The following is a 115,343-nucleotide window of genomic DNA, read 5'->3' as shown; positions in this document are numbered from 1 at the left end:
AGCAGCGGGAGTGGACGTGACACAAGCGACCGTTTCACGTGATATAAAAGAAATGCATCTTATTAAGGTCCCTTTGTCTGATGGTAGCTATAAATACAGTTTGCCACCCGTACATAAGTACAATACAGAACAAAAACTTCACCGAATGCTAACTGATGCATTTGTCAGTATTGATGCAGCAGGTCATTTTATTGTTTTGAAAACGCTTCCTGGCAATGCACAAGCTGTCGGTTCTTTAATGGATCATCTCGGATGGGATGAAATTCTTGGAACGATTTGTGGCGATGATACGAGTTTGATTATTTGTCGTGATGAATCACTGACAGGAGTAGTGAAAGAAAAACTGTTGGCGATGCTCTGAAAGAGGTGAAAGCAATTGTTACGTGAAATCTCCATAAAAAACTTTGCAATCATTGAAAACCTTGAAATAACATTTGATGAAGGCCTAACCGTATTAACTGGAGAAACAGGCGCGGGAAAATCTATTATTATCGATGCTGTCCAACTACTTGCGGGTGGAAGAGGATCACAGGAATTTATCCGTCATGGAGCAACAAAAGCCGAACTGGAAGGGCTTTTCACTATTGAAGAAGAATCGCATCCTATTATTGCACAATTAGCTGAATTTGGTATTGATGCACAGGATGGCGTCGTTATATTGCGGCGCGATTTGAATTCAAATGGGAAAACGGTTTGCCGTGTCAATGGAAAGCTTGTGACGATCGCAATTTTGAGAGAAATTGGTTCACAGTTGATTGACATACATGGTCAACACGAAAATCAGGAATTAATGCATGAAAGAAGTCATATTCATTTACTCGATCATTTTGCGGGTGAAAAACTAGAGCATGCCTATGAAAACTATTTCGAGCTGTATGAAAGCTATCGAAAACTGAAACGGAAGCTTGAGAAGGCAGACGATAATGAGCAACAAGTTGCACAACGTATCGATTTGTATTCATTCCAGCTAAAAGAGATTAATGCAGCTGGACTCGTTATTGGTGAAGAGGACCAACTCGAAGCAGAAAAACAAAAGCTTCAAAACTTCAATCGCTTATTTGAGCGATTGAATACCGCATATGTGTCAATCAGTGGAGATACACATGCGCTTGACTGGGTCGGTTCTGCGATGAGTGATATGGAGGATGCAGCGTCGGTCGATAAAAGCTTGAAACTGCATGCTGAAACGATTGCAACAAGTTTCTATGCCTTACAAGATACTGCACACGAGCTCAAAAGTATACTTGATGATATGGAATTTGATCCTGCAAGACTCGAAGTAGTTGAAGAGCGCCTAGCACTCCACATCTCCTTGAAAAGGAAGTATGGCAAAACGATTGAAGACATTCTTTTGTATCGTGATAAAATCACAGAGGAACTTGAAAACTTAGTAAGTAGGGATGAACGTCTTTTTGCCGAGCAGGAAAAACTTGCGCAACTTCTCCAAGATCTTGAAATCGAAGCAGAAGAGTTATCAATTATCCGCCAAAATTCGTCTATCCAATTAGAAAATGCAATTATGGAACAACTGGAGCAACTTCATATGGGAAAAGCTTCTTTTAAAGTGGAAATTACTCGAAAAGCAGCAGGTACTTTCGATTCAAATGGATATGACGATGTGAACTTCTTGATCTCGACAAACGTTGGGGAACCGTTGAAACCACTTGTAAAAGTAGCGTCGGGCGGTGAAATTTCCCGTATAATGTTAGCGATAAAGACAATATTCTCTAAACATCAAGGAGTTACTTCACTTATTTTTGACGAAGTGGATACGGGTGTAAGCGGAAGAGTTGCACAAGCAATTGCGGAAAAAATAGCAATAATTGCAACAGATTCTCAGGTGCTTTGTATTTCTCATTTACCGCAAGTCGCCGCAATGGCGGATCACCATTACCTCATTAAAAAAAATGTAATAAGTGATAGGACGATGACGGAAATTCATGATGTCATCGAATCAGACAGGACAGAAGAATTGTCCAGGATGTTGTCTGGAGCTGAAACTACGCCATTAACATTAAAGCATGCGGAAGAGTTGTTGAAATTGGCCACGGAACGTAAGAAATCGTTTAGATAATCACTTAACGTGCATACTACATTATGCACGTTTTTTTATTTTTTTACTCATCGGTTACAAAATGCAATGAAATTAATGTACGTTCCACTTTTGCTTTATTTACCCTTTCATAACATTCCCCTGAACGGACATACCAACAGTATCTTATTAAGGGAGGTGAAATATGGGATGGAGTAGACAGTTTAAGTTGGCCGTTTCGTTTTCTGTGCTTTTACTTGTCATGCCATTCACTACAAATGCAGCATTTGCTAAAGATGGAACGCTGATACCGATGGGACAATCGATTGGTATTAAAATGGATTTGTCGGGAGTCTACATCACAAATGATGTCATGATCAGTAAAGATAACTGGTTGAAGGCAGGTGATCTAATCGGACAATTAGACGATGTAGCAGTCAGTACCCTTCATGAGTACGAAAAAGTATCATCCTCAATGCGAGACAAAAAAGAAATCGTATTGCACGTCATCAGAAACGAGGAAAGCAGTCAAATCCTAGCAGATGGCGAAGCGATGAAACGTCTCCTTCCATTCCTGAAAGATCGAACAGAAGGGACAGGTACCTTGACGTATGTCGATCCGGACAAAGGGACATACGGAGCGCTCGGTCATCAGATCATCGACAGTGCACTGAAATCACCACCTTCGTTTAAAACAGGAGCGATTTATCTTTCAGAAATCGATCAAATTAAAAAAAGCGTGCCCGGAATTCCAGGTTATAAAATTTCAACGATTGTCGATGATGATGATTTTTTAGGGACGATTCGAATAAACGGTCTTTATGGCATCTTCGGGTCGTGGAACAGCGACTATAAGGAAGTGTTAACCGAACCTTTAACGATTATGCAGCCAGCAGAAGTAAAAGAAGGCGCTGCTGAAATTTACACAACGATTAAAGGGACAAAAGTTGAATCCTTTTCAATTCGAATTATAGAAGTAGAACAAGACCAGTTCCATTTCGTTTTAACAGATCCCGAATTGCTCAAAGCAACCGGAGGAATTTTACAAGGGATGAGTGGAAGTCCCGTTATCCAAAACGGGCAATTTGCAGGCGCGGTAACGCATATGTTTGTCGATGATCCTAAAAAAGGTGCAGCCCTATTTTTGGAGAAAATGCGTAGTGGGGAAAATTAATAAAAGGGCCAACTCGTATAATGAGTTGGCCCTTTTGTCCTGTCGTGTTAAGCTTAGCGAGAACGATTCGACAAATGTTGAGAAAAGAATAGAATTAGTCGAAGTTTAGGGAAACCATATGTCAGAAGTTTCATTTTTGCTAAATAAAAGAGGGTTACTCCACTATTCGTCGAAATTTCCCTTGTGTAGTTAAGAGAATGTTGCTAATGTTTAGGGAAAGAAGTCGTCATAAACGTACAAGGGGGAAATGGGAATGGATAAACTGAAAGTCGCGATTGCTGACGATAACAAGGAATTAGTGAGGACTATGATGACATATTTTGAAAGACATCCTGAAATCGAAGTCATTTGGACGGCGCATAACGGAAAAGTATGTCTGTCGATGTTGGAAGAAAAAAAGCCAGATGTCTTATTACTTGATATCATCATGCCACATCTTGATGGAATTGCGGTTTTGGAAACGTTGAGTGGAAATGCACAAACTGCCGATGTGCATATAATTATGTTGACGGCATTTGGGCAGGAAGATGTAATGACACAAGCGGCGAGTCTAGGGGCTTCCTATTTCATGCTTAAACCGTTTGAATTCGACCGACTTGCAAACCAGATATTCCAAGTAGCAGGAACAAGAAAACCGATAGTTCCCATAGCTCAAGCTAGCGGAGAGTATGCGCCAGGAACAGTAAGCCAAAAAGTGCTAGATACTACAATTACAGCAATTATTAAAGAGATTGGTGTACCCGCTCATATTAAAGGCTATGCGTTCATTCGTGAAGCGATTCAAATGGTTTATACGGACGTCGATTTGCTTGGTTCAGTGACGAAAGTACTTTATCCGGAGATCGCAAAAAAATACAATACGACAGCATCCCGTGTAGAGCGTGCAATTCGCCACGCAATCGAAGTCGCATGGAACCGTGGAAATTACGATGTCATTTCCAAAATGTTTGGCTACACTGTGCACCATTTGAAAAGCAAGCCCACGAATTCTGAATTCATCGCGATGATCGCAGATAAAATTCGTCTTGAGCATATGGCGAGCTAATCGTTGCTATGAAAGCGTTTTATGTTATTTGAAACAGTGAATTGGCACTTTTATTATTATTAAACCGGTCATCATTCCTATGAAATTTACGTAATCTTTGCAACAAATTACCGAACCGTACGTGCCCGTAGTGTAGCACATATTTCTGCGGAATCGAAAATTGACCTATCGGCGTAAATGCGGACAGGTCGATTTTTATGTTTACAGGCATTACGACGCTGTTCTGACGACTCTAATCGATTTTAGATACTTGTGGTTGATAGGTATCCTGAACTGCCATGACATCGAGTCACCTGGCTCCAGGATTCTTAAAAGGAGGAAAAGGTAAACGATCCAGTAAAAGGCGAAAACTTCGTAACCGAGATGATATTTCGCGAATTAGTGGAAGCAGTCGCAAAGAGGTTTGTGTTCCAAGTGTAAGAGATTGGCAAAAAACAACGTATTCTGACGTACTGGAACTTGGACAAAGTAACAGGTCCTTTGTATAGGGACATATAAATATTGAGGATATAACAGTTCAATTATAAGGCAGCTTAATAGAATAATCGGATATAGTGATGTCGTAGATTACAAAAATGTTATATAAAGATATATTAAGAAGTAATCACCAAGGCTTGCTAGTTATTTGTGACAAAGACCCTCATTATAACTTAGAGCAAGTTGAATAAATAAAAATAACTTAGAGCAAGTTGAACAAATAAAAAAAGAAAACTACTTTTTACATTGAGCTAATTCTAGGGGCAAACCATTCCTTAGAAAAAGTAGAAATTGACACATTGACCTCAATTTCTACTTTAACGAAAGTGATAGAAAAAATGAAACTCATAATATAAGTACATTTGGGCTAACTAAATGTTTAAAAATAAGAATTGAATCACTGTTTTTATATGGACTGAAAAAATAGTGAAAAAACAACCTATTTACTTTGGTACTAAATTATAAACAGAGAAGAGCCATAAGAGAAGATACAACAACTCATGAGAAATTATCCCATAGGTAGGTTCCTATTTGCTTAATCGAGTGATAAACTAAGGTTGAAAATGACGATGCACCTGCATTCATAAATTAATATATCGTTGTCAGTGAGAGCATGAAAAGCCTATCAATTCCAACTTGAGCATATGGCTAGCTGATTGAAAAACACCTAGTTATGGTAATAGCTACGCCTACTCTCCGAATCTATTTTCGTGTGGTAGGCTTTTTTAAACTAGAGATTAATTAATCTGACAAATAGGTTGAGGATGTTATATAATCGATAAGAGGGAAAGGATGAAGCGGCAGTGTTAGTTCAAAATGAGTTTTTCGATCTTTTAGTACAAGAGGAAAAAGTGATCTTGCGCACTAAGAAGAATGGTTTTCCACTTAAATCATTCGATTCAATTACGCGTGAACATCCACGATTAAAAATCAGTTCATTCCCGATATTAAGGAAAGCGCTTACTGAACTAGAGGCAGAACATATAATAGGCAATTGGATTCCAACTATAGAAATAGCTATTGCTGCTGATAAAATGATTGCTCAACTTTACATAAACGTGTCAACCAAGGAATTTGAAGAAAATAGACAATCAATCCTAAATCAGGCTGATAAAGTGCTTGATGATGCCGGAGTGATTTACGGCAGAACAACTTTGCAAGATGAGCCGTTTAAACCGGGTGAATCGATTATCGCAGCTGTAGGGAGAAAGCCACAAAAAGGTAAAGATGCAGTCGTATCATATATAGAAATACCTGAAAGAAGGCCGATGATCCGTGAAGACGGTTCTGCTGATTATTTTGAAATGAATTTCGTTACGCCTATCAAGCAAGGTGATTGGCTTGGCGAGAAAACATCGGCACAAGAGGGCATTGATGGTAAGGATGTTTTAGGTAACGATCTTCCTGCACGGCGAGGGGATGATGTGAAACTTTACTTTGACAGGAAATCAGTGACTGATGAACAAGAAGCGGACAAAGTAGTTCTGAGGGCGTCACACGGTGGGGCTTTGGAAAGCATTGACGGTATCATTAGTGTAGGGAAGCAGTTAATTGTCAGCGGTGATGTAGGACCTGAAACTGGCTCGATTAAATTTGACGGATCAGTTGTTGTATTAGGAACAGTCATTGCAGGATTTTCAGTAAATGCGACTGGAGATATTTCTGTAGAAGGTAATGAAGGTATCATAAATGCGAAGGAGATACAGTCATCTGAGGGAGACATCTACATAAAAGGTGGGATTTTCGGCGGTGGATTGACGATTGTCGAAGCGCGAGGTAATATTTTTGTTAAACACGCGAACAATTGTAAACTGTATGGAAAAGAAGTACATGTCGGTTTATATTTACTCGGCGCAGAAGTTATCGCAGAATCTGTATTTATTGATAAAAACAAAGGTAAAATTATTGGTGGGAAAATTGAGGCACTTTATAAAATTGAATGTGCATTTGCGGGTAACAGTCATGAACGGAAGACAATCCTTAGTGCAAAAGGGATTGACAAGGAAGTAATGTATATGGAAATTCAAGAAATGGCTAAAAGTTTGAAAGAACGCCAAGGAATCATCGAAAAGCTTGAGCAACACGCTCTCCCATTTAGGAATAGTGGAAGTCTTCTGAAGGGGCCACAGGCAGAAGCCTTTGAAAAAATGTTGGAAACGATTGAATCGAATAGAGATGCCATAGTTGAACTAGATAAAGAAATTCAACTTGGGTTGCGTAAAATTAAGCAAGCAGTTCCCGCTCAAATTGAAGTGACAAGAGAAGCTTATCCAGGTACAATCATTCAAATTGGATTGAAATCGTCTACGCTTCATGTAGGTGCAAAAGGCATTTTTGAAATCGTAGATGGCGTCCTAAATGTCTAATCCTACAGTTTTTGCACATCGAGGCGCTTCTGGCATCTGCTTTGAAAATACAATGAAAGCATTTGAGAAGGCTGTCGATCAAGGTGCTGGCGGCATCGAGCTAGATGTCCAATTGACAGAAGATGGAGTGCCGTTTGTCATCCACGATCCAGGATTATCTAGGCTTGCTGGCATTCGGAAAATGATTTCATCCATGACAAGTACAGAGCTCATGAGAATTCGAGTGGGAAGAAGATATAGACGTTTATTCTGTGGTCATAGCATTCCGACATTGATAGAAGCGGTGTCATTTTGCGAAATGCATGATTTAGCACTTAATGTTGAATTGAAAGAAACGGTTTCGGATCGCCCTGAATTGATCAAAATGATTGTTGATATTGTTTCTGTTATGGGCAATGTTCATATTTCCTCATTTGATTATCGCTTACTTGAAGTGGTCAAAGAGGAAAGCGAACGAATGGAAACAGCCTTTCTTATTGGAAAGAAAAGCGTAGATTGGACTAATCTTAAACAGTATTCATGTGCAGATGGATTCCATTTTCACAAACGGTTGTTGAAAGAGCCCTTTTTGACCAATCTCCTTCAAACCGGGAAAAAGATTCGGGTTTATGGAATGACTGGAACAGAACCAATCACTCTTAATCCGCCTCCTTATATAGATGGCTGGATAACGGATTATCCAAATCGATTCAATAAATAAGCAAAAGGACCAAGACTGTTCAGTCTTGGTCCTTTTGCAATTCGCTCAAATAGATTGTAGACGATTGCTCTCAGTTACGATATACACTGTTACTTTTGTTTAAACCGTTCTTGCACGCGTCCTTTTCGTCGATCGCGACGTAATAAAAAGCCCGCAAAAAACCATAGACCTCCCGCGAACAATAATAAGCCTACAACGAATTGAAGCCAAATGAACGGAAATGGGTTAAATAATACGCCAAATATCGAATCTCGCATTAATTTTATACCGCCGGCCGCAAAAAGTCCGGGGATTAGCAAGACCATAAATGCTGCTAGACGTGCCATATACGACAACTCCTTACCGAATCTAATTTTACCTACTCTAATTTGATTGTCAAGAACAGCGCTTTCATGTATGATGAAATTGTAATTGCAAAAGATTGCATGGTTCAAAAAAGGAGAATGAACATCCTTGCAAAACGTTCTCATTGTCGGGGCGGGGACAGGCGGATCGATAATACTGGACCTTCTCCAAAATTTAGAATTCATGAATGTAAACGCAATCATTGATACTGATGAACATGCACCGGGAATAATACGTGCAAAAAAACAGGGCATCGCATATGGGATGGATTGGACAAGTTACCTGACCGACGATTTGCATATTATTTTCGATGTGACCGGTGACAAGTCTGTATTCGCTGAGCTATTAAAAGCGAGGCCTGCCCATACCGTACTTATACCTGGTTCCGTCGCAAATCTCCTTGTAAGGCTGCTTGAGGAGAACGATACATACATTAAGCGCATTCATATAGAAATGCATAAGCAGCGAATGATCTTTGATTCAATTGAAGAGGGCATGGTTGGAATCGACGAAGAAGGAACTGTTGATTTCTTCAATAAAAGTGCCTCTAAGATGATTGGTTTCCCAATTGAAGAGGCTTTTGGTCGGATGATTACGGATGTAATTCCGACGACAGAGCTTCCAAGGGTATTCGATTCAGGCGTGGCGGAATTGAATGAGGAACAGATTCTTGGAAATGGCTTGAAAATAGTTACTTCTCGTTATCCACTCTTTGATTCTGCCGGGAAAAAAGTCGGTGCATTCGCGGTGTTTAAAGATATTACGGAAGTAGTTGCGCTAGCGGAGGAAATCACAGATTTGAAAAAAGTGAAGACAATGCTGGAAGCAATCATACATTCGAGTGACGATGCCATCTCAGTCGTTGATGATAAGGGGAATGGTATCCTTGTCAATCCAGCCTATACACGGATTACGGGCCTTACTGAAGATGAAATAATAGGTAAGCCCGCGAATGCGGACATCAACGAAGGTGAAAGTATTCATATGAGAGTACTTAAGTCGAGAAAGCCGGTTCGTGGCGTCAATATGCGTATAGGTGAAAATAACAGGGAAGTAATTGTCAATGTTGCACCAATCATTGTCGATCACCAAGTGAAGGGTAGTGTTGGTGTCATTCATGACATCACTGAAATGCGCAACTTGATGAAAGAACTTGACCAGGCACGGACAATTATTAGGAAACTTGAATCAACCTATACATTCGATGATATCTTCGGCGGTTCGTCTGATATTGAAATTTCAATCGAGCAGGCCAAGTTAGCTGCCAAATCTGAGATTCCAGTCCTTCTTCGAGGAGAAGCGGGAACTGGGAAAGAATTGTTTGCGCATGCCATTCACAGTGGCTCCGAACGACGGTTTAATAAGTTTATCCGTGTGAATTGTTCGGCAATGCATTCATCTAAATTGGAAGCGGAGCTATTTGGACAAGAATCTGAGGTTTCTCAAAGTGGGAATGGTAGCACTCAAGGCCTTTTTCAAGAGTCTGCACAGGGAACGTTATTCCTTGACGAAGTGGCTGACTTGCCGCTTGTGGTTCAGGCGAGGCTGCTTAACTATTTAAAAAGCGGAACAATCTTCAAAAATGGGGGGACCTATCCCGTTCATTTGTCCGTTCGTGTCATTGCAGCGTCTACGAAAAACTTAGAAAAGGCAATGCACGAAGGAGCGTTTATTGAAGAACTTTATTATGTGTTAAACCGACTCTCAATCCAAATTGCGCCGCTACGATCTCGGAAAAAAGATATTCCATCCATTATTGGGCACCTACTAGTAAGGTTAAATCAGGAATTCGGGATGAATATTGAGAAAATTACCGATGAAGCGCAAGAGCGTCTTAAGCAATATGACTGGCCAGGAAATGTACGTGAACTTGAAAATGTACTTAGCCGCGCCATGATTTACATGGAGTCGGGAGATGCCGTTATCGAATTGATAGATGTGGTTAAATCCCTATCATCTAGGGAAAACAAGGAAGAGGAACAGATTCTTCCTGAAAAAAGCACACTTACTTCGATTATGGATGAATACGAAAAAACCATACTTGAAACGGCTCTCCGTGAAAATACTGGTAACAAATCATTAACTGCCAATAGGCTTGGTATTTCACTGCGCTCACTTTATTATAAACTTGAGAAATTCAGCCTCATTTAATCGTCATGTAGTCAAAGGAGGAGAGACAATGGTTACACTTGACTCACTCATCAGTCTGGCCGCATCGAAGAACGGTCCGGTTGTTGCTGTCGCATCTGCAGCAGATCGAGAAGTGCTTGAAGCGGTTAGTATTGCTAGTGAAAAAGGCATTGCTTCATTCATGCTTTTCGCTGATGAAAGTCGTATCAGCGAGATGATTCAAACAAATTTCCCTTGGTTACTAGATAATGAAAAAATTAGTATCCATCATGCTGAAGACGATAGCTACGCAGCTGCACTCTCAGTGAAAGCGGTTTCAAGTGGACAAGCACATGTCCTGATGAAAGGGAACTTAGCAACATCTACCATCCTTAAGGCGGTGTTGAATGGCGACTATGGTTTACGAACAGGGAAAATACTGTCGCATGTCGCAGCGTTCGAAGTTGCCGGTTATGACCGTTTACTTTTCGTGACGGACGCGGCAATGAACATCGCACCTGACCTAGAAGCAAAAGCACAAATCATTCGTAATGCAGTTGCTACTGCGCATGCGTGTGGTGTGCTTGAACCAATCGTCGCTCCCTTGGCTGCTGTCGAAACGGTGAATCCGGCAATGACACCAACGACAGATGCCGCGTCGCTAGTAGTAATGAATCGACGTGGTCAAATCACTGGTTGCATTGTTGACGGTCCACTTGCCCTTGATAATGCAGTATCAGAGAAGGCTGCTGCGCAAAAAGGAATTACAGGGGAAACAGCTGGTAAAGCCGATATTCTTGTCGTTCCGAATATCGAAGCAGGCAATATTCTCTACAAATCACTTATGTACTTCGCCAACGCGAAAGTCGGTGCGATTATCCAAGGCGCCAAAGCACCAATCGTCCTTACATCAAGGGCGGACAGTGCCGAAAGTAAACTTTACTCACTAGCACTAGCAATTCTTTCGATAAAGTAAAAAACAAAAGCGTAAGCGCCTGTTCAGAGGCGACAGGCATAAGACGGGCTGGCGAAGCGGCGTTCTTTGCCGCACAGCTTGACCAACTTATGACCCGAGTCTCTAGGCGCTGGAGTCTAGACGTGAACACTCTATTGAATAAATTATCCACAGTACGAGATTTTTAGTTTCTTAAAAATAAAAATGAACGATACCCTTAGGAGGAATTTACAATGGAAATTTTCAAATATATGGAACATCAGGATTATGAACAACTTGTTATTTGTCAGGATAAAGCTTCAGGACTAAAAGCGATCATCGCTATTCATGATACGACACTCGGCCCGGCGCTTGGTGGAACACGTATGTGGACGTATGCAAGTGAAGAAGAAGCAATTGAAGACGCACTTCGCCTTGCGCGCGGTATGACTTACAAAAACGCGGCTGCTGGATTGAATCTTGGTGGCGGAAAAACAGTTATTATAGGGAATCCAAAAACAGACAAAAACGATGAAATGTTCCGTGCTTTCGGTCGTTATATTGAAGGATTGAACGGTCGTTATATCACTGCAGAAGATGTAGGAACAACTGAAGCGGATATGGACTTAATTAATCTTGAAACAGATTATGTTACAGGTACTTCTGCTGGAGCGGGTTCATCTGGTAATCCTTCGCCTGTTACTGCTTATGGTATTTATTACGGTATGAAGGCAGCAGCAAAAGAAGCATTTGGAGACGACTCGCTAGCGGGCAAAACAGTAGCGGTACAAGGTGTCGGAAACGTTGCTTATGCACTTTGTGAGTATTTGCACGAAGAAGGTGCAAAACTAATCATCACGGATATCAACGAAGAAGCAGTTCAGCGTGCAGTTGATGCATTCGGTGCAACAGCAGTCGGCATCAATGAAATTTACTCTCAAGAAGCAGATATCTTCGCACCATGTGCACTAGGTGCAATCATAAACGATGAGACGATTCCACAATTGAAAGCAAAAGTTATTGCAGGATCTGCTAACAATCAATTGAAAGAAACGCGTCACGGCGATTTAATCCATGAAATGGGTATTGTTTACGCACCTGACTACGTTATCAACTCGGGCGGCGTTATCAACGTTGCAGATGAGCTTGATGGTTATAACCGTGAACGTGCACTTAAACGCGTAGAAGGAATCTATGACGTAATCGGGAAAATTTTCGCAATCTCAAAACGTGATAATATCCCAACGTATGTTGCAGCTGACCGCATGGCGGAAGAGCGTATTGCGCGTGTTGCTAATACAAGAAGCACTTTCCTACAAAACGAAAAAAGCGTACTTTCAAGACGCTAATAAAGAAAAGTGAAAGCGACCTGTTTAGACGCGACAGGCATAAGATAGACCGGCGAAACGACGTTCTTTGTCGTGCACAGGAGGGATGCAATTCAATCCCTCCCAGATAGCTTATGACCCGAGCGTCTGGTCGCAGTAGCTAGACATAAAGAAAAGAAAAGGCTGCATTGATATGGAAGGAGGACCTATTGTGCATGAGAATCACCATAGGATCCTAGTTATTAACCCAGGATCTACATCAACAAAAATAGGTGTCTTTGAAGGCGAAAGTCAACTGATGGAAAGTACGTTGAGGCATAGTTCAGAAGAAATTGCACAGTACCCTTCCATCATCGATCAATACAGTTTTCGTAAAGAGGCAATCCTTGAGTCACTTGAAAAAGAAGGCATTAACATCACTACACTAGCTGCCATTTGCGGTCGGGGCGGGCTTCTCCGTCCGATCGAAGGTGGTACTTACCCTGTTAACGAAGCGATGATACAAGACTTGAAAACAGGTTATTCAGGTCAACATGCATCGAACCTCGGGGGCATAATTGCGCATGAAATCGCAACCAGCCTAAACCTTCCCGCTTTCATCGTCGACCCCGTCGTCGTCGATGAACTTGCACCAATCGCGCGAATTTCTGGATTTTCGGCCATTAATCGAAAATCCATATTCCATGCGCTGAACCAAAAAGCGGTTGCAAGACGCTACGCAAAACAAGTCGGTAAAAAATACGACACACTCCGGTTGATTATCACCCATATGGGCGGGGGTATAACTGTCGGTGTACATGAATTCGGCAAAGTAATTGATGTAAACAATGGACTTCACGGAGATGGACCATTCAGCCCTGAACGTGCGGGAACCGTACCTGCGGGGGATCTCATCGAACTATGTTTTTCTGGAGAGTACTTCCGTCACGAAGTAATGAAAAAACTTGTTGGTCAAGGTGGTCTCGTTGGCTATCTCGGAACGAACGATGCTGTTCGCGTTGAACAACGAATTGAAGATGGTGATGAAAAAGCAAAACTAGTTTACGAGGCAATGGCCTACCAAGTTGCTAAGGAAATTGGTAGTGCGGCTGCTGTCCTTCACGGCCAAGTGGATGCGATTATCCTTACGGGTGGCCTTGCTTACGGCAAAGGATTTGTGAAGGATATTACATCCAGAATCGACTGGATAGCGGATATAGTTGTGTATGCTGGAGAAGATGAACTACAAGCACTTGCAGAAGGCGCACTCCGCGTTCTAACTGGTGAAGAAATAGCTAAAATCTACCCGTCTTGACGGGTCGTTGTGAGGGAGGCCATCTATAATGGCGAGGGAATATGATGTAGTTATTTTAGGAGGCGGAACGGGTGGCTATGTCGCTGCGATTCGCGCCGCTCAATTGGGACTGAAAACAGCACTTGTTGAAAAAGGGAAACTAGGCGGCACATGCTTGCACAAAGGGTGTATCCCGAGTAAAGCATTGTTAAAAAGTGCTGAAGTATTCGATACGGCAAAAAATCAGGCTGCAGAGTTTGGGGTAAATACAAAAGACGTATCACTGGATTTCAGTCGTGTACAAGCACGAAAAGACGGTATCGTTAAACAGCTACATGCTGGCGTGACTGCCCTAATGAAAAAAGGGAAAATCGACGTATTTGATGGACTTGGCAGAATGCTTGGACCATCAATCTTTTCGCCAATGCCGGGTACTATTTCGGTTGAAATGAACAATGGTGACGAAAACGAAATGCTCATCTTGAAAAACCTGATTATCGCAACAGGATCTAGACCACGTACATTACCCGGTTTGGAAATTGATGAAAATCAAGTCATGTCTTCTGATGGGGCGCTTTCTATGGAAGCACTTCCTAAGTCGATTATCATCGTTGGTGGTGGAGTCATCGGTATAGAATGGGCTTCTATGCTCAATGATTTCGGTGTCGAAGTCACTGTTCTCGAATATGCAGATCGAATTATTCCGACTGAAGACGATGACATCTCGAAAGAAATGAAAAAGCTATTGACGAAAAAAGGAATCACTTTTGTGACAAGTGCGAAAGTTCTCCCAGAAACCCTCGTTAAAAAAGAAGGAACTGTCACAATTTCTGCGGAAATGAATGGCGAAACGACGGCGTTCACAGCTGAAAAAATGCTTGTTTCTGTCGGTCGTCAAGCAAATGTCGAAGGAATTGGTCTGGACAATACGGAAATTGAAATCATCAATGGTTATATTAAAACAAGACCAACATTTCAAACAAAAGAACATCATATTTATGCAATTGGTGATGTTATTGGCGGGCTGCAACTAGCGCATGTTGCTTCTCACGAAGGAATTGCGGCTGTTGAACATATTGCAGGTCTAAAAAATGAAGCGATTGATTATACAAAAATATCGCGTTGCATTTATTCTAGTCCCGAAGCGTCAAGCGTCGGCATAACAGAGAAGCAAGCGAAAGAACAGGGCTTTGATGTCAAAGTCGGGAAATTCCCGTTTATGGCCATCGGAAAAGCACTTGTCAATGGAAATTCGGATGGTTTTGTAAAAATCATTGCCGATAAAAAGACAGACGATATTCTAGGTGTTCATATGATAGGTGCACACGTGACTGATTTGATATCCGAAGCAGGACTCGCGATGGTGCTCGATGCGACGCCGTGGGAAGTGGCAAGCACGATTCATCCACATCCATCGCTTTCTGAAGTAATGGGCGAAGCCGCTTTAGCCGTAGATGGCAAAGCAATTCATATGTAAAAAAGAGTCTCAATTAGTCTAAGACACAAGACTGCGAACCATAGAAGGGGGATTTTAGAAATGGCAAAAACGCGTCATGAAGAACTAGGTTTAACAAATGAAGATGCACTGCAAATTTTTGAAACGATGTTAATGGCTCGTCGTATTGATGAACGTATGTGGCTCCTTAACCGTGCAGGAAAGATTCCATTCGTTATTTCATGTCAGGGGCAGGAAGCAGCACAAGTTGGAGCAGCTTTCGCTCTTGATAAAGATAAAGACTGGATTGCACCATACTATCGGGATATGGGCGTTGTTCTACATTTTGGAATGACTCCGCAAGATTTGATGCTGTCCGCATTCGCAAAAGCAGAAGATCCGAACTCAGGTGGTCGTCAAATGCCTGGTCACTTCGGTCAGCGCAAAAATCGTATTTTGACAGGATCATCTCCTGTTACGACGCAACTACCGCACGCAGTTGGGGTAGCTCTTGCGGCGAAGATGAAGAAGGAAGATTTCATTACTTTCGTTACACTTGGGGAAGGTTCATCTAACCAAGGAGATTTCCACGAAGGCATGAACTTTGCAGGTGTCCATAAATTACCGACTGTTATCATGGTTGAAAATAATAAATATGCAATTTCAGTTCCTGTTGAAAAACAACTTGGCTGTGTTAATGTTTCCGACCGTGCAATCGGTTACGGAATGCCGGGTGTTACAGTTGATGGAACAGACCCACTTGAAGTATACAAAGTGGTCAAAGAAGCAGCAGATCGTGCACGACGTGGAGAAGGTCCAAGTCTTGTAGAGACAATCTGTTACCGATTGACGGCTCACTCATCAGACGATGATCAACGTCAATACCGTGATGCAGAAGAGCTTGAAAATGAAAAGAAACTTGACCCGATTCCAATGTTCGCAGCTTATTTGAAAGAAGTAGGCGCACTAACTGATGAACTTGAAAAAGAAATGGAAGAACGCATCATGAAAGAAGTGAACGAAGCGACCGATTATGCGGAAAGCGCTGCGTACGCTGAACCTGAATCTGCGATGCTCCATGTGTATGCTGAAGATGGGGGGAACGAATAATGGCTGTTATGTCTTATATCGATGCAATCACACTTGCAATGAAAGAAGAAATGGAACGAGACGACCGCGTTTTCGTTCTCGGAGAAGACGTTGGACGTAAAGGTGGAGTCTTTAAGGCTACGGCAGGTCTTTACGATCAATTCGGAGAATACCGCGCACTTGATACACCGCTTGCGGAATCTGCAATTGCAGGTGTCGGAATTGGTGCAGCAATGTACGGGTTACGTCCAATTGCTGAAATGCAGTTTGCTGATTTCATCATGCCGGCTGTGAACCAAATTGTTTCGGAAGCAGCAAAAATACGTTACCGTTCGAATAACGACTGGTCTTGTCCAATTGTTATTCGTGCACCATTCGGAGGCGGTATCCACGGGGCGCTGTATCACTCGCAGTCTGTCGAATCGATGTTCGCAAGCACACCGGGATTAAAAATCGTTATACCGTCAACGCCATATGATGCAAAAGGGCTTCTTAAAGCGGCAATCCGCGATGAAGATCCAGTATTATTCTTTGAACATAAACGCGCTTATCGTTTAATTAAAGGCGAAGTGCCTTTAGATGACTACGTATTGCCAATTGGCAAAGCAGATGTTAAACGTGAGGGCGATGATATTACAATCATCACTTACGGACTATGTGTCCATTTTGCATTGCAAGCCGCTGAACGTCTTGCAGAAGATGGAATTTCTACTCATATCCTTGACCTTCGGACTGTCTATCCACTTGACCAAGAAGCAATCATTGAAGCAGCTTCGAAAACAGGGAAAGTCCTCTTAGTTACTGAAGATAATAAAGAAGGAAGCATTATGGGAGAAGTTGCAGCAATAATTGCTGAAAACTGCCTGTTTGAACTTGATGCGCCAATTAAACGTCTTGCTGGACCAGATATTCCAGCGATGCCATATGCACCGACAATGGAGAAATTCTTCATGGTCAATCCAGACAAAGTAGAGAAGGCAGCGCGTGAACTCGCAGAATTTTAATCGGGAAGGAGGTCAATCAATTGGCTATTGAAAATATTTTAATGCCCCAACTCGGTGAAAGTGTGACAGAAGGCACAATCGAGAAATGGCTTGTCAAACCGGGGGATACAGTTAACAAATATGATTCACTTGCAGAAGTTAATACAGACAAAGTAACAGCAGAAGTACCTTCTTCATTTACAGGTGTCATCAAGGAATTGATCGCACAGGAGGGAGAGACGCTTGCAGTTGGAGCGCTTGTTTGTACGATTGAAACTGAAGGTGGAGGAGCTGCGGAAGTCGCAGTAGAAGCGGTACCAGCTAAGGCAGAACCTGCAAACGAAATGCCTGCTGCAGGTTCTCAAAAACCGGCTTCATCTTTGAATCGTGAAAAAGGAACGGCAGCAGGACGCTATTCTCCTGCAGTACTTCGTCTATCACAGGATAACGGCATTGATTTGTCACTTGTGGAAGGTTCAGGGAAAGAAGGACGCATCACGCGTAAAGATTTGCTTGCTATAATCGAGAGTGGCAACATTCCTACAGCAGCAGTAACTACTGAAGCGCCTGTTGTAGAAACGGCAGCTCCAACGTCGGTTACACAGGCGGCACCTGCACCGAAAGCAGCGGAGCCAGCCAATGTACCTGTTGCAGTAGGCGATATCGAAATCCCTGTTACAGGCGTGCGTCGTGCCATTGCTAGCAATATGCTGCGCTCAAAACACGAAGCTCCACACGCATGGATGATGATTGAAGTCGATGTTACGAGTCTTGTTCAATACCGCGATTCCTTGAAAAATGATTTCAAAAAGAAGGAAGGCTTCAACCTGACATACTTCGCATTCTTCGTGAAAGCAGTATCTCAAGCATTGAAAGAATTCCCTATGATGAACTCAATGTGGGCCGGCGACAAAATCATTCAGAAAAAAGATATCAATATTTCCATCGCAGTGGCGACGGAAGATTCCCTTTACGTTCCAGTCATCAATAATGCTGATGAAAAAACAATCAAAGGCATTGGACGTGATATTCAGGAGCTTGCAGGTAAAGTGCGTTCAGGTAAACTGAAATCATCCGAAATGCAAGGTGGTACATTCACAGTGAATAATACCGGCTCATTCGGTTCTGTTCAGTCAATGGGTATCATCAACCACCCGCAAGCAGCAATACTACAAGTCGAATCAATCGTTAAACGTCCTGTTGTGATGGACGGCGGCATGATCGGTGTGCGTGATATGGTGAACTTATGTCTATCACTCGATCACCGCGTTCTTGACGGTCTTGTTTGCGGACAATTCCTCGCACGAGTGAAAGCGATACTCGAAAACGTAACTGCAGAAAATACATCCATTTACTGATCAAAATTGTAAACCCCAGTGCCGTAAAATATAGCGCTGGGGTTTATTTTATCTTTCAACAAAAGCGTTACTCGGGTAAACTAGTAATAGATTGATTATTTTGAGGAGGGAAGCGCAAAATATGACCATACATAACATGCAAACAACAACATTCGATAAAGCGGGATTTGAACAATGGAAAGAAGTCGCTGTCCAGTCATTGAAAGGAAAGCCTTTCGATTCGCTTATCACGAAAACGATTGAAGGGATTGACCTTCAGCCATTATATACGCAGGAAAGTCTTGCGAAACGTGCACAGCTAATTCGTGCGGCAAAAAAAGAGACAGGCTGGATTGTTGCACAGCAACCATATGCTACGGATGGACAAAAGTTCGTCGCTGACCTGAAAAGTTCGATTGAACGTGGCAATGAAGCGATTGTTTACGATGGGGCAAAAACACTTCACTGGGAAGAGTCTTCTCTCGCTGAAATCGCCCAACTTATGAAGCAATATCCGATTTTCATTACAAATATGAAGCATGATAACTCATTTCTGAAAGCGTTTTCCCTTGTCCCAGAAATGGATCGTTCCTCCGTTAACGGGGCAATTTCGGTCTCTGGTTGGACTCTTCCAGCAGGATACACAAACGTCCGGACAGCTAGCGCGGATATGTGGGTTGCACATCACAAAGGCGCGGATGCAGTGAATGAACTTGCATTAGTCCTCGCATATGCAGCGGATCAAGCTTCAAAAGTGGACAATTTTAGTGATTTTGCCGATGACTTTTTTGTTCGATTTGCAGTTGATACGCATTTCTTTATGGAAATTTCAAAGTTCCGTGCGTTTCGTGTTCTTTGGCAAGCATTCAGTTCTGCGTATGGGGTAGCTGAAGCTCCATATGTACCAATCATTGCAATAACATCGTTGCGTTCTTACTCAAAACTAGATCCGTATGTCAACGTCTTGCGTGCAGGCAATGAAACATTCGCCGCAGTTCTTGGCGGCGCTGACGTTATTACAGTTCACCCACACAATATTATTACTGGACCGACAAGCAGTTCTGTACGTATGGCACGAAATATCCAACTTGTTATTAAAGAAGAAACTCATTCCGATAAAGTAATTGATCCTGCAGGCGGTTCTTATTTCATGGAAACCTTGACGTCTGAACTTGTTGATAAATCATGGACACTCTTTTTGGAAATACAGTCTACAGGCGGCTATGATGCATTCATTGCCAGTGACAAGTTCGGGAAATTACTTGAGCAACGTAGGGGCGATGTTTCGAAAGGGAAACAGTCGTTGATTGGTACAAATGTTTACGCTGAATTGACGGATACGAACTTTACTGATTGGGATGGCATTCAATTTGAAGGACGTCTTGCAGAACCTTTCGAAAAACTAGCTGCACTGCAAAAAGATAGTGCGACGCGAATTGCATTGCTGACGTTCGGCGAGTTAAAAGATTTCAAACCACGTGCAGATTTTGTCGGCGGCTTTTTAGCGACAGGTGGTATGCGCGCTGAATGGGGTCCAACATTCGATAATGCACAACAAGCTGTTACATGGCTTGCGGATGACAAGCCGGATTATGCAATTGTTTGTGCAACATCTAGCCTAACTGAAACGATAATGGAACAATTGCTGGCAGGACGCCCAGAAGGACTTGTCTTGGATGTGGCAGGAAAGTACGATTCTGCACTGTCAGAAACATGGCTTAATGCCGGTCTAAATGGCTTCATCTATGCGGGTCAAGATAAAGTAGGAAAACTAATAGCTATCAACGACAAATTGGAAGGGGCTGCGTCTGATGAACAAGCCTGATTTCAACAAAGTAGACTTGCGGCAGATTGCTAGCAGTTCGGCAAAAACAGTAACCCAGTCAGGGCAACTTTTTAGAACAAATGAAGGTATCGATGTTAAAACGCTCTATACCGGTAAAGACACGGAGAACCTATCCCATTTGACTGATTTACCTGGCATCGCACCAAATACTAGGGGTCCCTATCCGACAATGTTCGTTTCTAGACCGTGGACAGTCCGTCAATACGCCGGATTCTCAACTGCTGAGGAAAGCAATGCCTTTTACCGCCGAAATTTGGCAATGGGGCAAAAAGGATTATCTGTCGCATTCGACCTTGCGACTCACCGCGGCTATGACTCTGATCATCCACGTGTGACTGGGGATGTCGGAAAAGCAGGTGTTGCTATTGATTCGGTAGAGGATATGAAAATCCTATTTGATGGTATTCCGCTCGATCAGATGTCAGTATCTATGACAATGAACGGCGCGGTATTGCCAATTATGGCGTTTTATATCGTTGCGGCTGAAGAACAGGGAGTGTCACCTGAAAAACTTGCTGGTACCATCCAAAATGATATATTGAAGGAGTATATGGTGAGAAATACGTATATTTTCCCGCCAGAAATGTCGATGAAAATCATTGCGGATATTTTTGATTACACATCCACTAAAATGCCGAAATTTAACTCGATTTCAATTTCTGGCTATCATATGCAAGAAGCGGGCGCAACGGCGGATATCGAGCTTGCCTATACACTTGCGGATGGTCTTGAATATGTCAGGACAGGTTTGAAAGCAGGCATTGATATCGATTCATTCGCACCTAGACTATCGTTTTTCTGGGCGGTAGGCATGAATTACTTCATGGAAGTTGCCAAAATGCGCGCAGCACGGAAAATGTGGGCGCAAATGATGCAGACGTTTGAACCGAAAAATCCAAAGTCACTTGCGCTACGTACACATTCACAAACGTCAGGCTGGAGTTTGACGGAACAAGATCCGTTCAACAATATAACGCGAACATTAATAGAAGCAAATGCTGCAGCGATGGGGCATACACAGTCACTCCATACCAATGCGCTTGACGAAGCAATTGCATTGCCGACAGATTTCTCAGCACGGATTGCTCGGAATACGCAATTGTTCCTGCAAGAAGAGACGATGATGACCAAAGTGATTGATCCATGGGGCGGCTCATACTATGTTGAAAAATTGACAGATGAGTTGATGGATAAAGCTTGGGAATTAATCACAGAAATCGAGGAACTCGGCGGAATGGCGAAAGCGATTGAAACCGGCCTTCCCAAAATGAAAATCGAAGAAGCGGCCGCAAAACGTCAGGCTCAAATCGACTCCCGTGCAGAATCAATTATCGGTGTAAATAAATACCGTTTAGATACTGAAGATCCAATCGATATTTTGGACATTGACAATACGCTAGTACGCCAGAAACAAATCGATCGTATCAATCAGATGAAAGCAGACAGAGACGAAGCGAAAGTAACGACTATCCTAGCCGAGTTGACTGAAATTGCACGTAGTGGCGACGGTAATCTTTTAGCGTGTGCCGTTAATGCAGCACGTGCACGCGCAACCATCGGTGAAATATCAGATGCGATTGAAAGTGTATCAGGTAGACATAAGGCGGTGATTCGTTCGGTGAGTGGCGTTTACAGTTCGAATTTCTCGAACACAGAAGAAATTGACGAAGTAAAAATGATGGCAAAAGATTTCCTTGGAAATGAAGGGCGTCGTCCACGTATCCTTATCGCAAAAATGGGACAAGACGGTCATGACCGCGGTGCAAAAGTAATCGCTTCCTCATTTGCAGATCTTGGTTTTGATGTAGACATCGGGCCATTATTCCAAACGCCCGAAGAAACGGCACTACAAGCCGCTGAAAATGATGTCCACGTCATCGGTGTAAGTTCACTTGCTGCGGGTCATAAAACGCTTGTTCCGACACTACGTGAAGAGCTTGCCAAAATTGGTCGAGAAGATATTCTTATTGTCGTCGGTGGGGTTATACCTGCGCAAGATTATGCATTCCTACGTGAAAATGGTGCTGCGGCAATTTTCGGTCCAGGAACCGTCATTCCGGTTGCTGCGCAAAAGGTCATTGAAGAAATCTATCGTAGGCTTGGCTATGAGGAAGTGGCGGATTGAAAGACAACAACCGTTTAACTGATGACAGTGCGTTGAATGTGATGGGTGGGATTACTTCCTCACATGATGGTATGGCAGCAACGGCGCGGAAACGTTTTGTGAAAAAGGGCCGCGAAATCCCGGTTGAAGAGTTGTCGGAAAAGATATCAAATGGCTCCCGGCTTCATCTTGCAAAAGGGATTACGCTTCTCGAAAGTATTATTCTAGATGATAAAGTTGCCGGGCAGCAGCTGTTGCTCAATTTGCTTCCTAAAACGGGCAATAGCATCCGGATTGGCATCACCGGAGTTCCAGGTGCAGGGAAAAGCACGTTTATTGAAGCATTCGGCTTAATGCTAGCTAATGCAGGCCACAAAGTTGCCGTGCTCGCTATAGATCCAAGCTCAACTGTAACAGGCGGTAGTATCCTTGGTGATAAAACGCGGATGGAAGAACTTGCAAGGCATCCGAACGCGTTCATTCGCCCCTCCCCGTCGGCAGGTACACTTGGTGGTGTTCACAAAAAATCGCGCGAGACAATGTTACTTTGTGAAGCGGCTGGTTATGACGTTATTTTAATTGAAACGGTCGGAGTCGGGCAAAGTGAAACGGTTGTCCGTGGAATGGTCGATTATTTCATGCTGCTGGTACTAACTGGTGCCGGAGATGAACTGCAAGGGATGAAAAAAGGGATTATGGAACTGGCAGACGGGGTTGTTGTTCACAAAGCTGACGGTGATAATTTAAGGTTGGCGAAGAAGACAGTACGGGAATACCGTCAGCTTCTTCACTTCCTCCAACCTGCATCACCCGGTTGGACTTCGACTGCACTTCCTGTTTCATCAATTAAAAATACAGGTCTTGAAGAGGTTTGGGAAATGATAGTATCATTTAAAGAGACAATGGATGATAGCGGATTCTGGGAAGGGCGCAGGCAATCACAGACGAAAGATTGGTTCCGTTCCATGATTAATGATCGACTTATCGATAGTTTTTTTGCACAACCTGGTAAGAAAGAGGAAGTCGTAAAACTCGAGAAGGGGCTACTTGAGGGAAATCTTACTGTGACGGGCGCAGTCGATCGTTTGTTTGGATAAAGCTACAAGATATAAGAAGGCCGTTTAATGGCATGAGATATTTTCGCTGTTCAAGTGGATGCCAAATAAAACGAATAAACGAACACGATACTATCCTATAAATAAACTACAATTGTATAATAATAAAATAAAGATCAGACATTTACACAAATGTCTGATCTTTTTTGTATATAAATGAATGGTTTGCGTTTATTCTTGCACTTCATACTAAAGTTTCGCTTCACGGTGAAAGTAGAACAATGTATTATCACATAAATCCCTCAACTATTTCATGAATTTTTTCGGGTTTTAAAAGTGTAGAGACAGATTCCTCAGTTTGCTGGGTAAGTGCAGAACCTGCAAGCCCCAATTGACAAGCCCGCAATAGTGATTCTTCGTTCATAAGCCCATATATTGCGCATGAAGAAAATGCATCACTAGCCCCTGTGACATCTACAACTTCAGTTTTGAAAGGGGATAAATGCCCAGATTCTTGTGGTGAAGAATAATAAACTCCATGATCATTAAGCGTGATAATAACTTTTTGTACGCCGCGTAGTCTAATCTTTTCACAGACAGTTTGGCAATCCTCAAACGAAGTGATTTTCAACTCAGCAAGTATTTCTGCTTCTTCCTGATTGAGGAGCAATAGTTCTACTCCTTCAAGTTGAAAAGGAAGTTTTTGCGCCTTGGCTGAAGATATAGGATCAATGTACAAGGGAATATTTTCATCCCTGCAACGTTTAATTAAATAACTTATGCAATCCTTAGAAATATTAGTATCCAAAAAAACGGCTTGTGAGGCCACTATATAGGACCATTTCTCTTCGATCATAGAAATCGTTATTTTTTCGTAGATGTTCATATCGGCCATAGAGACAATCATTTCACCATTAACATCCAATAAAGTGGTATAAGTACCTGTTCGTTCTGTCTGCAATACCCATACTTGACTGACATCTACTCCTTGGCTTTTCGTTTCCCTCAGTATCCAGTTACCTTCCTTGTCGTCTCCCACAGAAGTCATAAGAGAAGTGTTATACCCAAGCCGACTTAAATTTTCGGCAAAGTTTCGTGCCACACCACCACAAACTTCAGTTGTTTCAACAGGATTGGATGAATACAAATGCACTTTTTGATTCGATCGCGCTTTCCGGTCTGTGTTTGCTCCACCGATACACACGATGGAAGATTCCTCTTGGAGAATATAAGCACGCCCTTTGATTTCACCGCGTTTTGTCAGTGTAGCAATATAGTTAGCAACCGCTGAACGTGATAAACCGACTTTATTTGATAGTTCTTGCTGTGAAATAAAAGGGTTTATTCTAATATGATGTAATATTTGATGTTCTTTAGACATTAAAATAACCTCGCTTTTAGTTAGACAATAGTTTACAATGTAAACTATTGTCTGTAATGCTGATTTGAAATAAGGGAAAGTAATTCATGGGTGTTGAGAATCTCGTTCATAACCTGAAAATTACGCATTAAGTATAAAAAGATCCTTTATTTAGGAATTGGTACGCTTGTCCAAATCCATTATAAAGGAAACCTGATACGACAATCATACATCAATCTTATCGTTTGGTAAATGCACTACATCCATATATATACAAAACAATTGGAGGAAATAATACAATGAAAATGTGGTTATACCCTTTGTTAGTAGTTTTAGCAGCTAGTAGTTATGGTTTAGTGTCAACTATCATTAAACTTGCAATACAAGGTGGTTTTTCGGTCTCAGAAGCAATTACAAGCCAATTTTTTATAGGGTTTTGTATAGCGGTATGTATTTTTCTTCTAACAAATAGAGAAAAAATAAGCTTTAAAGGGATTAAAATTCTTATTTTAGCAGGAGTATTAACAGGATTGACGAATATTTTTTATGGTCGCTCTTTAATCTATTTACCTGCTTCTTTAGCGGTGGTACTTCTGTTTCAATTTACGTGGATAGGTATGTTGATTTCTTGTATAGCAAAACGGCAACTCCCAAGTCGAATCGAGTTTATTTCGTTAATCGTTTTGTTTGCAGGAACTATACCAGCTGCAGGTTTGATTGATGTAGATTTATCTCAAATACCTATTCAAGGTTGGTTATGGGGTTTAACTGCAGCTCTTTGTTTTTCTTTATTTTTATTTGTTAATAGCAAGCCAATTAAGAGTATGAATACATCTAACCGATTACTATTGGTTTCCTTTTTTGCTTTTATGACAACAGCTACTTTTCAGTCTCCAGAAATCATTTGGAATGGAACACTGTTTGGTGAGGGACTCTGGGTATATGGTTTGGCATTAGGATTGTTCGGTATGATCATACCGGTTTATTTATTTACCATCGCAGTTCCTAAAGTAGGATTGGGTATGTCGTCAATATTGAGTGCTTTTGAATTGCCGATTGCGGTGTTGGTTTCAGTTATATTATTAAGTGAAATCGTTACTCCACTACAAATAGTAGGTATAGTAATCATTATTATGGGTATCATTTTACCAACAGTCTTAAAAAAGGATAAATTGTAGATTGAAAAAAATTTAAAGCATTTTAAACATAATCGTAAATAGACAAGTCCTCATCCAATTTGATAAAAAGGGTGGGGTATTTTTTTTTAGAGTAGATTTTCAGATGGGTTATTTTAGTTATATATATTCGATTACTGGTTCTGAATCAGGAATAATTACAAGTTCTATTGTTGGTATAATCGTTTAAAAGAGATGATGTATTGAAATGAGTCCTTTTTATTTTAAAAGATAAGTATAAGTTTTTCTAATTGGATAGGTGATAGTTATGTGGCAAAGAGAGTTATGTTGCTGGATCGGCTTCTGTCTGTAACGTCTAGCGGGAGCATTACTCTTTTCTCATCTTGTTGAGACAATAGTGGAAATTAAGCAATTTATTATTGACAATTTATAAAAAAGTCGTATACTAAACATATGTTTACAATATAAACTTTTGTTTCAAGGATGAGGGGGTGTGAAAAAATCGCTAATGAAAATGAGGATTTAATTTTAGGTATGATTAAAGAAAGACCACTTATTTCTCAACACGAATTGTCGGAACTAACAGGTTTACCAAATTCTTCAATTGCTGAAATTATTTCCGGGCTAATCAAGAATGAGCATATTTCCGGGAATGCTTATGTTTTAAATGAGAACTCACCTATTATTTGTATAGGTGGAGCTAATGTAGATAGAAAACTCTATGCAAAGTTTGAGATATCTAATGGAACGTCTAATCCAGTAAAATCTTCTCGAACGATTGGAGGAGTAGCAAGGAATATTGCTGAAAATCTAGGTAGACTGGGTGAGCAAGTTGTATTAATCTCAGCAAGTGGTAACGATTTAGAATGGAAAGAGATTTATGATATGTCTTCTCCATTTATGAATTTAGAGCATGTTACTCAATTTGAAAATGCATCAACAGGTTCCTATACCGCGGTATTGGATAAGAACGGTGATTTATCAATTGCATTAGCAGATATGGATATTTTCGAAGAAATTACTCCTGAATTATTGGAAAAAGACAGCAATATTCTTAAATGCGCTAAATGTATTGTAGTTGATTTGAATTGTCCGGTTGAAACGGTTGAATTTCTTTGTTCTTTCGCGACTGAGCATACTATTCCACTAATTATCATTCCTGTTTCGTCTCCAAAAATGAATCGACTTCCCAAAACACTGGATGCGGTTAGTTGGCTCATCGTAAATAAAGATGAAACAGAAACTTTTATGAATATAAAAATTAATGATGATAAAGATTGGGAAAAATCAGTTGAAAGATGGTTAGAATTAGGAGTTAAAAATGTTATTGTAACTAACGGATCAAAAGGTGTGCTTACAGGTAGTGAAAATGGCGAGATTCGTTATTTCCCAGCTATCGAAGAACCAGTGGTTGTGGATGTTACAGGTGCGGGGGATTCATTTTGTTCGGGAGTTATTTATTCCTGGTTACAAAAGAAAGACTTTGATTACATTATTAAGTCCGGTTTGGTCAATGCCCAAAAAACAATTTTGTCAAAGCATACAGTTAGACAAGAATTATCCCAAAAACAATTTAAACTAGATATGGAGGAAATTTAAAATGAAAAAGTATATTGAATTATCAAAAGAGGTACAACAGGCAAAAGAGGATGGGAAAGCAATTGTGGCATTAGAGTCTACAATTATTTCTCACGGGATGCCTTATCCCCAAAACGTAAAAATGGCTCGAGAGGTTGAACAAATTGTTCGCGATAACGGGGCTGTTCCAGCAACAATTGCTATTATTAATGGGAAAATCAAAATCGGTTTAACAGATGAAGAGTTGGAGTTATTCGGTAAAAGTTCAGATGTTGCTAAAGTGTCAAGACGCGACTTACCACAAATTATTGCTACAAAAAAACTAGGTGCAACAACTGTGGCAACTACAATGATTTGTGCTGAATTAGTGGACATCAAAATCTTTGTAACAGGCGGTATTGGTGGCGTTCATAAAGGTGCAGAAACTACAATGGATGTTTCAGCTGACCTTGAAGAATTAGCTCAGACGGACGTAGCGGTAATTTGTGCAGGAGCTAAATCAATCCTAGATCTAGCGCTTACAATGGAATACCTTGAAACAAAAGGGGTTCCTGTGCTTGGCTATGAAACGGAGTGTCTACCAGCATTCTATACAAGAAATAGTGAATTTAAATTAAACTTCTCTACGGATTCAATTGATGTAATTGCTGATGTATTGAAAACTAAATGGGAATTAAATCTTAAAGGTGGGGTAGTAATTGCTAACCCAATCCCTGAAGAATTTGCTATGGATGAAGACTATATCAATGGAATTATTGACCAAGCAATCAAAGAAGCAGAAGAAAATAATATTATTGGTAAAGATACTACACCGTTCTTACTTGGTAAAATTAAAGAATTAACAGATGGTAAAAGCCTTGATGTAAATATTGAATTAGTAAAACACAATGCTAAAGTAGGAGCTCAAATTGCAGTTAATTTAAACAGCAAAACAAACGAACAATAAAACTATTACTTAAGATAAGCTGATCTTTACTACTATAAATTCACTCATCTAGTTCCTTTTCGTATTTTTACAAAAATATGAAAAGGAACTAGTATTATCAATTAATTGAAAGCGCTAACATAAAAGGGGATGATTTACATGAAATTTCTATTCTTAATAACAGGGATATTACTTGTTTTTTTTATTGCGTTTATATTTAGTAATGATAGAAAAAAGATAAAATATAAACGTATTCTGATTATGTTAGCTGTACAAATCGTTGTAGTTTATTTCATGATGAATACTAGTATTGGTCTTATTGCTATTACCAGTGTTGGTAAGTTTTTTGAGAAACTGTTAGCTATTGCTGATACAGGAATTCAATTTGTATTTGGTGGTATCGTGAATGAAGGTGAAATATCTTTTATATTTGTAGCGTTATTACCTCTAGTATTCTTATCGGTCCTAATAGGTATACTAAACTATATCAAATTATTACCTTACATTATCAAATATCTAGGTTTATTTTTAAGTAAAATAACTGGAATGGGTAAACTTGAAAGCTATTTTGCAGTATCTACTGCAATACTTGGACAACCAGAAGTATTTTTGACAATTATTAGACAAATACCTCATTTATCTTCAAAAAGACTTTATACAATTTGTACATCCGCTATGAGTGCAGTAAGTATGGCAATGGTTGGAGCTTATATGACGATGTTAGAGCCGAAATATGTTGTAACTGCTGTTGTTTTAAATATTTTTAGTGCACTCATAATTGCAAATATTATTAATCCCTATGATTTAGAAAGTGATGATGAATTAATTCAAGTGGATGAAGATGAGAGAGTTCCTTTCTTCCAAATGGTTGGAGATAGCGTAATGGATGGTTTTAAACTCGTAGTTACCGTTGCTGCTATGCTATTAGGGTTTATTGCTTTGATGGAATTAATTAATGTGATTTTTCTCGGCGTATTTCAAGTCTCATTCCAAACAGTTATTGGTTATATCTTTGCACCAATCGCTTTCTTGATGGGTGTGCCATGGGTAGAAGCTGTACAAGCGGGTGGAATTATGGCTACAAAACTTGTTACTAATGAATTTGTTGCAATGTTGAGTTTTGGTGAAATTTCTTCAAATCTTTCTGATAAAACAGTGGCAATTGTATCGGTTTATTTGGTTAGTTTTGCAAACTTTGGAACTGTTGGTATTGTTGCTGGCTCAATCAAATCAATTAGTGAAAAACAAGGTCATTATGTTTCGAAATTTGCTTTAAAACTGTTATTAGGTGCAACACTAGCCTCCGTAATTTCGGCTACTATCATTGGTATTGTTATGTGAGTGTATAAAAGGGAATGCGTTTACAATGATGGCTCCCTATGGTTTTAAAATCCGTGACCTATTGTCATTTCCAAATAGATAGAAGAATGGAAGGAAGAACTCAGCTGTATAATATGGTTGATTTCTTTTTTTTGTATATTATGCTCTTTGCTTTTAAAAGAGGGGATTTAGTATTTAGATTAATGCTTACTCAAAAAGCATAAGTGTCCTAATGAAGGCATTGAAAAAGTACGATATCCTTCAATCCCGTTGATTTCCGTTCCGAGCGGACGCTTTCCGCGGGCTCGGCTTCAGCCTCCTCGTCACTACGTTCCTAGCGGGGTCTTCAGCTCGCGCTGTTCCCGCTGGAGTCGCCGCTCTTCACTACAATCAACTAGTTCCTACTATAAAAAAAGAACTTTTTCATTGGCTTCGGCCTAATAGCTAATCAAAAAGACGACTGCGCATTCAAAATTCGAATGTACAGTCGTCTTTTTTCGAAAGTCATTAAAAACACTGCAACAATCTAACCGTGTTTTTGATCATTAATAATCTCGTCCACAGTGGATTCTACTTCTGTACGTGACATTTTTTCTTTACCATTTTTTAATGTTTTTAAAGTGCTTTTTGCTAAGGCAAGCGGAATTTTACAGAACAACAAAATATTTTTTGTGTCAATCGATTCTATATATTCATCTGCTTTATTCAAATTCGCTGTTGCATAGGCAAACATATCGTTTCTATCCCAACCATCGGGTATAAAACGGACGCCGCGATCAGCATCTTCATCTTGATTGCGTAGCATATTGACAGCTTGCAAGCCTCGGCCATAGCCAATCGCTAAGTCTCGATCCGTTTTCGTGCCGTCATACAACTCCCATATATCAGATAACATAATGCCAACTAAGCCAGCTACATAATATGTATACTCATCTAAATCTTCTTTCGTTTTTACAACCCAGTCTTTTTCTACCCAACGGGCCATACCATCGGCCATAATACTTGTCGACTCTTTAACCTTGTCAATAATACTTTCCGGGCATACGGAAAGCCAATCACCCAGTCTTAACGTAACCTCTGGTAAAAGACTCTCATAGGGCTTTAAAAGTTGTTGATAGGCTACGTCATCAAAATCTGTCTGTAAAAGTTTACTAGTAGAACGCAACAAGTGCTGCTTAGTTTCAGCTTCTAAGTCCTCGTGATCTTCAATTTCATCAATCGCACGCATACATAAATAGGCAGAGCCGACCGTCTTTCTTAATGTCGGATTGAGCAGCTTAATTGGAATATAAAAGGTTCTACTTGTTAGCTTTAGTACATGCATAGCTTCTTTTTGTAATTTAGCTTCATTACTCATTGAGATTATCCCCCTTCAACCTATGGCAGTGTTAGTAGATTAATTAGCATGTTTACGCTTTTTGTTGACTTGTCATTATAACTTTGAACGCAGGCTCAATAACTGAAACTCAAGGTACCTACAGTGTTAACTAGTTAGATGTAAAAATCTGATTTTCAAGGGAACGTTAAATAACAATCCTAGAACTTCCCAAATATACCCCTATTTCTAGGAGCAGCTGAAAATAATAGTTATACTTTCATTTAATCATAATTAGGTGAAAAACGGAAGTCACTAAAGTCACTAAAGCCACTTAATATGAGATAATGGGTGAAAAAGTATTGTGTTGTAGTGATTAATTTAATAACGCGCCAAGCTGTTGCGAGAATATAATATTTGAAAAAGAGGAGTCATCGTTAATAACAGGATTATATGAATTACATTAACCAGTAAGTGACCTGAAAAATCCAATTTTATTTTATCGGAAATTAGGGTTAGAGATAGCATATAAACAAGGGGAATTAGCGCATTTCTGGATTGACACTGGAGAAAGCTGGCTTGGTTAATGGGAAAGTGACAAAGTTGAGGTATCTTATCACCGTTCTATACGACATATCGCATTTCGCGTAGACAAAGAGGATACTATACAAGAACTGGTTGAATGAAAAAGGAATAGCTATTCGTAATGCATTTGGATTTAATGAACAACGTCAACCACTAGTATCCTTATGCACATGCTGCAATCTATTTTGATGATCCAGATGTTAATTCTTTCGAGTTAATCTCTTCAAAGTAAATGCAATTAATAGAGGGGAATACTGTTTTTTGTTGAAGTTTAGGTATGATTAGCTTGGGAGTGCAACCTATGCAAGAATTTATATAACCTATGGTTTGTTGAGGGGGAGAAAAGTAATGATAATTAGAGAAATAAAAACTTCAGATGCAGAAAAGTTTGTCTATCTTACTCAGCAAGTCGAGGGAAGTTCTGAATATATGCTCTGGGAAGCAGGAGAAAGAAATATTCAACCCGAACAACAAGAAAAAATCATTGAGAGTATCGAGGAAAACGAGACTTCTACTATATTTGTTGCTGAAACTGACAATGTGTTAGTGGGGTACTTGATGGCTATTGGCAGTAATGCAAGAAGAAGAAAACACTCTGCCTATATTGTTATTGGAATAGTTGAGAATTATAGAGGACAAGGAGTGGGAAGAAAGTTATTTAAAGAGTTGGAACAATGGGCATCTAACCATAATATACATCGTTTAGAACTGACAGTAGTGGCTAGGAATGAAGCAGGTTTAGCATTATATAAAAAAATAGGATTTGAAATAGAGGGAACAAAAAAACATTCTTTATTTATTGAAGATGAATTTGTTGATGAATTCTATATGGCAAAACTATTATAATGCTCTCCCTTGTGCGGCCAGGCCTAGGTCGTATCATATAGCGGGTGGGATTCCCATCGAGAAAGAACTAGCCATTCACTCGTAGCGAGTCTTGGAGGGCTTCTGGTTACAGTAGCCCTTAAGCGTAGACAGTTAGGTGTTTAACTTGTGTTCAACAATCGGTCCATTTAAAGGAATATATTTATGTGTAATGGAAGACTCAGAAGGGGGACAATAAATGAACATCAAAAATAAGGAAATATATCCTGATTGTCTGTCCATCACAAGAACGGTAGAAGTGGGTGGTCTTACTAAATCGCAACTAATGCAGAAAATGCAACAACATTCTATTTTGATGAATGAATTAGGAGAAAAGCTATTCACAGATGATTATTTTACCACTTCTGCTAAAACGTTCTCTTTAGAGACAGTTGAGCTCACTATACGTGACCTTGGTTTACCGAAGGGAGACACTTTAACCAAAATCTACGAAAGAGCAAATCACCTTGGTTTAGAATTGTGTCCGTTAGAGCTTGGACCTTATCTGAGACTCGGATATCTGGATCAACCTGAAGGCAAATCTTCTCAGCAACACCAAGCCCCTAACGGATCCATCACAGTATCCTCGGAGACACTTAACAATGAAGAAAATTTCCCTAAAGGGTTCTATCTCAGACGCATTAAAGGAGACCTATGGTTGCGTGGATACATTGCTGATGAGCAGCACGTATGGGACCCAGATGATCACTTTGTCTTTGTTAAACAATCGGGTGCGATTGTTTAACATGCGTCTCTTTTTTTTCTTGTTCAACTCCCATAAGAATTATAAAACGCTCAAAAACTATGAAATTGTATAACAAAAGAAACTCTGAAAAAGCTTTTATTAAAAATGGCTGAGCCTTCAGAATGATTATATTGAGATGGTAGGAAATCAGGATTCAACCCCATTCTTCCTGGGATAAAGGCATGGCTGGTGTAATAACCAGAGTGGGGTTAATCTCCCATAAGGGTTACTCGGTGTGAATGCGACATTATGTAATGCACCATGGTTGTTGGGGTCAGATTAACGGATGGGCTCAATGGTACGATAGTAAATCGGCCTTATTCGTCAGACGTAGTATCCAATACCTGTTCTACCCACATATTCATCCTCTCAGGTGTACCGCTGATTTTGCACTACATGTATGGCTAACGGGGCATGGTAGAGAAGTATTTAAATTTAATATTGTAATGGAGGAATGTTTTAATGAACCAAATAATAGGGGGAATTGCTATTGTTACGGGTGTAAGCCGCCTAAAAGGGATTGGAGCGGCTATTTGTAAAGAGCTAGCTGAAGCGGGCTATCATATATTTTTTACCTATTGGACAGACTATGACAAAAAAATGCCTTGGAGTATTGATTTAAATGAGCCAATGATATTAAAAGAAGAATTAATAAAAAAAGGTGTTAAGGTATCAAGTATGGAGTTGGATTTAACTCAATATGATGCACCTGAACAACTTTTAAGTAGAGTTTCTGAACAACTTGGTTATCCCGATATCTTGATAAATAACGCAGCATATTCAACTAATAACGATTTTTCTAATATAACTGGCGAAGAATTAGATAAACATTATATGGTAAATGTTCGTGCGACGACACTATTAAGTAGTAAATTTGCCCAAAAATTTGATAAGAAATCTGGTGGAAGGATAGTCAATATTACTTCAGGTCAATTTCAAGGACCGATGCCTGGTGAATTAGCATATGCAACAACAAAGGGAGCCGTCGATGCTTTAACTATCACATTGTCGGCCGAACTAGCCCCTTTGGGAATAACGGTCAATGCAATAAATCCAGGTCCAACTGATACAGGGTGGATGACAGAGGAGATAAAAAGTGAATTAACACCGATGTTCCCTTTTGGTAGAATTGGTGAACCGAAAGATGTAGCAAAAATGATTAAATTTCTAGTGAGCGACGAAGCAGATTGGATTACAGGTCAGATTATACACTCGGAAGGTGGATTTAAAAGGTAATTAAACTAAAAGCTTTGATTCTAGAACCATATTACTGTATTTAATTTCAATGTATATCAAATTAAGTACTATTCATTAATTGGTGCTTTATTGGAAGATCGTTGAGTTGCAATGCTACTCTTTTTTCTTGTTCAACTAAAGGTCGAGTTTATTTTAATAAGTTATTACTTTTTCATATTAATCTTAATCTTTATCTGAAAAATGTGATGAATGTTAGAGAGGATTCACATTAAATAAATAATTAATGATATCATTGTCGAAAAGATTGAATATTTTATATATAGAGAGAAGGAATTGAATGATTTATGAATTAAGTAATGATTTGAGAAAAAAGTTAATCCCAATGTTCGATGGTATGGATAGCACTATTATTCTTTCATGTCTTCAAGGGCATATGGGAACCGCGTGGGTTGACGATCTTGAAAATCCTACAGTTGCTCAAGTAACAGTGGGGATTTTTGTTTTTTTTGCTGGAAATCCTTATACAAAGATAGCGGAAGAACTTCTATATAATCTGTCGGAGTATAGTCTTGCTATTGTTAATACTGAAGAATGGAAAAATCGTATCGAAACAATACATAAAGGTTCAATAGAGAAGTTTCAACGGTATAAATTTAACAAAAACCCAGAACACCTTGATAAAACCCACATACAGAAATTATTAACTCCATTACCAGAGGGATATGAACTGAAAAAAATAGATGCGACGATAGCAAAAGAACCATCTTTGCATGAGCTATCAGAAGACTTTATAGCTCAGTTTAATTCGATAGATGATTTTATAGACCGAGGTGTAGGTTTTGCTATTTTGAAGGAGGGACAAGTGGTATGTGGAGCAACATCATTTAGCATTTATGATGATGGAATTGAGATTGAAATTGCTACACATCCACAACATAGGAGAAAAGGCTTGGCAATAATAACAGCCTCTGCGTTGATATTAGACTGTCTAGAGAGAGGAATATATCCAAGTTGGGATGGAGCCAATAATGAATCTGTTAAATTAGCTGAAAAACTTGGATACATTTTTAAAGAGTCATATGATACGTACTTTATTGATTATATAAAGTAACCCCGATCATTTTTTATATGGATTTTAAAACCAGAAAATTTAAAGATCCAATTTAGTCCATGGGCTCAATACCATTGTGCAGGATAATACTTAAACTAACTAATGCGTTTCTACAATTAGTAGAGGCGTACTTTTATAGTTGTAGAAGGAGATAAGGTTAGTTCCATTAAAATATAGTAAACCTAATATGGACCCACTAATAGGAAGGAAAGATTCACAGTGAATATTGAGTACACGCGATATCGAGTGAAACAAGATAAAACAGAAAATGTAAATGAGTGATTAGCTTTTTTGAACGAACATCTTGAAGATGTACAGGTTACCCTTGAAGACGAGAAAATGTACATTTTTAAATTCGGCAATTAAGTTGTGGGGCTGTTAATTGCCCAAAGTGTTTATCGTTAAAATTACGACTAATTCAAGCTTGGATAAAATTTTCTTGCAAAACGTTTCGCAAGAATGGGCTCGGTTTACCTACACTGTATAGCTGTAAAAAATGCATAGCCCTGGTGCAGGCTGTGTAAAAAACTCTACGCAGGGTCTCATCACCATATACTAGCTCAGATGCGTCATAAATGATGACAGCGTCGAATTCGATACCTTTGGATAAATACGACGGTATGACAATAACTCCTTTTTCATATTCAATGGAACCGTTCTTCAAGAGCATAATTTCATTAATGTTAGACAGGGCTTCATATGCACTTTAACTATCCTTAGCTGATTTGCATATTATGGCAATACTATTATAGCCAAGATCTCGTAAATCCACGACTTTTGATGCGATGTTGCGGTGGAGTTCTGTGTGATCGAGCAATTGTGTCAGCGCGGGTAGCTCGCCGTCGCGTTCGAAAGGGATAATCCGTTAGCCGTTAGGTACTAGTCTGCGTGTAAATTCGATAATTTGTTTTGTGGATTGGTAGCTGCGTGTGATGTTAATCACTTCCGTTTCAATCTGTCCGTATAAGCTCATAAGTGTGTGAAAATCATCCATTTATCATTAAAAGAAATTGTGCTAAAATTAAATCATCTAAGGATTTTGAAAGCTAATTCAAGAGTAGATATTATGACTAATAACAAAAAAATACTAAGAGGTATACGTCTAAATAAATTTATTTTATTGCGTTACCTGACACTTGAAAGGGGAAAAACATTTGAATCAAGCAGTGTTAATTATTGATGCTCAACAAGAATTAATTGATGGGAATCAAGTAGAAAGTGCAGTTTTTAATAAAGAGCAACTTATTAGGAATATAAATTTTCTGATCGAAAAAGCATGGGAATCTGATGTTCCAGTTGTCTTTGTTAGGGATTTAGATGTTGCTGAAGGTAAAGGTAAAGGGTTTCAAGTTCACGATGAAATTAATGTGCCTACTGATACAAAGTTTTTCGATAAGACTGCAACTAACTCCTTCTATGGGACAGGACTTCTCAATCATTTAAGATTGCAAGAGGTTGAACATATTGTTATTATGGGTTGTAAAACACAACACTGTATAGATAGTGCAGTCAGAACAGCAACTATTAATGGTTTTGATGTTACATTAGTTGGTGATGCCCATTCAACAACAGACAGTGGTTTTTTAAGTGCAGAACAAATAATAAAGCACCATAATGAAACACTTCATGGTCATTACAATGTTGAACACTTTTCAATTGTGAGAAATGCAAAGGAAGACTTGTTTCATCCAAGTCATGATTCATATAGATAATTTAAGAGTGCAATACGGAAATGTTTGCCGGTAATTGAAAATATTGAGATTAATATCCCGATTCCTTGGCATAGTAACTAAGGAATCGGGATATTTTAATGAAAATGAGTTTGAAACAAATTGTAACTTCTAAGTGAATTCAACTAAGTATGTGAATTGGTGCACTTAAACTAATGAGTGCATTACTCGGACAATTATACTGTATCTTTACTTCTTCCAGTAAAGATACAGTATAATTAAATGTGGGATTAGAAGGGGATTTCATTTTATATTAAAACTAGTGCCCAAATAATTATAATAGAAATATATTAAACTTGGATGATAATAAATTCAACTTAAATAGAATAAGTCTTTATTAAGGATAATAATATTGAACGGAGGAAGTAAATTGGAATATGTTTTAGATCATGTTGGAATAGCTGTTAGAAGTATTGATGATGCTCTTCCCTTTTATCTTAATGTGTTAAATGGATTAGTAGAGGACCGTTATACAAGTGATACACCTGGCGTTGAAGTGCACGTTGCTGTTGTCAGAACTAATGATAAAGTAATTGAATTACTCGCACCAACCAACAAGAACTCTCCAATGGCTAGGTTTATAAAGCAACGGGGAAAAGGAGTGCATCATATTGCATATCGAGTTGACGATTTGGACAAAGCAATACTCGAGTCCAGAGAAAATGGAGTTCGTTTTCTAGAGGACACATTACGTACTAACGCACGTGGAAGAAGGCTCATTTATATTAATCCCGCCTCAACTGATGGAACTTTAATTGAACTTTGTAGCTATTCTACGAAAACTTAATTAGTAGAAACAATATCTAATGATTTGTATGTTCCATCTAAAGTGATGGATATTTGGTGGACGAGGAGTATATTTTTGTTAAACAAATAGTATTAGTCGCGGGATTATAGATAGCCACCTAAAATTCCTTCTATTGATGAGCAGATCTTATTTCATAAATATTATTGACACAGAAGTAGGACTATTCAAGATGTGAAATCATGGCTTTTAATCCTGATCAAAGACATTCAAGAATTTTGAGACAAAGGAGATGTAAAATGGACCTATGGATTATAATTAAACAAAGTTATGTATTTATCTCTATTTTTATAATCATAATGCTTCTAAGCTTATTAATAATAGGTTCCATTTGGAAAAAACGTGTCAACATCCCTAAATCGTTAGCTGCACTAACAATAATAATTTTCGGATTATTAATAATCTTTTCGTTATTTTCATTGATTTTTATAATTTCTTTTGGATATAATTCTTAATAAAAAATACTTCAGTAGCTCCCATAACGGATGTGATGTCTACTATTACACGCATGTAGCATTTAAGCTTAAAAGGTCGATTGCTTATCAGGGAAGTCGATCTTTCTGATTTGGTTATCTTGTACTCAAGCATCTTTTTCAATTTTTGCAAACATACTTAATATTTATTACCTAATCTACTGTTTCATAGTCTGGCCTTCTAGCACAACCTCGAAAAATCATTACAAGAATGATTCAACATTCTGATGTCAATCCCCTTTAAGCACTCAAAACCAGTTCCACTAACAGTTCAATAATGATCTTGAACTGTTACATAAGAGTAGTACTTGTAGAAAATTAATTACAATACCTTCTAATAAATAGTCTCTTATCGCCTTTAGATTTATTGGTAAATCTTCGATGTTTTTTTGATTTTTGACGAGAATAGTATATGAACAATCTCGTCCCGCAGCCAACCGATCATATAACGCCGGGACCGATCATACCTCGTAGCCAACCGATCATATAACACTGGGACCAATCATACCCCGTAGCCAACAGATCATATAACACTGGGGTCGATCACATCCCGCAGCAAACCGATCATATAACATTGGGACCAATCATGCCCCACAGCTAACCGATCATATATCACTGGGACCAATCATACCCCGTAGCCAACAGATCATATAACATCCAGGACCAATCATATCCCGCAAATAAGAATAAGAAGAACATTATTGCATACCTGGGTCATTCTAATTGTCAAATAGGTGGGAAAAATAGGTATATTATATTAGTAGCAATCATAAAATAAATTTAATTGTTTAAAATCAACAATAGAAATGGAGGATTGAATAATTTTAATACAAGCTGTGCGCAAAGGGGGGAATTGTTCAGATATTATTTTAATAATGGTTAATTACTCCTGAAACTTCGGTACTGTTTAAAGAAGTGTAGGGATATTTTAATAAAGAGTAAATGAAATGCGGAATTAATTAACAATTAATGGAGTTAGATGTACGATTTAGGGACTACTGATATTAGGAGGGTTATATTGGTTAATTTAAAGAAAATTGGTATTGTATTAAGCTCTTCTGCTTTATCTTTTGGAATGTTTGCGTCTGTTGCCGGTGCTTCAACCACAGTGGGTGGGCAGCCTGGAAAAGTACAAATTCAGGTTGCTTCAACAGAAACAGTTTTCACAAAAGACGATTTAATAAAGAGGTTTAATGAGTTTTTTCCTAATCGGTTTGACTTCTTAACGAAAAGTGATTTTCAAATGGGTGGCAGTCACTTTTATCCTAATGACGATAAGTTACGTTATGATTTAGTGTTCACTAAGACAATTAATGGTAAGCAGTTATATGGTAGTGTTGTATTTGTTGGAGAGGAATTAGAAATTGAGCAATTTTACTATCAACCGTCTAATGAAGCAGAAGCGTTATTTCCCGCAAAGACCTCAAAGGAAGAGGCTAGAAAAATAGCAGTTGATTTTGTTGGGGAATTTATTGATGGAGAGAATTATCAATTAGAAACAGATCCCTTCAACTACTTTCCACAACAAATATTAACAGAACCAATTCGGTACTCATTCTCATTTTCTCGTACTAAAAATCAAATATCCATTTCTGATCAAAGAATAGAAGTATCTGTTCTTGGAAATGGTGAAGTCGTTAATTTTTACAGAGATTCTAAGAAGTTGGACTCATCAACTTATGATGATATAAAACAAATAAAAGATAAAAATGAAACTTTAGAGAAAGTAAAAGGAAATCTTTCAGTCGATTTGCAATATCAAATTAATCATGATTATCAAACGGGTGATCGCAGTGTTCAACTTGTTTACCAACCAACAACAAAGTTGCGTGGAGTTCATGCTTCTTCAGGTAAGTGGTTAACTGCAAACGGGTACTCAGCAGATTTACCTGAGGAGACAAAGATTGTAAAGGTTATAGCTAACCCACTACCGCCAAAACAAGATGGAATGACTTTAGAGGGTGCAAAGAAAATTGCAGAGCAATTCCTTAAAATTAATTCTGAAAAGGTTAAATTAAGTATTCAATCTATCGATGAGATAGAAAACTATAATGGACAGGCAGTAATTAGTATTCAGTACATGTATAATTATGAGAATGGCGGACACGGAACAAGTATGGAAATAAGTAAAAATACCGGAGAAATTATTCAATATAATGATATAACAAGCCAGATTTTAGAGCAAATTGGAGAGAAACCTAAAAAGGACTCACTTTCTAGTAAGGAAGCCCTTGCGCAAGCAGTAAAATATGTGAAAGAATGGGCTCCTTCCTCTCTGCACAACTATGCTATGCCTGTAGAAGAACCCTATTTTGAAGAGAGACTAGGTGCCTATCAATTCAATTTCCCTAGAATTAAGAATGGCATTGTTGTGATAGGTGATCAAATTAATGTTGGCATAGCAGCTGATGGCTCCTTAAATAGCATTAATGTCAATTATCAAGAAGTTGAACAATGGCCAACGATTAATAAAGTGATTTCTGAGGAAGAAGCAATAGTTCTATTGAAAAAGGCACTTAGTCTAAAACTTACCTATATGAAACAAGAGAAAAGTGAAGACGAAAATCATTATGATTTAGTATATTTACCTGTATTTAACGAAAATCCGTTTAGTTATTTAAATGCCAACACGGGAGAATGGAATAGTCTGTTTGGTGAGAAAAATTCATCTGTTATTTCACATCCTTGGGCAGAAGAGGAACTTAATTATCTTATCAATGCTAAAGTCTTAGAGATAAAAGATAGTAAAGATTTTAATGGGGATGCCTCAGTATCAAAAGGAGAAGCACTAAAAGTCATCATGAATTCACTCACTTATATTTATTACGGTGGTTATTATTCTGAAAAAGAAAACAAAAACCAAACTTTTGAGAATATAGACCCGAAACATCCGTTATATCAATCGATTGAACGAGCAGTTGAAATGGGCATTATTAAGCCGGATAGTCAAAGTTTTTCACTTGATTCTCCAATCAAAAGGGATGAATTAGCAGCTTGGTATATACGCGTTCTAGGACTTGAACAAGCAGCTAAAGATAATAGTATTTATAAACTTAGTTTTGCTGATGCAAATAAAGTCCAAACAGAATACATTGGTCATGTTGCCTTGGCGAACTCATTAGGGTTGTTAAAGACAGAACAAAATCAATTTAATCCTGATAGAGAAGCGACATACGCAGAATTGGCAGTTTCAATTATTCGTCTTGCTCACAAAATGACTGAAAAAGGCAGAGGCTTGGGTTATTAAAATATAGCCATCTAGGCCTCGCAATGTGATTTTTTATAACCCCTTTACCATTGGAGTTCTCAAATGGTAAAGGGGTTTAGTTTGTGCTAGAAGTTTACTTGAGTAAATATTCATATAAGTGTAATGAACAATGGGGTAATCCAAGAGTCTTCTCGTTATCAAGGACGAAAAACACAGTTCTGACATGGTTATTTAGAATAACCACGCCAGCGCTGTGTTTTTTATTATGATAGCTAGATCATATTTGATATACTGAACACTAGCGCAAGGAGGCTTTTTAATGAAACAGTATTTAGAATTATGTAAACACGTTCTTGAAACAGGTGAAAAAAAAGAAGATCGCACAGGGACAGGGACAATCAGTGTCTTTGGTTATCAGATGCGCTTCGATTTAAATGAAGGATTTCCCCTTATGACAACGAAAAAAACGGCTTTCCGTCTTATTTCATCTGAATTGTTATGGTTCTTAAAAGGCGATACGAATGTCAAAACGCTTATTGAAGATCGAAATCCTATCTGGGATGAATGGGCTTTTGAACAATGGGTGACAAGTTCCGAATATAGTGGTCCAGATATGAGAGACTTCGGACGTCGCGCTGCAAAAGAACCAGAATTTGCGGCTGTCTATAAAGTTGAAATGGATGCATTCAAAAAACGCGTAGTGGAAGATGAAGAATTTGCTGCGACATACGCAGATCTTGGACCGGTATATGGTAAACAGTGGCGATCATGGTCAAATGGAGAACAATCGATTGATCAAATTGCCAATTTAATTGAAGGCATCAAAAACAATCCCGATTCCCGCAGGCATATTGTTACTGCATGGAACCCTTCTGAAGTCGAAGATATGGCTTTGCCACCGTGTCATGCGTTGTTCCAATTTTATGTAGCAGATGGAAAGCTATCATGCCAGCTTTACCAGCGAAGTGCGGACATCTTCCTTGGCGTACCATTTAATATTGCATCCTATGCACTTCTGGTTCATTTGATTGCACATGAATGCGAACTTGGTGTTGGCGAATTCGTCCATACATTGGGGGATGCTCATATTTACGCGAATCATGTCAATCAAGTGAATGAGCAATTGACTCGGGAACCGCGAACTCTTCCGACATTAAAATTGAATATTGAAGGCAAATCGATTTTTGAATTAGAAACGCAAGACATCGAACTTGAAAATTATGAACCACATCCAAAAATCAAAGCACCAATTGCTGTCTAAAGAAAGGTGGATTTCCATGATTTCACTACTTGTAGCCCATGATCCGAACCGGGTCATTGGTATGAACAACGATTTGCCTTGGCATATTCCAGAGGACCTTGCTTACTTTAAAAAGGTGTCTATGGGAAAAGCGATGGTAATGGGACGTAAAACGTTTGAGTCAATCGGTAGACCTTTACCTGGGCGGCTTAGCATTATCGTTACACGAAATGAAGCATATACAGCTGAGGGTGCTGTTGTCGTACACAATCTAAATGATGCGATTGCAAGAGCAGAAGAGTATGCAGATGAAGTGATGATTATCGGTGGTGCGGAAATATTCCATGCGGCACTAGTAATAGCGGATCGCCTCTACATTACGTATATTCAAAAACAATACGAAGGGGATACTTTTTTTCCTTCATATGGCCCTGAATGGAAGCTCATATCGTCTACGCAAGAACACAGTACAGAAGATGAAATTCCGTATTCATTTCTCATGTACGAAAAGGAATAACTAAAGCGGATGCGACTAGAGGTTTTGCACTGGAGTCAAGACAAATAAAAAACGTCCTCATGTATATAAGAGGACGCAGAAATACATTGAGGCACTGCCCGCAATAACAAACACATGCCAAATTGCATGGTTGTACGGGATCTTTCTCCACGCATAGAAAATCGAACCAAACGTATACAATAGACCGCCTATAACGAGTAGCGCGAATCCAGCGAGTGTTAAATGGGTGTATAATGGTTTGATGGCTATTAGTATAAGCCAGCCCATAACAATGTAAAAGATAAGCGAAACAAATTCAAAACGATGAATGAAAAAAACTTTGAATAGAATACCTGCAATGGCCAGACCCCAGACGATACTGAGCAGTGTCCAGCCTAGTACTCCTTTTACAGTGACAAGGAGAAACGGCGTATAGGTTCCTGCAATCAGAATATAGATGGCTGAGTGATCCAGTATGGAAAACAAGTGTTTGAATTTTATTGGCATGCTATGCAACAGTGTGCTCATAAGGAATAAGAGAAGCATAGAAAAACCGAAAATGGTGTAGCTGACCACATGCATCGCTGTGCCATGCCGAACAGCGTCAAGTACTAAAAACACAAGGGCGGGTATACTGAGAAGTAGTGCGATACCGTGTGTGATCGCATTCCACAACTCTTCTCGTCCATTTTTAAAATCAAATGCAACAGTCATGATTTTAACCTCCTTACCTTTTACTATACTAAAATTTATTGAGAACTGCTACTAATCGAGGGGAGTGCGCATTATGAAAAAAGTCCATATCGTCACGGATTCAACTGCCGATTTAAAAGAAGAGGACATTCTAAAATATGCCCTACATGTTGTTCCACTAACCATCCAAATTGATGGCAAAACGTATATCGATGGTGTAGATATACAACCCGAAGAATTTCTAACTATGATGAGAAGTTCTGAGGAATTGCCTAAAAGCTCCCAACCGGCAGCAGGTGTTTTCAAGGAGTTATATGACAAGCTGGGTGAGGATGGCAGTGAAATCATCTCCATACATATGACTGGTGGCATGAGTGGTACTGTGAAATCTGCCCAGGCAGCCGCTGAAATGACGGATTCCAAAGTTACTGTCATTGATTCGATGTTCATCTCACATGCGTTGATGTTTCAGGTAATGGAAGCGGCGAAATTGGCCGAGCAAGGAAAGTCAGTTACTGAGATCGTTGAACGGTTGAACTCAATCCGTAATAATACAACGCTTTTCGTTGTTGTCGATTCACTTGATAATCTGGTGAAAGGCGGCCGTATCGGAAAAGGGAAAGCAATGATTGGTTCCTTGTTGAATATAAAACCGATTGCGACTTTGCAGGATGGCGTCTATACACCCGTCGCAAAAGCACGCAGTCACAAACAAGTTGTAGCCCATCTATTCAAAGTTTTCAAAGAAGAGACTGCTGGCAAGATTATTCGAGGAGTCGGCATTTCACACGCCAATGGTTTAAAAATGGGTGAACCATTGAAGAAAATGATACAAGACTCGGGCATAAAAGATGTGAAACTTACATTTACTGCTCCAATCATCAGTACGCATACTGGTGAGGGAGCGATAGGTTTTATGTATTACGCAGATTAATAAATGATTCTTTATTGAAGAAAAGGGGAACTCTACGTATGAGAAGAGTATTTCTGATTGTGGTCGCCTTCTCATTATTTTTGTCCGGCTGTCAACAAACGCTAATCGAAAAAACAGGTGCATTTTCTGATCGACAAGAGATTGCATTTACTGAGTGGGCAATCCCAGGGTACTTCATTCCAAAAAATATCCATGTGATTGGTTTAGGTGATTCACTGACCCAGGGTGTCGGGGATGAGCTGAAAAAAGAAGGTTATTTTGGCCGAGTAACTAACAAGATGGATGAATGGAAAGGGGTTAAGGATGTCGATGCGGCCAATTTGGCAAAGCGGGGTCGAAGAAGTGACCAGCTCATCGACAAACTGGTAGACCCTGAAGTTCAATCTTCTGTGAAAACGGCAGATTTAATCTTTTTGACAATTGGCGGAAATGATATTATGAAAGTCGTTAAGTCCAATCTATTCAATTTGCAGACGGAACCATTTTACGTTGAACTCGGTAAGTTTGAAAACAGGCTCGATGAATTATTTAGTATTATCCGAGACTTGAACGGCGATGCGATCATTATTGTAGCAGGTCTTTATAATCCGTTTTCAATTGTGACGGATGAAACAAATGAATTTGAAGATATTATTACTGACTGGAATGAAGCGATTGAAGTTCGTGCCATGATGGACGGAAGGTCGTGCTTTGTCCCAGTTGTAGACTTGTTCGATTCAAATACGGACATGGTGTACCACACCGATTTCTTTCATCCGAATGCAAAGGGCTATGACTCAATGGCGGAACGTTACCTTGAAAAGCTGAAAGAATGTGACTTGCAAAAATTATCGGACGGGGAATTGGAAATGTAGGAGCTGATCGCATGAATCGATGGAAAATTAGTTTTTTTGTACTTGCAGGACTTATTGCGGCAGCATTTGCAGCTGTTATAATACTTATTGGATCTTCCGCCGAGTCGGTTCCGCTTCCTGAAATGAAAGTTTCGAATCAAGCGGACCATGTTTTAACAGTGAGGGCGACGAAAGAAGATTTTGAAGGTATTGCAAACACATTTATACGAAAAGCAGTAAAAGGTGAGCCGCTTCCGGTAACGATGAAAGTTGAAGATGATGTGGTCTTGTTTTCAGAAATGACGGTGTTTTCCTATACATTGCCAGTTATTATGCATTTTGACCCAATTGTTAGAGAAGACGGTAATCTAATATTAAAACAATCGTCGATGGAAATCGGACAATTGAACATCCCGCCTGCGACTGTTTTAAAAGTACTAAGGGATTCTGTGAAGCTTCCCCCTTGGATGATTGTTCGTCCTAAGGAGGAAGAACTGTTCATCGATCTCTCAGCAATCCCGTTATCAGGTGATTTACAAGTAAAAGCAAAAACATTTAACTTGGCGGATGATGAGATTATCTTGGAAATTATAATTCCAAAAGAATAGGGAGGTTTTACAATGGCGAAAGCATTGGCCACATTTGCAGGAGGTTGTTTTTGGTGTATGGTGAAACCGTTTGACCGATATGAAGGTGTCCAATCAGTCATTTCTGGCTATACGGGCGGCGATGTCGAAAATCCGTCTTATGAATTGGTTTGTACGAATGTGACCGGTCATCGTGAAGCAATTCAAATTACTTTTGATGATGAAGTTATTTCCTATCGCGAACTGATTGACATCTTTTGGAGACAGATTGACCCAACTGATTCGGGTGGCCAGTTTTTTGACCGGGGTGAATCCTATCAGACAGCCATTTTTTATCATACACCCGAACAACTACAACTCGCTGAGCAAACAAAGGCTGAACTAGATGCTTCTGGAAAGTTTGACAAACCCATCGCAACGGATATTATACCTGCGAAGCCATTTTACGTGGCTGAAGAAGGACATCAAGATTATTACATGAAAAACCCGACACATTATAATAGATATGCAACTGGCTCTGGCCGTGAACGATTCAAATCTGACAACTGGGGTGAAGAATCATGACAGAAGAATTGAAGAAGAAATTAACCGAAATACAGTACCACGTCACACAGGAAAATGGGACTGAACCACCGTTTCGAAATGAATTCGACAGCCATTATGAAGATGGGATTTATGTCGATATCGTTTCAGGAAAACCACTTTTTAGTTCAAAAGATAAATATGATGCTGGTTGTGGATGGCCAAGCTTTACGAAACCGATTGAATCAATGGAAGTAATAGAAAAAACAGACATAACCCACGGCATGAAACGAGTAGAAGTGCGCAGTAAAACCGCGGATTCACATCTCGGTCATGTATTTCCGGATGGACCGGGTGAAGACGGATTGCGTTATTGCATCAATTCAGCTGCACTCCGCTTTGTATCCATTGACAACCTTGAAAAAGAAGGCTTCGGAGAGTACTCGAAACTATTTTAATTGATTGAAGCTGAGAAGGGAGATGAACGGATGGATCGGTCCTTTTATCGATTCGCCCTATCCTTCCGTGGTGGGGCGATGGATGATTTAAAATCAACGTTTGCGGAATATATGTTTAAGGATTCGAGTTTTCCAAAAGAAGAAAAATCTTTTGACCCATTATCGCGATATATCGAAGAAAAGGCGGATGCTAAAATGCCATCCGTCGTTTTCGATGAATTGTTTCTATTATATGAAGAGAGATTTTTATAAGTTGCACCTGCATCTTCTTTGCATAATGGATTAGTTGAATGTATGATTAAAAAAGAAAATTTGAAAGCGAGGCTATTTAGTATGAGTATACATATCAATGCAAAAAAAGGTGACATCGCGGATACGATTTTACTTCCAGGCGACCCGCTTCGTGCAAAATACATTGCCGAAACATTTCTGGAAGATGTAACACTATATAACGAAGTCCGGAATATGTTCGGCTATACGGGAACATACAAAGGAAAACGAATTTCTGTTCAAGGGACAGGTATGGGTGTTCCATCCATTTCTATTTATGTAACGGAATTGATGCAAGAATACGACGTGCAAAAACTAATCCGTGTCGGAACTTGTGGTGCGATTCAGAAAGACGTTCATGTACGTGACGTTATTCTCGCACAAAGTGCTTCGACCGATTCTAAAATGAACGAAATCATATTCAATGGTATCAGCTATGCACCGACTGCAAACTTCGATCTTCTTTTGAAATCGTATAATGCTGGGCTTAAAAAGGGGCTTGATTTGAAGGTCGGAAATGTATTTACAGAAGACGTTTTCTATAATGAATATGCACAACATGAAAAATGGGCTCAGTATGGCGTCCTAGCTGTTGAAATGGAAGCTGCAGCTTTGTATACACTTGCTGCGAAATTTGGCCGCCAAGCACTGGCAATTCTTACTGTGAGCGATCACCTCTTAACAGGTGAGGCGACATCATCAGAAGAGCGCCAAACAACATTCAACGACATGATTGAAGTGGCGCTCGAAGCAGCAATTCAGGAATAAGCGTGAAGTAGGACCGCCCACTATACAGCGGTCCTTTTTTAGCAGGTAAGAAAGTATACGTTTTTTTGACTTAGAATAGTATCTAGCTCCAGGCGCTAGCCGCTCGGAGGTCCATAGGATGTTGGGCCACTAAGCCATTACTGCTGGATAAGATTGAATTGAATTTTGTATTAATAGTAGAGAGTGGGGAATGGGATGGAAGAGAATAATGGCCACGGACAAGAAATTGAACCAAATAGTCAACCGCCGGCAAACCGATATATAAAATTAAAACCGTTCTCTTTTGTCATGCTTGTATTCGGACTTGTACTGGCCACTGCCGCTATAACGTTTTTCGTGTTAACAACAGGTGATGATAAAGTTGTCGAAGTTGTGAGTCCACAAAAGCAATCGCTAAAGGACCGAAAAGAATTTGAAAAGTTATATAATGCCTATGATGAAATGAAAGGGAATTACTTCGAAGATATCGATGAAACAGCTGTCATCGATGGTGCCATCAATGGGATGATTGATGCACTAGGAGATCCGTATTCCGATTATTTAAATCAGAAGGAAGCTCGACAATTAAACGAGAGTATTTCGTCAAGTTTCGAAGGAATTGGTGCTGAAATTCAAGAGAAAAACGGATACATCAACGTTGTTTCTCCAATCAAAAATTCACCCGCAGAACGCGCAGGGATATTACCGAACGATACCATCATTGCGGTCGATGGTGAAAGTATACAGGGAATGTCATCATCAGAAGCGGTTCTTCTAATTAGAGGAGAAAAAGGGACAACTGTCACTTTAAGCATTAAACGTGGAGAAGCAGTTGAGCCAGTAGACGTAAAAATCAAACGTGACGTTATACCGATTGAAACAGTCTATGCTGAAATGCTTGACGATGGAATTGCACATATTCACCTCACAAGCTTCTCGGAAGGAACATACGATGAGTTGCTTGTTGCCCTTGATGAGATGGAAGCTAAAGGAATGAAAGGGTTAGTTGTCGATGTACGCCAAAATCCAGGCGGTAGACTCGACATAGCCATCAAAATATCCGATCTGTTTTTGGAAAATGGAAAGAACATTTTCCAGTATAAAGAAAAAGGTATACAACCAGAAATTTTTACAGCCTCTGGAAAAAGAAAAATAGGAGTTCCGGTTACGCTCGTCATCGATGACGGTAGTGCCTCGGCATCAGAAATACTGGCAGGTGCGTTAAAAGAATCTGCCAATGTGCCACTTATTGGTGTGAAAACATTCGGTAAAGGAACAGTTCAATCACCTAAAAATCTTCCTGACGGCTCGAATTTAAAATTAACTACAGCAAAATGGCTGACGCCTGATGGCAATTGGGTTCATAAAGAAGGAATTAAGCCCGATATTGAAGTGCCGTATCCATCTTATGCAATGCTTCCGTTTCTTGATCCAACAATAGAAATGAAAGTGGGCATGCTTTCACCTTCCATTAAATCAGCGGAAGAAATGCTTAAAGCCGTTGGGTATGAACCAGGTGAAATTGATGGCATGTTTGATGAACAAACAACTCAGGCTGTCAAAAAGTTGCAAAAAGATTTAGCGCTGGACACGAGCGGTATTCTCTTAGGAGAAACAACTTACGGTCTGATGGAAAAACTTCGGACGAAAATTCAAGAAGACGATCCACAGCTTATGAAAGCAAAAGAAGTTCTGCTTGAAAAAGTAGGGAAATAACTAAAAAGCGTCCAGACCTAATCCGGCCGGACGCTTTTTTAAATGTCTATATAAGCTGAACGAAGGGTTTTTCATGGGGAGCCCAGCCCTAAGATAGTGCTAATCTAGCTAGTTTTAGGGCGAGAGACACCCCCTCGCGCTGAAGCGGATTCAAGGGAATTCTTTATTTCAACCCATCTAGTCCATCGTGTTCTAATCCGATAGGATGCTATGACTTTTTCTAATAAAATGAAAAGAGGCGTCCATATGATTGATGTTTACTTATTTAGTGGTTTTCTAGGAAGCGGTAAAACGTCACTGTTACTTCATACAATTGCACAATTGAAAGAACAAGGAAAAAAACCGGCTGTATTAATGAATGAATTTGGAGCATTGCCTTTCGATTCAAATACTGTAGAAGGGGGAGCTGAAGTTCCGCTTAAAGAACTGCTAGATGGATGTATCTGTTGTACAGGTTCAGAGAAAACAGAGGCACAGCTTCAGGGACTGCTTGAAGAAAACGATGATATCGATGTCATCTTAATAGAAACAACGGGTGCTGCACACCCAGTGGAAGCACTAGACGCTATTTACTCACCTTTATTCGCAGACCGGCTTAACATAAAAGGAATTGTAACGGTTGCCGATTCGAAGCGTTGGCTGGAACGCGATAAGCTATCTCCGCAAGTACGCGCTTTATTCATGGAGCAAATTCGGCATGCTCATTTACTACTGGCGAATAAAGTCGATCTTCTAACTGAAGAGGAAGTAGCGAAAGTAACATTTGAACTATCGAGTTTCAATGAATCTGCTCCAATTATACAAACGGTGGGCGCAAAAGTTGCATTCTCCTTCATTGAGAAAACCTTAAGTTCATCGAAAAAAGGGACTGATAAGCAAATCATATCAGGAAAAGGCTTACCGCTTTCTTCAAAACTCCTTACATTCACTGAGAGTGTTACGAAAGAAGATTTCGAGAATTGGGTGAAATCCCTTCCTGATACAGTTTATCGGATGAAAGGTTATGTACCTATTAGCGGTTATAAAAATCCGTTTTTATTTCAATATGCGTATGGGATGGTCAACTGGCTCCCCGAATATGTCAAGATGGAAGCCCGTATTGTAATCATCGGGGAAGGGATCGAAACGTTGAATTATAAGGCCGTCAACCCCTTTTTAGATGAAAATTAAAGATAGTTGACCAGACTTATCCATTTCCATAGAATATGAGGTCCTTTGCTAGTGTATTTATTTAAGAACTGGATGAACTGGAAAAGAAACCCGATATTCTAAATCTCCCACGCGTTATGATAGATTGCGAAGGGAGGAGTAATGAGATGAAAAAATCGATTGCAGTACTCATGCTCGGTTCGGCGCTCTTACTGCCGAACAACAATAATGTAGAAGCTTCACAATTGGACAACAATGTACAGGTGCAAAAAGCACAACAGTACATTCAAAGTTACATAGGGGGGGACAAACAACCCGATATGTATAAAGTATTGCTTGAAAAAAATATAAATTTTGAGCAACTTTACAGTTTAGCGAAGTCTTATACAAAAAATATAGTGGTTGTTGACAAACAGGTAAATAAGCCAGTTACAGTCAACCCAATCAAGAAACCGGTGAATAAGCCAGTTACAGTCAAGCCGGTAGAAAAACCAGCTACGACTAAGCCAGTACCGACACCAAAACCGGAAGCAACTCCACCGGTTAAGCCAGCACCGGAAAAACCTGCGGAAGTAGCACCAGTTAAACCTGCTGAAACAACATCAGATGCATCTGTTACTGCGATTGAAAAAGCAGTACTTGACCTTACAAATGTTGAAAGACAAAAAGCAGGTCTTCAACCGTTACAAACAGATGCGAAGTTGATGAACTCTGCACGACAAAAATCAACAGATATGGCTTCAAAAGGATACTTTTCACATACAAGCCCGACATACGGCTCACCGTTTGATCAAATGAAGTCTAATGGTATAACGTATAAATCGGCAGCGGAAAATATTGCTATGGGGCAACGTACGGCTGAGGAAGTTGTAAAAGGATGGATGGAATCGCCAGGACATAGACAAAATATCTTAACGCCTGGATTCACACACATCGGCATCGGCTATGACAAAAACGGCAACTACTGGACACAACAGTTCATTCAAAAATAAGAGAAGTTAAAAGCTATCCTCCAGACTGATACTCATTCGGTTTGGAAGATAGCTTTTTTTCTGCTATTTTTTCGTGTACATACTGTCTTAAACCGTCGTACTTATAAACGGATTTCTCCAAGTAAATGTTTAAAAGTTTTCTGGCATGCTCAAACTCTTCTTAGGAGGTGAGCATGATGGGGGACATTGTATCGACTGACAGTTTGATTTTATACATAAAAAAGGTATTTCATAATTCTTCCGATTTATATGTTGAAGAAATGGAGTGGCAGAATGGTCCAGCTGTCATTTGTTATTTCACTACAATGACTGAAGGGGCAGAAGTGAACCGACAGCTTGAACTAATCAGGAAAAGGGCAGCGGACGGACTTGCCGATTGGGGAAAAACTGCAATCTCGTCTGTTCATGCTTTTTCCGTTTCTATGCTTACCCATAGTATTAGTTCAGGTTTCGTAGCCGTTATTTTTCCTGAAACAAATTTGTTATTGCAAATCATGATGCCGAAGTTTACTGTTCGCAGCCCTAACGAACCGGAAAATGAACATGTTATCCGCGGTCCGCACGAAGGGTTCGTCGAGGGATTTGATGCAAATATGTCCTTGATTCGCAAACGGCTTGCGATTCCAGATCTCGTCGTCCATTCACTGAGGATCGGGAATGATACTCAAACCCTTGTTAATTATATATATATTGACTCAATAGCGGATGAAAATGTCGTTGCCGATGTGAAAAGACGATTGGAGAACATTAAGTCGGATAAAGTTATTAGTACAGGTCAAATAGAGGATTACTTAGAAGATTCCGTTTGGTCGCCGTTTCCACAATTTCTCAATACGGAACGACCTGATCGTGTTGTTGCAAATTTGCTGGAAGGGAAAATAGCGATTTTTTCGAACAATTCTCCAACCGCACTGATAGCACCGGTCAATTTTTTTTCCTTTTATGAGTCTCCAGATGATTATAATGCACGTGTTCTAGTGGGTTCATTTTATCGGATTCTTCGCATATTAAGTTTTGTGACGGCCATTTTTTTACCTGCATTTTATATAGCTGTCATCGGTTTTCATTCTGAAATCATTCCACTGGAATTAGGTAAACAAGTGAAGCTAGCGGTGAATGCAATTCCGTATCGACCTATTTATGAAGCGCTCATTTTAGAATTGTTTATCGAGCTCATTCGGGAGTCAGCTATCCGTCTCCCCACCCCAATTGGGCAAACGATAGGGATTGTCGGTGGTCTGGTTATTGGTAATGCAATTGTTGATGCTGGTCTCGTATCGAATTTCATGGTAATCGTCGTGGCGATGACAGCCATTTCGAGTTTTGTCATTCCCTCTTGGGAAATGAATATGACAATCCGAATTATTCGTTTTCCATTTATGCTTGCCGCTTCGCTGTTTGGCTTCTTCGGCATAGCAATTGGTACACTTGTGCTTTTCATCCATCTGATGAATGTATCATCATTGAAACAGCCCTATTTTACGCCTATCGTTCCTTTTGATCCGTCGAAATTTAAAGATGCTTTCTTCAGGTCACCATATGTTCGTCTTAAAAAACAACAGAAAACGTTTACGCATGGTGCAAATAAAGAAGGTGGTGGACGTTGACGTTTAAATTGTCAAGAACCCAGTTTTTTTTATTTCTGTTTGTTATACAAACAGGCACTGTTTTTCTATCCTTTCAAACGCCATTCATCAATGTAACAGGGCGTGATGCATGGATTATTTTCATCGGAGTAGGCATTTTTCATTATGTTTTGTTGTTGTTATATGAAAGGAATTATATATTCTTCACGCCAGGTCCGATTGTATCTTGGCTATATAAAGGCTATTGGCTCCTTATTATCGTCTCCTTCATTGCTTATATTGATTATACGCTTGCGGTATGGGCATTCCCTGAAACACCCCAGATTGTCGTCATTTCAATCATGGTAGGCGTATCGTTGTATGCAAACTTAAGTCGTTCCGAAACCGTCATTAATCTAACAGTCATCCTCGTCCCACTGATACCGATCTTTTACTTTGTCTTGTTACTCGCATGGCCAGAATTCGTATGGACGAATTTATTCCCTGTAGCTAAAATAGACGGTTCAGATTTGTTAAAAGGGATTCTCGCTTCGCAGTTTACATTCATTGGTATTGAACTGTTTTTATTTTTTAGGAAGCATGTAGATAGCACACAAAAAATTAAAGGCTTACCACTGTTCATATATCAAATGCTATGGATGTTCTTTTTTTTCAGTACGGTCTTGATAACCCTTCTCTATTTCCCACTAAAGGAAATAGAAAGGATTCCTGAGCCAATCATGTATATTTTGAAATCGCAAACTTTCTCGTTTGTAGAACGGCTTGATTTATTTTTCATTTATATGTGGATGATGTGGAGTATCATCACGATATCCCTTTTTGCCTTTACTACAATGTACGTGCATCAGCTGCATGCGAAAGGTCACCGGAAAAGAAATACGATTATTTTTCATATCCTGCTCGTCATATTACCGCTGTTCTTAAATTCGAAAGAACGTGTTGATATGATTCAAAATTCACTCGTCTATTTCCATTTGTTTTTCATAATTGTTGTTCCAACTATAGTCATACTCGTGAACAGGAGGAAAAGGAAATGAAGAGATTACTAATCCTATTGGTCTGTTCATTGTTATTAAGCGGCTGCTGGGATGAAAAACATTATAAGGATGTAACCAATGTATCTCTTTTTGGGGTTGAAGGTCAGCCGGGGAAGATCAAGGCGCAATTTGCGTTTCCGATATTTGAAGATGGGTCTATAAGTTATACAACAATCACAGGAAGTGGTGCCACTGTTCTTGACGCGAAAAACGACACGAATACGACGGAAGGGCTCGATATAGCTGAACTTCAAGTGTTGCTTATAACGGAGGAATCAGCCAAATCTGACTTATATAAGTATATCGATGCGTTATACAGAGCTCCACGCAATCGACTTAGCGCTCATTTGGCAATTGTCGAAGGGGAACTGGCTCCCTATTTTGAACAGCACGAGAATCTAGGGAATGATATTTCAATGTATTACTCAGAGCTGATTGATACTGCGGTCCGATATACATTGGTCCCTAAAGTGGATATTCAACAAGTATGTAGACTACTTTTTGAAAAAGATATATCTCTGGCACTTCCCTATATTAAAATTGGGAAAGAAAGCGGTATACCCGAAATTGCCGGTACTGCGTTGTTTAATAAAAGGGAATATACTGGAGAAAATTTAGATAAAGAGGAATCGGTCCTTTTCAATTTGTTAAGAAATAAACAGGGCAAATATACACGGCTTTCTTATATGTGGAAAAGTGGTAAGGCAGAGAGTCCACTTACAGTTGAGGTGATAAGAATTAATAAGGACTGGGAAATTTCAGATAACAAGATCGATGCGACCTATGAATTAAAAATTTCCGTTGAGGAATTTCCGCATGACAGTCTAGATGAAAAGAAAACAATAAAGGAAGTTGAGGATTTCTTATCAAAGGAATTAACAAAGGATTTTACTAAAGTGATTAAAAAACTACAAGCAGCTAAAAGTGATGCTATAGGGTTCGGCCGACCAGTCCGTGCATTCCATCCCGCGCTTTGGGAAAAGGGGGATTGGAATGACACATTTTCCGAACTGCCCATTAGTGTCAAGGTGAAAACTGAGATTTTAAGAACCGGTATATTAAATTAGTGAAAACCCGCAATGCATACTGCATTACGGGTTTTAGTGTTTATATAAATTTCTTTTTCTGAATATAGATTAACCGTACAGTCAGTGTAATCGCGCCAACTGTCAATCCGGCAATAAGGCCAACCCAGTAGCCATATGGTCCGAGTTCAGTAAACGTTGCCATCATATAACCAATGGGTAAACCAAGGACCCAATAGGAGACAATCGCCATGACGAATGTCATATTGACGTCCTTATAGCCTCGTAAGGCGCCTTGGACCGGAGCCTGAATTGCATCAGATAATTGGAACAGTGCAGCGTAGATGAAGAACTGAGTTGCCAATCCGATAATCTGTCCGTCTGTTGTATAAAGCGAAGCAATTGGCGCCCTGAAAACGAGAAGAATAGCAATTGACACAAAGCTAAACGCAACGGCAAGCCCGACACCAAGATAACTGTACTGTTTAGCATCGCGCATCTGTCCTGCACCGACGGCCTGACCGACAAGTATTGTCGCCCCCATCGAAATGCTTAGCGGCAACATATACAACAACGAAGTGAAGTTAAGCGCAATCTGGTGTGCGGAAATTACAGCCGTTGAATAGTTACTCATCATCAGTGTGACGGCGGAAAAGATACTTGTCTCTACAAAAATTGAAATCCCGATTGGCACACCAATGAATAAAATCACTTTCCATTTTTTAAATGAAATCTTTTCCCATCCTTTGAAAAGTGCGTATTCCTTAAAGGGCTTATGCTTCCACGCGACAGAACAAGCAATGAAGAATACGAGCCAATACGTTATACCGGATGCATATCCGGCCCCAGCTCCGCCAAGTTCAGGAAAGCCCCAATTCCCGTAAATAAGCAAATAGTTTATGAAGATGTTAATAGGGGCAGATAATAAAATGATGAACATCGAAACGCGTGTCGCTCCAAGCGCATCAAAAAATGAGCGTAGCACTGTGTAGGCAAAGAGGGGAAATAGGCCGAAACTCATTCCTGTCAAATAGTCCGCTGCTACAATGCGTACTTCAGCCTCGAGCGGCATTGCTTCTAGTATAGGTGCAACTGCGAATAGAATAAAGGCAAAGACGATTGCAGCCAGTGCGACCGATACGTAAAGGCCTTGTTGAACGGAAGGCCGGACTTCCGCGTGGAGGCGTGCTCCGATGTATTGAGCGATGATCGGTGTAAGCCCCATTAAAATTCCAGCAAGCCCAGTATAAACTGGTACCCAGAAAGAAGATCCAATAGTAACTCCGGCAAGATGGTATGTATCATATCGCCCTGTCATAAGAATATCGAAGAACGTCATCATATACAGAGCGACTTGTGTAACGAGGATTGGCAAGACGATTGTTGCCAATCTGAACGGCTTTTTCTTCAGTGGAACTGCAGTTTCCAAATAAATCACCCTTTATTCTTCAATTAAACATCATTATATCATGACTCCTTTGCTATAATGGCAATGAGGTAAAGTTAAGTTACAATATATTTCTTAATATAGAAGAGGTGAATGGCCCATGAAACGGCCGGTTATATTATTGACAGGGGGCGGCACGGCGGGACACGTGTCCGTGAATGAAGCGCTTATCCCTGTGTTTAGCGAAAAAGGGTATGAAATTCATTACATTGGGTCGCATCGAGGGATTGAAAAAGAACTGATTGGCGATGGTTATCCTGAAGTTGTCTATCATCCCATTCAAAGTGGTAAACTGCGGCGCTATTTCTCTATGAAAAACTTTACAGATCCGTTCCGTGTTGGTGCGGGGGTTCTACAAGCGTTAGCGGTTATTAGGAAAGTCAAACCAGAAATAATTTTCTCCAAAGGCGGTTTTGTATCAGTGCCTGTCGTCTTGGCGGCGAAAATGGCGAAAGTACCTGTTGTCATTCACGAATCTGACGTAACGCCAGGACTTGCGAACAAAATGGCTTTACCTTTTTCAAATCATATTTTTACAGTGTTCGAACAAACACTAAATTATGTACCCGCTGGCAAAGCGACTTGCTCCGGTGCAATCATCAGACCCGAGTTGTTCAATGGCACCCGGGAAGAAGGCTTGCGCATTGCCGGCCTGTCAGGTGAGAAACCAGTCCAAATTATAATGGGCGGAAGTCAGGGTTCTTCAATACTCAACGATGCTGTTCGAAAAGATTTACCTGCCATTTTGCATGATTTCGATATTATTCATCTTTGCGGGAAAGGAAATCTAGATGAAACGCTTGAAGGTACACCCGGCTATACACAATTTGAATACGTAACAGAGGGGTTACCACATTTACTAGCGGCGTCTGATTTTGCGGTTTCTAGAGCAGGGTCAAATGCAATCTTTGAATTACTGGCATTACGTAAACCGATGCTGCTTATTCCACTTTCTGCTGCAAAAAGCAGAGGGGATCAGATTTTGAATGCCAATCATTTTAAATCGCTCGGACTCGCAAATGTATTGAAAGAGGAAGATGTGGAGCTACGCCCACTATCCGAAGAATTCGCATCTTTTGTAGATGAGAAAGACAGTTTGATCGGGAATATGAAGAAAGTAGCAACACCCAAAATACCGGAAGAAATGGTTGAAATGATCCTGTCACACCGAAAATAGCTGGAAGAGACTATTCTCAGTTTTTCGGTGGGTTAATGAATGGTTGCAAGTAATGAGAATCCAGTGTATTCTTGTTGACGGTAATAAAGTTAAAGAGTTAACGCTAAACCCTTTAAGTTAAAGTGTTTGCGTGTTAAAATTAACGAGGATAAAAAAATATAAACACAATATGCCTTTTGGCAAATGTGGAGGTCATTTTACATGTCGAACAATGCTGACGCTCATCGTTCCCCCTATGCTGCTTTTTCGGGTCCGAACCTTGGGTATATAATGGAAATGTACGAACTGTTCAAAACGTCACCTGAATCTATAGATGCTGAACTTGCCGAGATGTTCAGCCGTTTTGGTGCGCCTACAATGAGCAACACAGAGCAAGACAAAGCGGTCGGGGCAGTAGCTCCTGGCGATTTCGGTAAAGTATTCTCCGCCTATCAGTTGCAAACAGCCATCCGTACATACGGACATCTTGCAGCAGATATCTATCCGCTTAGCGATCGTCCAAAAGATTCAACACGTCTTGAACTTTCCACTTATGGACTTACAGAAAGTGATTTACAAGCAATGCCAGCATCTCTTTTCTTTAAAAATGTTCCTGCAAGTGTAGAAGATGGGCTTGAAGCAGTGAATTATTTGAAGTCATTATATACAGGTAAAATCGCCTATGAGTTCGATCATGTTATTGACGAAGAAGAAAGAAACTGGATTCAATCTAAAATCGAAAACGGGAATGTTTCCGCTACACTATCTGTAGATGAGAAAAAAGCACTTCTCGAACGATTGACGAAAATTGAAGGGTTTGAAAAATTCATCCACCGGACTTTCGTCGGAGCGAAACGGTTCTCTATTGAAGGTCTTGATACATTAGTTGTCTTCCTTGACGAACTTGTTCGTCTTTCTGAAGAACAAAAAATGAAAAAAGTATTGATTGGGATGGCCCACCGTGGTCGCCTAAACGTACTTACACATATTTTAAATAAACCTTACGAAACAATGTTTGCACAATTTGCGGGTGTTCCTGAAGAACCATTCCTTCCAACAGATGGTTCACTTGAAACTACACGCGGTTGGTTCGGCGATGTGAAATACCATATGGGTGCCTTATACAAGGGGCAATCGGGCATGCAGCGTTTCCTTGCGTATAACCCATCCCATTTGGAAGTCGTCAATCCTGTTGTTACAGGACAAACAAGGGCTGCACAGGAAAATACGGATAACCCGGGTATTCCTGTACTAGAAACAGATGCTGCTTACGCAGTACTTATCCACGGGGATGCAGCATTCCCAGGACAAGGAATTGTGCCAGAATCATTCAACTATAGCCGTGTTCGTGGATTCAAAACAGGCGGTTCTATTCATGTCATCGCGAATAACATGATTGGATTCACAACTGAATATTACGATTCTAGATCAACACATTATTCTTCAGACCCTGCAAAAGGCTATGAAGTTCCAGTATTACACGTCAATGCGGATAGCCCTGAATCAGTTATCGCAGCTGCATCATTCGCATTCGAATACCGTCAAAAGTTCAGCAAGGATATTCTGATTGATCTTCTTGGCTATCGTCGTTATGGACACAATGAAATGGATGAACCTCTTGTGACGAATCCGGTTATGTACCATTCAATCCATGAACATCCAACAGTTCGTGCACTGTACGGATCTGAACTTGCATCTGAGAACATCTTGACAGAAGTTGATGTAACGAAACTGGACGCTTCAGTTTTTGCAACGATGCAAGCAGCATACGACAAAGTAAAAGAACATACTTCAGAAAAAACATTGATTTCAAACGCTACGCCTGAAGAAGTACTTGCAGGGTATCCAAGAGACCTTGAAACTGGCACGGACGAAGCTAATCTTCGCCGCATCAATGAAGAGTTACTCATATATCCTGAAAACTTCAATGTATTTGGGAAGCTTGGAAAAATCCTGAAACGTCGTGAAGATCCGTTCAACGGAAAAGGGAAAATCGATTGGGCACATGCCGAAACACTAGCATTCGGTGCAATCCTTCAAGACGGTAATCCAATCCGTATGACAGGTCAGGACGTCCAACGTGGTACATTTGCGCACCGCCACGTAGTCCTTCACGATGAAAAAACAGGTGACGAACTTGTACCACTTCACCATATTAGCGGTTCAAAAGCATCATTCGTCGCATATAACAGCCCATTGACAGAAGCTGCAATTGTCGGTTATGAATTTGGCTATAACTTAGAAGACCAAAAAGTATTATCAATTTGGGAAGCGCAATATGGAGACTTTTCGAATATGGCACAAGTAATGTTCGATCAGTTCGTCTCTTCAAGTTATTCTAAATGGGGTCAGCAATCCGGACTCGTCTTGCTATTACCGCATGCGTATGAAGGGCAAGGACCTGAACACTCAAGCGCAAGACTTGAACGTTATCTGCAACTTTGTGCGGAAAATAACTGGACGGTCGCTAACCTTTCTAGCGCGGCGAACTATTTCCATATACTTCGCAGACAAGCAAAAATGCTTGGTGATAAATCGATGCGTCCACTTGTTATTGTGTCACCCAAATCGCTTCTTCGTCACCCGCTTGTCGGTGCTGATGTCAACGATTTGACAGAAGGCCACTTCCAAACGGTGCTTGAACAACCTGGAACAGGCAAGAATACTGATAAAGTTGAGAAAATCCTATTTGCAAGCGGTAAAGTGGCGATTGATCTTGCTGAACGTGTGAAAGATGGCAAAGGCTTCGATCATCTGCATATCGTCCGTGTGGAACAGCTCTACCCGTTCCCAGCTGATAAAATTAGTGATATCATTTCTCGTTATCCAAACGCCAAAGAACTTGTTTGGGTACAAGAAGAACCGAAAAATATGGGGTCATGGCATTTTGCAAATTCTTATATCCGCGAAGTTGCGGATGGTAAGAAAGTATCCTATGTTGGACGAATTCATCGTTCAAGCCCATCAGAAGGTGACGGCGAATCTCACAAGATCGAACAAAACCGCATACTAGATGAGGCATTGAAGAAGTAAGCCTTATTTAGTTTAATTTAATCAACATATGAAATATTGATTGTTAACACCGTACTAACGGTAGACTCGAGGAGGAATTTATTGTGGCAGAGATCATAGTACCAGAACTTGCAGAATCGATTACAGAAGGAACGGTTGCACAGTGGTTGAAACAACCAGGTGAAAGCGTTGAGAAAGGTGAATTCATCGTTGAACTTGAAACAGACAAAGTAAACGTTGAAATCATTTCAGAAGAAGCAGGAATTGTCCAAGAACATCTAGCAGCAGAAGGCGATACAGTCCAAGTCGGCCAAGTTATCGCAATTGTTGGTTCTGGTTCAGGCGCACCGGCTGCAGCTCCATCTGCACCAGCAGCGGAAGCAGTTCAAAAAGTGGAAGCAGCACCAGTTGCTCCAGCAGCTACTGAAGATGCAAGCGGATCAGACCGTACAATCGCAAGCCCAGCAGCACGTAAACTAGCTCGCGAAAAAGGCATCGACCTTGCAGCGGTATCACCAGTTGACCCAATGGGACGCGTTCGTGTTCAAGATGTTGAAGCGCACGGTACTGCACCAAAAGCACAACCAGCAGCTGCCGCACCAAAAGCAGCAGCAGTAGTAGAGGACGGACGTGTAACTCGCGAGAAAATGACACGTCGTCGCCAAACAATTGCAAAACGACTTCTTGAAGTTAAACAATCAACAGCAATGCTTACAACATTCAACGAAATCGACATGACAAACGTTATGGCACTTCGTTCACGTAAGAAAGACCAATTCTTCGAGCAAAACGATGTTCGTCTAGGATTTATGTCATTCTTCACGAAAGCAGTTGTTGCTGCACTTAAGAAATATCCTTATGTTAATGCAGAAATCGATGGCGATGAAATCATTCTTAAAAACTTCTACGATATTGGGGTCGCTATATCAACAGATGGCGGACTAGTTGTACCAAACGTGGTTGACGCTGATCGTAAAAACTTCGCAGAAATCGAAGGAACTATCGTCGAACTTGCGAAAAAAGCACGCGACAACAAATTGACAATCGCAGATATGACAGGCGGTTCTTTCACAATTACAAACGGTGGTGTTTTCGGATCACTTATGTCAACACCAATTATGAATGGTGCTCAAGTAGGAATCCTTGGCATGCATACAATCCAAAAGCGTCCAGTAGCTATTGGTGACAATGTTGAAATCCGTCCAATGATGTATGTTGCTCTTTCTTATGACCACCGTGTTATCGATGGTAAAGATTCAGTTGGCTTCTTGAAAATGGTAAAAGAATTGATTGAAAATCCGGAAGATCTACTTCTAGGTTCTTAATAAGAAAAGCGCTCGAAATCTAGACGAAAAATAGTTAGGTAATCGGCCCGTTATTGTTAGCGGGTCGATTTTTCCTTATACACTCCATAGAAAAGGCGTGATTAACAATGACATTCAAAGATTGGATGACTGCACCTGCAATCCGTACTGTCGTCTGTAAGCATGCAGACGCTGAAAAGTATGTAGTGAACAATGTTCTGACACCAGGTAAAGAGTATGAAGTGAAAAACGAAACAGATGAATTCATTTTCATTCTCGATAATTCCGGTAAAGTCGGAGGCTATTATAAAACGTATTTTGAATAAACAAAGGCACAGGGCGCCGTTATAAAGGTACGCAGCCATTGCCACGTCCTGTGGCAATAGGCTGCGTGACCTTACATCCTGTAGTTGGGCCCGCGACAGACATGACGGGGACCGGCGACGCGGCGTTTTTTGCCCGGGAAGGATGCAGTTCAATCCTTCCCAGCTGGGCTGAATTATGATCCGGCATTTTGCGCCCGGAGTCTAGACGTGAAATCTCCATGTTAGAATTTATTCACAATACAAGATTTTACTGTTTTCTAGACGTGAACTTAAAGCCCGCTACCCACTTGTTGGTGTGCGGGCTTTTTTATAAGGAGGTAAGGTTATGAACTCGCTAGTAGAAAAAGAACAGCAGCTTCGTTCAACGAAAACGCATGACACCGCAGCAGTACGATTAATACAAGAAGGTGGTTACGTTTCCCCAAGTCCCTATTTATTGGATGACGTCCTTATCAGTATTGTATTGAAAAAACCAGTGTTATTGAAAGGGCCTTCTGGTTCTGGAAAAACGAAGTTAGCCCAAACAATTTCACATTATTTCAATCAGCCAATGCAAAGCATAAACTGTTCGGTTGATTTGGATGCTGAAGCATTGCTTGGTTTCAAAACGATAATTAGCAAAGACGGAGAGACTATTATTGAATTTGTAGAAGGTCCCGTAGTACAAGCTATGAAAAAAGGACATATTTTATATATTGATGAAATCAACATGGCCAGACCTGAAACGTTACCCATCCTTCATAGTGTTTTGGACCATCGTCGTATGCTGACAAATCCGTTTACAGGTGAAGTCATTTATGCGCATGAAGACTTTACGGTCATTTCAGCCATAAACGAAGGATACGTTGGAACATCTCCAATGAATGAAGCATTGAAAAACCGTTTTGTATCGTTCACAGTCCCGTACCTGACTGGAGAACAATTAGAATTAGTTATGAAGGATACGTATCCATTTGCCTCAAAACAGCTTGTTGAGACATTCCTTCATATCAGTATCGATTTGAAGAAACAGGTAATGAACGGATTATTATCCGATGAGGCAGCATCCGTGAGAAGTCTGCTAGACGCTATGGCACTTGCAGAACATATCCCTGTGAAACGTGCAGTCCAGTATGCCATCGCTGAAAAGCTAGATGATACAATTGAACGTAGACTTGTCATGGAATTAGTCGATACTTGGGTGAAATGAGGCGATTGCTATGGTGAAGATGAATCGATTCATTCAATTTAATGATGAAACGGTCGATGCCAAGACGCTTTTATTGTATGAACGATTAGGGCGCGCATTAGCAGATGCACCATTCATTGAATTAACGGAACGAAAGCTTCTTGAATTCCGACCTCAAGAAGGTATTATCTCGATGAGTGTTTTTTGGCGTCACCGAACAGACGAAGTGATCCACGCTGGCCGTCTGTCTGATATCTATTTGTTAACATCAGGTTATTGGAAGCATTTTAGTGTTAAGTCATGGATTAAATTTAGCCGGTCAATTAGCTTATATCCACTCCAGAAATTCACATCTGAATTATTATTGATGCTGGAAGAGTTTCGTTTAATTGATGTAATTACGAAGGAAAGACCTGGAACCGCAAGTGCATTCGAAGTTAGAAGGGAAGCCTACGTTTACCTCCACCGCAATGCACAGTCTTCGAATATGCAGAAAAATCAACTTGCGGATGCGATGATGAATCAGTTATTCATATCTCTCCATGAAGGCTTATTTGCAGAAACGTCCATCGACTGGGATGCTCATTCCATCGACTATGATCTCATTCAATCCGTTCTGCAACACGCATACGATTCAAAAAGTACAGAGGACAATACATTTATTGCGGATAGAATTACAGGGATTGTAGAAAGGTCAATTGACAAGGATCTTGTCAAACAGTATTATTCAGCGGGGGATTCCATTACAGAAGAAAATACTGTATTTCATTATCATAAAGGGATGTCTGACGCCGAAGAAGGCGAGGAAGGTCCAAAAGAGACAATCGAAGAAGTTTTTAGATCCTGGCATCGTGAAAGCGAGAGTGAATCAGGCGTCCACCTTGAATTTGAACTTGAACACGGACGCTCTGGGAAGAGTGATGCCAACGATGCAACGCCAGGCCATGAAGATGCTGAGGTCGAAGAGACGGGCTCAGGTGATTCAGAGGGGAATGACAGCGATCGTTGGACGGATGACACCAGTGATAAGACAGACAAACGCGATCGAAAGATGAAAGCGGGTAAGATGTTTGGAAAAGAGCATGTGAACGTCGTGTATGAGGAACAACGGATAGAAGTCATAGACGAGGTTGAAAATCGTCAACTATTGACCGTTTGGCGAGAAGAGCAAAAGCCGTATGTTCGTTCCTTCGTCGAGGAGATGAAGAAACGAATCGATTTGAAACAGGATTCAAAACGTGAGCGCCTTATGAAGGGACGACTGTCTACGAAATTAACGACGATGGTTGTGGATGAACGACCGAAACCATTTTATAGGAAGAGTGCACCATCTGTTAATCTAGATGCGGTATTCGGTCTACTAGTTGATGGTTCAGCTTCGATGCTCGACAAATTAGACGAAACAAAACAGGCTGTACTATTGTTTCATGATGTACTCCGTCAACTTGGTGTATTTCATGAAATTTCGTCCTATTATGAGGATGCAAATAACGCTACAAAAGAAGTGCAACCGAATGTATTTGAGCTTATGCATACGTTTACAGATCGCAATAAGGATAACGGTTTATCGATATTGTCGTTTGATGCTAATGAAGACAACCGTGACGGATTCGCGATTAGATGGATGGCCGATCAGCTTGCGATGAGGCAGGAGAAGCACAAGTTTTTGTTAGTCTTCTCAGACGGGGAGCCATCGGCATTTGGTTATGATCGGAACGGTATCCTAGATACAGCAGAAGCGGTAATGGAAACTGAAAAAAAAGGTATTTCCATCATTCATCTATTCCTTTCAACTGAAGAACCGACTGTTGACCAAAAAGCACTTTTTTCAATGATGTTTGGCAATAAAACCGCATCATCCAACTCGGTCGATAGTTTCACAGATCAGACATTGCGGATACTTAGAAAATTACTCGCGATTGTAATAAGAAATACGTGAACCGCGAGTAAACTCCTAGATAATATACAAGGTGAAAACACAAAACCGCCCTTAGAGAGGACGGTTTTGTGTTTTTTCATGAACAGCAAGAAGGCGCTGTTTCAGCTCATCTTCCATTCGTCCGATTTCTATTTCAGCAGCTTTACGTTTTGCACGACCATCTGCTTGGATAATAAGTGTCTCTTCAATAGTTTGAATCAAGTTTTCTTGCGTCTTTTTCAGCGTATCAATTTCGATGATGCCGCGTTCATTCTCTTTAGCTGTTTCAATTGAATTGATTTTCAGCATTTCCGAGTTTTTCAACAGCAAGTCATTTGTCGTTTTCGTAACAAGTTTTTGAGACTCTACAGCTTTCATTTGTCGGTTTAACGTTAAGGCAATTGCTATCTGATTTTTCCATAGGGGAATGGATGTCATAATGGATGACTGGATTTTTTCTGCAAGTGTTTGGTTTGTCTGTTGAATCATCCTGATTTGAGGTGCACTCTGAATGGTGATTTGTCGTGATAACTGCAAATCGTAAAGGCGTTTTTCCAACCTGTCAAGGAATTGTGCCATGTCATTCACTTCCTGGAATGCCATTTGATCATTCGATAGCTCAGCTTTTTTGCGCATTTCAGGGATGATTTCATTGGCGAGTTCATCCTGTTTTAATTCAGCCGCGGCTATGTAGATATTTAACGCTTGGAAATAGGTTTTATTTTGATCATACAAATTATCAAGCATTCTAACATCCTCTAAAAGGCCACGTTTCGAATGCTCAAGTTGAACACCAATCCTGTCGATTTGAGTACTAAGTTTCTGATATTTCGTCATCATTTCTTGAACAGATCGCGTTGCTTTATTAAACAATCTGCTTAGACCTGACTTCTTCTTGTCTGATAAATCGTCAGGGTCTATTTCAGAAAGTTTACCCATCAAATCTTTCAATACATCTCCAACAGGTCCAATATCTTTGCCTTGAACATGATCGAGCATTTGAGTGGAGAACCTTGAAAGCTCGCTTTGAGCATTTGCGCCGTACGTAATAATTGCTTCATAGTTACCGACAGGAATTTGTTGTGCAAGGACTTTTGCCTTCTCCCTCTCTTCAGGAGATAGACGGTCAATCAGTTTAACGCTTGTTTCAGCCTCTTTCTTTTCTGTTTGCATTTCCTTAGGAAGAAGGGGTTCTTGAAAATCAAAAGGACTATCAAGTAAATCATCAATTGTTTTTATAGGATTATTTTCGGTCATTATGTGGATCTCCTTTCATTTCAAGAAGCGGCTTTTTATTATTCATGGATACATCAACAAAGTCAATTTCCATTTGGAGCTGGTCGATATCAGACGCTAAAACGCTTCGTAGGTCTTGCTCCAATTGCTTGTTAACATCCCCAAGCGTTTCACGCGTATTTTGTAATGCGATGCGAAGTTCTTTATCTTTCAATGGTTGGTTGACAAGCAACGCATATTTCGAAGTCAATTCGACTGCGGAATCAAGATGGGCATAGAAAAATTTCTCTACGTCGTAAAACTTTTTAGGGTTTGATCGGACGAGGCCAAGAATCCTTCTAGATAGGCTATTCATTTCATGAAGTTGCCTAAATGCCTGGATTGATCTAACTTGTCCATAAAGACCATTCAGTCGTTTGATTTTCATTTTCGCACCAGTAATCTGACCTTTTATATGACTGTATTCAGAACGGGACATCCCGAGATTTTTTAAGTTGGATGAAAGTTGAATCTGCTTCAGGGTAAACGTTCCGCCAAAGTAGATCGCTACCAAAAGGCCAGTAGCCGCAAAAATATTCATACCTGCACCCATAACAAAGAAGAGCCAGGATCCAAAACTGATTGGTGCTGTTATAAAATGTCTTATAAAAAATTGTTTAACTTCTTTCATGATATATTCATACCTCCTTTGACCCTATACTGTATACGTTTCAAAACGAATAAAGTTTCATGTCAGTAGTTCAATTATACCCGATAAATGCAATCTACACCTACCATTTGAATTCAAAAGGGAAGCAATTAATTGGACATCAGGAGGGAGTTTGTTAAAATGAAGGACATTCAACTAAGAGTTACATAGGAGGTTTAGGAAATGTATGAAGTGATTTATATGAAAGCAGATTATGAGCCATGGTGGATGTTTGAGGAGTGGGAAGAAACAATCCGTTCACGCCATTCATTTGATGATAGAGTACTTGCTGAGGTACACTTTAAAAAATTGACTAGTGAATTACGAGAAAAGCATAAACGTGAGGCTATGAAAAAAGACTGTTTTTTTGCCTTTTGGTCTGAAGACGAAATAAATTTCTGTGAAGGCTGTGATGAAGATCTCCAACTGTATCATGGTGTTATCTTAATGAAGGACGGGATGCCCAATGCTTTCTGCTAAAAAAACATTGGAAATAAATACGGATTCGCATCTTCCAAAAGGTAATCGTTAGTTTCGGTACCTTTTGGAAGATGTGAATTTATTCTGCGATGTAAAGAAGCGTCCTAACGAGGGACGCTTCTTTACATCGCTATTTGTCGACTGTCTTCAACGTGGAGGTAACAACGAATTCACCGTCATCCGTCTGCATGATAGATTCCCGTTTGACTTCACCAAACCCTTCAACGAAATACTTACGGTTGACGAAGTCATCCGTCTTCATTTCGATGACGAAAGCATGATCAAACTTCTTATACGGTGTATCGACAGTTGTATCTATTTCAACAATTGTCCACGTATCAAATGTTGTTCCTTTTTTTATGGGTTTTTTAAGATAAACACCAGTTGGATCCATTGCATCCAGTTCTGCCAGGGTGGGGAAGTCTTTGACTAATTCGACAGTCTGTTCGTCTAAGATGCTTATTTTGTCAGGTTCGATTTTATAAATATGGCGAACCAGGGAGCCGCCATTATTCTCATGGACGACAACATAATTTTCAAATGGTCGTGCGACTTCAACATCAAGTTCTGCAAATTCATTTCCTTCACCTAGATAATGCGCCTTTGAACCATCCGGTAGAAAAAGATCAGTTAAAGAAATTTCACCATCGCTCTCACTTTCGCTTTCTTTGACGATACCTTCACCAATTGTGCCATTGGTTGACCCCGAATTATCAAGGGCAGTCGGTTGTTTTTTTGAACACCCTGAAAAGACAAGGACCGCTACTAACAGAAAAATGAAAAGATTTATTTTCCTCATGAAAACACTCCTTTCTATTGGTTATACCCATTTCGACGGATATCATACGCAAGTGTAGGAATTGCAATCGGAAATCCAACATCATTTAGCGATAAAAAGAGCCGTTTCCCAATCAAGGGAAACGGCTTAAAATTATTTCTTTTTATTTTGTTTTTCTTGTTGTTCTTTCCACTCTAGGTACTCATCATAGTTCATCAATTTATCGAAGATTGTACCATCATCATGGATTTCAATGATTCTGTTCGCAACCGTCTGGATGAATTGTTGGTCATGTGATGTGAAGATCATTGCACCTTTGAATGCAATCAGTCCGTTGTTAAGCGCTTGAATTGATTCAAGATCCAAGTGGTTCATCGGTTCATCCAGAAGAAGAACGTTCGAACTTGTCAGCATCATTTTTGAAAGCATACAGCGAACTTTTTCCCCACCGGATAAAACGGATGGTTTCTTGTTCACTTCATCACCTGAAAACAGCATACGGCCAAGGAATCCGCGTAGGAATGTCTCGGTTTGGTCGTCAGGTGAATATTGACGTAACCATTCAACAAGTGAACTTTCCGAACCTTGGAAGTATTTACTGTTATCGATAGGAAGGTATGCATGTGTTGTCGTAACTCCCCATTTGATAGCTCCAGAATCAGGCTCAGACTCTCCGGCAAGCAGTTGAAGGAGCGCTGTTTTTGCAAGAGGATCTCCAAGAAGAATGACTTTGTCTTCTTTGTCAATTGTAAATGAAGCATCTTTAAGCATTACTCTGCCATCCTGTGTTTTGTTAACTTCTTGGATACTTAGAACATCATTTCCAATTTCACGGCCCATTTGGAAGTTGACGAAAGGATAACGTCTTGAAGATGGTTTAATATCATCCAATTCGATTTTTTCCAACGTTTTCTTACGTGAAGTAGCTTGTTTAGATTTCGAAGCATTGGCACTAAAGCGGGCAACGAATGCTTGAAGTTCTTTAATTTTTTCTTCTTTTTTCTTGTTTTGGTCTTGTGACATTCTTAGTGCAAGTTGGCTTGACTCGTACCAGAAATCATAGTTACCCGGATAAATCTGGATTTTAGAAAAGTCGACATCCGCAATTTGCGTACAAACTTTGTTTAAGAAGTGACGGTCATGGGAAACAACAATAAGCGTGTTTTCGAAGTTCATAAGGAATTCTTCGAGCCATTGGATTGCTTTCAGATCAAGTGAGTTTGTAGGCTCATCCAGAAGAAGAACGTCAGGCTTACCAAACAAAGCTTGTGCAAGAAGCACTTTCACTTTATCAGAACCGTTTAGTTCAGACATCTTCAATTGGTGATATTCATCTGCGAGACCAAGTCCTTGTAAAAGGATTGCTGCTTCAGATTCAGCTTCCCAACCGTTCAAGTCGCCAAATTCACCTTCAAGTTCAGCTGCGCGCATGCCGTCCTCATCTGAGAATTCCTCTTTTGCATAGATTGCGTTTTTCTCCATCATAATGTCATACAAACGTTTGTGACCCATAATGACTGTATCAAGTACGACGCTTTCCTCGTATTCAAAATGGTTCTGTTTCAAAATAGCAAGACGTTCGTCTTTGTTCATAATCACATTTCCAGATTGTGGTTCAAGTTCACCTGACAAAATTTTAAGGAATGTCGATTTCCCCGCACCGTTTGCACCAATTAGACCATAACAATGGCCCGGATTAAACTGTATATTCACATCTTCAAATAGCTTGCGGTCGCCGAATTGAAGACTTACATTACTGACTGCTATCATTCAAAATCCTCCTAAATTCACAATGCTCCCATTATAGCACGTAATAAAACCTATTAGCAAGAAGGCTTATACTCTAGGGCTTCGGAGGGTGTTAAATTTAATGTCCCCCCAGTATGTCTCCCAGAATTAATAATTTATTGCGTCATTAAAGGTTTTTACCGATTCTATTTCTAGCTCTTTTAATGAGTGCCCATACACTCTTAAAATCATCATAGGAGTATTCCCTAAACGATCTGCGATAGTTTGTAGAGGAATACCTTTACTCAACATAATTGTTGCATGAGTATGTCTTAAACCGTGCGGGGTGATAGACTTCATTCCTGTTTCCTTAACGATGCGTTTAATTGGATTTGAAACAGCTTTTTCACTAACGGGAGTTCCGAATCTTTCTGATGTCAGTACGTAATCTGTTTCCGTCCATCGTTTCCCATAAGTGAGCATGATCTTTTTACACCATATTCTATACATCTTCAATTGGTTTAATAGGGAGTCGTCGACAAAGATTGTCCGATTGCTATTTTTCGTCTTTGGTTTACGAACTCCATGGTAATCACGAGTTCGCTCGATTGTGATTGTCTTATTTTCGAAATCTATATTATTCCATTGAAGTCCCAACATTTCTCCTCTTCTCATTCCAGTGTAGGCCAGAATTAATAAAAGAGTGTAATTCGTGATACTCTCATGGTTTTTAGCGAAAGTAAGAAATGCCTTTAGTTCTTCGGGACTAAAAAAGTTTTCGTTCTTCTTATCATTTAAGATTGTTATTTTATTGAATCGGTTCCGTGGAAGGATTTCATCCTCGACAGCTGCATTAACAATGATTTTGAAGAGGTTGTGATAGAGTTGGACACTTCCTGGATCATACTTCTTTGACAGCGCATTAATGTACTTTTGCTTGTACGTGGTACGTTCTAGTGTTATTAACTTTTCCTTTCCAAGTAACGGCTTGATATTGAGTCTGATCGCTTGTTCGCGCTGTACGAGTGTACTGATTTCCCAGTCATTCTTATTGGCTTCAAACCAAATGTCCACCCATTCTGAAATGGTAATATTCGAATGATCTACTCGTTTTACATTGCCGTTAATTAAATCAGTTTTGATTTTTAACAACTCTCTAATCGCAATGGTTTCCGAGGAAAATCCTTGTTTTGGTTTTTCACGGCGGTTTTTTAGTGCATCATAGTAACGGTGGCGAAACCCCCATAATTTTTCACCATCGGAATTGAAATAATGAAATACCTCAGGTTCTTTCTTTGAGGGGTATTTCTTTGGTTTCTTCGTCTTACTTTTTGTCATATATATTTATCTCCCTTTTGCGTTGACAGGCGCACGGTGGGGGATAGATATTGGCATCACCTACTTTTTTTGAACGTACGTTCTAATCTTTGTGTAAAGGAAATCCCGCTTTTATAAAAGCGGGATAGGATTAATGAATGGACTTCTTTTCTTGTGTGAATGAAATTAACTGATATTTCTCGTCATTAATTTCTTCAATATGATCGACCTTAGATATTTTTAAAACTTCGGCAACGATAGTGCTTGGTATAATAAATTGTTTGTCACTATATTTTTTTAGTTCTTTGTAAAGAGTTTTTTCGAACTTTCCGTATATATCAAGAGCGTTTTTTCTCTCGATTCTAAAATTATTGCTTTTAATATTGACTGAAGTTAAAATACCTTCAATCTTAATTACTTCTTGCTTCAACTCGTTCTTTTTTCTTAATATTTTGTCGATTTCAGCCAGTTTATGATATGAATTTTTATCAAAAGTGATTTTTTTGTTTTCATTAAAATCTTCACCTAATAAGGGTTTTTCTTTGGCATCGATGGAAAAAGAGTATTCATCTTTAACTAATTCTTTAAGGAACTTATTTGTTTCTTTGACCATTTCTAAAGAATAAATCTTATCAATATCAATTTTCTCCTCAATTATAGCAGAATCTCTTTTGGTTATGTCGTCTAGAAATTCCACGAATATGTTTAGTGACTTATCCGGAATTTCAAACAAGTCATGGTCATCAGTTGTAAACCAAACAGCAAATGAAGATTGTTGGATAGCTGACACTTTTAGACTCACTAATTCTTCGGAATGGCGTCGCATATTATCTAAACTTTCCACAATATGATTAGCAGCTTTATTTACAGATTTCTTCATAAATGTACATAAATCAATAAATGTATCTATGGGAAGGTCATGACTGTTCGTTTTATCTTTTAGAGTGATTTTAAATTTGCCGCTGTCTATTGTTGTTTTTTCAACTTTATATAGTTTTGTATCATTCGCATAATCATATTCAGCAACAAAATGCTTTTGAGGGAATTCCATATTAACCTTATTTTCTTTCGTTACTTCTTCGAATTTAATTTGTGACTTTAAATTTACAGGGTTATTTTGCAACCATATTTTATTAAGGCGATCTTGGTTTAGTAAATTATCTAGAAGGCTCAGACTAGAAATGCGCTGATATATTATATTGTCTAATTCAGTTGTAGTTATTCGTGAGAAGAACCAAGTTGTGCTTTGTGTTTCTTCATCTTCATCTACGAAGAAATTCATATAATATTCCTTTTTAGGTGATCTTGAAATGTAGAAAAGGGGGAAATCGTAAATATCAAAAATATGAACAATTTGCAACTCATCAAAATTGCTATATGTTTTGATTTTCATGACTCATCTTCCTCTCCTAAAAATTTTTTTTTCATATCTACATTCTTAAACAGCCATAAATTAATATGGGTTCCTTTTGTTATATGTATACCACATTCTTGTGTTATCTTACCACTTGCTATATTCTTCCTTCTAAAATAAGGATGTTTATCTTGCAAATTAGTCATGGTTGTCATGGAATCAAAGAATGAAACAGCATTAGCTTCGCATTCGTTATGTTTTTTAGGATTATACTGTCCGGTTTCAATATGAGTTAAAAAATCAGCATCGGAAACTTCGCTATAATCGGTGAATCTGTAGACTAAATCCAAGTCTTGTGAAATAGCATGACTTGGCGGACAATATTGAGGTAAAGTTAAAGATTTGAATTCCATCTGCAAAACCCTTTCTATTACTCATCTTATTGAGTATTTGATTGAGGTAGACCTAAAGGAATAACTATTTTATCCTATTCAAATTGAAATAAAGAACGAAAAGGTAAGTGGTTTAGTGGATCCGTTAAATTGCATACTCCTTCCTTCAATAACCGTGTGATTGATTTTCCAGCCGTAAATCATCAAAATGTAAGAAATTTCGTTTCCTGACTCCCGATGTAGGTGCTTAAACAACTTGAATGTTAGTTGTAAATAAAATCCACCTAATTTTACTACCTAATTTAATATCATCAATTCTATATCGAAATAACTATACGAGTGGTACATATGTATCGCTAAAAAGGTAAATATTTCTGTATCAAATTAAAAGAAAAGCCCAAGTTAGGGCGGGTACTAATAATCCTTATTCAGCCACTCAATCGTTCCTAATGCGCCTCTATGCGTCATCAGGGCATCCACCCTGCGATTAAATATCAGTTCCATTCGGTAATGCGCGAATTCCTCTGTTACAACGAAATGATCCGCAATATCAGATATTAAAACAGCTTCATCTAGTGCTGCATCATAAACTGTACTGATAAATCGGGCTGGCATCAAAAGGTAGGCAGACATCCTTTTCGCTTGATTTTCAAGCTTGGCCAAACTGTATGTATCGATCGGCAGTTGTGATGCATTGTGTGCGTATAGGTGACAGAACTCTTCTGCTAAAAGTAATTTCCTTTCGATGTGGCCAAGATTTTCTTTTAAATAGATTGTTCCACGCCTAGCTTTTGAACTAGGTATAGAAAAGGATTCTAGGTGACTGATTACTTCATAGTCTACATATTGTTCTGTGAAAGGAACATCTAGGGGCATTACTTTGATGCCATAGCGCCAACAGATACTATGCATATCAATTTCATCCGGAAACTCATACTGGAAGTGGGAGAGGACTTTCTCTGCCCGAAGTTCCCAATCGTCAGTTCTGGTATTTATTTCTCTTAGTTGCACGTCTTCACAGCCTTTGGGTTTCCTCTATATAATCACTTAACCTCAAAATCCGGCGCTGGATTCCTCATAACTCTACCTAATTAAGCATTTATAAACCTGACTTTATAGCCGCAAGTCGATATTCAAACCCTAGGAGGAGATTGGATAATTATTGATTACTTAACCTAATCATGGCAAGTGCGGCGTGAAAATGGTTATTTACTTCGAAATATAGTGTATCTTTATTTAACATCTAATCCTCTAACTCCCCAAATCCATCGCCATATTCTTCTTTATCATCTTCCAAGAACATTTTCTTCATTTTATAGAGCTTAATTAACTCTTTTACTTTCGTTTCCGGGTCCGTGGCAAGGTCGTGGAACATGATAGGGTGTTTTTTTAGTTCTTCAAATACTTTTAACTCTTCAATAGAGAGTTTGATTTCTTGGCCGGAAACTGTAACAGTATTTTGCGCTCCGGGGGTTTCGGTTTTACCTAATAAGTAGTCAGTGGTGACATCGAAATAGTCCGCAATTTTTATGAGTGTTTCATAGTCAGGTTTTCGTTCACCTGATTCATAACGAGATAAAACCACGTTTGAAACACCTATCTTCTTTGCGAAATCCACCTGTTGGATATCTTCCGAATCCCGAAGGTTTCTAATTCTGTTACCTAATATAGACATCATATTCCACCTTCAATTTATAGTTATCTGTTTATACTAACACTTACCGCATTGGTAAATAATAAAATTACCTAAAAGGTAATAAAATGATTGACATTGCCAAAGTGGTAATGAATATTGAATCTAGAGTTACCGATAAGGTAATTGAAAGGAGGCGATCAACTTGTCGAATCGCGGTGTAGTAAACCTACCGTTCATTAGAGGAATGAGAATCGAGAAAGATATCTCTACAGCAGAAATGTCGATTCAACTTGGTTATGAAGGTTATCAAGCTTATTACTATAAAGAGCGAGGTATTCGTAAGATGAGTGCAGAAGACATTGCTCGTATTGCGGCAATTTTAAACGTACCTATTGGGAAGCTTTTTTTTGAAAATGTAATTACCGAATCGGTAATTTAACAGAGATTTCATTACCTCACACCCAATCGTGAGCATTCGAACGAGCCACCTGCGACATTGACCTCCGCGGAGCGAGCGACAAACAGAGTTAAATTGTCATTGACTTCGAATGCTGACCTTTGGGTGTGAATAAGAGAAGGGAGGGAGCGACGTGTCAGTCGTCCAAATCAATACTGTGATTGACCAAGAATTTATCAAAAAGGAAATTCAAGAAAACCTAGAAAAGTCATTTCGTGAAATCATGTTCGTTTGGGACATCAACGAAATGTCAAAACGCTTGTGTATGGGTAAAACGTTTCTGGAAGCAGAAATTTTGCGTGATTCACGAATGAGGGTTCTTCAAAGGCAGAAGCCGAACAGCAAGCGATTTTGGTTCTATAAAGAGTCACTGGAAGTAATCAAACAAATCATGGATGAATGGGAATAAAAAAAAACGCGTTGACAGGCGCACGGTATAGGGATTCATAAATCTTCTATATAGGAGGGAACTAGATGAACAAATGTACTTTCTGTGGTCGTGAAGATGACCAAGATACAAAAGTCGTTGGCGGTTATGAAATTCTGGAATGTTGTACGGATTGCGAAGTTGAAATCAATGAAGTTCCTTAATCCTACTAAAAGGAGGAATGTTGGATGAATCTGTTATCACACACATTAACAAGTTTAGAAGTTTCGGAAATGGTGGGACGGGCACACGACAAAGTGATTCGTGATATTCGCAATATCATTACTCAAATAGGTGACGCCAAAACTGGTGAGTCCTACTTCATCGAATCAACATACACAAACAGCCAAAACAAAGAGTTACCAAGCTTCAACTTAACAAAAAAAGGTTGCGAACTTTTCGGAACACGCATGACTGGTGAAAAAGGAACGAAATTCGCTGTTGAGTATATCGAGCGATTTAACAAGATGGAAAGGCAATTATCACAACCAAGCAATACAAAGCTTCTATTACAATCAGCGCTTGAACAAGAAGAACGCTTAGAAGTAGTCGAAACGGACGTGAAGTATTTGAAGGATCACATGCGGATTAATGGACCACAAGAGCAGCGTATCGGCGCAAATGCTCGCGGCAAGGTAATGCAATGTCTGGGTGGCATCGAATCGGCAGCATATAAGGAGATTGGTAGAAAGGCATTTCAGCAATTTTGGAGAGACTTCAAAAAATACTTTGAGATTCCTAGATACGGAGAGTTACCAAAAGTTCGTTTTGAAGAGTCGTTACAATTTATCCAAGAATGGTCGCCGGACACAGCTTTGAGGTTAGAGATTAAAAAGCTAAATGGCCAGCAACACTTGAGGTTGGCTGAATAAAACGAAGAGGGGCGGGCAAGCCCCTTAGTTCCGAAGGTTGTAAATCGAGGTTGCAAGGAGGGGTTTTCTTGCTGTGTAACTCGTTCCTTCATTAATTATATTACTAGATTCAAATAAAAAATCTGTTCCATATACGAACATGTTCCAAATCAGAACATTCACGGGAGGATAGAGCGATATGAAATTCGGCAAGGTAATTAGACAAGCTCGATTAAATGCGGGATTCAGCCAAGAAGAAATAGCGGATTTGATGTTTATGCCTAGAAGCAAAATATCAAAACTTGAGAACGACAAAGTGGAATTGAAAGTAGCTGATTTTATTCGCTGGTTACAAGTCACGCAACTTCACGAAGTAACTGCAGCGACTGCCGCTATTGTGTGTGGCGTGGATTTAGTGGCACTAACTCAGATGTTAACCACACTGGTCGGCGGAATCATAAGTTTCTTATTCTAGGAGGTTCTACATGAAAAGCAAAATGCAAAAACTTCACGAAAAGCTGATAGCAAAAGGTATTACAGTACATCTGATTAACGATTTTAGACACAAAAAAACCGACAGACACTGGAATGTCAATCGGCAACTTTGAAACTATCTCGTAACAACATTATAGCACAGATACGGAGCCTTGGCTCCTATCAAAAAGCGTCGGGGGTACGGCAAATAATTCCTCCTCTTAGCTTCCGGCGCTTTTTGATGGGATTCAACCATCTATTACAGAAAGGAGAATCAGAATGCTGACATTAGCAGAAAAAGGTCAAATCGTACTCTACTTTGCACCAGTTCTTGCATTCGTACTTGGGACTATGTGGCAGTATGCAACATGGCAATTAGAACAGGGTGATAAGGAATGAAAAGATCACTCAGCAAGTATTGCGGTGAATGCCTTAAAGATTTCGAGCTAGCTGAAGTTGTGTTCTTTGCACAGATTGAGAATCGTTCGTTTTGTGTGGAGTGTCGCTTAAAGCTGAAACTCAAAATCAGGGATTGGGAGCCGAGACAAATTCCATTGAAAGGGGATGAAGAAGAATGAAGCGATCATGGCAATGGGAAATCCGTTCGATGAAAGAAGAAGCCCCGTACATTATTCACACGGAAAAAGATGATGCGTTACTGGCGGTTCAAAGCTTTGTAGAGTTGTGGGGTCAAATGAGTATCTACTCGATTCGGAAATCCGCGGAAGTAACTCACTATGAGGAGGCAATCTGATGGGTGAATACGCTGAAATGATGCTTGAAGGTGAGTTTTGTGAAGGGTGCGGAGTGTACTTGGGTGATGCATGCGGATACCACAACGCTGTGTTGAATGTGAAGAGCAGATAGCGATAGATGAACTTGAAAAGGAAATTGGACAAAAATAAAACCCGCTGCAGTAACAGCGAGTTCGGGGTTCTGAGAAATTCTATTACCGCTATTTTAGCGCAGATCCCCCCAAATGACAAGGAGGGAACGCATTGGGTATTAGCACAGAAAGAGAATACGTTCTACTTTCGTGGAAATGGTCGCATGAGAAGGATTACTTTTTATTCTGGGGGCGTCAAACGGAGGACCGTGTAGAACGATCCTATAGCGGTTATGAAATGGACATTAACGCGTGCGAAAAATACACAGAAGCAGAACTTATTAAAAGTAATAAAAGGTTCTGGGAAAGCCACTGGAAGTTACATGAATTAGACAGAAGCGAATCTTACGCGGTTAAACTCAGTGATTTGGGTAAGTTCGGACGCAAGAAAACAATTATTTACAGATAATCAAAGGAGGAGAACATATTGAAAGAATTAAAACTGATGAATTTAACGCTTAAAAACTTCAAAGGTATCAAGAAATTCGAACTTGGCGCAGACGGACTGGACCTCAAAGTCTTCGGAAATAATGCAACTGGCAAAACAACTATCTTTGACGGATTTGTCTTCCTGCTATTCGGAAAAGACAGTAACAACCGTGCTGACTTTGGTATCAAAACACTGAAAGAGGGCAAGGAAATCAACAACCTGGACCATGAAGCCGAAGCAGTATTTCACGTCGATGGACAACCCCTTTCCCTACGAAGAGTCTTTCATGAAAAATGGACCAAGAAACGCGGCGCTCCTGTTGCGGAATTCACTGGCCATGATACGGATTATTTCATTAACGGCGTACCTTCTAAAAAGAAAGAGTATGCGGAAAAGATTGATTCAATCGTAAAAGAAAAAGTATTCAAGCTCCTCACATCACCAACATTCTTTAATGAACAGATGAAGTGGCAAGAGCGTAGAGCGACGTTGCTAGAAGTATGCGGCGATGTTGAAGAGGAAGATGTCCTTGCATTCAACAGCGCATTGAAAAACCTTCCTACCATCCTAAAAGGTCGCACGATTGAGGACCATCGGAAGGTCATTGCATCACGTCGAGCTGAAATCAATAAAGAACTTGACCGTATTCCTGTACGAATTGATGAAATCAACAACTCATTACCGGAAGTAAATATTGACGTTCCTTCTATAGAGAAAGAAGTTGCGGCGATTGAAATAATACTGGACGAACATGCAACACAGATTAACAACATTAAAAACGGTTCAGCCATCACTGGTAAACAAAATGAATTAAGACAAGTTGAAATGGATCTTGAAGCCATAAAGCGTGACCTTGAATCCGAGTCGGTTGAAAAAGGATACCAGGTGCAAGCGAAGATTCAAGAAGAGCAATCGAACATTGCGATTTTGGAACGTAAAAAGGAAGACGCAAAGCACCAAATCCAAAGTAACCATAGAGATGCTACGGAAATCGATAACCAACTCATTGACCTGCGCGGAAAGTGGGCCATTGAAAATGCACTTGAATTTAAACATGAATCTGAATGCGAATGTCCAACGTGTGGTCAATCGTTACCAAAAGAAGAAGTTACCGCAGCTAAAGAAAAGGCGTTATCTAAATTCAATCTAAATAAATCAAACAAACTTGAAGAAATTAATGCCCTTGGGAAATCGAAAACTGAAAAGAAAACAGAACTTCTCGAACAGATGGAAAAACTAATGGCGTCGATGGAGAATGCCCAGTCTCAAATTGACGATAAGGCGAAGCTTGTATCGAAGTTAGAAGCTGTACTAGACACGCTTAGAGCAGCTGTTAAAGATGCCCGTCAAGATCCTAAATATCAATCTAAGTTGCAAGAACAAGTGAAGCTGAATGATGAAATTAAGTCACTCAATGAAAACGCTGAGGAGTCCATTGTAAGCGTCGAAAAAGAAGTGGCGAGTCTTCGTGCTAAACGTACTGAACTCAATACCCAAATCGCACAGCAAGCCCAAGTAGTGGCATCTGAAAAGCGGATTGCAGAACTCGAAGAACAGCAAAAAGAGCTGGCAACAGAATTTGAAAAGTTGGAAGGAGAATTGTTCCTTACAGAAGAATTTATCCGTTCAAAAGTTGAATTGCTTACTGAAAAGATTAACTCGAAATTCAAGTATGCGCGGTTCAATCTCTTCAAAACGAACATCAATGGCGGTATTGAAGAGATCTGCGAGACGACGTTTGACGGAGTTCCATATTCAAGTGGCCTGAACAATGCTGCACGTATCAACGTTGGTATCGACATCATCAACACACTGACGGAGCATTTCGGAATTAGAGCTCCTATCTTCGTCGACAATGCAGAGGCAGTTACCCAATTGATTGATACGGATTCACAGTTAATCAGCTTGGTTGTTTCTGAACAGGACAAGCAGTTGCGGATTGAAAAAGCCATTGAAGAGGATGGTGCGGCATGACTCACACGCCCGGCAAATGGAGATTAGGAAACAATCGAGACACCGTCGTAACAGATCCTGATCAAAATACAGGAATTACAGATATTCATTATTATGGCGGCAAATTAGTCGCAGAAAGTATTTTTAGTGGCGCAGACAGATGTCTTATAGCATCAGCGCCCGATATGCAAAAACAATTAAATCAACTAGCAGAAGTAATAGCAAGAAACCTAACGGCGTGGGATACATCGAAAGACAAGACACAAGGGCTGTGGCCTGAAGTCTATCTTTCGAACAAACACTGGTACAAAAAGCTTACAGGGGAAGAGTATACGTTTTCGAGAGCAATCAAGAAATTCAATATCTAATAGGGGGAAAAATAAATGACAAAAGAGCCAACTCAATCAGTAGCACTAATCCAAAAAGACATTACAAACGACGTCAACAATGCCCTAATAAGTTTGCAGGAAGAGGGTTTAGTTTTACCGACGAACTACAACCACAGCAATGCCCTAAAGAGTGCATTCTTCGCACTATCTAATAATGCCGGCGGAAATCTACTCGAGATTTGTTCCAAGGCGTCCGTAGCAAACGCACTACTGGATATGGTGACACAAGGTCTAAGTCCCGCAAAAACACAATGCTACTTCATCAAATATGGTGATACATGCAAACTGAATCGTTCGTACTTCGGCACACAAGCCGTGTTGAAACGTTTAAACAACGTCAAAGACATTTGGGCAAACGTAATATACCAAGATGATGTTTTCGAATACGAAAATGATCGCGGCCGAGAAAAACTGTTGAGTCATAAAACGGCATTTGAAAATCGAGACAAGGAAATCATCGGCGCGTATGCCATTGTACAAACTGGTGATGAAGAAGTACTGACAGTCATGACCAAAAAGGAAATCGATGCTTCTTGGAGTCAATCAAAAACCCAACAAGCAGTACACAAGAAATTCCCGCAGGAGATGGCAAAACGTACCGTAATCAACCGTGCAGCAAAAGGGTTTATTAACACTAGCGACGACAGTGACCTCTTGGTTGAATCAATCAACAATACAACTGAAAACGAATAAAAGAATGAAAGAAAAGAGATCAATCCAGAATTCGAAATTAAAGAAAATGCAAATACGGAATCGTTAGATATTCAACCGGAAGCCTTTGAAACACCTAGGGAAGATATTGACGTAAGCACAGGAGAAATCATTTCGGAACCACTAGTGCAACCTGCACCAGAGCCAATCACTACTAGCGGTCCGGGATTTTAATTGATTGAGATCAATACACTTGCAACAGGAAGTACGGGGAATTGCTACTGGATCACAGATGGCATAACCCCCCTCCTCTTGGAGTGCGGGATATCGTTCAAAAGCATACAGAAAGCACTCAACTTCAAGACTTCGGACATAGCGGGCGTATTGGTTACACACGAGCATAAAGACCATTGTAAAGCCGTCAATGAGGTTGCAGACCGTGGTTTGAATATCTACATGTCATTAGGCACGAAAAACGCACTAGGAATTGATCATCATCGTGTGAAAGTAGTGGAAAACAAGAAACAATTTCGAATAGGCACGTGGATTATCCTTCCTTTTGACACGGAACATGATGTTTCTGAACCATTTGGCTTCCTTTTAGCGAGTGAAAACGGCGGAAAACTACTTTTTCTCACAGATTCGTACTATTGCAGGTACAAATTTAGTGGGATTACACACCTAATGTTGGAATGTAACTACTCAAAAGCGATTTTAGACGCGAATGTTACATGTGGACGTGTGCACGAATTTCTAAAAAAGCGGATTATGAGCAGTCACTTTTCACTTGAAAACGTGCTTGATTTTTTGAAGGTTAACGATCTGTCAAAAGTTCAAGAGATTCATTTATTACATTTGTCGCATAGTAATTCGGATGAAGCGTTATTCAAAAAAGAAGTGCAAGAACTGACTGGAAAACTAGTATTCGTTCCTTAAAGAACGTAAAGAAGGGTGATTAACCATGAGTAATGTTAAATGGATAAAGCTAAGTACGCAGATGTTTGAGGATGAAAAAATAAAACTGATAGAACATATGCCGGACGCCGATACCATCCTCATTATCTGGGTTAAGTTGCTCTCGCAAGCAGGAAAAGCGAATGCGAACGGCTACATTTATTTGAGCGAAAACATCCCTTATACGGATGAAATGTTAGCAACGATTTTTGGCAGACCGCTTAACACAGTCCGGATGGCTTTAGGTATTTTCAAGCAGTTCGGAATGATCGATATTGATGACAATCATTTTATTAATATAGAAAATTGGGAGAAGCATCAGAACGTTGCGGGGTTGGATAAAATCCGTGAACAAAGTAGAAAAAGAGTAGCGAAACATCGTGAAAACAAGCGGCTCGGAGTAGGTAACGCGAATGTAACGTTACCTGTAACGCAAAGTAATGCAACAGAACTAGAACTAGATATAGAACTAGAAAGAGAGAAAGAAAGTAATAAGGGCGATGTCGCTAACGCTCCTGTTGTTTCTGATGATCTTTTCGAAGAGTGGTGGAATCTTTACGCTCACAAAGTCGGAGACAAAAAGAAATGCCGAACGAAATATAAGAGTTTGCTGAAAAAGAATAAGCATGAAGAAATCATAAGCGGCTCTATAAGATACAAGAATCACTTGGAAGCGTTGAGAGCTAGTGGTGAGTTCGCTCCTAATCCCAAGTATCCTTACACATTCTTAAACGGTGAAAACTTCAACGATGAATACGAAGTAGGAGGTGCATCGAGTGGAGGCAATAGCAGACGTAATGAACCGGTTAAACAATACGCGGATGGGATCAACTTCTGAAATCTGTTACGAACACAAAGTACAGGCGAACGGAAAAGAATACACGAAAGAAATCAGGAAAATAACGTTCGATGGCGAAATTTTCTGTCCGATTTGTGAGAGGGATCGCACCACACAGGAATTGAGCGACGAAGAAGACTTGAAAATTGAGCGTGCAATGGGTCGACGCAAGTACAACGTATTCCACAATCAAAGCATTGTGACTGACTCAGAACTTCTTAATGCGTCTTTCACAAACTACCAAGCTGTAAAAAAAGAAGAGATTGATAACAAAGAAAAAGCAACTAAGGCATTTACGGAATATAAAGAGGGTGAAACTTTCACCACGTGGATCTCGGGTGATCCGGGAGTTGGGAAGAGTCACCTGTCCATGTCGATTCTACGAAACTTAAATGAGTCGGGCAGTAAAAATAAAAGTTGTTTGTACGTTGAAATCGAAGAAATGCTTTCGTTAATTCGTGACAGTTACGACAACAAAGAGAGTCGTTATTCCGAACGGTATTTCATAGAGCTGCTATCCGGTGTTGATTACTTGGTGCTTGATGACCTTGGAGCAGAAGTGGGTGGATCTGGAACGAAAAAGGTTGCTACGGATTTTGTATTGCGAATCCTGAAAGCTGTAACAAATGCACGACAAGACAAATCAACAATCGTAACTACAAACTTAACGAGAGAAGAACTGGTAAGCATGTATGATGCCAGGCTCGTTTCTCGGATTATGAAAGATATATTCGTAATTAAATTTGATGATACGACAGATAAGCGGATTAAAAAATATGAAATTTAGGGGGAATCAGAATGCCTAAGCACATCATCAACAAACTAATCCTAACAGCGGGCGCGTGGAACAACACAGGATGCAAGGACAAGCATCTGGAACGACAATTCAACTCATTGCTCAACGAATTGCGCATAGCAGCAGGAACTACACCGGAGGGCGCTGTGAAGATGCTCATGGCTGAACTTGGCGAAGTGGAGGCGATGACGGCGTGAGGAAACTTGAAAGAGATTACATCTGCGAAGAATTGATTTTTGGGCATGGTGTTACAAGAGGTCCGAACGACGAATTTTTGTCCAGTATGGACTATCGCTCTCTTGTTAGTTTACTAGCGGTACGAGAAGCGGTGAACTCGTAATGGAGCGTATTAAAAAAGAACGGGAATACATCCGGAACGAATGGTTCAAGGATCATGTCGCGACAGTAACTGAACATGGAGGCGTGACATTTCTTGATTGGAGTAAGCCGGGAACGTCGTTCTACTCAGTTAGATATATTTTCTCGGGATCATCGTTGTTCATCACGGGCGATATAGGAGATGCGGTATTTTCCCTTACTTGGCGTGCGACAATCGAAAGTTTTGAGAAAGTGAATCTTAGTTATCTCATGAAGAAATTATCGTGCAGCTCTCGTGATCGTTGGAATTTCAACGACGAAGAAGCTTATAGACAACTTGACGAATGGCTCGCTGAAAGTATCCACGATCTTGAAGATAACGAAGATGGAGTCCAAACAGCGAAGGATATCCACCGTGACTTACGAAGTGCGGTTTTCGAATATGGCAACGAAGCGGTATTTAAGCATGAGGCGTGGAGGTGTTATCACGAATATGAAGACACTGATGCCGAAGAATTTGAAATGATTTCAGATTTCGGTAGGCAGTTGCCGAATGAGTTTATCGCTTATCACCTCGGTATCCAGATGGCGAATGAGCAGCTGAAGAAGGTGACGGAATGACAAGAATTCTGCATTACCCTGGCTCCAAATGGTCTATGGCCGAATGGATCATCAGTCACATGCCAGAACACAAAACGTATTTGGAACCATTCTTCGGATCCGGAGCGGTATTTTTCAACAAAGAACGTTCGGGCATCGAAACGATAAATGACCTTGATAGTAGCGTCGTGAATCTCTTCAAGGTGGTTCGTGATAATCCTTCGGAATTGGCTCAGCAAATAAGATTCACGCCACTTTCTCGAGAAGAATATTACAAGTCTTATCTGGATCCGGATCCCTGCACAAGTGAAATCGAATTAGCCAGACGATTTCTAGTCCGATGCTGGCAAGCCATTGGTGCTAAAACGAGCGATCGGACAGGTTGGCGCAGCTTGATAGTCTCAAATGGTCCAGATACAGCCAAAGAATGGGACAGGCTCCCTGAAAAGATATTGAAAGTTGCTGTTCGACTGAAAGAGGCGCAAATCGAAAGTCAGCCGGCTATTAAATTAATCGAGCGATACAAACGTGAAGAGGTTTTGATTTATGCGGATCCACCGTACATCATTGAAACCCGAACGAAACGGCATTACAAACACGAAATGACGATTGAAGACCACGTTGAATTACTTGAAGTCTTAGATGCACATCCAGGACCCGTTCTTTTATCCGGATATGCGCATCCGATTTATGACGATCGATTAATAAGTTGGAAACGCATAACGCGGGATGTGACGGCAGAAGCCGGGGCTAAAAGGCAGGAAGTGCTTTGGATTAACCCAATAGCTGCGGAGTTCGGATTTCAACAGCGGTCATTAGAATTGGATACAGTGTAATCTTTACAACTGAATTTAGCACACCAGTTCCATATACGTCCCTAATTGGTTGTAGTGAATGAATACACCAAATCAACTATAGGGCGCTCAGAATCGATGGAAAACAACATTGTACGCTCTGTTAGTAGTCTAGTGAAACTTTGAAAGGGTGAGTACTGTGAATATTGAATGGCAATGGCAGCAGGAAAACGCGGAGTTACGAATAGAAAATCACGAGCTAAGGAAAAAAACTCGAACTTTTTTCTGGTAATCGATTGATCACGGAACATGCGCCAGTTATCGCTAAAAAGAATCGGTGGACTGACAAAGAACGTGAAATTGCAAAGGAAAATGGGTTGTCTGCAAATCATATGAATCTCGTTAGCGCTCGCATTGGCAAAGGGTGGACAAGAGAAGAAGCGTTGAACACTCCTAAGATGTCGTTGGAAGAACAAGCGGAACGCATTGGGGAAGGTACTAGGGCTTATCACGAACGGAGGAAAAAGGATGAGTGCATGTAATCGATGCGGTAGAAAGCTGAAAACGCAGAAATCGATTGATGATGGTTATGGTCCAGTCCGCAAGAAAAAACAGGCTGCTGAAGATGCGGAGTTTGAGAAAATCCAAATCACGCTTGATGAGGTTGTTCAGTCGGGGGTGGCAGTTTGAGAAAAACATACAGTCCATCCCATGCAAACCGTGGTGCAGGGCTTGAAAGATTGATAGACATGACGAATCAACAGTATCGCAATAAGGGTGTTGCGGATATTCGAAAGATCCCGACGCCCGTGCAAATTCAAAGCAACAGAGCCGGAAAAGTCACGGGGTACACAATGAAACCGGAATGGGTGGACTACTCGGGTGTTCATGATGGTAGGGCAATCGTATTCGATGCAAAGGAAACATCTAGCAAGACGAGTTTTCCGCTAGAAAACATTTCGGGACATCAGTATGAGTTGTTGAAATCTTGGCATCAGAAAGGCGCGCAGTCATTCTTGCTCGTTTCTTTTACCAAGGTGGATGAAGTATACCTGTTACCTTTCGAACTGTTGGAGCTCTACTGGGAGGATGCTAGAAATGGTGGCAGGAAGTCCATTCCATACACGGAGATGATTTTGCGTTGTGATTTAGTGAAAAGTGAAAAAGGGTACGTGCTGCATTATCTTAAATCACTTTAAGGGAGATGAGGGTATGAAGGTCACAGTAAACGAGCAAGCGCAACGCTTTTATCTAGCGTTTGAAAAATGGGAATCAGCAGTTGGTCATGAAATTAAAGTGGGGAAATACCGATTCTGTGCCATTCCGCTCAGTAAAAATATCAACATTTCAGAAGTAACATCCGGCATGAAGATATTTGATATCCCGCTGGACCTCGGGACCATGGTGGTAACAGCCACTAAAGAAGGTTCGTTGGAGTTTTTTGGACATGTCGGCAATCGGATTAAAAAGATAATCGAGCGAACAATTAATTTTGATGAGCAACTTGAAAAAAAGAAAGAGATTTCAATTTTGCGCTTAGGAGAAATGCCGGCCATAGAAAACGTTGACGTCTTGTGAACGGCGTGTGGCGTTTGTTGTATCGGTGGGAAAAGGACCAGCGGGTTTGGTTATATGAGCCTTTGTTGCAAAAGGAACTGTATGACAAGAGGCAAGAGGGTTGGAAGTTGTGGAAGTGAAAGAGCGAGGTAATCCACACCGTTGCAAATGTAACGAAGACACATAGGTGTGATGTCTCTACTTTTCAAATACCACAGTTGTCACAAACAGAGGAGTAAGAAAAAGTACTTATAAAGATTAATAGTAATGAAAAGGCAGCAATAGAGCTGCCTTGCAAATTAAAATTCTACTTCACTAGTTTCGTTTGTGTTAGCAAACCAACTCAGTACTTGATTGTGATGGTTAATGATTTGTTGTGCAGTTAATTCTTCAGAGCCCCATGTACTATGGGAATCTGTTACAAGTGTTACTTCATACTTCATGCTAAATGCTCTTCGGGTAGTTGTATCTACACATACCTCAGATTGAATACCAGTTATAATTAAATGTTTAATTTCCTGTTTTTTAAGTTCTTTATCTAGATTGGTATTGAAAAAAGAGTCTGGTGTTGTCTTTTGAATTAAAATATCGATCTCAGTTGGAGAAAGGTCAGGATGAATTTTCCATCCGTTTGTGCCGTGTTCTAATGGTTTTCCAACGGGGGAATTGTGTTGGATATAAAAGATAGGCGTATTAGTAGCACGGGCTTTGAATAGTAGTTGTTTTAAATTTTTGAGTAGTTTTTCCCCGTGATAAACGGGATTTTCATCGGAAAACATTCCAACTTGTACATCGATAATTAACAATGCTTTCTTATCCATATTTATAACCTCCTAAGTTCCGAAACGTTCGTTCTCTATAAGGATACACAAAAGATATCCGTTATTACAGGAGAAATTAATAGATTTTTGGGGAAATATCACTCAGTCCGACCATAAAGCGCAATAAAAAAAGCCCTTAAAAAGGCCGGAACTTAAAGAAATCTATCGACTATATTACGAAAATGAATTGTCTGCGAGCCAGGTGGCTAAAGCCATCGACCGAAGCACAAGAGGGAACAAAACTTAGATCATCCCCTGAATACAGTGAAAAAATTAGAATCACTCAGCTTGGCGAGTCGAATAGGTAATACCCCCCTTTTCTATATTTACAATCTATCAAATAAAAGTTTTGGTGTGAAGATACTGGTAAAAAAGCGACGTGCAACTAGAGGAGTGATCAAGTGACCGCATATCAAGAAATAATCAAGCTATTACCGCAATTACCATTCGAGGTGCTGAAAGATATTGAAAGGCGCACCGGTGACTGGATGTGGAGCGGTGGAAATGAGAATGATCCGTATATTCATCAGCAGTTGCGGTATGCCAAACGATTTGTGAAGGAGTGAGGAACATGCAAGAACGTATTTTTACAGATAAAAATGGCGAGCAACTTATTGTGCGTCATCGAAAATCAGCTGTATTTTTCTTGCGTGAAACAGATTTAAGTATTGATGGATATTCATTCCCTTGGTGGGTAGATACGACGCCTAGTATCCAGCGGAGTGAGCTAGAACGGAGCTACAGGTTCACCCAAGAAGCGTTTGAGTGTTTTGTTGAATACATGGAAGAGATTGCTCTAGAGTCTTGGAAGAGCTTCATACCAAAAGAGGCAGATAGTTTTGGAGCTGATTACGCGGAGTACTATGACAGAGATTTTGATAGCAACGGAGATTTAAGTGTCCGTAAAAACCGACTTAAGGTTGATGGACCTGGTCAAAACAAAACGGGTGACCCAATCGCTCGCCTGTATAAATTCAATAAGCGTAAGTTTGAATCGTTTGTTTATGATCTAAAGAAATTAAGGTGTGATGCCAGTGGTGCAGCAACTAACAATATTTGATGTGCCAGCAATAGCGTTTGAGCTTGGTGACACGGTTGAGGTTGTCGTCAATGTGGAGGAAAAAGAAGTTGAGGATTATTACTATCTCAAATTGTATGAGGGGTCGAAGGGCGAATTGTGAAGTTTTTACCTCTAGGGCAGTATGAGGTTTTGTTTGCGAAGTCTAATCAGATTAGGATATTTCGGCATGGTGAATTGAGGAGGAGTGAGTGAGAATGACTGAAGCGAATGAGGAACGGTTGGGGACTACGAAAAACTCGGTACTGCATGCAAGAAATTTCATAGGAGAAGACGGGATACTGAAATTTCAAAATGGAGAAAAGGTACTGAATGATTTTGATTGGGTAATCGAACGGGCGCAGGAGTTGGAGATGATTATAGAAAAGCATGCACCAGAGGGACGTAATTATACCAATGCCCAGCACGTTGAAATATTGCAAGAAAACAAGCGGTTGCGTGAAGCGTTGAAGTACATCGCAAATCATCAAACAGTGGGCGAAGGATATGAGTATGCGGACCAATACGCAAATAGCTTTATTGCGAAAGCACGTCAAGCATTGGAGGGGACGGAATGAATCCAGAAGAAAATCGCAAGATCCAACACATCGCTGAAAAGGTTAAATTCCTCAGAACGCATGAAGGATTGAATCTGAAAGACTTGGCGGCGGGATTGAAAATGTATCGTGAACGCATTATGAATTTGGAAATTGGCGTCGAAAGGGCAGATTTACAGGACGTCATTCGGTACTGTGACTACTTTGGATTGGATTATGAAGGGTTTTTGTTTGATGCTTTTCCGGAGTTTAAAGCGGCTTATGTAGCGGACAGTGAAAAGATGATGAGGGCGATCGGGTACAAGATTTGAGCAAATAAAAAAGACCGGATTCCTCCAGTCCCAGCAGACAGATTATAACACAAGGAGGGGTCCTGGTGAATTTACAAGAATTGAAGATAGATCCGAGTACAATGGTTTTAGAAGTTGACACAATGCATATACCAAACAGTTGTGTAATCGTGATTTGTGATGGAAGAGTGAAATTAAGAGAGCTTCCTCCACACGGAGAATATAAAATTATTACACATCAAGGGAAAGTTAAAAGAATGCACAAAGGAGAAGGAGAAGAGTTTTAATTTTTCTTCAAAGTTTATTTGCATATGTTTTGGCATATGTTATGTTAGGGATATCAGAAAGGAGGGCAACATGAAATCAAGAGAAATCATTAAAATATTAGAAGCCGATGGTTGGGTATGGAAAAGGACAAACGGTAGTCATTATATATATAAACACCCTCAAAAAACCGGTACAGTTCCAGTTCCGCATCCAAAAGATGATATCCCAATCGGTACAGAGAGAAATATTTTTAAACTGGCGTGCTTATTAAAATAAGCTGCCAGTCTCTTGAATAAGTGTTGCTACTAAACAAGGAGGTGTAATATGCCTAAATATATGTACGTAGCTAAATTTGAATGGGAAGATGAATCAAATGCCTATAATGTTACCTTTCCCGATCTTCTAGGATGCGTAACATTTGGAACTGATATAGCGGATGCTATTCATATGGCTAAAGATGTTTTGGAAGGTTTTTTGTTAGTTGCTGAAGACGATGCTGAAGTGATTCCTGATGCATCTGATTTTCAACAATTGAACCATTCCATCAGCGGGAAAGATTTTATTCAATACGTCGAGGTGGACACGGATTCCGCTAGGAGAAGGGAGGATAATAAATCAGTCAATAAAATGGTTACACTACCAAATTATTTAGTACAATTAGGGAAAGAAAACAACGTCAATTTCTCGGCTATGCTTCAAAAGGCATTGAGAGAAGAATTGAATCTTGAATAAGTAAGCCTAGAGTACAAAGATGAATATAGACATAAGAAAATGCAGAGGGAAGAGTGGGAAGAGTTTTGAATAATCATGAAAAGTCAATTGATGAACAGCTTGATTAGATATTTGAGTTTATGAGTCATTCGAATAAGTATCATATTGAAAAGATTAAATTATTTTCTGATAATAAGTTTGTAGATAAAGTAGAAGTAGATAATTTAAATAGTGTTATTAAAAAACTATCAGATATATTAGATGCGCCACCGCAATTTATTATTCAGATGGAAGGTGAAGATAAGCCTGTTTTCGATACTTATATTGAATCATTATTGAACGAAATTGTTTATTCTATAAGGAAAGTAATTTCTTCAGTAAAAAATGTGGAAACTTATCATATGTTAAGCTTCTATAGTAATTACTATGAGGACAGGGAGTTTTCAGGTTTCTTGACTGATATATATGCTAAGGAATTTTGGGGAAAAACTGAAATTGCGTATATTAGAATGGCTTCTACTTGGGATAGAATCGGTCAGTTATTAAGTTTCATTTTTTTTAATATTAGACAATATGACAGGGAAGGGTTTCTTTCTACTGTACAGCAGATTCATATTAATATCATACCAATGTATGAAAAACTCAAAACATCCGATTCATGGAAGAGTGTTTGGGAATACTCAAAAAAAGAAGATATAGAAGGGCTTAAATGGATGCTGTTAAGAAGAAACTTGATTATTCATCAAGTAAGTCTTAAAAATGTTTCTTATTTAGATGGAGATGAGGTGGATGACTTATTTGATTCCCTTCATAACCATATATTAGATAATACGATTAAGAAAAAATTAAAGCCACTAAACAAGGAAGAGGAAAAGAATCAACTTTTATTCCACTTTGAAAAATTATTTGAAATAATTAATGATATCTATAATATATGTGATATAGGATTAGAAAAAATACCAAGAATAAAGTAATAGTCCCCCTGGCCAACCAGAGGACAACGATTGATTACAGCATTACGCTGTGTCATTTGTTGTCCTCTTTTTTATTTCAAAATCTGAACCTTCATAGTAACTATGAAATGATTAGTGCAATGCCCCAAATATTGATATGATAGAACTAGTAATGAACAGTGTCGTAGTTATTTCGGAGGGTATTGCTAAAGTGAGGGAGCTTCCGGGGCATGGGGAATATCGGATTGTTACGCATCAACGGAAGATTAAGCGGATGCGGAGGGAAGAAGGGGAAGGGTTTTTGAGGTGAAAATAATACTTGGCAATCTATTTCTATATTCTTTTTCTATATTCTTAGCTTATCTAACTATATTACTTCTTTTTCCTGTCCATTGGACTTTCAAAATCTTAGCAGTCATGTTAGTTTTTTATAATAAGAAAGTATTGAGAAGTATAGAAAAAAACGAAGCTCATATCATAATAACCTCGCTCATGATTGGAATATCTCTTATATCATTGGTTGCGGCAATTAATATCTTAGTATTAATATTTAATGATGATAGGTTTTTTCTAGATGCGGGAAAATTAGTGAATTTATTTAATAAAGACGAAATAGAATTTTTAGCAAATTCTACATTGATTAGCGTTATAATTCTTTTCATTACTTCATATTACTTATACAAATATATTTATAATAAATCATTATGGATTTATTATAAATATCTGCAGAAATATAGATGGGCTAAACTAAAGTCTGAAACGAATAATAAAAAAATGTTAACTATTTTTACAGTAATAATAGTCTTTGCTGGCTTCTTGCCTGTATTCATTGAGCAAATTGTTGAACGAGATGAAGTCTTAGAAAAAATTAAGAGTTTAATATTGGGTACTTTCTTAACTACGTTGATACCATATATTCATTTACTAAATAAGGATACACAAGACTAATAAATACCTTAGTCCCCCCAGCCAACTGGAGGACAACGATTGATTACAGCATTGCGCTGTGTCATTTGTTGTCCTCTTTTTTTATTTCAAAAAGGAGTGAGGGAAATGAAATCGTTGCAAGTAGAGTTGGTTGGAAAAGGGCTCTCTGATGCTCGTACAGGCGAAGTAGAGCAAAAGAATACCGGGACAAAGGGGAAGTCGTCGGAACAACTGTCTGATAGGGACTGGGCTGAACTGATGGGGAGTAATCGACAGACCTACAAACGGGTGAACGGGGCAATTCGTAAACGATAAATAGGGGGCGGGGAGCTTATGACAGAGAAGCAGATTGAGCAATTATTGAAAGATTATCATTGGATGATTAATAGCGTAAAGATCATGCGCGAGGGATTGAATGAGGTTGGCGGTAACTTTACAGCTCAATACGGATTAGAGGCAGCTATGCCGAAAGCAGCTGGCGGTCATAGCGATCCTATTTATCAAGAGTTTTCAAGAAGGGAAAAGCGGTGGAAGAAGATTAGTGATTATGAGCAGAAAATAAAGATGGTGCAGGATAAAATTCATTTGATTACGGTTGATAGGGAAATTGAGGTGTTGCATTGGTTGCTTGAGGGGAAAAGTTTGCGGTGGATTGGGATGCATATGGGGTTCTCGGACCGTCATATTGGAAGAATAAAAGATACAGTCATTCGGAAAATGTCGCATATGTCGGATACGTCGGAGAAATGACGAGCGTTCAATCACATTGTTATACTTAAAGGCAGGTCGGGGAGTTGGGGTGTGTGGTTTTGAGGGTATAAAGAAAAAGGGGGCGTTCGAGCGATCAGACCCCTCCGTAAGCCCCGATACATACGAGGGTTAGTCTTTGGTATACTTATACATTGTAAGTTAGGGAGGGAAAACTATGAAGATTTATGTTCTTGAGGTCACTACGCGTGATATTGAACGGGAGCAAATAGAGGAATGTATCGTGCTTGCCAACAGCGAAAAGGAAGCCATTGAATTAGCGAATAAAGAAAGAAAAGCGGAATGGTTTGTTGTAGAAGCGCATAGTACTGAAGTCGCAAAGGTAATACAATCTTTTATTAATCACGGATAACATTTCGGCATCTTTCGGGGTGCTTTTTCTATGTAATAAAATCCAGCTAACATGATGGGGGTACGAGCGAGCGGCGTAATCCTTATTAACGGCCCGGATACATACGTGTGATATTTTGGAGATTGCTCACCTTTCTGATATATTGTCAGTTGGGGGTGGAGAGATGAAAGATATAAAGAATCAAGCTAGCATCCCTTTTTGGGTGTTTATCCTAAGTGGTTTTATAATTATTGTGATAGTACCTGGACTTCTGGCATCAATCATGAACATCGGGATGTTCAACTTTGCTCCAGGGGGAACGGATGGGTGGCTAAGTTATTGGGGAGGGTATTTAGGAGGAATCGTTGGTTTAATAGCAGTAGTTTTGACTACTCAATTCCTAATTAGTAATCAAAATAAACAGCATACCCAAATGATTGAAAATCAAAATAAACAACACTTAGAACAAATCGAAGAACAAAGGGTAGCCATTAAACGCGCTGCTGAATTAAATGATATTAAAGAAAGAAACAGAATTAGTTTGACGTATCTATTGAAGAAGAATGAAGAGGCACTAGAAGTGATAATTGAAATTCAGGACTTATTCAGAACGTACTTTGGATTGATAATTAGATTTGCTGAGTACCATGATAAAGGATTTAGGGTGAAGGTGGAGTTCCGAAAACTCGGAGGGTCTGGCAAATCGGAAGACATGGAGAGATTGGAGTATTTAGAAAGGAATTATGAAGAAGTATCGATTTTTATCAATCAAAAACTGGATGAAAATTCAGATACTAGACTTCAGATTATTAAACTTCTAGGTGTTTTGGTCGCTAAAAGTATTCACTTTAAAAAGTTCGATATCTTAAAAGAGAAAATAGATATCGAAGGTACGCTTATTGAAATGTATGAAAAAATAGAAAGCGTAAGGCAATCTAATGATAAAATCATTGAAAGTCACGAAGTCGTAATGGAGGAACTAAATAATATTGTTAGAGAGAAAAGTACCTTGCTTAACGGAAAAATGGATGCAATTCTAGAAGAGTATGGGGGTGAAGCGGAAAGACTTTTGGAAGGTATTAAAAACGGGGAGAGCACATAAAATGCTCTTTTTCATTTTTGTGAAATGCAATTAGCGTAAGGAGGATGAGTGGTGATGTGATGTGCCTAATTGGGAGTTAATACAAAAAGAATGGGAAACAACAAAAATAACGCTTGCTGCATTAGCTGAAAAGCATGATGCGAAACTCGGGACGTTGAAGAGTAGAAAGAGTCGTGAAGCTTGGGTAAGAAGTCCATCTGTTAAGGGTGCAACCAAAAAGAAAAAGGATGCATCCATTTCGAAAAGGATGCAACCGAAAGAAGCCATTGTAGAGTCGGATGATTTAACCGATAAGCAGAGGCTTTTTTGTATTTACTACATTAAGTATTTCAATGCGACTAAGGCTTATCAGAAGGTTTATGAGTGTGACTATGTGGCGGCAATGGCAAGTGGTAGCAGGTTGTTAAGAAATGCTAAGGTTTCCAAAGAGATTGACAGGATGCGCAACGAAGCACTAAGTGAGAAGAAGATAAGCGCTGATGACGTCCTGCAGAAGTATATTGATATCGCTTTTGCTGACATAGGCGATTATGTGCGTTCAAATGACGGCTTTCTAATATCGCTTAATCCATTTGGTGAAGTTGATACTTCAATAGTGAGTGAGATTAGTAATACTGAGAATGGCCCGAAGATAAAACTTGCAGACAAAATGAAGGCATTAGAAATGCTTGCTAAATACACGGACGTACTATCTGACAACGATAAGAAGCGATTGCAGGAAGAGAAGTTGAAAGCCGATATCACTAGAACGAAAGCTGAAATCGAGAAACTAAGTGGCAACAATGACTATGGCCCAATCGAAATCATGATTAGTCGAAAGGGTGAGCGTTAATGGTTGCGATACAAAAAGAAGTGAATCCTCATTTCGAGGATTTTTTGTTTGACTGGAATCAGAAGTTTCAGTTCTTGGTTGGCGGCTATGGTTCATCGAAGAGTTACCACGTTGCTCTGAAGCTAATCCTTAAACTATTAAGTGAGAAGCGCACAGCCTTAGTAGTTCGTGAAGTCTATGACACCCATCGAGATTCAACGTTCTCTCTACTTGAAGAAATCATAAATGAGTTGGAATTAGACCATAAAATACGTTGTATGTCGTCGCCAATGCAAATCCGATTCCCGAATGGCAGCAAGATCATATTCAAAGGGATGGATAAACCACAAAAGCTAAAGTCGATTCACAACGTGTCACTCATTTGGTTGGAAGAGTGTTCAGAGATTAAGTATGAGGGTTTCAAGGAGTTGCTAGGACGGTTGCGACACCCGTCCCTAAGGCTTCTATATGATTCTTTCGACAAACCCTGTTGGTGAGGATAACTGGACGTTCCTGCACTTCTTCAAGGATGACCGAAACAAACGATTAGTATTGGATGACCAAGAGTTATACGAAAAGCGGACAATTATCGTGAACGGAACTTACTACCATCATTCGACTGCTGACGATAATCTATTCCTTCCTGCCAGTTACATTGAACAACTGGAAGAAATGAAAGAATATGATCCAGATCTTCACCGTATTGCTCGGGAAGGTCGTTTTGGCATTAATGGTAAACGTGTTCTACCGCAGTTTGAAGAGTGGTCACACGAAGCTGTAATGAGTGCTGTTAACTCTATACGTAAACCAATTGAGCGCGTAGGGATGGACTTTGGGTTCGAAGATTCATATAACGCGGTTGTTCGAATGGCTGTGGACCATAAAAATAAATACCTTTATATCTATTGGCAGTATTACAAGAACCATATGACGGATGATCGCACGGTTGTTGAATTAGATGAGTTTAGGACATCCAAAGAGTTAATTCTTGCTGATAGTGCTGAGCCGAAAACAATTCAATACTTTAAGCAGCAAGGATTCCGGATAAAGGGCGCGAAGAAATTCAGCGGCTCTCGTTTGGCCAACACAAAGAAGGTCAAGCGGTTCAAGAAAATCATTTGTTCATCTGACTGCCCGGACGTCCTGAGGGAACTGAAATATTTAACTTACAAGGAAGACAAGAACGGAAACATCATCCCGGATGACTTTAAGATCGATCCCCATACGTTCAGCGCCATCTGGTACGGGTTGGATGGATATGAGGTGTCTGACTTAAAAGGTGGTGCAGTGTCTGTATTGAAATGAGGTGACTATATGCTAATTGAGGACCTTTACCGTGCACCTTGGCACGAACGAATGAATGAGGTGATAAAAGACATGATTGAAGACGTCACTACAGACCTTGAGATATTGGTGCAGGAGATTCAAGAATGGGAAAAAAGCGAACGCCGTAAGAACATGGTTACAGGCGAACTCTACTATTTGAACAAAACGGATATCCAGCTGAAAAAACAAAAGATTGCGTGGAAATCGAACACTAAGTTGGCACACGGCTTCGCCAAAAAGCTTGTTGACCAGAAGATCGGATACCTGTTGTCGAAAGAGCCTACATTCGGGACAGAGAATATACCTTATCGCGTTCTGATGACAGAAACATTTGACCGGGGTCTGCTGAAAAAGATTAAAAACGTCGGTAAAGAAGCGATCAATAAGGGGATTGCGTATCTTCATCCATTTTTCAATGAAGAAGGAGATCTTTCATTCAAGAAATTTCCGTCTGAGCAGATTATCCCTAATTGGGCTGACAATGAGCATATGGAGATTCTATCATTTACTCGCGTTTATGAAGTGACAGCCTACGAGGATAAGAAAAAGGTAACAAAAAAGAAAGTGGAATACTACCATTCACAAGGCGTTAAGTACTTCGTTTTTGAAAGCGGTAAACTTATTCCGGATGTTCCGGGAGGTATCGAGAAAAACTACCACTTCCTAATCGACGACGAACCGTATGTGTGGGAGAAGACTCCACTTATCCATTTCAAGTACAACGAAGAAGAACAACCTTTGATTGATAGCATTAAGTCGCTCGTAGACAACTACAATACACAGGCGTCAACCAATGCGGATTTATTGGCTGATATTCCCAAATTCATCTACAAGCTTATTAATTATGGTGGGGTCGATTTGGCTGAATTCCTTTCTGACTTGCATGAGTTCATGGTAGTTAAAACAGATGAAAACGGCGATGTCGATAAGTTGCAGGCGGATATTGAAACCGATGCAGTAGAGAAAGAAATTGATCGTAACAGGAATTCCATCTATGAGTTCGGTCGAGGTGTTGACACTAGAGAGGTTGGTCTTGGAGATGCTTCAGGTGTGGCGTTACGTTTCCGTTATTCAGATTTGGATATGGATTGCAACATACTAGAAGCCGAGTTCCAGTCAAGTTTCGAGCACATGATGTGGTTCATTAATCACCATCTATTTGTAACAGGTCAAGGAGATTTCACGGAAGAAAAAATCAATGTCATCTTTAATCGCGACATCATCATTGCTGAAACAGAGGCAATTGATAATGCTTCAAAATCATTTGGCATTCTTGATGATCAAACAATTCGCGAAAATCACCCTTGGTATAACGAAGAGGTTGAGAAACGTTTAAAAGTGCAAGAAGCGAAATTGCAGAAAGAAATTGAAAAAGAATATGCGAATGCTTTCCCACTGAAAGAAGTGAAGGTAGATGGCTAAACCAAGCAAGAAGTATTGGGAAGGCCGTTCTGCTCAACGTGAAATAGAATCACAGGTCATTGCTGACAAATATCTTGCCCAAATGGATGTAAAGCTACGTGAATCACAGCGTGAGATTCTAAAAGAAATCGAATCCTTTTATGGCCGTTATGCTGTCGACAACAAAGTATCAATTCAAGACGCGAAAAGGTATCTGACGGCAAAGGAAATGAAAGATTTCAAGAACATTGATTTAAAACGGTTCCGTGAAATGTCATTGGATGGTAATCCTGAATACGACAAACTTTTGAATTCGATAAGCTATCGTTCGCGAATATCCCGACTGGAAGCTGTTAACGCGCACATCGAGATTACTATGATGGAGCTGTATGGTGGAAAGAATGGGTTACAAGAGTATGCGAACACCGGTCTTGCTGAAGTTTATCAAAACTCATATCACAAATCGCTATACGACATTGCAAAGGGTGGAAATGATATCAGCATTGTCGGACTGACCGACGACCGAATGAAAGAAGTTCTCTCCTACAATTGGAGCGGAAAAGAGTTCTCTGACCGTATTTGGGACCATCAATCGGGTGCACTTCAAACCATTCGTAAAGAGATGGAAAGAAGCTTTGTATCCGGTCGTTCGATTCAACAGACTTCGAAATCAATCATGGATGCTACAGACGTTACTCGTTCGCGTGTTGAAGCTTTAGTTAGAACTGAGGCTAATTTCTTCAACAACCAAGCATCAAAAGACAGCTACGATGATGCGGATATCGATGAATATGAGATTCTTTCCACACTTGATTTACGAACGTCTGAAATTTGTAGGGAACAGGACGGCAAGCGATACAAAACAAAAGACTTTAAGCCAGGAACGAATGCCCCTCCATTCCACGTCAGATGTCGTTCTACAACGATTCCGTGGTTTGATGAATCAGAATACACGGACGGAGAACAACGCCAGTCATTGGATGTCATGGTTGATTCACAGATATATCAGGAATGGTATGGCAAGAATGTAACTGGCAGTGAGTCAAATGAAAATAAAGAAAAGATGATTCAAAATCGTTTTGGTGATTTTGAGCAGATGAAGAAATATCAATCTGCAAAAGTTGAGGGTGCACCTAAGAGTCTTGTAGCATTCCAAAACTTGAAGTATAACAATGAAGAAAAGTATGAGCAATTGATGAAGGCTTATCGGAAGCGGAAAAAATAAAGGCGGTGGTGAACTTGCGTTTCAAGAAGTCAAATTCGAGAAAGGCACGGTGATCTCGCAAATCTCGGTTTGTTGTTCTGTTATGCAACCATTCGTCTGTTTGGTATTTAAGACGTTAAATCAAAAGACAAATCCGAGGTCGATACCCTCGTAAAAAAACGTAATTTGAAAGGATGACTGAATTGAATAAAGAACAATTAATCGCACTAGGTTTAACTGAGGAACAAGCAGATAAAGTCGTGGCAGGCATCGGGACAATGATTCCGAAATCTCGCTTCGATGATATCAACGATGCTAAAAAGCAACTCGATATTGATTTGGCAGCTCGTGATAAGCAACTAGAAGATTTAAAAAAAGTGGATGCAGAAGGACTGCAAGCTGAAATTACTAGGCTCCAAGGTGAAAATGTTACCTCGAAAGCCGACTATGAAAGCAAGATTCAGAAACAGTCATATGAATTTGCACTTGAACGTGCATTAACGGATGCCAAGGTAAAGAACCCGAAAGCGGTAAAAGCACTACTCAATACGGAAGCCATCAAACTTGATGGGGAAAAGCTGCTCGGTCTTGATGAGCAGTTGAAAACCCTATCGGAGTCGGATGGCTATTTGTTTGCCCAAGATTCTGAAGGCAAGCCAGTATTCAAAGGATTTACTCCTATGGATGGTAAACAACAAATTAATACCGAACCTAAAGCGGGCGATTATGGTAAACAAATGGCTGAAGGTCTAGCGAAAAGTAACGAAGGTCTCGAAGATGCACGTAAATCTTACTTTGAATAAGGAGGAAATCATACATGAGTAAATTTGTTGAAACAACTTTCGGCAATAAAAAAGGTATTTTAAAGTTTCCGGATCACTATGTAAACCTCGCCGTGACAGTTAGTGACGCAGGTATTGTTGCTAATGTAGACAGTAAGAAAATTGTGCCTGCAGGAACTATCCTCGGGGGTGGTGTACTTGCAGATGACACGAAAGATGCGATTAAAGCTACAACTACTGCTGATGTGTCTAATGCGGAGGGTGTGCTGTTCAACGATACTGATGTGACATACGGTCCAGCACCTGGCGCATTATTAATTCACGGATTTATTGCACTCGATAAAATTCCTGAAGCACCAACCGCGGAAGAAGTAGCGGCACTTAAACAAGTTACATTTTTGAAATAAGAGAGGATGAATATTAATGCCAACTATTTTTGATTTAGTAAACGCGAAAGAAATTGGAACATATTTCGAGAATAACCCATCAAACAAAGTACCCTATTTCGGAGCTACATTGTTCCCTGCTAAAAAGCAACTCGGTTTAGACCTGAGTTGGATTAAAGGGGCGAACGGTTTGCTTGTTGCGCTTACTCCTTCTGAATTTGATACAAAGGCCACACTTCGTGACCGTATCGGATTCAGCAAAGTTCAAACGGAGATGCCATTCTTCCGTGAAGCGATGCGCATCGGTGAGAAAGACCGTCAAGAACTGAATCGGTTGCTTGCGACTAATCTGTCGGAAGCGTACAAGTCAATCATTAACAATATCTATGATGACGTAACGAACTTGGTTAAAGGTGCAGAAGTTCAACCTGAACGAATGATTATGCAATTGCTCTCAAAAGGCAAGATATCCATTAACGCTAACCGTGTCCCTCTTGATTATGATTACAAAATGAAAGATGACCATAAAGAAACGCTTCTCGCAGACGGTAAGTGGAGTGATCCGGCTTCAACTCCAATTCAGGACATTATGAGGTGGCAGGATGAAGTTGAAGAGAACACCGGGAGCCGTCCTACCAATGCCGTTATGACGCGGAAGACGTTCGGTTACTTGTTAGCTCATAAGAGTATTCGTCTCGATATGAATCCACTTGGCGGGCAGAACATCATCATGACTGACGCGATGCTGAAACAATATCTACAGACTCAGCTAGGTTTATCGATTGCGGTTTACAATAAAAAGTATCGGGCAGAGGATGGATCACTTCATAACTTCTACCCAGATGATCACTTCACACTATTCCCGGATGGATCACTCGGAAATACGTACTACGGAACAACTCCGGAAGAATCTGATTTGATGACTGGCAGTACGTCGGCTGATGTTCGTATTGTCAATACCGGTGTGGCGATTACAACAATCAAAGAACCACACCCGGTAAACGTCGAAACAATCGTTTCTGAAATCGTACTACCAAGCTTTGAAACAATCGATAATATATTCATAGCAAAAGTGAACTAAGAGGGGACTTGTTCCTCTCTATTTTTATTGAAGGAGGTAAATTTGTGTCAGAATTCAAAGTGACGTTCAACCGTAACGTCAAACTCAGTACTGACCGATACCGTAAAGGTGAATCAGCAACAGTTCCGGAAGATGTTTGTAATGCATTAATGGAATCAGGTGTGATTGATAGTGATTTTGAACAAATCGCAGTGAAGCGTCCGAAGGCGAAGAGTAAGGAGGAGTAACGGTGGAAGTAATCGATATTGTAAAGGTTAAGCTTCTCCCTGCCGAGCCACCAATAGCACTAATAGATATGTTTATTGAAGAAGTTGCGCAAGCAATTAAAACATATTGCAATCGAACTGACATCCCATCTGAACTTGCTTTCACTCATGCGAACATGGTAGTCGATATGATTACGGGTGAAAACCGCAAGAATGATCCAGAGGCACAGTCGTCTGTTTCGGCAATCAAAGAGGGGGACGTCCAAGTGACGTTTGGTTCGGCAAAAGTGGAGTCGCGTGAAAGAGCTACTGAAAAGCTACTCTTCGATTATTCGAAACAGCTGAACAAGTTTCGGAAGCTGAGGTGGTAGCATGAACATCCGTAACATTATGGCGAAGGCGACTGCAGCTGTTGAATTCATGTATGACAAGACTGCTGAGATTAAGCGTCATGTGGAGTATGAAAAGCCTAACGGTGCAGATGGCATGAGGTGGGAAGCAGTTCATTCCGAGGTGTCTTGTCGCTTATCATCCTCGACGCTTAACAATGCCGTACAGGGCGATGCGAACGTTATTCAATATGATGTGAAGTTATTCCTTTCGAGCGATTTCAAAGTGCTGGCAGGGGATGTAGTTATAGTAGATGGCGTGAAATATGAATCTGCTAAAGAGCCATTCATTTACGTGTCACACCAGGAAGTCCTTCTTCTTCGGAAGGGGTATGCGTAATGGGTTTCGAATTCAGCGAAATGAAAATAATGAAGCAAAACTTAATTGAGTTGAACAAGATGTCTCATGTCATTCATTTAAAAGTCGCTAAACGTGTTGCTCAATTGGCTATCCGAAAGGTTAAGGAGATGACGCCTGTTGACACTGGCGATTTACGTAACAACTGGAAATACCACATCGTTAAAAAGGGCGATACTTACACGATACTTATTTACAATCAGTTAAACTATGCGAGTTTTGTTGAGTCGGGCCATCGTATCGTTGTTGGCGGCGTAACGCTCGGATGGGTTGAAGGTAAATTTATGTTGAAACTCACAAAAGACGAAATGGAACGTATCGCACCGCGTATGTGGAAAAAGGAAGTCGAGAAGGAGATGAAGAGAATCTTTGGTCAATAACTTGAAGTCTCTCATAATCCGGCAAATTAAAGAAGTCTCTGGAAATGTAAAAGTATATGACGAACCGGTAAGGCAGGGGCTTGTAACTCCTGCTTTTTTGGTGCTTATTTTTAACAACCATCAAGAACTACAGTTAGCTAAATCAGTAAAGAGAACGTACTCGATCAACGTAACGTATTTTCCGTCTACTAAAGACATTAGAAGTGAATGTGACGATGTCTTTGAATTGTTCCAAACGGAATTCCGCTACATCGCAGATAAGCACCATGTGCACGAGATCGAGGGTGTTGTTTCGGATGATGTGCTAGTTATCACATTCACTGTTCAAGCGTTGTTACGCGAGGTCGTGGATGGTACGAAGATGCAAACACTTGGAGGTGTGACGGTTGAGTTCAAAAAATGAAAAAAGCAAGTTCAGTAAAACGGCTTTTATAGAAGCTGAAGCAAATAATAACAGCCGCAACTTGTTACAAGTTTTGCTGAAAGAGGATAAAACCTACACGCAGGATGAAGTTGCGAAGCTAGTTATGGATTGGAATAAAAAGGAGGTCAAGGGATAATGGCAGGTGGAAATTGGACTAAGCAAGACAAGGTGCGTCCAGGCGCCTATACGAATTTTGAAACAAACTCACTCACAGATTTAGAGGACATGCCTCCGACAGAAGTGGATGTACTTAGGAATCAAGTTGCTGAACTACAAGATGCTCTTATAGAAATTGCCGATATGATTGCCGGAGGTGCTGTATAATGGCTAAAATTTATTATCGGAAAATACAACGAAATGATGGATATACAATTGATGACGTGCCGGAGTTATGGGGTGCGGATGTACAAACATTATTAGATGCAGACAAAGACGCAGCTTAAGCTAGCGTTTTTTATTATGTCTGAAATGAGTAAATAGAAGGACTCCTTTTCTTTTATGTAGTATGGTAGATGTAATATCAAGAGGAAGAGGGGATAGTATGAATTTATCTGATAGTTTAGGCTTAGCTTTCTTCACCATTATTTTAACGTTATTAGTTAATCTGGTCTTTAAATTGTTACAAAACAAATTCGACTTTATGGTTGATACCAAAAAATTTAGAAGGGATCATTCCTACAATCAATTAAAGGAATTGTATTTTGAAATCTACGCAATAATTATTCAATCTGAGTTTTTAAGAAACTTTCATCAGATTGACGAGTTTAAATCTCTAAAAGAAGTTCCTTTCATAGAAATAGTAAGAACTCTTAAAAAAAATAAGCAAGATCTATTTTCGAGAGAGATTCTTGAAGAGAGCGAAGAGATTGTTGTGAATGCGATCACTAAGTTTAATAAAATTGGTTTAGTAGGTTTTATTTTAGAGAAAAAAGAATTTGCATCACCAGATTTATTGAAATTGGCGGTTGGATATAGATATATTCATGAGCATTACCAAAATGAAAGTTTTCCTGAAAAGCAACTGGAGAAGTTTCAAAAAAAAGAGTTGGAGTTTATATATCAAATAGTCACTATGGTTGTTAAGGAATTTAATGAGAAGTCAAAGTACTGTAATATGGAATACAATAAAACAGAAATAAAAGAAGGCGAACTGGATAAAGGTATTTTTGATGTCGAAAAAGTATTAGATTAATTAATACATCAAGAACGTCACACCGCCATTTCCATTTTGTGGCTTCACTAATGGACCATTATGTGTAGCACCAAGCACCTTTATGAGGTGTTTTTTTAATGCCTCATAAATGTGTGATTATGGTACTATGATAATAAATGTTGTTCTTATTAGTTTTACTTTAATCCTGTGAAAATTCTTCTTTCACTATCCTTTCCCGTTTAGAGTTATATCCATAAAATAAGAATTTAAAGTGTATGTAGTTCATATACAAGGTAAAATATAAGAGCTTTTACAATGGGGGGGAAATATATGATTACGCTTAGTAATACAGAAATTGATGGTTCAATTGATTCAATTTCTGGACAAATAGAATTTTTAATTTTATATGATAGAATTGAGAGTTTGATTAAGTTTTATAATTGTTCTCAAAATAATTATGAAGATTATATTAAAGATAAAAAAAAAGAACTTAAAGATTTTGAAAATAAGATCCAAAACCAAAAACATAGAACCTTTAAGGATGAGGATCTTGGAGAGTTGACATTTACAGAAGAGGAAATGACTATGACCATAAAAGACGAATTATATGGCATTGAAAAATATTTTTTAGAGTTTCAAAAAATGACGTTTATTACATTATGTTACTCGGAGGTAGAGAAGTTTTTTGATAATATTATTGATATTACTATTGGAAAAAATATAAAATTAAAAAATTTAAAACAAAAGATATTAAGATTATCTAATTACTTAAGAGTTGATCTAACTGAATTAATATCTAGGGTAGACACTTTAAGAAGAATAAGAAATAATATTGTACACAATTATGATTATTGGGATTCAGAAATCATAATTGTGGGAGAAGAAACGCAAATAGAAATTAATGACCTAGAAAATTTAAATGATGAAATACTAAGTAATATTTTAAACTTAATAATAGAGAGCATTATTGAATTTGAAATTGAATATAACAAAAAGACTACTATTATTATTAATTGAATTATCCTTATTATGCTAATGGGTGGTGTATTAGTGAAAGATTATGGGACTGCTAAGATAGCTCTTCTTTCTTATTCAACTAACAGATGCTTTAGCTTAATAAAAAGAGATAAAGTCAACATTGATTTATTGGCTTTTTAATGTCGCATCCGGACCATAATGCGTCGTAAGTGAAATGAAGGATTCCCTCCTCCCATTGTCGAATTGTGGAATGAGAGGGAGGGATTCATAATGTCGATTGAAGATTTAGATTTAAAACATGAAAGTTATATGGAACTTTCACAACGTAATACGGAGCTTCAAGAAAAACAGGAGCAGTTACTATTACAACGGTTTGAGGAATCCAAAACAATAATTGAATGGTACAAGGAGAAGCGGTTAATTTTTACGCATCCATCCATTAATTACAGGTCTAGCCGGGGGCCGATTCTAGGATTTGATGACGAAGAATCTGAGCTGATTATTTATAGACCCGATAAAGGGTTATTGAAAATCAATATGAGAACCAAAGAAGAAAAGAACGCATTCTTCGAACACTTAGTCAGAGATGGTCATTTTGAAACAGCTATGGAGGGTTTTGGGTATTTAAAGATAATGATAGACAAATACGCGTCTGATTATAAGGAAGATAACCAAACACGCGAAAGTCTATTAAGTAAATATGTAGATGCATAATCTAGTTGAAAAATAATGATTTCTTGAACGTCCACACCAGGGCGTTCTTTTTATTTATGCAATAGGAACATAATTCGCAGCAGTGAGAATGTTTACAGAAAATTCACGTTCAATTAAAGGTGGCTTAATAATAGCGTGTTAATCTTTAATTGTACCAATACTCTATAAATAGGATGTGTTGATATGAAAATTAAAGTTACCATCTCTTTTCTGTTGATTATGTTTCATACCTACTTGGCTTAGCGAATTTAATTATAAACATTTACATCATAAAACGCTTAGGCGTTATTTTTTATATCTAAAATTGAACGCTCCTTGATGGGCGTTCTTTTTCTTTACTCAAAAATAAGGAGGTACTAAATGGATCAATTACACGAAATCGCAAGCTGTTTGGGCGATTCTTTGTATTATTCTTGCTGCAGGAGTAATCCGGGCACTGTGGAAGACCACGGTAAAACGCGAGGATAAGCTGATGGATCATTTGGAGCGTTCAAACGAGTCACAAGAACGTTGGATTCTGTTCAACGGACGCTATTTACAATCGAAGGGCGTATGGACCGTATGGAGAAAATTATTTACAAGGAGGAAAAAGGATGACAGACGTATTGATTTTCGCGGTAATCTTGGCACCAATCATTCTGGCAATGGTGGAATTAATCAAACGGACATCACCGATTAAAAATAATCTTCTTCCGCTCACCGCTTTTGTGGTGGGCCTTTTAATTGGCTTTATTGCATGGCCGTTTACTGATTTGGAAGTTGTAATGAGATTGTGGGCAGGAGGACTTGCAGGATTATCAGCAACAGGATTGTATGAGTTGGGTTCTAAAAGTACCGAATTTGCGAAGGGGGAGGAGAAATAATGGTTAAAATCGCATTAGGCGCCGGACACGGTATCAACACTGCGGGCAAACGCACACCAGATGGTGAACGGGAATGGTCATTTAATAACAAAGTGTTATTGGCTTGTGCAGCTAAACTAAACAAATACCAGGACGTACAGATCCTCAGACTGGATGACCCGACCGGTAACACAGATGTACCCCTTACGACGCGTACCAATAAGGCAAACGCATGGAAAGCTGATGCGCTCGTTTCTATTCACCACAATGCTTTTGATGGTAAGTGGGGTAGTCACGGGGGTGTTGAAACGCTTGTGCAGGAGATTATTGCAAGTAAAGCATCGAAAGATAACGCGGCAATTATTCAGCCACGCATTGTACAAGCAATGGGGTTACGTGATAGAGGAGTGAAATCCAAAAATAACCACATGACACGAGTATCCAATATGCCTGCTATTTTAACAGAAGGGGGCTTCATGGACTCGACAATAGACATCGATGCATTAAGAAATGATGCGAAACTGAAAGTGCAAGGTGAGGCTATCGCGGATGGCCTAGCTGAGTACTTCAAGTTGAAATTAAAAGTGGCGGGGACACCCGCATCACCAAAGGAGGATGAGGAATTGAAGTTTTCAAGCCCGGCATTGAAATTGGAAACCGAAACATCGTTAGCAAGCAAAGCGCACCGTCAAATCATCGTAGCTGCAGCTGTGAAGGAGGGAGCTCATTCATCGTGGGCTGACAAGTTGGCTAATAACACACTCACAGATGCAGACGTACTGGGGTTAGCGGTTAAGTATACAATTGCAGTAAATAAATAAATGTTCGAAGGAACTGGAAATAACTGACTAATTGCAATGGATGGAAAAATATACATTGAGAAAATATGGGTTAATATGGGGGTGTAAGGTAATTTAATTATATTTTGGGAGGTTTTTTTTTGAAGAAGTTTGTTACAACAATTCTTTTCTCGTTGCTAGTTTTGGGTATTACTCAAACTACCAGCGCAAATGAAGTTTCTGAGCAAGAAGATTTTGAAGCAATGAAAAAAGCATTCGCTACGACTAAGCTCACTATGGATGCAGAAAATCCGGAAACCGTAGAAGAAAAAATCTATGATGAGAATGGCGAGTATGTTGGAACAATGGGTATGGAATTTGTCGAATTTACTCCAGATGGTTTATATCATCCGGAAATAGGAACTAGAGGAACTTTGAGCACTGGTACTAATAAAATTAAAGTATACTGGTATTCTGTTCTGACCAATTATCATTTCTACGCAGATATTAAAAAGGGTACGGGTATTACTGATACTATAACAAGAGTCTATGATGAATGGTTCTTAATTTCACCACCTTTATCGTTCACTTCTGATTCATTACAAATATTAAGAAGTACTAATTCTGTGACGACACCAGCCGAAGCTCGTTATACAATTAACTATAGTACAGCTTTCGGCGGTTCTACGAAAATGTGGATATATATAACAGCCGGAAAAGGACTTTATCAGACTGGACATAACTAATAGAGGTTGTGAGGAGGTGAGTATTAAGAATGGTAAATATTTTAACTCCCATAGTCGGAGCACTTCTTCTAGTTGCAATATTTTTCTTTATTTACAAGTTTACTAAAAACCAAAGAAAATAAAAATCGAATTCTTATTATATTTTGATATCAGAAAGGCGACCACTCCACTACGGAACGGTCGCCTTTTTGATTTGTCGAATTAAAGAGGTATTCAAATGAATAAGGACGAATAAAGAATAATGCCATGTTCTTGTTCAACTAACGGGGCAGTTTAGTTTAATAAGAACTAAAAAGGAAAATCTGTCATAAGATTTGTAGCAAAAAGAGGTGCTTTTTTTTATTTCAGATAATTTAGTTGAGATAACATTACAAATTTTATAAAAAGGGAAATTGTAGGTTTCGCGTAAATGAGTAAAAGATGGAAAAATGAAACTTTTCAGTTTTTATAACGTATTACAATTAACGTTAGACAGATTATCAGGGGGGATTAGCATGTATAATAAACAAATCAAAAAAATAGGAGGCATCTTATTCTTGATTAGCTCGTGTTTTTTGTTTGCGGGCTGTTCGGAAGAAAATCCTAAACACCAAGAAGAAGTGGTTGTTTCATCAGAAGATAAAAATAAGGAAGCAGTTCGTGTTGTTCTTGAATCAGCATTTTCGGTTCCTAATGAAGAATATATTCTTATCCAAAAAAACATCGAGAAGAAAATGGATGAAATTCGGCAAAGCTTGCCCGAAGGGACGGGATTCGGAATGCCAGTGGACTCACCTGAATGGCTTGCATATGAAGAATTAGTGGAAAAAACATATAAACCTTACTTTATGGACTATACCGTATGAGAAATTAATTCCTGCTAATCAGGCTTTTCAGTTCCACTTAAGTACGGAACTGGAGGATGTTCGTTATGAAATGAAAGTTAGTGATATACAAGTAACTAAAAGTGAGAATATTAACACCCCCAAGTTTTATGACTTTACCGCTCAGGTAGAATATACGAATAATGCAGGTAAAGTTTCACAACACGAAGTAAAAGGTACGGCAATTCTTTCAGAACCAGGAAAAATTGGGAAGTTTGAAATACGGGATGATGGTGGTTTAGGAGAACAAGTTCATGTAGACCGATACTAACAACAAAACATTAAAATTTTGTACTGCCTTCGGGTGGTGCGTTTTACTCAGTTTGTTGAAATGGAAAATTGATTAAAATATAGATTTTTAAAATTCCTTGTTCAACTAACGGATGCTTTAGTTCAACAACAGGAGATCGTCAATTGACGGTCTTTTTTGTTTGTAAAAATATCTAAAATATACCTTTTCAGAGGTTAATTGGAAATATTTAATAATTTCTGCTATCCAGTTGCAATAAGAACAATCGTTCGATATACTAATGAAAAAGGGGGAACGAGTGTGCGTAATCAATTAGTTAGCTCAGTGGAACACAGCGAACACCTAGATATGATGTACATGGCTGCAGGCGGTTCAATCAGCAAACGAAGAATCAGCTTACAACAGGTCGGTGAGGTCTCATTCCGTGCCTATTGTCATCTAAGGAAGTCAAAGCGAACTTTTACAATTGATAACGTGCTCGCACTCGTTCCTGTCCACAAGAAAGAAAGAATGGTGATCTAATGCCGTTAATCCCATCCGATGCATTACCGTATTTCGAGAAAATGATTTATTTGCCGATTATTATAAGTATTTTAGAGAGAGACCGAGAAGTGATTGAAACAAGCTCACTCAAATTGAAAGGTCCATATGTCAATATCGTTGAAAACACATTAAAGACCGTTCGAGCCGAATTGAAAGAAACAAATAATTATGCACGAAGAAAAAACATGAAGTTGATTAAAAAGGGCAAAGATGGTTCATTCACCGAATATGCATTTATCCATAATGGTTATGAAGACATAAGACGCTACATGAACATACGGCTGCGCAACAGGACTGAAGAATTGATAAATGTGTATTTCTCTTTGGTAGGCAAACAAAATACGGAGGGAGTTGTGAGATCATGAGGGAACGACAACAAAGAATTTATGAGTTCATCTTAAAATATATTAGAGAGAATCAGTATTCACCTACAATCCGCGAAATAGCGGTGGCTGTCGGGCTCAAATCGCCATCCACAGTACATGGTCATTTAGACAGAATGAGGGATAAAGGGATAATTGATTTTGTTGATTCATTGCCTCGAACAATTCGTATTTTGGAGTGTGCTCGATGATTCGTGATAGAGGAAATATTAAATGGACTGCCATGATGCTATCAGAGCACGTGGCAGAGTTGCGTAGATGGCAGAGTGAAGATCATTACGAAGAACGCCCTGAACTTGATGATTTCGATTTACAAGCTATTCAGCACGAAATCGAAGTCGCACAAAAAAGAGAATGCGAAGTGCATGTAAAGTTATGGGATAAAGGAAAAAGTGTTTTGTATATGGGAGTCATAAGTGAAATAAATGTTGAGGGAATGTGGATAACGGTTGATAGTCCTTTCGGAAGAGACCGCATGCCAGTGGAGGATATAATCGATGTGCAAGTTATGGAATAGTAGACGGAGTAAAGGCGACCCCTCGACGAAGAGGTCGCCTTTTCAATCTGGTATCTTGGATAATACCGGATTGGCATTTATTGAATAATGTATTCATACATAATACATCTCTCATATTGAAGTTTGTCAATGCATAAATTAGAATTGTTTGTTTATTTAGGGAGGGAGGCATCGACTAACAACTCATATGGTACAGACTTAATCAATAAGTAGACTTTTGTTAAATAGGACCAAAGCATAATCGGCTCCTCCACAGATTGGATTGTGGATGGGCCGCTTTTTTATTTTGGTTTGCAAAGTACTACCGCTACCCATATTATAAAGGTATAGGTGAGTTTGGGAGACTTCATGCCTGTGAGAGTGTTAGGAGGATATAATGATGCCTACTGAAATATCTACTGAAGTAATGGCTAAAAGTATTAATATAGTCGATATAATAGCTACATCAATATTGTTTTTTTTTGTTATTTTAATTTGTGTTGCTTTGATAGTATCGATTAGGAAATTGTCAAAGGATCAAAAGAAAAAGGCTCAAAACAGCATGAACGTTGAACGAAAGCTAGATAAGATAATAGCTTTATTGGAGAAAAAAGAGATTGATAAATGACAGAAAAGTCCCCTAATAAAGGGGGCTTTTTGTGCGCTGGGCAGTTATAGGTGACACGTTCCCTTAGGGACGTGTCTTTTATCTTACAATCTGTTACTAACGACGTCACTGCGGTGAAACGATTGGGTTATTCAGATGAAGATTCATGCCAGATGGTGAAAGTCCATCCTCAAGGAGGCTGACCTAGCTTGAGAAATCTAATCTAGGGCGTAATCGTGAGGTTATGTCTGAAGGAGATGCGGAAAATCGAGAGACCCGTAGATGAATGAGCAGCATACGAAACGGCTGGTAAGTATAGAAGGTAATTAAATTTCGGAACAAAAAAGAGGAGACTATAAAGTCACCTCTAATTTTGAATAAAATAATTAAAATTGACACGGGATAGTATAAGGAGTGGGGTTACTACAACCATATGCTTGCGCAGTAGGCGCTGAAGTAAACGTAGCCCCGATTAATCCTAGTGTTAACGCAGAAGCAATTAGTACTTTCTTGATTTTTGATTTCATGGGAAATACCTCCTTAAAATTGAATTTTTATACAATTATTATATTACTAGATTAATTATGAAAAGTCAATCAATTAAATCGGGAGAGACTATTTCGTTTTAATGTTATTATCGCAAATCACGTACCTTTACTTCGAAGGCACAACTTAAAAACGTTCAATGTATTGGTGACGCAACATAGCAAAAAATGGTTAATCAAATATTTATATAAGGGGCGATCGAATGAAATATACTCTGGATCAGATTACAGATGGGCAATATGTGTTCTTGGAGCATGAAAACGAAGAGAATCAATTACTCATTCCAGCAGCTGAAATTAATGTTGAAATCGCAGAAGGCGCTATCGTATTAATCAGCGAAGTAGATTCAGGTTATGAATTCGAAGTCTTAATAGAAGAAACTGAAGACATGCGTGATAAAGTCAGCAACTTGCTTGAAAAGTTGAAAAATAAAAAATGAATACAACAACGGCCACCTACTCGATTGAGAAGGTGGCCGTTTTACTGTTATAAGTCGTGCGCCTGTACGCTTTTAATGAGTCCCCCAAAATGTCCCCCAACCACACGAATTCCAAAGATATCTTACGGCTTGCCTTGAATGGTGTGAAATAGCCAGCTAGTTCGATGAATGTTGATACTATCATGTTTCGCGTCTGTAGAACGTACGTACGAAACGGCTAACTAGTATAGCACGTAATAAAACCAAGATGCAAGAAAGCTTGTGAGGTAGCGGTTTCTGAGTAGTCAATTTACTGATTAGCCCCAAAACCAGCCCCACTTACTTCTAGACTCTGACTAAACAAGGTTACAGACTCCTGTTCAGATTCCTTTAGAACATGTCCATATACATCATAAACCATTGCTGGAGTATTCCCAAGTCGTTCGGCGATTATTTTAACATTGCGTCCACGATTTAATAATATGGTGCAGTGAGTGTGACGTAAACCATGGACTGTTATTTTGGGCAGTGACGTTCTTGTCAGAATTCTATTTATAGAACGCGCAATACTGGAGAGGGGTGCTGCTCCGTGATCTGTGATAAAGACAAAGGTTTCGTCAACTATTTTCTCCCCATAAGCAAATAGTGTTTTTTTACACCACTTTTTATATGATACACCAGCTGAACATATTGCTTTAAAACTTTCGTGGACAGGCGATAAACCAATCACGTTTATATCGGGGGCGTTATTACAATGAGTACATCAATGGTACGGAAACGTTTGCCGGACGGCTCACTTAGGAGTCTTCCTAAGGGGGAACTTGCAGAAATGGCAGAAGCTTTGGTTAATTTAACTTCATTTCGCAGAAAAGCATCTGGAAGCTTAGAAACTGTGGGTGGTCCGATTGA

133 protein-coding genes and 2 pseudogenes (2 of these 135 cut by a window edge) are annotated in these 115,343 nt (G+C 39.6%); 117 read left to right on the top strand and 18 right to left on the bottom strand.

The window, feature by feature from the left end:
* The 6 genes from argR to MKY15_RS20260 all read left to right on the top strand — a co-directional run.
* Positions 1-361: the 3' portion of a transcriptional regulator ArgR gene (gene argR, locus MKY15_RS20285; RefSeq protein WP_067209880.1), read on the top strand. 89 nt of this gene lie to the left of the window's left edge; 361 of the gene's 450 nt are visible here — the last part of the coding sequence; its start codon lies off the left edge, out of view; it ends in the stop codon at positions 359-361.
* Positions 362-376: 15 nt separating this feature from the next.
* On the top strand, positions 377-2,074 hold the full coding sequence (recN, locus tag MKY15_RS20280) for a DNA repair protein RecN (RefSeq protein ID WP_342538413.1): 1,698 nt from the start codon (positions 377-379) through the stop codon (positions 2,072-2,074).
* A 163-nt stretch (positions 2,075-2,237) separates the two neighbouring features.
* Positions 2,238-3,206, top strand: coding sequence for a SpoIVB peptidase S55 domain-containing protein (locus MKY15_RS20275; RefSeq protein WP_067209875.1), 969 nt, complete (start codon positions 2,238-2,240; stop codon positions 3,204-3,206).
* Between the two features lie 253 nt (positions 3,207-3,459).
* Positions 3,460-4,251 carry a sporulation transcription factor Spo0A gene (spo0A, locus tag MKY15_RS20270; RefSeq protein WP_067209873.1) on the top strand — a complete coding sequence of 264 codons (792 nt, stop codon included), beginning with the start codon at positions 3,460-3,462 and terminating at the stop codon, positions 4,249-4,251.
* Between the two features lie 1,280 nt (positions 4,252-5,531).
* Positions 5,532-7,094, top strand: a complete 1,563-nt coding sequence (locus MKY15_RS20265) for a FapA family protein (protein WP_187044994.1) — start codon at positions 5,532-5,534, stop codon at positions 7,092-7,094.
* Entirely contained in the window at positions 7,087-7,794 is a 708-nt protein-coding gene (locus MKY15_RS20260) for a glycerophosphodiester phosphodiesterase family protein (protein ID WP_187044993.1), read from the top strand. Before MKY15_RS20265 ends, MKY15_RS20260 begins: the two co-directional genes overlap by 8 nt.
* A gap of 89 nt (positions 7,795-7,883) precedes the next feature.
* Here the strand turns inward: MKY15_RS20260 and MKY15_RS20255 are convergent, their stop codons facing one another.
* On the bottom strand, positions 7,884-8,120 hold the full coding sequence (locus MKY15_RS20255) for a DUF2627 domain-containing protein (RefSeq protein WP_067209866.1): 237 nt from the start codon (positions 8,118-8,120) through the stop codon (positions 7,884-7,886).
* Positions 8,121-8,247: 127 nt separating this feature from the next.
* Between MKY15_RS20255 and MKY15_RS20250 the strand changes: the two genes are divergently transcribed.
* The 11 genes from MKY15_RS20250 to meaB all read left to right on the top strand — a co-directional run bounded on the left by MKY15_RS20250 (position 8,248) and on the right by meaB (position 23,674).
* A complete protein-coding gene (locus tag MKY15_RS20250) occupies positions 8,248-10,290 on the top strand; it encodes a sigma 54-interacting transcriptional regulator (RefSeq protein WP_342538412.1) in 2,043 nt (680 codons plus the stop codon).
* A 28-nt stretch (positions 10,291-10,318) separates the two neighbouring features.
* The gene (gene yqiS, locus MKY15_RS20245; RefSeq protein WP_338656478.1) at positions 10,319-11,224 is read left to right on the top strand and encodes a phosphate butyryltransferase; all 906 of its coding nucleotides are present in this window, start codon (positions 10,319-10,321) and stop codon (positions 11,222-11,224) included.
* Positions 11,225-11,436: 212 nt separating this feature from the next.
* The gene (locus tag MKY15_RS20240; protein WP_067209859.1) at positions 11,437-12,531 is read left to right on the top strand and encodes a Glu/Leu/Phe/Val dehydrogenase; all 1,095 of its coding nucleotides are present in this window, start codon (positions 11,437-11,439) and stop codon (positions 12,529-12,531) included.
* Positions 12,532-12,721: 190 nt separating this feature from the next.
* Positions 12,722-13,804, top strand: coding sequence for a butyrate kinase (gene buk, locus MKY15_RS20235; RefSeq protein ID WP_187044990.1), 1,083 nt, complete (start codon positions 12,722-12,724; stop codon positions 13,802-13,804).
* 28 nt (positions 13,805-13,832) lie between these two features.
* Positions 13,833-15,260, top strand: a complete 1,428-nt coding sequence (lpdA, locus tag MKY15_RS20230; protein ID WP_187044989.1) for a dihydrolipoyl dehydrogenase — start codon at positions 13,833-13,835, stop codon at positions 15,258-15,260.
* Between the two features lie 60 nt (positions 15,261-15,320).
* Positions 15,321-16,328 (top strand): thiamine pyrophosphate-dependent dehydrogenase E1 component subunit alpha, encoded by a 1,008-nt coding sequence (locus tag MKY15_RS20225; RefSeq protein ID WP_067209849.1) that lies wholly within the window; start codon positions 15,321-15,323, stop codon positions 16,326-16,328.
* A complete protein-coding gene (locus tag MKY15_RS20220) occupies positions 16,328-17,311 on the top strand; it encodes an alpha-ketoacid dehydrogenase subunit beta (RefSeq protein WP_067209847.1) in 984 nt (327 codons plus the stop codon). The genes MKY15_RS20225 and MKY15_RS20220 overlap by 1 nt, the downstream gene beginning before the upstream one ends.
* A gap of 20 nt (positions 17,312-17,331) precedes the next feature.
* A complete protein-coding gene (locus MKY15_RS20215; RefSeq protein WP_187044988.1) occupies positions 17,332-18,648 on the top strand; it encodes a dihydrolipoamide acetyltransferase family protein in 1,317 nt (438 codons plus the stop codon).
* Positions 18,649-18,769: 121 nt separating this feature from the next.
* The gene (locus tag MKY15_RS20210; RefSeq protein WP_342538410.1) at positions 18,770-20,452 is read left to right on the top strand and encodes a methylmalonyl-CoA mutase family protein; all 1,683 of its coding nucleotides are present in this window, start codon (positions 18,770-18,772) and stop codon (positions 20,450-20,452) included.
* Positions 20,439-22,598 carry a methylmalonyl-CoA mutase gene (gene scpA / locus MKY15_RS20205; protein ID WP_342538409.1) on the top strand — a complete coding sequence of 720 codons (2,160 nt, stop codon included), beginning with the start codon at positions 20,439-20,441 and terminating at the stop codon, positions 22,596-22,598. Before MKY15_RS20210 ends, scpA begins: the two co-directional genes overlap by 14 nt.
* A gap of 41 nt (positions 22,599-22,639) precedes the next feature.
* Positions 22,640-23,674, top strand: a complete 1,035-nt coding sequence (gene meaB, locus MKY15_RS20200; protein WP_067213959.1) for a methylmalonyl Co-A mutase-associated GTPase MeaB — start codon at positions 22,640-22,642, stop codon at positions 23,672-23,674.
* Positions 23,675-23,921: 247 nt separating this feature from the next.
* Here the strand turns inward: meaB and MKY15_RS20195 are convergent, their stop codons facing one another.
* Positions 23,922-25,013 carry a carbohydrate kinase gene (locus MKY15_RS20195; RefSeq protein ID WP_187044985.1) on the bottom strand — a complete coding sequence of 364 codons (1,092 nt, stop codon included), beginning with the start codon at positions 25,011-25,013 and terminating at the stop codon, positions 23,922-23,924.
* Between the two features lie 284 nt (positions 25,014-25,297).
* Here MKY15_RS20195 and MKY15_RS20190 point away from each other — a divergent pair, with 284 nt between their 5' ends.
* From MKY15_RS20190 to MKY15_RS20175, 4 genes are all read left to right on the top strand, one after another.
* Positions 25,298-26,170 carry a DMT family transporter gene (locus MKY15_RS20190; protein WP_187047901.1) on the top strand — a complete coding sequence of 291 codons (873 nt, stop codon included), beginning with the start codon at positions 25,298-25,300 and terminating at the stop codon, positions 26,168-26,170.
* A 441-nt stretch (positions 26,171-26,611) separates the two neighbouring features.
* Complete coding sequence (locus tag MKY15_RS20185; protein WP_338656489.1) at positions 26,612-27,727, top strand: carbohydrate kinase family protein; 1,116 nt, start codon at positions 26,612-26,614, stop codon at positions 27,725-27,727.
* Between the two features lies 1 nt (position 27,728).
* Positions 27,729-28,652: a pseudouridine-5'-phosphate glycosidase gene (locus MKY15_RS20180; protein WP_338656490.1), complete on the top strand. Its 924-nt coding sequence runs from the start codon at positions 27,729-27,731 to the stop codon at positions 28,650-28,652.
* Positions 28,653-28,790: 138 nt separating this feature from the next.
* The gene (locus tag MKY15_RS20175; protein WP_342538408.1) at positions 28,791-29,972 is read left to right on the top strand and encodes a nucleoside transporter C-terminal domain-containing protein; all 1,182 of its coding nucleotides are present in this window, start codon (positions 28,791-28,793) and stop codon (positions 29,970-29,972) included.
* A 505-nt stretch (positions 29,973-30,477) separates the two neighbouring features.
* Here the strand turns inward: MKY15_RS20175 and MKY15_RS20170 are convergent.
* Entirely contained in the window at positions 30,478-31,308 is an 831-nt protein-coding gene (locus MKY15_RS20170) for a phytoene/squalene synthase family protein (RefSeq protein ID WP_340764042.1), read from the bottom strand.
* Positions 31,309-32,199: 891 nt separating this feature from the next.
* On the opposite strand from MKY15_RS20170, the gene MKY15_RS20165 reads away from it, so the two are divergent.
* From MKY15_RS20165 to MKY15_RS20150, 4 genes are all read left to right on the top strand, one after another.
* On the top strand, positions 32,200-32,697 hold the full coding sequence (locus MKY15_RS20165) for a GNAT family N-acetyltransferase (protein WP_342538406.1): 498 nt from the start codon (positions 32,200-32,202) through the stop codon (positions 32,695-32,697).
* 217 nt (positions 32,698-32,914) lie between these two features.
* Positions 32,915-33,460 (top strand): helicase, encoded by a 546-nt coding sequence (locus MKY15_RS20160; RefSeq protein WP_342538404.1) that lies wholly within the window; start codon positions 32,915-32,917, stop codon positions 33,458-33,460.
* A gap of 462 nt (positions 33,461-33,922) precedes the next feature.
* The gene (locus MKY15_RS20155) at positions 33,923-34,696 is read left to right on the top strand and encodes an SDR family oxidoreductase (protein ID WP_342538403.1); all 774 of its coding nucleotides are present in this window, start codon (positions 33,923-33,925) and stop codon (positions 34,694-34,696) included.
* A 298-nt stretch (positions 34,697-34,994) separates the two neighbouring features.
* Entirely contained in the window at positions 34,995-35,768 is a 774-nt protein-coding gene (locus tag MKY15_RS20150) for a GNAT family N-acetyltransferase (protein ID WP_342538402.1), read from the top strand.
* Between the two features lie 418 nt (positions 35,769-36,186).
* On the opposite strand, the pseudogene MKY15_RS20145 reads toward MKY15_RS20150, so the two are convergent.
* A pseudogene (locus MKY15_RS20145) lies at positions 36,187-36,756 on the bottom strand (ATP-binding domain-containing protein); the annotation flags it as partial.
* 166 nt (positions 36,757-36,922) lie between these two features.
* Here MKY15_RS20145 and MKY15_RS20140 point away from each other — a divergent pair.
* The 5 genes from MKY15_RS20140 (at position 36,923) to MKY15_RS20120 (ending at position 43,741) form a co-directional block, all read left to right on the top strand.
* On the top strand, positions 36,923-37,480 hold the full coding sequence (locus MKY15_RS20140; RefSeq protein WP_187044974.1) for a cysteine hydrolase family protein: 558 nt from the start codon (positions 36,923-36,925) through the stop codon (positions 37,478-37,480).
* 388 nt (positions 37,481-37,868) lie between these two features.
* Positions 37,869-38,285: a VOC family protein gene (locus MKY15_RS20135; RefSeq protein ID WP_067209810.1), complete on the top strand. Its 417-nt coding sequence runs from the start codon at positions 37,869-37,871 to the stop codon at positions 38,283-38,285.
* Between the two features lie 1,509 nt (positions 38,286-39,794).
* Positions 39,795-42,023 carry a YcdB/YcdC domain-containing protein gene (locus tag MKY15_RS20130; RefSeq protein ID WP_342538401.1) on the top strand — a complete coding sequence of 743 codons (2,229 nt, stop codon included), beginning with the start codon at positions 39,795-39,797 and terminating at the stop codon, positions 42,021-42,023.
* A 280-nt stretch (positions 42,024-42,303) separates the two neighbouring features.
* Positions 42,304-43,245 carry a thymidylate synthase gene (locus tag MKY15_RS20125; protein ID WP_067209777.1) on the top strand — a complete coding sequence of 314 codons (942 nt, stop codon included), beginning with the start codon at positions 42,304-42,306 and terminating at the stop codon, positions 43,243-43,245.
* A 16-nt stretch (positions 43,246-43,261) separates the two neighbouring features.
* Complete coding sequence (locus tag MKY15_RS20120; RefSeq protein WP_067209774.1) at positions 43,262-43,741, top strand: dihydrofolate reductase; 480 nt, start codon at positions 43,262-43,264, stop codon at positions 43,739-43,741.
* A 57-nt stretch (positions 43,742-43,798) separates the two neighbouring features.
* Here MKY15_RS20120 and MKY15_RS20115 read toward each other — a convergent pair whose 3' ends face one another.
* The gene (locus tag MKY15_RS20115) at positions 43,799-44,434 is read right to left on the bottom strand and encodes a hemolysin III family protein (protein ID WP_338656500.1); all 636 of its coding nucleotides are present in this window, start codon (positions 44,432-44,434) and stop codon (positions 43,799-43,801) included.
* A gap of 73 nt (positions 44,435-44,507) precedes the next feature.
* Between MKY15_RS20115 and MKY15_RS20110 the strand changes: the two genes are divergently transcribed.
* From MKY15_RS20110 to MKY15_RS20050, 13 genes are all read left to right on the top strand, one after another.
* Positions 44,508-45,347 (top strand): DegV family protein, encoded by an 840-nt coding sequence (locus tag MKY15_RS20110; protein WP_338656501.1) that lies wholly within the window; start codon positions 44,508-44,510, stop codon positions 45,345-45,347.
* 38 nt (positions 45,348-45,385) lie between these two features.
* The gene (locus tag MKY15_RS20105; protein ID WP_342538400.1) at positions 45,386-46,201 is read left to right on the top strand and encodes a GDSL-type esterase/lipase family protein; all 816 of its coding nucleotides are present in this window, start codon (positions 45,386-45,388) and stop codon (positions 46,199-46,201) included.
* Positions 46,202-46,212: 11 nt separating this feature from the next.
* A complete protein-coding gene (locus tag MKY15_RS20100) occupies positions 46,213-46,788 on the top strand; it encodes a YpmS family protein (RefSeq protein ID WP_187044967.1) in 576 nt (191 codons plus the stop codon).
* Positions 46,789-46,800: 12 nt separating this feature from the next.
* Positions 46,801-47,331 carry a peptide-methionine (S)-S-oxide reductase MsrA gene (msrA, locus tag MKY15_RS20095; RefSeq protein ID WP_338656503.1) on the top strand — a complete coding sequence of 177 codons (531 nt, stop codon included), beginning with the start codon at positions 46,801-46,803 and terminating at the stop codon, positions 47,329-47,331.
* Complete coding sequence (msrB, locus tag MKY15_RS20090; protein ID WP_067209758.1) at positions 47,328-47,747, top strand: peptide-methionine (R)-S-oxide reductase MsrB; 420 nt, start codon at positions 47,328-47,330, stop codon at positions 47,745-47,747. The genes msrA and msrB overlap by 4 nt, the downstream gene beginning before the upstream one ends.
* 30 nt (positions 47,748-47,777) lie before the next feature.
* Positions 47,778-47,999 (top strand): YozE family protein, encoded by a 222-nt coding sequence (locus MKY15_RS20085; protein ID WP_067213957.1) that lies wholly within the window; start codon positions 47,778-47,780, stop codon positions 47,997-47,999.
* Between the two features lie 81 nt (positions 48,000-48,080).
* Positions 48,081-48,785, top strand: coding sequence for a purine-nucleoside phosphorylase (gene deoD / locus MKY15_RS20080; RefSeq protein ID WP_067213956.1), 705 nt, complete (start codon positions 48,081-48,083; stop codon positions 48,783-48,785).
* Positions 48,786-48,980: 195 nt separating this feature from the next.
* The gene (locus tag MKY15_RS20075; protein ID WP_338656506.1) at positions 48,981-50,480 is read left to right on the top strand and encodes a S41 family peptidase; all 1,500 of its coding nucleotides are present in this window, start codon (positions 48,981-48,983) and stop codon (positions 50,478-50,480) included.
* A 246-nt stretch (positions 50,481-50,726) separates the two neighbouring features.
* Complete coding sequence (locus tag MKY15_RS20070) at positions 50,727-51,650, top strand: GTP-binding protein (protein ID WP_067209754.1); 924 nt, start codon at positions 50,727-50,729, stop codon at positions 51,648-51,650.
* 146 nt (positions 51,651-51,796) lie between these two features.
* Entirely contained in the window at positions 51,797-52,621 is an 825-nt protein-coding gene (locus tag MKY15_RS20065; protein ID WP_342538398.1) for a CAP domain-containing protein, read from the top strand.
* A 176-nt stretch (positions 52,622-52,797) separates the two neighbouring features.
* Positions 52,798-54,228 carry a spore germination protein gene (locus MKY15_RS20060; RefSeq protein WP_340742165.1) on the top strand — a complete coding sequence of 477 codons (1,431 nt, stop codon included), beginning with the start codon at positions 52,798-52,800 and terminating at the stop codon, positions 54,226-54,228.
* Complete coding sequence (locus MKY15_RS20055) at positions 54,225-55,244, top strand: GerAB/ArcD/ProY family transporter (RefSeq protein WP_340742164.1); 1,020 nt, start codon at positions 54,225-54,227, stop codon at positions 55,242-55,244. Before MKY15_RS20060 ends, MKY15_RS20055 begins: the two co-directional genes overlap by 4 nt.
* On the top strand, positions 55,241-56,311 hold the full coding sequence (locus tag MKY15_RS20050; protein WP_342538396.1) for a Ger(x)C family spore germination protein: 1,071 nt from the start codon (positions 55,241-55,243) through the stop codon (positions 56,309-56,311). Before MKY15_RS20055 ends, MKY15_RS20050 begins: the two co-directional genes overlap by 4 nt.
* 40 nt (positions 56,312-56,351) lie before the next feature.
* Here MKY15_RS20050 and MKY15_RS20045 read toward each other — a convergent pair whose 3' ends face one another.
* On the bottom strand, positions 56,352-57,698 hold the full coding sequence (locus MKY15_RS20045; protein WP_342538395.1) for an MATE family efflux transporter: 1,347 nt from the start codon (positions 57,696-57,698) through the stop codon (positions 56,352-56,354).
* Between the two features lie 118 nt (positions 57,699-57,816).
* On the opposite strand from MKY15_RS20045, the gene MKY15_RS20040 reads away from it, so the two are divergent.
* The 6 genes from MKY15_RS20040 to MKY15_RS20015 all read left to right on the top strand — a co-directional run bounded on the left by MKY15_RS20040 (position 57,817) and on the right by MKY15_RS20015 (position 66,621).
* Positions 57,817-58,893: an undecaprenyldiphospho-muramoylpentapeptide beta-N-acetylglucosaminyltransferase gene (locus MKY15_RS20040; protein ID WP_342538394.1), complete on the top strand. Its 1,077-nt coding sequence runs from the start codon at positions 57,817-57,819 to the stop codon at positions 58,891-58,893.
* Positions 58,894-59,094: 201 nt separating this feature from the next.
* Complete coding sequence (locus MKY15_RS20035) at positions 59,095-61,905, top strand: 2-oxoglutarate dehydrogenase E1 component (RefSeq protein ID WP_342538393.1); 2,811 nt, start codon at positions 59,095-59,097, stop codon at positions 61,903-61,905.
* Between the two features lie 83 nt (positions 61,906-61,988).
* On the top strand, positions 61,989-63,209 hold the full coding sequence (odhB, locus tag MKY15_RS20030; RefSeq protein WP_187044957.1) for a 2-oxoglutarate dehydrogenase complex dihydrolipoyllysine-residue succinyltransferase: 1,221 nt from the start codon (positions 61,989-61,991) through the stop codon (positions 63,207-63,209).
* Positions 63,210-63,316: 107 nt separating this feature from the next.
* Positions 63,317-63,514: a DUF6501 family protein gene (locus MKY15_RS20025; RefSeq protein ID WP_186670502.1), complete on the top strand. Its 198-nt coding sequence runs from the start codon at positions 63,317-63,319 to the stop codon at positions 63,512-63,514.
* Positions 63,515-63,839: 325 nt separating this feature from the next.
* The gene (locus MKY15_RS20020; RefSeq protein ID WP_342538392.1) at positions 63,840-64,703 is read left to right on the top strand and encodes an AAA family ATPase; all 864 of its coding nucleotides are present in this window, start codon (positions 63,840-63,842) and stop codon (positions 64,701-64,703) included.
* A gap of 10 nt (positions 64,704-64,713) precedes the next feature.
* Complete coding sequence (locus MKY15_RS20015) at positions 64,714-66,621, top strand: hypothetical protein (RefSeq protein ID WP_342538390.1); 1,908 nt, start codon at positions 64,714-64,716, stop codon at positions 66,619-66,621.
* A gap of 51 nt (positions 66,622-66,672) precedes the next feature.
* Here the strand turns inward: MKY15_RS20015 and MKY15_RS20010 are convergent, their stop codons facing one another.
* On the bottom strand, positions 66,673-67,857 hold the full coding sequence (locus MKY15_RS20010; protein WP_067209725.1) for a toxic anion resistance protein: 1,185 nt from the start codon (positions 67,855-67,857) through the stop codon (positions 66,673-66,675).
* Positions 67,844-68,506: a 5-bromo-4-chloroindolyl phosphate hydrolysis family protein gene (locus MKY15_RS20005; RefSeq protein ID WP_342538389.1), complete on the bottom strand. Its 663-nt coding sequence runs from the start codon at positions 68,504-68,506 to the stop codon at positions 67,844-67,846. Before MKY15_RS20005 ends, MKY15_RS20010 begins: the two co-directional genes overlap by 14 nt.
* Before the next feature lie 201 nt (positions 68,507-68,707).
* Here MKY15_RS20005 and MKY15_RS20000 point away from each other — a divergent pair, with 201 nt between their 5' ends.
* Positions 68,708-69,004: a DUF1033 family protein gene (locus tag MKY15_RS20000; RefSeq protein ID WP_067209719.1), complete on the top strand. Its 297-nt coding sequence runs from the start codon at positions 68,708-68,710 to the stop codon at positions 69,002-69,004.
* Positions 69,005-69,134: 130 nt separating this feature from the next.
* On the opposite strand, the gene MKY15_RS19995 is transcribed toward MKY15_RS20000, so the two are convergent.
* The 7 genes from MKY15_RS19995 to MKY15_RS19965 form a co-directional block, all read right to left on the bottom strand.
* Positions 69,135-69,803 (bottom strand): hypothetical protein, encoded by a 669-nt coding sequence (locus MKY15_RS19995; protein ID WP_338656517.1) that lies wholly within the window; start codon positions 69,801-69,803, stop codon positions 69,135-69,137.
* 132 nt (positions 69,804-69,935) lie between these two features.
* Positions 69,936-71,552 (bottom strand): ATP-binding cassette domain-containing protein, encoded by a 1,617-nt coding sequence (locus tag MKY15_RS19990; protein ID WP_187044951.1) that lies wholly within the window; start codon positions 71,550-71,552, stop codon positions 69,936-69,938.
* 126 nt (positions 71,553-71,678) lie between these two features.
* Positions 71,679-72,848: a tyrosine-type recombinase/integrase gene (locus MKY15_RS19985; RefSeq protein ID WP_342538387.1), complete on the bottom strand. Its 1,170-nt coding sequence runs from the start codon at positions 72,846-72,848 to the stop codon at positions 71,679-71,681.
* A 130-nt stretch (positions 72,849-72,978) separates the two neighbouring features.
* A complete protein-coding gene (locus MKY15_RS19980; RefSeq protein WP_342538386.1) occupies positions 72,979-74,220 on the bottom strand; it encodes a hypothetical protein in 1,242 nt (413 codons plus the stop codon).
* Positions 74,217-74,594: a hypothetical protein gene (locus MKY15_RS19975; RefSeq protein ID WP_342538385.1), complete on the bottom strand. Its 378-nt coding sequence runs from the start codon at positions 74,592-74,594 to the stop codon at positions 74,217-74,219. Before MKY15_RS19975 ends, MKY15_RS19980 begins: the two co-directional genes overlap by 4 nt.
* A gap of 393 nt (positions 74,595-74,987) precedes the next feature.
* The gene (locus tag MKY15_RS19970; protein WP_342538384.1) at positions 74,988-75,584 is read right to left on the bottom strand and encodes an ImmA/IrrE family metallo-endopeptidase; all 597 of its coding nucleotides are present in this window, start codon (positions 75,582-75,584) and stop codon (positions 74,988-74,990) included.
* Positions 75,585-75,816: 232 nt separating this feature from the next.
* Complete coding sequence (locus tag MKY15_RS19965) at positions 75,817-76,248, bottom strand: helix-turn-helix transcriptional regulator (protein WP_342538383.1); 432 nt, start codon at positions 76,246-76,248, stop codon at positions 75,817-75,819.
* A 163-nt stretch (positions 76,249-76,411) separates the two neighbouring features.
* On the opposite strand from MKY15_RS19965, the gene MKY15_RS19960 reads away from it, so the two are divergent.
* The 22 genes from MKY15_RS19960 (at position 76,412) to MKY15_RS19855 (ending at position 88,605) form a co-directional block, all read left to right on the top strand.
* The gene (locus MKY15_RS19960; RefSeq protein ID WP_342538382.1) at positions 76,412-76,648 is read left to right on the top strand and encodes a helix-turn-helix transcriptional regulator; all 237 of its coding nucleotides are present in this window, start codon (positions 76,412-76,414) and stop codon (positions 76,646-76,648) included.
* Positions 76,649-76,799: 151 nt separating this feature from the next.
* Entirely contained in the window at positions 76,800-77,075 is a 276-nt protein-coding gene (locus MKY15_RS19955; RefSeq protein WP_342538380.1) for a hypothetical protein, read from the top strand.
* 206 nt (positions 77,076-77,281) lie between these two features.
* Positions 77,282-77,965, top strand: coding sequence for an ORF6C domain-containing protein (locus MKY15_RS19950; protein WP_342538379.1), 684 nt, complete (start codon positions 77,282-77,284; stop codon positions 77,963-77,965).
* Between the two features lie 178 nt (positions 77,966-78,143).
* Positions 78,144-78,419: a helix-turn-helix transcriptional regulator gene (locus MKY15_RS19945; protein WP_342538378.1), complete on the top strand. Its 276-nt coding sequence runs from the start codon at positions 78,144-78,146 to the stop codon at positions 78,417-78,419.
* 10 nt (positions 78,420-78,429) lie between these two features.
* Positions 78,430-78,552: a hypothetical protein gene (locus tag MKY15_RS19940; RefSeq protein WP_342538377.1), complete on the top strand. Its 123-nt coding sequence runs from the start codon at positions 78,430-78,432 to the stop codon at positions 78,550-78,552.
* 261 nt (positions 78,553-78,813) lie between these two features.
* The gene (locus MKY15_RS19935) at positions 78,814-78,996 is read left to right on the top strand and encodes a hypothetical protein (RefSeq protein ID WP_342538376.1); all 183 of its coding nucleotides are present in this window, start codon (positions 78,814-78,816) and stop codon (positions 78,994-78,996) included.
* Positions 78,993-79,172 carry a hypothetical protein gene (locus MKY15_RS19930; protein ID WP_342538375.1) on the top strand — a complete coding sequence of 60 codons (180 nt, stop codon included), beginning with the start codon at positions 78,993-78,995 and terminating at the stop codon, positions 79,170-79,172. The genes MKY15_RS19935 and MKY15_RS19930 overlap by 4 nt, the downstream gene beginning before the upstream one ends.
* A gap of 244 nt (positions 79,173-79,416) precedes the next feature.
* On the top strand, positions 79,417-79,713 hold the full coding sequence (locus MKY15_RS19925) for a hypothetical protein (RefSeq protein ID WP_342538374.1): 297 nt from the start codon (positions 79,417-79,419) through the stop codon (positions 79,711-79,713).
* An 18-nt stretch (positions 79,714-79,731) separates the two neighbouring features.
* Positions 79,732-81,708 (top strand): AAA family ATPase, encoded by a 1,977-nt coding sequence (locus tag MKY15_RS19920; RefSeq protein WP_342538373.1) that lies wholly within the window; start codon positions 79,732-79,734, stop codon positions 81,706-81,708.
* Positions 81,705-82,055, top strand: coding sequence for a hypothetical protein (locus tag MKY15_RS19915; RefSeq protein WP_342538372.1), 351 nt, complete (start codon positions 81,705-81,707; stop codon positions 82,053-82,055). Before MKY15_RS19920 ends, MKY15_RS19915 begins: the two co-directional genes overlap by 4 nt.
* Positions 82,056-82,070: 15 nt before the next feature.
* On the top strand, positions 82,071-82,769 hold the full coding sequence (locus tag MKY15_RS19910; protein ID WP_342538371.1) for a RecT family recombinase: 699 nt from the start codon (positions 82,071-82,073) through the stop codon (positions 82,767-82,769).
* 192 nt (positions 82,770-82,961) lie between these two features.
* The gene (locus MKY15_RS19905; protein ID WP_342538370.1) at positions 82,962-83,663 is read left to right on the top strand and encodes an MBL fold metallo-hydrolase; all 702 of its coding nucleotides are present in this window, start codon (positions 82,962-82,964) and stop codon (positions 83,661-83,663) included.
* Positions 83,664-83,688: 25 nt separating this feature from the next.
* Complete coding sequence (locus MKY15_RS19900; protein ID WP_342538369.1) at positions 83,689-84,519, top strand: phage replisome organizer N-terminal domain-containing protein; 831 nt, start codon at positions 83,689-83,691, stop codon at positions 84,517-84,519.
* Positions 84,458-85,306, top strand: a complete 849-nt coding sequence (locus MKY15_RS19895) for an ATP-binding protein (protein ID WP_342538367.1) — start codon at positions 84,458-84,460, stop codon at positions 85,304-85,306. The genes MKY15_RS19900 and MKY15_RS19895 overlap by 62 nt, the downstream gene beginning before the upstream one ends.
* Before the next feature lie 11 nt (positions 85,307-85,317).
* The gene (locus MKY15_RS19890) at positions 85,318-85,512 is read left to right on the top strand and encodes a hypothetical protein (protein WP_342538366.1); all 195 of its coding nucleotides are present in this window, start codon (positions 85,318-85,320) and stop codon (positions 85,510-85,512) included.
* Complete coding sequence (locus MKY15_RS19885) at positions 85,509-85,655, top strand: hypothetical protein (RefSeq protein WP_342538365.1); 147 nt, start codon at positions 85,509-85,511, stop codon at positions 85,653-85,655. Before MKY15_RS19890 ends, MKY15_RS19885 begins: the two co-directional genes overlap by 4 nt.
* A complete protein-coding gene (locus MKY15_RS19880) occupies positions 85,655-86,254 on the top strand; it encodes a hypothetical protein (RefSeq protein WP_342538364.1) in 600 nt (199 codons plus the stop codon). Before MKY15_RS19885 ends, MKY15_RS19880 begins: the two co-directional genes overlap by 1 nt.
* Positions 86,251-87,069: a DNA adenine methylase gene (locus MKY15_RS19875; protein ID WP_342538363.1), complete on the top strand. Its 819-nt coding sequence runs from the start codon at positions 86,251-86,253 to the stop codon at positions 87,067-87,069. The genes MKY15_RS19880 and MKY15_RS19875 overlap by 4 nt, the downstream gene beginning before the upstream one ends.
* A 254-nt stretch (positions 87,070-87,323) precedes the next feature.
* Positions 87,324-87,569, top strand: a complete 246-nt coding sequence (locus MKY15_RS19870) for a hypothetical protein (RefSeq protein WP_342538362.1) — start codon at positions 87,324-87,326, stop codon at positions 87,567-87,569.
* Positions 87,556-87,717 carry a DUF6011 domain-containing protein gene (locus MKY15_RS19865; protein ID WP_342538361.1) on the top strand — a complete coding sequence of 54 codons (162 nt, stop codon included), beginning with the start codon at positions 87,556-87,558 and terminating at the stop codon, positions 87,715-87,717. The genes MKY15_RS19870 and MKY15_RS19865 overlap by 14 nt, the downstream gene beginning before the upstream one ends.
* Positions 87,714-88,226, top strand: a complete 513-nt coding sequence (locus MKY15_RS19860; RefSeq protein WP_342538360.1) for a Holliday junction resolvase RecU — start codon at positions 87,714-87,716, stop codon at positions 88,224-88,226. The genes MKY15_RS19865 and MKY15_RS19860 overlap by 4 nt, the downstream gene beginning before the upstream one ends.
* A 13-nt stretch (positions 88,227-88,239) precedes the next feature.
* Complete coding sequence (locus MKY15_RS19855; protein WP_342538359.1) at positions 88,240-88,605, top strand: hypothetical protein; 366 nt, start codon at positions 88,240-88,242, stop codon at positions 88,603-88,605.
* A gap of 278 nt (positions 88,606-88,883) precedes the next feature.
* Here MKY15_RS19855 and MKY15_RS19850 read toward each other — a convergent pair whose 3' ends face one another.
* Positions 88,884-89,405: a cysteine hydrolase family protein gene (locus MKY15_RS19850; protein ID WP_342538358.1), complete on the bottom strand. Its 522-nt coding sequence runs from the start codon at positions 89,403-89,405 to the stop codon at positions 88,884-88,886.
* A gap of 401 nt (positions 89,406-89,806) precedes the next feature.
* On the opposite strand from MKY15_RS19850, the gene MKY15_RS19845 reads away from it, so the two are divergent.
* The 43 genes and pseudogenes from MKY15_RS19845 to MKY15_RS19635 all read left to right on the top strand — a co-directional run bounded on the left by MKY15_RS19845 (position 89,807) and on the right by MKY15_RS19635 (position 113,491).
* Complete coding sequence (locus MKY15_RS19845) at positions 89,807-89,971, top strand: DUF6877 family protein (protein ID WP_342538356.1); 165 nt, start codon at positions 89,807-89,809, stop codon at positions 89,969-89,971.
* Between the two features lie 5 nt (positions 89,972-89,976).
* Complete coding sequence (locus tag MKY15_RS19840; RefSeq protein ID WP_342538355.1) at positions 89,977-90,465, top strand: hypothetical protein; 489 nt, start codon at positions 89,977-89,979, stop codon at positions 90,463-90,465.
* Positions 90,440-90,586: a hypothetical protein gene (locus tag MKY15_RS19835; RefSeq protein WP_342538354.1), complete on the top strand. Its 147-nt coding sequence runs from the start codon at positions 90,440-90,442 to the stop codon at positions 90,584-90,586. Before MKY15_RS19840 ends, MKY15_RS19835 begins: the two co-directional genes overlap by 26 nt.
* A gap of 94 nt (positions 90,587-90,680) precedes the next feature.
* Complete coding sequence (locus tag MKY15_RS19830) at positions 90,681-91,040, top strand: hypothetical protein (RefSeq protein WP_342538353.1); 360 nt, start codon at positions 90,681-90,683, stop codon at positions 91,038-91,040.
* Positions 91,037-91,330: a helix-turn-helix transcriptional regulator gene (locus MKY15_RS19825; RefSeq protein ID WP_342538351.1), complete on the top strand. Its 294-nt coding sequence runs from the start codon at positions 91,037-91,039 to the stop codon at positions 91,328-91,330. Before MKY15_RS19830 ends, MKY15_RS19825 begins: the two co-directional genes overlap by 4 nt.
* 65 nt (positions 91,331-91,395) lie before the next feature.
* Positions 91,396-91,596 carry an XtrA/YqaO family protein gene (locus tag MKY15_RS19820; RefSeq protein WP_342538350.1) on the top strand — a complete coding sequence of 67 codons (201 nt, stop codon included), beginning with the start codon at positions 91,396-91,398 and terminating at the stop codon, positions 91,594-91,596.
* Between the two features lie 70 nt (positions 91,597-91,666).
* Positions 91,667-91,852 (top strand): type II toxin-antitoxin system HicA family toxin, encoded by a 186-nt coding sequence (locus tag MKY15_RS19815; RefSeq protein ID WP_342538349.1) that lies wholly within the window; start codon positions 91,667-91,669, stop codon positions 91,850-91,852.
* A 48-nt stretch (positions 91,853-91,900) separates the two neighbouring features.
* Positions 91,901-92,308 carry a type II toxin-antitoxin system HicB family antitoxin gene (locus MKY15_RS19810; protein ID WP_342538348.1) on the top strand — a complete coding sequence of 136 codons (408 nt, stop codon included), beginning with the start codon at positions 91,901-91,903 and terminating at the stop codon, positions 92,306-92,308.
* Positions 92,309-92,427: 119 nt separating this feature from the next.
* Entirely contained in the window at positions 92,428-93,261 is an 834-nt protein-coding gene (locus tag MKY15_RS19805; protein WP_342538347.1) for a hypothetical protein, read from the top strand.
* Positions 93,262-93,397: 136 nt separating this feature from the next.
* Positions 93,398-93,550 (top strand): XtrA/YqaO family protein, encoded by a 153-nt coding sequence (locus MKY15_RS19800; RefSeq protein ID WP_342538346.1) that lies wholly within the window; start codon positions 93,398-93,400, stop codon positions 93,548-93,550.
* The gene (locus MKY15_RS19795) at positions 93,547-94,188 is read left to right on the top strand and encodes a hypothetical protein (protein ID WP_342538345.1); all 642 of its coding nucleotides are present in this window, start codon (positions 93,547-93,549) and stop codon (positions 94,186-94,188) included. Before MKY15_RS19800 ends, MKY15_RS19795 begins: the two co-directional genes overlap by 4 nt.
* A 105-nt stretch (positions 94,189-94,293) precedes the next feature.
* The gene (locus tag MKY15_RS19790) at positions 94,294-94,482 is read left to right on the top strand and encodes a hypothetical protein (protein WP_342538344.1); all 189 of its coding nucleotides are present in this window, start codon (positions 94,294-94,296) and stop codon (positions 94,480-94,482) included.
* A gap of 18 nt (positions 94,483-94,500) precedes the next feature.
* Positions 94,501-94,917 carry a DNA-binding response regulator gene (locus MKY15_RS19785; protein WP_342538343.1) on the top strand — a complete coding sequence of 139 codons (417 nt, stop codon included), beginning with the start codon at positions 94,501-94,503 and terminating at the stop codon, positions 94,915-94,917.
* Positions 94,918-95,092: 175 nt separating this feature from the next.
* Entirely contained in the window at positions 95,093-95,287 is a 195-nt protein-coding gene (locus tag MKY15_RS19780) for a hypothetical protein (protein WP_342538342.1), read from the top strand.
* 163 nt (positions 95,288-95,450) lie between these two features.
* Positions 95,451-96,368, top strand: a complete 918-nt coding sequence (locus MKY15_RS19775; RefSeq protein WP_342538341.1) for a hypothetical protein — start codon at positions 95,451-95,453, stop codon at positions 96,366-96,368.
* Between the two features lie 61 nt (positions 96,369-96,429).
* On the top strand, positions 96,430-97,200 hold the full coding sequence (locus MKY15_RS19770) for a terminase small subunit (protein ID WP_342538340.1): 771 nt from the start codon (positions 96,430-96,432) through the stop codon (positions 97,198-97,200).
* A pseudogene (locus MKY15_RS19765) lies at positions 97,200-98,484 on the top strand (PBSX family phage terminase large subunit). Before MKY15_RS19770 ends, MKY15_RS19765 begins: the two are co-directional and overlap by 1 nt.
* Positions 98,485-98,493: 9 nt before the next feature.
* Positions 98,494-99,927, top strand: a complete 1,434-nt coding sequence (locus MKY15_RS19760; RefSeq protein WP_342538339.1) for a phage portal protein — start codon at positions 98,494-98,496, stop codon at positions 99,925-99,927.
* On the top strand, positions 99,920-101,131 hold the full coding sequence (locus MKY15_RS19755; protein WP_342538338.1) for a minor capsid protein: 1,212 nt from the start codon (positions 99,920-99,922) through the stop codon (positions 101,129-101,131). Before MKY15_RS19760 ends, MKY15_RS19755 begins: the two co-directional genes overlap by 8 nt.
* A 182-nt stretch (positions 101,132-101,313) precedes the next feature.
* Complete coding sequence (locus MKY15_RS19750; RefSeq protein ID WP_342538337.1) at positions 101,314-101,913, top strand: phage scaffolding protein; 600 nt, start codon at positions 101,314-101,316, stop codon at positions 101,911-101,913.
* A gap of 14 nt (positions 101,914-101,927) precedes the next feature.
* A complete protein-coding gene (locus MKY15_RS19745) occupies positions 101,928-102,299 on the top strand; it encodes a hypothetical protein (RefSeq protein ID WP_342538336.1) in 372 nt (123 codons plus the stop codon).
* A 16-nt stretch (positions 102,300-102,315) separates the two neighbouring features.
* Positions 102,316-103,359: a major capsid protein gene (locus MKY15_RS19740; RefSeq protein WP_342538335.1), complete on the top strand. Its 1,044-nt coding sequence runs from the start codon at positions 102,316-102,318 to the stop codon at positions 103,357-103,359.
* Positions 103,360-103,403: 44 nt separating this feature from the next.
* The gene (locus tag MKY15_RS19735; RefSeq protein ID WP_342538334.1) at positions 103,404-103,586 is read left to right on the top strand and encodes a hypothetical protein; all 183 of its coding nucleotides are present in this window, start codon (positions 103,404-103,406) and stop codon (positions 103,584-103,586) included.
* A 2-nt stretch (positions 103,587-103,588) separates the two neighbouring features.
* Positions 103,589-103,936 carry a hypothetical protein gene (locus tag MKY15_RS19730; RefSeq protein ID WP_342538333.1) on the top strand — a complete coding sequence of 116 codons (348 nt, stop codon included), beginning with the start codon at positions 103,589-103,591 and terminating at the stop codon, positions 103,934-103,936.
* A 1-nt stretch (position 103,937) separates the two neighbouring features.
* Positions 103,938-104,294 (top strand): hypothetical protein, encoded by a 357-nt coding sequence (locus MKY15_RS19725; RefSeq protein WP_342538332.1) that lies wholly within the window; start codon positions 103,938-103,940, stop codon positions 104,292-104,294.
* Positions 104,294-104,692, top strand: a complete 399-nt coding sequence (locus MKY15_RS19720) for an HK97 gp10 family phage protein (protein ID WP_342538331.1) — start codon at positions 104,294-104,296, stop codon at positions 104,690-104,692. Before MKY15_RS19725 ends, MKY15_RS19720 begins: the two co-directional genes overlap by 1 nt.
* Complete coding sequence (locus tag MKY15_RS19715; RefSeq protein WP_342538330.1) at positions 104,682-105,095, top strand: DUF6838 family protein; 414 nt, start codon at positions 104,682-104,684, stop codon at positions 105,093-105,095. The genes MKY15_RS19720 and MKY15_RS19715 overlap by 11 nt, the downstream gene beginning before the upstream one ends.
* Positions 105,079-105,252, top strand: a complete 174-nt coding sequence (locus MKY15_RS19710) for a hypothetical protein (RefSeq protein ID WP_342538329.1) — start codon at positions 105,079-105,081, stop codon at positions 105,250-105,252. The genes MKY15_RS19715 and MKY15_RS19710 overlap by 17 nt, the downstream gene beginning before the upstream one ends.
* Positions 105,252-105,440, top strand: coding sequence for a hypothetical protein (locus MKY15_RS19705; protein WP_342538328.1), 189 nt, complete (start codon positions 105,252-105,254; stop codon positions 105,438-105,440). Before MKY15_RS19710 ends, MKY15_RS19705 begins: the two co-directional genes overlap by 1 nt.
* On the top strand, positions 105,440-105,559 hold the full coding sequence (locus MKY15_RS19700; protein WP_342538327.1) for a CD1375 family protein: 120 nt from the start codon (positions 105,440-105,442) through the stop codon (positions 105,557-105,559). The genes MKY15_RS19705 and MKY15_RS19700 overlap by 1 nt, the downstream gene beginning before the upstream one ends.
* A 98-nt stretch (positions 105,560-105,657) precedes the next feature.
* On the top strand, positions 105,658-106,308 hold the full coding sequence (locus tag MKY15_RS19695; RefSeq protein WP_342538326.1) for a hypothetical protein: 651 nt from the start codon (positions 105,658-105,660) through the stop codon (positions 106,306-106,308).
* A 291-nt stretch (positions 106,309-106,599) separates the two neighbouring features.
* Complete coding sequence (locus MKY15_RS19690) at positions 106,600-107,286, top strand: hypothetical protein (protein ID WP_342538325.1); 687 nt, start codon at positions 106,600-106,602, stop codon at positions 107,284-107,286.
* Between the two features lie 231 nt (positions 107,287-107,517).
* Entirely contained in the window at positions 107,518-107,961 is a 444-nt protein-coding gene (locus tag MKY15_RS19685; protein WP_342538324.1) for a hypothetical protein, read from the top strand.
* Between the two features lie 593 nt (positions 107,962-108,554).
* Entirely contained in the window at positions 108,555-108,824 is a 270-nt protein-coding gene (locus MKY15_RS19680; protein WP_342538323.1) for a holin, read from the top strand.
* Positions 108,824-109,624 (top strand): N-acetylmuramoyl-L-alanine amidase, encoded by an 801-nt coding sequence (locus tag MKY15_RS19675; RefSeq protein ID WP_342538322.1) that lies wholly within the window; start codon positions 108,824-108,826, stop codon positions 109,622-109,624. The genes MKY15_RS19680 and MKY15_RS19675 overlap by 1 nt, the downstream gene beginning before the upstream one ends.
* Positions 109,625-109,743: 119 nt before the next feature.
* On the top strand, positions 109,744-110,328 hold the full coding sequence (locus MKY15_RS19670; protein WP_342538321.1) for a hypothetical protein: 585 nt from the start codon (positions 109,744-109,746) through the stop codon (positions 110,326-110,328).
* A gap of 494 nt (positions 110,329-110,822) precedes the next feature.
* Positions 110,823-111,173 (top strand): hypothetical protein, encoded by a 351-nt coding sequence (locus MKY15_RS19665; RefSeq protein ID WP_342538320.1) that lies wholly within the window; start codon positions 110,823-110,825, stop codon positions 111,171-111,173.
* 70 nt (positions 111,174-111,243) lie between these two features.
* The gene (locus MKY15_RS19660; RefSeq protein ID WP_342538319.1) at positions 111,244-111,462 is read left to right on the top strand and encodes a hypothetical protein; all 219 of its coding nucleotides are present in this window, start codon (positions 111,244-111,246) and stop codon (positions 111,460-111,462) included.
* Positions 111,463-111,741: 279 nt separating this feature from the next.
* A complete protein-coding gene (locus MKY15_RS19655; RefSeq protein ID WP_342538318.1) occupies positions 111,742-111,963 on the top strand; it encodes a transcriptional regulator in 222 nt (73 codons plus the stop codon).
* On the top strand, positions 111,963-112,349 hold the full coding sequence (locus MKY15_RS19650) for a hypothetical protein (RefSeq protein ID WP_342538317.1): 387 nt from the start codon (positions 111,963-111,965) through the stop codon (positions 112,347-112,349). The genes MKY15_RS19655 and MKY15_RS19650 overlap by 1 nt, the downstream gene beginning before the upstream one ends.
* Entirely contained in the window at positions 112,346-112,558 is a 213-nt protein-coding gene (locus tag MKY15_RS19645) for a winged helix-turn-helix transcriptional regulator (RefSeq protein ID WP_342538316.1), read from the top strand. Before MKY15_RS19650 ends, MKY15_RS19645 begins: the two co-directional genes overlap by 4 nt.
* The gene (locus MKY15_RS19640) at positions 112,555-112,884 is read left to right on the top strand and encodes a YolD-like family protein (RefSeq protein ID WP_342538315.1); all 330 of its coding nucleotides are present in this window, start codon (positions 112,555-112,557) and stop codon (positions 112,882-112,884) included. Before MKY15_RS19645 ends, MKY15_RS19640 begins: the two co-directional genes overlap by 4 nt.
* Before the next feature lie 379 nt (positions 112,885-113,263).
* On the top strand, positions 113,264-113,491 hold the full coding sequence (locus MKY15_RS19635; protein WP_342538314.1) for a DUF4083 family protein: 228 nt from the start codon (positions 113,264-113,266) through the stop codon (positions 113,489-113,491).
* Positions 113,492-113,856: 365 nt separating this feature from the next.
* On the opposite strand, the gene MKY15_RS19630 is transcribed toward MKY15_RS19635, so the two are convergent.
* Positions 113,857-113,997, bottom strand: coding sequence for a hypothetical protein (locus tag MKY15_RS19630; RefSeq protein ID WP_342538313.1), 141 nt, complete (start codon positions 113,995-113,997; stop codon positions 113,857-113,859).
* A 221-nt stretch (positions 113,998-114,218) separates the two neighbouring features.
* Here MKY15_RS19630 and MKY15_RS19625 point away from each other — a divergent pair, with 221 nt between their 5' ends.
* Positions 114,219-114,455: a DUF3006 family protein gene (locus tag MKY15_RS19625; protein ID WP_342538312.1), complete on the top strand. Its 237-nt coding sequence runs from the start codon at positions 114,219-114,221 to the stop codon at positions 114,453-114,455.
* 289 nt (positions 114,456-114,744) lie between these two features.
* Here MKY15_RS19625 and MKY15_RS19620 read toward each other — a convergent pair whose 3' ends face one another.
* Positions 114,745-115,164: a tyrosine-type recombinase/integrase gene (locus tag MKY15_RS19620; protein WP_342538311.1), complete on the bottom strand. Its 420-nt coding sequence runs from the start codon at positions 115,162-115,164 to the stop codon at positions 114,745-114,747.
* 24 nt (positions 115,165-115,188) lie between these two features.
* Between MKY15_RS19620 and MKY15_RS19615 the strand changes: the two genes are divergently transcribed.
* Positions 115,189-115,343: the 5' portion of a hypothetical protein gene (locus MKY15_RS19615; protein WP_342538310.1), read on the top strand. The gene runs 112 nt beyond the window's last position; only the first 155 of its 267 coding nucleotides appear in the window; the start codon lies at positions 115,189-115,191; its stop codon lies off the right edge, out of view.

Origin of the sequence: Sporosarcina sp. FSL K6-1540, from assembly GCF_038620285.1 — a bacterium.
Classification (GTDB): Bacteria; Bacillota; Bacilli; order Bacillales_A; family Planococcaceae; genus Sporosarcina; species Sporosarcina psychrophila.
This window is presented reverse-complemented; position numbering and strand designations above follow the sequence as displayed.

Coding starts and splice junctions, on each gene's coding strand:
- MKY15_RS19785 (WP_342538343.1), top strand. CDS start 94,501: ATGACAGAGAAGCAGATTGAGCAATTATTGAAAGATTATCATTGGATG.
- MKY15_RS20020 (WP_342538392.1), top strand. CDS start 63,840: ATGAACTCGCTAGTAGAAAAAGAACAGCAGCTTCGTTCAACGAAAACG.
- MKY15_RS20255 (WP_067209866.1), bottom strand. CDS start 8,120: ATGGCACGTCTAGCAGCATTTATGGTCTTGCTAATCCCCGGACTTTTT.
- MKY15_RS19700 (WP_342538327.1), top strand. CDS start 105,440: ATGGCTAAAATTTATTATCGGAAAATACAACGAAATGATGGATATACA.
- MKY15_RS19855 (WP_342538359.1), top strand. CDS start 88,240: ATGAAGGTCACAGTAAACGAGCAAGCGCAACGCTTTTATCTAGCGTTT.
- MKY15_RS19880 (WP_342538364.1), top strand. CDS start 85,655: ATGGAGCGTATTAAAAAAGAACGGGAATACATCCGGAACGAATGGTTC.
- MKY15_RS19760 (WP_342538339.1), top strand. CDS start 98,494: ATGCTAATTGAGGACCTTTACCGTGCACCTTGGCACGAACGAATGAAT.
- meaB (WP_067213959.1), top strand. CDS start 22,640: ATGGGTGGGATTACTTCCTCACATGATGGTATGGCAGCAACGGCGCGG.
- MKY15_RS20160 (WP_342538404.1), top strand. CDS start 32,915: ATGAACATCAAAAATAAGGAAATATATCCTGATTGTCTGTCCATCACA.
- MKY15_RS20225 (WP_067209849.1), top strand. CDS start 15,321: ATGGCAAAAACGCGTCATGAAGAACTAGGTTTAACAAATGAAGATGCA.
- MKY15_RS19825 (WP_342538351.1), top strand. CDS start 91,037: ATGAATCCAGAAGAAAATCGCAAGATCCAACACATCGCTGAAAAGGTT.
- MKY15_RS19830 (WP_342538353.1), top strand. CDS start 90,681: ATGACTGAAGCGAATGAGGAACGGTTGGGGACTACGAAAAACTCGGTA.
- MKY15_RS19630 (WP_342538313.1), bottom strand. CDS start 113,997: ATGAAATCAAAAATCAAGAAAGTACTAATTGCTTCTGCGTTAACACTA.
- MKY15_RS20100 (WP_187044967.1), top strand. CDS start 46,213: ATGAATCGATGGAAAATTAGTTTTTTTGTACTTGCAGGACTTATTGCG.
- MKY15_RS20105 (WP_342538400.1), top strand. CDS start 45,386: ATGAGAAGAGTATTTCTGATTGTGGTCGCCTTCTCATTATTTTTGTCC.
- MKY15_RS20165 (WP_342538406.1), top strand. CDS start 32,200: ATGATAATTAGAGAAATAAAAACTTCAGATGCAGAAAAGTTTGTCTAT.
- MKY15_RS19645 (WP_342538316.1), top strand. CDS start 112,346: ATGAGGGAACGACAACAAAGAATTTATGAGTTCATCTTAAAATATATT.
- MKY15_RS19805 (WP_342538347.1), top strand. CDS start 92,428: ATGAGTCATTCGAATAAGTATCATATTGAAAAGATTAAATTATTTTCT.
- MKY15_RS20195 (WP_187044985.1), bottom strand. CDS start 25,013: ATGTCTAAAGAACATCAAATATTACATCATATTAGAATAAACCCTTTT.
- MKY15_RS19890 (WP_342538366.1), top strand. CDS start 85,318: ATGCCTAAGCACATCATCAACAAACTAATCCTAACAGCGGGCGCGTGG.
- MKY15_RS20050 (WP_342538396.1), top strand. CDS start 55,241: ATGAAGAGATTACTAATCCTATTGGTCTGTTCATTGTTATTAAGCGGC.
- MKY15_RS19695 (WP_342538326.1), top strand. CDS start 105,658: ATGAATTTATCTGATAGTTTAGGCTTAGCTTTCTTCACCATTATTTTA.
- MKY15_RS19980 (WP_342538386.1), bottom strand. CDS start 74,220: ATGAAAATCAAAACATATAGCAATTTTGATGAGTTGCAAATTGTTCAT.
- spo0A (WP_067209873.1), top strand. CDS start 3,460: ATGGATAAACTGAAAGTCGCGATTGCTGACGATAACAAGGAATTAGTG.
- MKY15_RS19740 (WP_342538335.1), top strand. CDS start 102,316: ATGCCAACTATTTTTGATTTAGTAAACGCGAAAGAAATTGGAACATAT.
- MKY15_RS19990 (WP_187044951.1), bottom strand. CDS start 71,552: ATGATAGCAGTCAGTAATGTAAGTCTTCAATTCGGCGACCGCAAGCTA.
- MKY15_RS19650 (WP_342538317.1), top strand. CDS start 111,963: ATGCCGTTAATCCCATCCGATGCATTACCGTATTTCGAGAAAATGATT.
- MKY15_RS19965 (WP_342538383.1), bottom strand. CDS start 76,248: ATGTCTATATTAGGTAACAGAATTAGAAACCTTCGGGATTCGGAAGAT.
- MKY15_RS20000 (WP_067209719.1), top strand. CDS start 68,708: ATGTATGAAGTGATTTATATGAAAGCAGATTATGAGCCATGGTGGATG.
- MKY15_RS19800 (WP_342538346.1), top strand. CDS start 93,398: ATGATAGAACTAGTAATGAACAGTGTCGTAGTTATTTCGGAGGGTATT.
- msrB (WP_067209758.1), top strand. CDS start 47,328: ATGACAGAAGAATTGAAGAAGAAATTAACCGAAATACAGTACCACGTC.
- MKY15_RS19935 (WP_342538376.1), top strand. CDS start 78,814: ATGAAAAGATCACTCAGCAAGTATTGCGGTGAATGCCTTAAAGATTTC.
- MKY15_RS19680 (WP_342538323.1), top strand. CDS start 108,555: ATGACAGACGTATTGATTTTCGCGGTAATCTTGGCACCAATCATTCTG.
- lpdA (WP_187044989.1), top strand. CDS start 13,833: ATGGCGAGGGAATATGATGTAGTTATTTTAGGAGGCGGAACGGGTGGC.
- MKY15_RS19625 (WP_342538312.1), top strand. CDS start 114,219: ATGAAATATACTCTGGATCAGATTACAGATGGGCAATATGTGTTCTTG.
- MKY15_RS20085 (WP_067213957.1), top strand. CDS start 47,778: ATGGATCGGTCCTTTTATCGATTCGCCCTATCCTTCCGTGGTGGGGCG.
- MKY15_RS20220 (WP_067209847.1), top strand. CDS start 16,328: ATGGCTGTTATGTCTTATATCGATGCAATCACACTTGCAATGAAAGAA.
- MKY15_RS19815 (WP_342538349.1), top strand. CDS start 91,667: ATGAAATCAAGAGAAATCATTAAAATATTAGAAGCCGATGGTTGGGTA.
- MKY15_RS20005 (WP_342538389.1), bottom strand. CDS start 68,506: ATGAAAGAAGTTAAACAATTTTTTATAAGACATTTTATAACAGCACCA.
- MKY15_RS20190 (WP_187047901.1), top strand. CDS start 25,298: ATGTGGTTATACCCTTTGTTAGTAGTTTTAGCAGCTAGTAGTTATGGT.
- MKY15_RS19665 (WP_342538320.1), top strand. CDS start 110,823: ATGTATAATAAACAAATCAAAAAAATAGGAGGCATCTTATTCTTGATT.
- MKY15_RS19775 (WP_342538341.1), top strand. CDS start 95,451: ATGAAAGATATAAAGAATCAAGCTAGCATCCCTTTTTGGGTGTTTATC.
- MKY15_RS19790 (WP_342538344.1), top strand. CDS start 94,294: ATGAAATCGTTGCAAGTAGAGTTGGTTGGAAAAGGGCTCTCTGATGCT.
- MKY15_RS19945 (WP_342538378.1), top strand. CDS start 78,144: ATGAAATTCGGCAAGGTAATTAGACAAGCTCGATTAAATGCGGGATTC.
- MKY15_RS19910 (WP_342538371.1), top strand. CDS start 82,071: ATGACAAAAGAGCCAACTCAATCAGTAGCACTAATCCAAAAAGACATT.
- MKY15_RS20110 (WP_338656501.1), top strand. CDS start 44,508: ATGAAAAAAGTCCATATCGTCACGGATTCAACTGCCGATTTAAAAGAA.
- MKY15_RS19900 (WP_342538369.1), top strand. CDS start 83,689: ATGAGTAATGTTAAATGGATAAAGCTAAGTACGCAGATGTTTGAGGAT.
- MKY15_RS20025 (WP_186670502.1), top strand. CDS start 63,317: ATGACATTCAAAGATTGGATGACTGCACCTGCAATCCGTACTGTCGTC.
- MKY15_RS20115 (WP_338656500.1), bottom strand. CDS start 44,434: ATGACTGTTGCATTTGATTTTAAAAATGGACGAGAAGAGTTGTGGAAT.
- MKY15_RS19635 (WP_342538314.1), top strand. CDS start 113,264: ATGCCTACTGAAATATCTACTGAAGTAATGGCTAAAAGTATTAATATA.
- MKY15_RS20015 (WP_342538390.1), top strand. CDS start 64,714: ATGGTGAAGATGAATCGATTCATTCAATTTAATGATGAAACGGTCGAT.
- MKY15_RS19940 (WP_342538377.1), top strand. CDS start 78,430: ATGAAAAGCAAAATGCAAAAACTTCACGAAAAGCTGATAGCAAAAGGT.
- MKY15_RS19915 (WP_342538372.1), top strand. CDS start 81,705: ATGACTCACACGCCCGGCAAATGGAGATTAGGAAACAATCGAGACACC.
- MKY15_RS19950 (WP_342538379.1), top strand. CDS start 77,282: ATGAATCTGTTATCACACACATTAACAAGTTTAGAAGTTTCGGAAATG.
- MKY15_RS19875 (WP_342538363.1), top strand. CDS start 86,251: ATGACAAGAATTCTGCATTACCCTGGCTCCAAATGGTCTATGGCCGAA.
- MKY15_RS19705 (WP_342538328.1), top strand. CDS start 105,252: ATGGCAGGTGGAAATTGGACTAAGCAAGACAAGGTGCGTCCAGGCGCC.
- scpA (WP_342538409.1), top strand. CDS start 20,439: ATGAACAAGCCTGATTTCAACAAAGTAGACTTGCGGCAGATTGCTAGC.
- MKY15_RS19975 (WP_342538385.1), bottom strand. CDS start 74,594: ATGGAATTCAAATCTTTAACTTTACCTCAATATTGTCCGCCAAGTCAT.
- MKY15_RS20075 (WP_338656506.1), top strand. CDS start 48,981: ATGGAAGAGAATAATGGCCACGGACAAGAAATTGAACCAAATAGTCAA.
- MKY15_RS20155 (WP_342538403.1), top strand. CDS start 33,923: ATGAACCAAATAATAGGGGGAATTGCTATTGTTACGGGTGTAAGCCGC.
- MKY15_RS20275 (WP_067209875.1), top strand. CDS start 2,238: ATGGGATGGAGTAGACAGTTTAAGTTGGCCGTTTCGTTTTCTGTGCTT.
- MKY15_RS20035 (WP_342538393.1), top strand. CDS start 59,095: ATGTCGAACAATGCTGACGCTCATCGTTCCCCCTATGCTGCTTTTTCG.
- msrA (WP_338656503.1), top strand. CDS start 46,801: ATGGCGAAAGCATTGGCCACATTTGCAGGAGGTTGTTTTTGGTGTATG.
- MKY15_RS20010 (WP_067209725.1), bottom strand. CDS start 67,857: ATGACCGAAAATAATCCTATAAAAACAATTGATGATTTACTTGATAGT.
- MKY15_RS20175 (WP_342538408.1), top strand. CDS start 28,791: ATGAAATTTCTATTCTTAATAACAGGGATATTACTTGTTTTTTTTATT.
- MKY15_RS19780 (WP_342538342.1), top strand. CDS start 95,093: ATGAAGATTTATGTTCTTGAGGTCACTACGCGTGATATTGAACGGGAG.
- MKY15_RS19930 (WP_342538375.1), top strand. CDS start 78,993: ATGAAGCGATCATGGCAATGGGAAATCCGTTCGATGAAAGAAGAAGCC.
- MKY15_RS20170 (WP_340764042.1), bottom strand. CDS start 31,308: ATGAGTAATGAAGCTAAATTACAAAAAGAAGCTATGCATGTACTAAAG.
- MKY15_RS19850 (WP_342538358.1), bottom strand. CDS start 89,405: ATGGATAAGAAAGCATTGTTAATTATCGATGTACAAGTTGGAATGTTT.
- MKY15_RS20040 (WP_342538394.1), top strand. CDS start 57,817: ATGAAACGGCCGGTTATATTATTGACAGGGGGCGGCACGGCGGGACAC.
- MKY15_RS19690 (WP_342538325.1), top strand. CDS start 106,600: ATGATTACGCTTAGTAATACAGAAATTGATGGTTCAATTGATTCAATT.
- MKY15_RS20120 (WP_067209774.1), top strand. CDS start 43,262: ATGATTTCACTACTTGTAGCCCATGATCCGAACCGGGTCATTGGTATG.
- MKY15_RS20060 (WP_340742165.1), top strand. CDS start 52,798: ATGGGGGACATTGTATCGACTGACAGTTTGATTTTATACATAAAAAAG.
- MKY15_RS19840 (WP_342538355.1), top strand. CDS start 89,977: ATGCAAGAACGTATTTTTACAGATAAAAATGGCGAGCAACTTATTGTG.
- MKY15_RS20065 (WP_342538398.1), top strand. CDS start 51,797: ATGAAAAAATCGATTGCAGTACTCATGCTCGGTTCGGCGCTCTTACTG.
- MKY15_RS20210 (WP_342538410.1), top strand. CDS start 18,770: ATGACCATACATAACATGCAAACAACAACATTCGATAAAGCGGGATTT.
- MKY15_RS19985 (WP_342538387.1), bottom strand. CDS start 72,848: ATGACAAAAAGTAAGACGAAGAAACCAAAGAAATACCCCTCAAAGAAA.
- MKY15_RS20125 (WP_067209777.1), top strand. CDS start 42,304: ATGAAACAGTATTTAGAATTATGTAAACACGTTCTTGAAACAGGTGAA.
- MKY15_RS20150 (WP_342538402.1), top strand. CDS start 34,995: ATGATTTATGAATTAAGTAATGATTTGAGAAAAAAGTTAATCCCAATG.
- MKY15_RS19865 (WP_342538361.1), top strand. CDS start 87,556: ATGAGTGCATGTAATCGATGCGGTAGAAAGCTGAAAACGCAGAAATCG.
- MKY15_RS19675 (WP_342538322.1), top strand. CDS start 108,824: ATGGTTAAAATCGCATTAGGCGCCGGACACGGTATCAACACTGCGGGC.
- yqiS (WP_338656478.1), top strand. CDS start 10,319: ATGGTTACACTTGACTCACTCATCAGTCTGGCCGCATCGAAGAACGGT.
- MKY15_RS19995 (WP_338656517.1), bottom strand. CDS start 69,803: ATGAGGAAAATAAATCTTTTCATTTTTCTGTTAGTAGCGGTCCTTGTC.
- MKY15_RS19660 (WP_342538319.1), top strand. CDS start 111,244: ATGAAAGTTAGTGATATACAAGTAACTAAAAGTGAGAATATTAACACC.
- MKY15_RS19755 (WP_342538338.1), top strand. CDS start 99,920: ATGGCTAAACCAAGCAAGAAGTATTGGGAAGGCCGTTCTGCTCAACGT.
- MKY15_RS20260 (WP_187044993.1), top strand. CDS start 7,087: ATGTCTAATCCTACAGTTTTTGCACATCGAGGCGCTTCTGGCATCTGC.
- MKY15_RS19685 (WP_342538324.1), top strand. CDS start 107,518: ATGTCGATTGAAGATTTAGATTTAAAACATGAAAGTTATATGGAACTT.
- MKY15_RS20180 (WP_338656490.1), top strand. CDS start 27,729: ATGAAAAAGTATATTGAATTATCAAAAGAGGTACAACAGGCAAAAGAG.
- MKY15_RS19725 (WP_342538332.1), top strand. CDS start 103,938: ATGAACATCCGTAACATTATGGCGAAGGCGACTGCAGCTGTTGAATTC.
- MKY15_RS19745 (WP_342538336.1), top strand. CDS start 101,928: ATGAGTAAATTTGTTGAAACAACTTTCGGCAATAAAAAAGGTATTTTA.
- MKY15_RS20240 (WP_067209859.1), top strand. CDS start 11,437: ATGGAAATTTTCAAATATATGGAACATCAGGATTATGAACAACTTGTT.
- MKY15_RS19810 (WP_342538348.1), top strand. CDS start 91,901: ATGCCTAAATATATGTACGTAGCTAAATTTGAATGGGAAGATGAATCA.
- MKY15_RS20185 (WP_338656489.1), top strand. CDS start 26,612: ATGAGGGGGTGTGAAAAAATCGCTAATGAAAATGAGGATTTAATTTTA.
- MKY15_RS20070 (WP_067209754.1), top strand. CDS start 50,727: ATGATTGATGTTTACTTATTTAGTGGTTTTCTAGGAAGCGGTAAAACG.
- MKY15_RS19720 (WP_342538331.1), top strand. CDS start 104,294: ATGGGTTTCGAATTCAGCGAAATGAAAATAATGAAGCAAAACTTAATT.
- MKY15_RS19640 (WP_342538315.1), top strand. CDS start 112,555: ATGATTCGTGATAGAGGAAATATTAAATGGACTGCCATGATGCTATCA.
- deoD (WP_067213956.1), top strand. CDS start 48,081: ATGAGTATACATATCAATGCAAAAAAAGGTGACATCGCGGATACGATT.